This window comes from Ignavibacteriales bacterium, from assembly GCA_026390815.1.
In the GTDB taxonomy this organism is placed as follows: Bacteria; Bacteroidota; Ignavibacteria; order Ignavibacteriales; family SURF-24; genus JAPLFH01.
On the sequence record JAPLFH010000039.1, the window covers coordinates 1 to 86,115 of the forward strand.

At 34.7% G+C, this 86,115-nt stretch carries 45 protein-coding genes; 9 read left to right on the plus strand and 36 right to left on the minus strand.

Going from position 1 to position 86,115, the window contains the following annotated elements; all coding sequences use genetic code 11:
- Window positions 1–364: 364 nt before the first annotated feature.
- The 21 genes from NTX22_11925 to NTX22_12025 form a co-directional block, all read right to left on the minus strand.
- On the minus strand, window positions 365–1,132 hold the full coding sequence (locus NTX22_11925) for a response regulator (protein ID MCX6151227.1): 768 nt from the start codon (window positions 1,130–1,132) through the stop codon (window positions 365–367).
- Window positions 1,133–1,245: 113 nt separating this feature from the next.
- A complete protein-coding gene (locus NTX22_11930) occupies window positions 1,246–2,814 on the minus strand; it encodes an ATP-binding protein (GenBank protein MCX6151228.1) in 1,569 nt (522 codons plus the stop codon).
- Window positions 2,815–2,885: 71 nt separating this feature from the next.
- The gene (locus NTX22_11935; GenBank protein ID MCX6151229.1) at window positions 2,886–4,964 is read right to left on the minus strand and encodes a cellulase family glycosylhydrolase; all 2,079 of its coding nucleotides are present in this window, start codon (window positions 4,962–4,964) and stop codon (window positions 2,886–2,888) included.
- Window positions 4,942–6,810 (minus strand): GDSL-type esterase/lipase family protein, encoded by a 1,869-nt coding sequence (locus NTX22_11940; GenBank protein ID MCX6151230.1) that lies wholly within the window; start codon window positions 6,808–6,810, stop codon window positions 4,942–4,944. The genes NTX22_11935 and NTX22_11940 overlap by 23 nt, the downstream gene beginning before the upstream one ends.
- A gap of 140 nt (window positions 6,811–6,950) precedes the next feature.
- Entirely contained in the window at window positions 6,951–9,899 is a 2,949-nt protein-coding gene (locus NTX22_11945) for a carbohydrate binding domain-containing protein (protein MCX6151231.1), read from the minus strand.
- Window positions 9,900–9,954: 55 nt separating this feature from the next.
- Window positions 9,955–12,567 carry a CotH kinase family protein gene (locus NTX22_11950; protein ID MCX6151232.1) on the minus strand — a complete coding sequence of 871 codons (2,613 nt, stop codon included), beginning with the start codon at window positions 12,565–12,567 and terminating at the stop codon, window positions 9,955–9,957.
- Between the two features lie 239 nt (window positions 12,568–12,806).
- A complete protein-coding gene (locus tag NTX22_11955; protein ID MCX6151233.1) occupies window positions 12,807–14,621 on the minus strand; it encodes a family 16 glycosylhydrolase in 1,815 nt (604 codons plus the stop codon).
- Window positions 14,622–14,663: 42 nt separating this feature from the next.
- Complete coding sequence (locus NTX22_11960; GenBank protein MCX6151234.1) at window positions 14,664–17,174, minus strand: metallophosphoesterase; 2,511 nt, start codon at window positions 17,172–17,174, stop codon at window positions 14,664–14,666.
- Between the two features lie 435 nt (window positions 17,175–17,609).
- Window positions 17,610–18,992: a T9SS type A sorting domain-containing protein gene (locus NTX22_11965; GenBank protein MCX6151235.1), complete on the minus strand. Its 1,383-nt coding sequence runs from the start codon at window positions 18,990–18,992 to the stop codon at window positions 17,610–17,612.
- A 185-nt stretch (window positions 18,993–19,177) separates the two neighbouring features.
- Complete coding sequence (locus tag NTX22_11970; GenBank protein ID MCX6151236.1) at window positions 19,178–19,840, minus strand: response regulator transcription factor; 663 nt, start codon at window positions 19,838–19,840, stop codon at window positions 19,178–19,180.
- Between the two features lie 92 nt (window positions 19,841–19,932).
- Window positions 19,933–23,007 (minus strand): triple tyrosine motif-containing protein, encoded by a 3,075-nt coding sequence (locus NTX22_11975; GenBank protein ID MCX6151237.1) that lies wholly within the window; start codon window positions 23,005–23,007, stop codon window positions 19,933–19,935.
- Window positions 23,008–23,060: 53 nt separating this feature from the next.
- Window positions 23,061–25,067 carry a glycoside hydrolase family 9 protein gene (locus NTX22_11980; protein ID MCX6151238.1) on the minus strand — a complete coding sequence of 669 codons (2,007 nt, stop codon included), beginning with the start codon at window positions 25,065–25,067 and terminating at the stop codon, window positions 23,061–23,063.
- A gap of 100 nt (window positions 25,068–25,167) precedes the next feature.
- The gene (locus NTX22_11985; protein ID MCX6151239.1) at window positions 25,168–26,199 is read right to left on the minus strand and encodes a PorV/PorQ family protein; all 1,032 of its coding nucleotides are present in this window, start codon (window positions 26,197–26,199) and stop codon (window positions 25,168–25,170) included.
- 12 nt (window positions 26,200–26,211) lie between these two features.
- A complete protein-coding gene (locus tag NTX22_11990; protein ID MCX6151240.1) occupies window positions 26,212–29,427 on the minus strand; it encodes a hypothetical protein in 3,216 nt (1,071 codons plus the stop codon).
- 23 nt (window positions 29,428–29,450) lie between these two features.
- On the minus strand, window positions 29,451–32,162 hold the full coding sequence (locus NTX22_11995; GenBank protein MCX6151241.1) for a TonB-dependent receptor: 2,712 nt from the start codon (window positions 32,160–32,162) through the stop codon (window positions 29,451–29,453).
- A gap of 244 nt (window positions 32,163–32,406) precedes the next feature.
- Window positions 32,407–35,070 carry a T9SS type A sorting domain-containing protein gene (locus NTX22_12000; GenBank protein MCX6151242.1) on the minus strand — a complete coding sequence of 888 codons (2,664 nt, stop codon included), beginning with the start codon at window positions 35,068–35,070 and terminating at the stop codon, window positions 32,407–32,409.
- A gap of 77 nt (window positions 35,071–35,147) precedes the next feature.
- Entirely contained in the window at window positions 35,148–36,773 is a 1,626-nt protein-coding gene (locus NTX22_12005; protein ID MCX6151243.1) for a sodium:solute symporter, read from the minus strand.
- 361 nt (window positions 36,774–37,134) lie between these two features.
- Window positions 37,135–39,462, minus strand: coding sequence for a T9SS type A sorting domain-containing protein (locus NTX22_12010; protein MCX6151244.1), 2,328 nt, complete (start codon window positions 39,460–39,462; stop codon window positions 37,135–37,137).
- A gap of 241 nt (window positions 39,463–39,703) precedes the next feature.
- Window positions 39,704–41,164 (minus strand): sigma-54 dependent transcriptional regulator, encoded by a 1,461-nt coding sequence (locus tag NTX22_12015; GenBank protein MCX6151245.1) that lies wholly within the window; start codon window positions 41,162–41,164, stop codon window positions 39,704–39,706.
- Window positions 41,165–41,285: 121 nt separating this feature from the next.
- Entirely contained in the window at window positions 41,286–42,764 is a 1,479-nt protein-coding gene (locus NTX22_12020) for an ATP-binding protein (protein ID MCX6151246.1), read from the minus strand.
- 12 nt (window positions 42,765–42,776) lie between these two features.
- Window positions 42,777–44,075, minus strand: coding sequence for an extracellular solute-binding protein (locus NTX22_12025; GenBank protein MCX6151247.1), 1,299 nt, complete (start codon window positions 44,073–44,075; stop codon window positions 42,777–42,779).
- 384 nt (window positions 44,076–44,459) lie between these two features.
- Between NTX22_12025 and fucP the strand changes: the two genes are divergently transcribed.
- The 9 genes from fucP (at window position 44,460) to NTX22_12070 (ending at window position 59,091) form a co-directional block, all read left to right on the plus strand.
- Window positions 44,460–45,785 carry an L-fucose:H+ symporter permease gene (fucP, locus tag NTX22_12030; protein MCX6151248.1) on the plus strand — a complete coding sequence of 442 codons (1,326 nt, stop codon included), beginning with the start codon at window positions 44,460–44,462 and terminating at the stop codon, window positions 45,783–45,785.
- 4 nt (window positions 45,786–45,789) lie between these two features.
- Window positions 45,790–46,764: an ROK family protein gene (locus tag NTX22_12035; protein MCX6151249.1), complete on the plus strand. Its 975-nt coding sequence runs from the start codon at window positions 45,790–45,792 to the stop codon at window positions 46,762–46,764.
- Window positions 46,765–46,843: 79 nt separating this feature from the next.
- Window positions 46,844–48,682, plus strand: coding sequence for a glycoside hydrolase family 3 C-terminal domain-containing protein (locus tag NTX22_12040; protein ID MCX6151250.1), 1,839 nt, complete (start codon window positions 46,844–46,846; stop codon window positions 48,680–48,682).
- Between the two features lie 209 nt (window positions 48,683–48,891).
- Complete coding sequence (locus tag NTX22_12045; GenBank protein ID MCX6151251.1) at window positions 48,892–51,120, plus strand: glycoside hydrolase family 3 C-terminal domain-containing protein; 2,229 nt, start codon at window positions 48,892–48,894, stop codon at window positions 51,118–51,120.
- A 9-nt stretch (window positions 51,121–51,129) separates the two neighbouring features.
- A complete protein-coding gene (locus NTX22_12050; GenBank protein MCX6151252.1) occupies window positions 51,130–52,527 on the plus strand; it encodes a carboxypeptidase-like regulatory domain-containing protein in 1,398 nt (465 codons plus the stop codon).
- Between the two features lie 11 nt (window positions 52,528–52,538).
- Window positions 52,539–53,363 carry a glycoside hydrolase family 16 protein gene (locus tag NTX22_12055; protein MCX6151253.1) on the plus strand — a complete coding sequence of 275 codons (825 nt, stop codon included), beginning with the start codon at window positions 52,539–52,541 and terminating at the stop codon, window positions 53,361–53,363.
- A gap of 142 nt (window positions 53,364–53,505) precedes the next feature.
- Window positions 53,506–55,047, plus strand: coding sequence for a trehalase family glycosidase (locus NTX22_12060; GenBank protein ID MCX6151254.1), 1,542 nt, complete (start codon window positions 53,506–53,508; stop codon window positions 55,045–55,047).
- Between the two features lie 74 nt (window positions 55,048–55,121).
- Complete coding sequence (locus tag NTX22_12065; GenBank protein MCX6151255.1) at window positions 55,122–57,620, plus strand: glycoside hydrolase family 3 C-terminal domain-containing protein; 2,499 nt, start codon at window positions 55,122–55,124, stop codon at window positions 57,618–57,620.
- A 280-nt stretch (window positions 57,621–57,900) separates the two neighbouring features.
- Entirely contained in the window at window positions 57,901–59,091 is a 1,191-nt protein-coding gene (locus NTX22_12070; GenBank protein ID MCX6151256.1) for a class I SAM-dependent RNA methyltransferase, read from the plus strand.
- Here the strand turns inward: NTX22_12070 and ugpC are convergent.
- From ugpC to NTX22_12145, 15 genes are all read right to left on the minus strand, one after another.
- Window positions 59,088–60,182 carry a sn-glycerol-3-phosphate ABC transporter ATP-binding protein UgpC gene (ugpC, locus tag NTX22_12075; protein ID MCX6151257.1) on the minus strand — a complete coding sequence of 365 codons (1,095 nt, stop codon included), beginning with the start codon at window positions 60,180–60,182 and terminating at the stop codon, window positions 59,088–59,090. The two genes, NTX22_12070 and ugpC, sit on opposite strands and share 4 nt — an antisense overlap.
- 88 nt (window positions 60,183–60,270) lie before the next feature.
- Window positions 60,271–62,811, minus strand: a complete 2,541-nt coding sequence (locus NTX22_12080; GenBank protein ID MCX6151258.1) for a hypothetical protein — start codon at window positions 62,809–62,811, stop codon at window positions 60,271–60,273.
- Window positions 62,812–62,860: 49 nt separating this feature from the next.
- Entirely contained in the window at window positions 62,861–65,302 is a 2,442-nt protein-coding gene (locus tag NTX22_12085; GenBank protein ID MCX6151259.1) for a hypothetical protein, read from the minus strand.
- Window positions 65,303–65,311: 9 nt separating this feature from the next.
- Entirely contained in the window at window positions 65,312–68,449 is a 3,138-nt protein-coding gene (locus tag NTX22_12090) for a T9SS type A sorting domain-containing protein (protein MCX6151260.1), read from the minus strand.
- Between the two features lie 128 nt (window positions 68,450–68,577).
- Window positions 68,578–70,032 (minus strand): glycoside hydrolase family 130 protein, encoded by a 1,455-nt coding sequence (locus NTX22_12095; GenBank protein ID MCX6151261.1) that lies wholly within the window; start codon window positions 70,030–70,032, stop codon window positions 68,578–68,580.
- Between the two features lie 69 nt (window positions 70,033–70,101).
- Complete coding sequence (locus NTX22_12100; protein MCX6151262.1) at window positions 70,102–71,394, minus strand: hypothetical protein; 1,293 nt, start codon at window positions 71,392–71,394, stop codon at window positions 70,102–70,104.
- 33 nt (window positions 71,395–71,427) lie between these two features.
- Window positions 71,428–72,330 (minus strand): glycoside hydrolase family 130 protein, encoded by a 903-nt coding sequence (locus NTX22_12105; protein MCX6151263.1) that lies wholly within the window; start codon window positions 72,328–72,330, stop codon window positions 71,428–71,430.
- Window positions 72,331–72,389: 59 nt separating this feature from the next.
- Window positions 72,390–73,199: a carbohydrate ABC transporter permease gene (locus NTX22_12110; protein ID MCX6151264.1), complete on the minus strand. Its 810-nt coding sequence runs from the start codon at window positions 73,197–73,199 to the stop codon at window positions 72,390–72,392.
- Window positions 73,200–74,060 carry a sugar ABC transporter permease gene (locus NTX22_12115; GenBank protein MCX6151265.1) on the minus strand — a complete coding sequence of 287 codons (861 nt, stop codon included), beginning with the start codon at window positions 74,058–74,060 and terminating at the stop codon, window positions 73,200–73,202. It lies immediately after the preceding gene.
- A gap of 40 nt (window positions 74,061–74,100) precedes the next feature.
- Window positions 74,101–75,384, minus strand: coding sequence for an extracellular solute-binding protein (locus NTX22_12120; protein MCX6151266.1), 1,284 nt, complete (start codon window positions 75,382–75,384; stop codon window positions 74,101–74,103).
- An 11-nt stretch (window positions 75,385–75,395) separates the two neighbouring features.
- Window positions 75,396–77,060, minus strand: coding sequence for a hypothetical protein (locus NTX22_12125; GenBank protein MCX6151267.1), 1,665 nt, complete (start codon window positions 77,058–77,060; stop codon window positions 75,396–75,398).
- Entirely contained in the window at window positions 77,061–78,089 is a 1,029-nt protein-coding gene (locus NTX22_12130; protein ID MCX6151268.1) for a PorV/PorQ family protein, read from the minus strand.
- 149 nt (window positions 78,090–78,238) lie between these two features.
- On the minus strand, window positions 78,239–81,496 hold the full coding sequence (locus NTX22_12135) for a hypothetical protein (protein MCX6151269.1): 3,258 nt from the start codon (window positions 81,494–81,496) through the stop codon (window positions 78,239–78,241).
- A 99-nt stretch (window positions 81,497–81,595) separates the two neighbouring features.
- Window positions 81,596–84,319: a TonB-dependent receptor gene (locus NTX22_12140; protein ID MCX6151270.1), complete on the minus strand. Its 2,724-nt coding sequence runs from the start codon at window positions 84,317–84,319 to the stop codon at window positions 81,596–81,598.
- 166 nt (window positions 84,320–84,485) lie between these two features.
- Window positions 84,486–86,115, minus strand: a 1,630-nt coding sequence (locus NTX22_12145) for a T9SS type A sorting domain-containing protein (GenBank protein ID MCX6151271.1), incomplete at its 5' end; no start/stop codon positions are given.

The following is an 86,115-nucleotide window of genomic DNA, read 5'->3' on the forward strand; positions in this document are numbered from 1 at the left end:
GCCACCATGATACATTCCGCCCTGATACAAAAAAATCACTTACGCTTTGTGTGGCTCGCTTCCTTAACCATAGTGCTATTACCAGGTTGAAGACAAAATACAATGCGATAACTACTAAATCTGTAATGGTTAAATGCATCTTGGTTCCTTTAAATTAATCTTAAAAATTATCCACGAAATAACTATTACCGATGACTGTCTAAATTGAAATGATATTACATTTTTAGAATACAGTTAGAATTTTGACAAAAATTAATAAAAGAAATAATTAGTTCTTTCTAAAATGCAGTGAGTGCGTCTATTGTGCTGTAAGTAAGTCTTTATAAATTATGAACCAGGTAATAATTCAGAGAATATTCTATCTTTAGAAGTACAGATATTTTTTAAGCTTGCTAAAATATCTTTGACTAATTGTGAACGGCTGCTTAATATTTTTTAAATAAACAACATATGAGCGGTTAAAAAATTTTTCTACTCTATCTACATATTCAAAATTTATTATTGTAGAACGATGTATTCTGATGAACATATTATTAGGTAAAACATTCTCCCACTCTTTTAAAGCCTTTCTTATAACTATTTTCTTGGAATTATTTAAATATATATTTGTGTATTCATTAAAAGCTGCAATACATTCAATATCATTTATCTTTACAAATTGTGGTTTATTCCCTTCAACAATAAATAGATGCTCATTAATATTCTTTTTTAAATCCTGTTCTTCAGTAACTGCCCTTCCTGAATGAGAGCTATGTTTCATTTTTTGTTTTTTATTTAACCTTGTTTCTATGGATTTATATAAGTCAGCCGCTAAAAAAGGTTTGATGATATAATCATCTGCCCCTAAATTCATACCTTGTCTTAAGTCAGTCATTTCAGATTTAGCAGTTAAAAAAATAAATGGAATGGTAGCAGTAGCAGCAGTTTGACTTAGCATGGTTAGAACTTCATAGCCATCCATCTCTGGCATTTTAATATCGCTTATTATTAAATCCGGCAAAATTTCTTGTGCTAATTTTACACCCTCAACACCGCCATCAGCCGTAAAGGCTTTGTACCCTTTTATTTCAAGTAAATCTCTTATTCCAGTTCTAACCGGTTGTTCATCTTCAATTACTAATATTTTTTTCATCTGATTAAATTCCCAAAACGATATTTTTTATGCCGTGAAATATAATAAATATATGTTAGTCAAAATATTTACATACGTGTAACAATCTATTATATTTCTGTTTCCAAGTTTCCTCATAAAGTCGTCATTAGCGGTATGGAAACTACAAACACTGTCCCTTCATTCAATTTACTTCTGTAAGAAATTTTCCCACCATGCGATTCAACCGATCTTTTAACTATTGATAATCCTAAACCAGTCCCGGGTATGTTAATTGTATTTTTGCCCCTGTAAAAAGTTTCAAACAAGTTTTTTTGATCTTGCTCGGCAATACCAATTCCATTATCAGAGACAATAAATTCAATATTTGAATGCGATTGAACTACTTTAAAAATTACATCTCCTCCGTTTGGAGAATATTTTACTGCATTGGACAAGAGATTGGATATGATATGTTGTAAAAGTTTTTCATCTACAATGGCATGTTTATCCTTTAATAAGTAATTGAAGATAATATTGTGTCCGGGGGTTGCAATGGTGTAAATTTCTTCCACCATTTTTATGCAACAACTATGTAAATTTATTATCGAAGGATTAAATTCCCATTTTCCTAAATCAGTTTTATTAATTGTCAGAATATCATCAAGCAATCCGGTCATATATACAACTGCATTTTGAATTTTTATTATCTGTTCCAAATATTTTTCTTCTTTGCACGTTCTACCTATCATTGCAAGCAATTCAGAAGAAGTAAGAATTGTTGTAAGTGGTGTTCTAAATTCGTGGGATGCTGTAGATAAAAATCTGGACTTTAGTTCATTCAATTGTTTTTCTTTTTCAAAGGCATTTTTATGAAAAACTTCCATTTGTTTAATTTCAGTTATATCAATCAGTACACAAACAAACCCGGCAATCGATCTATCATCATTGTATAGTAGGTTTTCTGTAATCATTATACTCTTTTGATTCTCTGCATTCTCATTAAAAAATATTTCGGCTACTTTAACAAGTCCATCTTTTAGTATATCCTCATCAATTTTTTGCAACTGATTTGCAACATCCGCGGGAAAAATATTAAATACATCTCTTCCCTTAATTAATTTCCTTTGTAGATCAAAATATTTTTCAAATGAAGAATTGCAATCTATCAATAATTTATTTTTATCTTTTATAAAGATTGGATTTGCAACCGTATCAATAAGCGTTTGAAGATATGAAAGTTGATTCTTGAGTTTTTTTTCAAATGATTTTTCTTTTTTTATCTTTTCTTCTAATTGTAGATTCTCATTTTTTAAGTAAGATATTCTTTCTTCAAATGCTGCCTCAGATTTACTTTTGTGTTGTGGTTTTTTATCCAGGGTTATAATTTTTGGAAAATTATTTCCTACTATTAAACAAAAAAATAATTCATCATTTATTTCGAAAGAAATGCTATTGATTTCAACGTTACACCGTGTTCCATTTTTTAGTGAATGTATGGCATAGAATTGTTTTTTTTTAAGATGATGCAATATGCTTAAATGTGGTTTACCTGTAAGGGAATTATCAATTTTTAATAAATTCAGTTTTTGAAATTTATTTTTGCTATAACCGTAAAATTTACAGGCTGCATTATTTACTTCTTTAATCGAAAAATCTTTTGAATCGATTAACAATATTGCGGATGGATTTTTCTCAAATAATATGTTGTACTCATTACTCATTCTTATTTAGATTCCACGTAAAGCAAACTTCAAAATTCGTATTCGCTTTTCTACTTAACACCTAATAATATTTATTTAAGCAGAATCATCCTCTTCACATTTCTAAACTCTTTACCATAATTGGACCTGGCATACATTGAGTAGAAGTAAACTCCTGAGTTTAAGTCTGAACCATTAAATGGAATTTCATATTGACCGGCTGATTGAGTTTGATTGAGTAATTCTTTTACTTCTTGTCCAATCGAGTTAAATATTTTTATTGTAGTGTAGCTTTCATTTGGTAAAGAATATTTAATTATCGTTATCGGATTAAATGGATTAGGAAAATTTTGCGAAAGAGAAAAGTCCTTGGGTAAATTATTTTCTTCTTCTACTTTAGTTGGTCGCTCAACAAATTCCAAATAATTGAAATTGAAGCCTCCAAAAAAGAACTGAATTTGTAGAGAATGATCTCCGGCTGATAGAAATTTATTTTCTAGTTTTATTGTGGACCATTTTTGCCACCCACCTGTAACAGGAACTGTTATAAAATCAGAAAAATTATTTCCATCCAATTTAAGAAGAATTTTTCCACCGGCTGTGTTGGCGGCAATTCTGATAAGTGCATCATAGTTGCCTTCTTGTAAGACAGTTACGGTAAATTTTAGCCAATCTCCAGTTTCTATCCATCCAATATCAAATCCATTTGTATAAACATCAGAACACTTTTCAATATCTACTCCATCATTTCTGTATTCATATCCATTATTATAGACAGCACCTCCACCAGTGTTTTCATAAACTTTATCCTGATAAGCAAAACCTATTTTGCCAAGATCGTAATTAGCACCATAAATTCTACCCGGAATAAAACCATCTCCAAATGATATTGTCTCAGAATTCCCAGGTTGTCTAATTAGGGCATCAACAACATCTTTGTTTTGAGTGCAATTATCTATTCCAAGTTTTTCCGCTTGCTTAATTAATGCATTAGTAGCAAACTCAACTGTTGGTTTCGTAACGCTTCCACTCCAATAATCAAGAAGCTTTTGGTAGTCTGTTGTAAGTGGTGCGGACAAAGGTCCAGCTATCGAAGCAATTTTTTTATGAGGCCACCAAGCCCAGCCAATGTTATGTAGTTTCATTAGTTCAACACATTCAACAAACCAGGAGTTAGAGTTTTCTCCGGTTTCTCCTAACCAAAGCGGAACGTTAAAACTATTTTGAATATTTAAAAGATATTGTATGGATTGTGTGTTTGGTTCATTCCAGTATTTATGGAAACTGTAAACCATATTATTATCCCAAGGTGGAGTTAGTCCATTAAAGTCGGTGGCATACCAATTTCCTTCAATAAACAGAATATGGTTAGCATCTACATTCCGTATAGCATTAGTAATATTAATATAAAGCTCGCGAAGAAGATCATTATTTGCACCTAAGTTGTATGCAGTTTCGTTTATCAAATCGTATCCGCCAATCCATTCTTTATCAGAATATCTCTCAGCAATTTTTTTCCAGAGATCAACTGTTCTTGTTCGATATGAAGCATCCAACCACAATCTTGCTTCGCCGTCGCTATCGCTTATGTTGTCTTTATTCTGCGCACCTGGGGCGCAGTGCAAGTCAAGAATTAAATAAAGTTTGTTTTGCTCGCACCAACTAAGTAAACTATCGATAATTGCAAATCCTTCTTCTAAGTAAACACCAGGCTGATTTGGCGGTGTAAGCATTTTATATGTTAATGGCAATCTAATTGAATTAAATCCCCATTGTGCTATTTTATCAACGTCTCTTTTGTTCACATAATATTTTTGATAAGTTTTGTAAAATAATTCTGTGTTAGCAGTCCCAATTAGTGATTCAATTTTATTTCTTATTTGTGTTGGAGAATTTGCGAATCCCGATGTATGTAGCATATAACCTTCCGGTACAAGCCAGCCACCCAAACCAATACCACGTAAATATATTTCCTTGCCTTGCGAGTCAACGATTTTTTTTCCGCTTGTTTTAAGAAAACCTTCTGCGTTAAGATTTACCGACTGTATAATAAGAATAAATATTAAAATTAAGATTCTATGTGTGGGCATAATTGTTCCGATCTTTGTTACGAAAAAATTGCAAATTAAACCAACTAAATATGGGACATTATTTTCGTTTTTTAACTTCATTCTGAGCCAACTGAAGAACTGCTCTTCCATTAGGATAATCAGGATTTAATTCCAGGCACTTTTTAATTGCATCCAATGCTTTATCAAACTTAGCATCTCTGCCATAAGCACCGGTTAGATAGAAATAAACTTCAGCATCCAGGTGTGAGTATAATAAACTCTTTTCAAAATACTGAATAGCTTGCTTATTATTCTTCCTAGAAAAATTCACGTATCCAAGCCACTTAGTTGAAAATGCATTTGGAGATTGATTATATCTGATTAATAAGAAGGGATAGGCTTCTTCATAAAGTTTATTTTTAATAAGTAGATCAATCAAATTGTCACAATATTCAACTTGATATGGAAAAGTATTAATAAGGATACTCATTTCCTTTTTGTAAGCTGTAAAGTTTTTTTCTCTTAGAAATTTATCTGCCAATATTTTATGCGAATTGCCCCACCCAAGAGAACCAGATGCAACAAAGTAAGCCAACGAATCATAAATATTAGAAAGCTTAATCCGATTTAAGTTTTGTTCATTTACATCTTCAACATAAGGCCAATCGTTTTTTAAAATTCTTATTCTGTACAATGCAATTAACGTATCTATCTTGGAAAAATTAAATTCTGCTTTAACAATACTATCCTGTTTTTCCTGGGGAATATTTTGCGGAATTGCATTCGGTAAATATTTGTTCTGTTCCAGGACTTCAAATATTTTTTTCCCCATTAATTGGTAACCAAAAAGATTTGGATGCAAATGATCCGTCATTAAATTGTTACCAACAATTTTATTGGAACTGACAGAAGCAAACAAAGAATCAATGTTAGCCACTGGATAATTGAATTCTTTTGCCAGTTTATTAATTGTTAAATTAAATTTTTCCGGAGCACGAAAGCGAAGTAAATCCAGATCTTTTGCTAATCGAAAAAGAGAATCGGCATTGTTTTGTTTCCCAGACTTTAGCTCTGCAATTGCTTTCTCATAGATACTATCTGCACCAGCAATGTTTGCCTGATTTTTAGAGACAAATGGTTTTTGATCTTTTAAATTTGACACTAAGCTTGCTAATACAACATTTATATTATTCGCCTTAGCTAATTGAAGCATTTCACGTAAATTATCTTCAAATTGTTTTACACCCTTATTAAACAACTCTGAGTTTAGTGGAACGTACTGCCCTTTAGCTAACTTAGCCATCAATGTAGAATTACTTTGATTCGTAAAACTTTTTTTGGTAAAGATTGATGAAATCCATTTAATTGTATTCCGAAGCAATTCAGTTGTCTTAAACTTATCTACCCAAAGCGAAAATTTTATCAACCACCTTGAACTTCCAAAAGATTCTGTTGATGCAACTCCTAAAGCGCCATAATATTCATTATGCCCACCGTAGAAAATAATCAAATCAGGTTTTTGATCCAGTATACCAGGGAAAAGATCCAGCCATGTGTAAGAATTGGTTGCAGTAATTCCACAATTAATTACTTCTATTTGAGCTTCGGGATATAGTAATCGTAATCTGTCTTCAATGTAGTTTGAAAAAGATCCGTTTGGTAAATAAGGAAAACCAGCAGCGCTACTTTCTCCAACTACAAAAACGCGGAAAGCATTTTTCTTTTTCTCTTTTAAAAAGCTGGAGCTTAAAACTAAAGGTGCGTTTAGTGTGGAATGGAAATACCGTTTTGCAATGTAGTTATTAAGAGTTATTTGATTTTCATTAATTTCAATCCATTGACGCTGGTCTATGCCATAGTTAAACAATCTCAATGATAATTCAAGTACAATCAAAAGAAATATTGGAATCAATATTAGAACTAAATAAAACCATTTTGGATATTTCTTTTGTTTAAGATTTTTCATTTTAGATGTTCTGATTTAATAAATGCTAAGACTAAATAAATCAAAAAAGTCATAATTAAAATGATTTTACAAATTGATAATTATTAAATGTCTTGCTGAGAACAATTTAACAATCTGGTAATGAACAATTATTTTATTAACTACTTTAATAACAGGATTTTTTTACTTGAAGAATAATCTCCAGCATGAAAGCGTATTATATATGTTCCACTTACAACATCATTACCGGAATCATTTTTAGCATTCCAAACAATTGAATAAACTCCGGCGTTTTGCTTGCTATCAAATAATGATGCGACTTTTTTCCCAAGAATATCATAAATAATAATTTTCACTTGAGATTCTTCAGGAAGAAAATACTTAATTGTTGTTGTGCTATTAAAAGGATTCGGAAAATTCTGATCAATATGAAAACTTAGTTCTGACTCTTCGCCTTTTTCTGTAAAAGTGTTTACACCTTTCCCAAATTTTTCTATTCCATACCATAACGTTTTGTTCTGGTTTTGGTCAAATGTAACATCAAAATAATTTGAGATTGTTGGCTGCAAAGTTTTAACCTGGTTAACATTTACTCTTCCATAACTATCTAAAGGTGAAATAATAATTGAATCAGCAAAAATTTTTAGTTGGAAAGAAACGCTTATCGGCTTCATCTGCGTTGGGTTTCTTCCCCAGTTGTTATGGAAAGTATTAATCCCATCCCAAACCATTCCAGTATTTTGTGTAACGGTTGAAATTGACATTAAAGATTTTGAAGAAATCGAAAGAGAATCATTTGTTAACGTTGTCCAGGTGAAAGTCCCAAAGCCATCTGCATTTTTAATTTGTAGATTACCAATTTTAGTATTAATAAAATCATTCAGGAATCCTGCAGCTCCAATAAATTTTTTGGTATTAATAGAAATCAATCCATCAGTATTCCAGATTATCTCTTTCGTATTGCTTTTATATGGGTTAACAGGGTCATCTTGTATAGAAGTAAAATCAGTTGGAATACTGCTGTCAAAGGATTCATTTCTTAGTTCATTTATCAATGCGTTTCTTTTTGCAAAAAGTGATGGTCCCGACCAATCTCCGCTTTCATTTTTAGAAAGTAGACTAATTTGATTATTGGTGTAGTTGAGTTTTACAGTTTCAATTGATTTTGAAATGAATCCGTTTCTAAAAGCATATGCGCAGGAAGGCATCAGCGACATCATCGCAGTGTTTCTCTGAAGATCGAAATAGCTTGTTATTTTATCTGTGGACCAGTCATTGGATCCGTTGTAATCGAAAAACATAATTGCATCTGTATTATTAAAAGCGGAATACGCAGTAACAAAAATAAGTCCTTCAGTTTGATAGCGATTTGGAAAACAATAATTAACTTCGCTGATGGTGAATGGTTTACCGACCGAAGGAACCCCCGCAAAAACATCAGCTATCGAAAATCCTGATTTTGATGTAACCATCGGTTGATTGGAAATTTGCCAATCAGTTGCAGACCAGGGAATATTTGGGAATGAAGGATGATCCCAATAAGTGTGGTTGTCAATATAATCTAATTTGGATTGAGTTGTTAAATCGCCAGGTCCAACATTCCAGTTTGAACCAACAATTGGCACTTTAACTTTAAGTATGTTCACCAGATAATTTTTCATATCAGCAAAATAATCATCCTGAAGATTTATATAGAATGCTGACATATTTTTTACGCGTGCATCAGTAAATTTCACAGCCTCAGAATAATCAATTCTAAGTACTGAACTATTCTCAACCAACTCACCAGGCATCAAACCAGTTTTACCAGTTAATCCAAGTTTAATTTCATCGAACCAATAATTGCCAATTGAATTATTAAATTGAAATGCTAATCTTGTATTGCTGCAGTTATCACTAGCTTTGAAAGTAAAGGAATATACTTTCCAGTTGCTATTGATATTGAATTCTTTCCAGGCATATCCTGTCCACGGAGAAGTTTCCTCTCCAACTGAAACAAAAATTTTTTTATTGCCATCGGCTCGGGCTGCAAACTCAACTGAATAGATTGAATCTTTCAAGATTTTTAAATTCACTTGCTTCCACTGAATATGCCAGCTTGTACCAGAAACTTTTGTAACTGTTACTTTAGCAGATAAAAATCCTTGATAAGGATTAATAACATCTTTTGTTTGTTGGGCAGAAGCATTCGGTGAGTCCAACTCAACTTGCCAGTTATTTAACGCCGCAACAGATTCAAAGTCACCATTTTTAATCAGGTTAGAAAAATTTCCGTTAGTTGCATCAGCATTCCAGCTATTAGCAAGGTTTTGTGTTGAAGTATATTTCCCGGAAAGAAATTTATTCCACAAACTGTCGAGCATTCTGTTATGCCGCCATATTAGTTTTCCTCCATCACCAAAAGTTTTAAGCACATTATCGCGCCACATTCGATACAAAGAATTCTCATTTGTAATTTCTAACATTGCCATTACAGGGTCGTCAACAAGCGGTAAATTGGTGTAAGGATTAATGTGTGTTAAAAGCTGCTGTGCATATTCCTTTTGTAGTTGAATTAAATAAGGATCAAAAATAGTAACCCCTTTTCCATAATCAGGAATTGAATCGGCATTTGCTACGCCATCCATTTCTTTAAATGCCCGAGCAACATGTAGGTTAATATTAGCATAGATGCTATTCTTTTTTAACGCTGCAATCAAACATTCAAAATTATCAAGATAAAAAGGATTTAATGAACGAGTATTTACTGCATCTGCAAATAAACTTCTTTCGCTCCAGGCATTATCCATATGATGAAATCGTACCAGGTTAAAACCCATCTTTCTCAGTCTTCCAGCAATAGCGTCTGCTTTATCAGGATCTGGAAAAGCTCCATCAGCAACTAAGTTTGTTCCCCAAAAACGAATTGGAGTTCCTCCTATTGCAAAATTTCCATTTGAGTTTACTGAAACAAATTCTGTAATTACATGAGCAGGAAATACAGGAAGAAATTTTTGTGATGTGGAATCATCCCATGGAAGATTAAAATTGAAACCACCAGAAAAATTTTGTGCTGTAAGAATTATATTAAAAGAGAATATAGCTGCCAGAACCAGAAATAATTTCATCATTTTCATGTTATTAAAATTAATTATTGTCATTGTAAATCATTTTCTTATTCATTTTTTATTTTAAATAAACCATCTTCTTGCTTTTTGTTCCGGATAAAGTTTCCAAACAGTAAAAATAAATTCCACTTGTTAATCCTGGCTTTCCGTCAGGTAGATTTGAAGCATCAAAATCAAGGGAATATTCTCCAGGACCTTTTTCACTATTTAGAAGCGTGGCTACTTCGTTACCCAATACATCAAAAATTTTTAAACTCGTATGAGAATGGTTTGCCAAGTGCCATTTAATAATTGTAGATGAATTAAATGGATTAGGATAATTCTGGTACAGAAAAAAATCATCAGGAATGGATGAGTTTAATTCTTCACCAATTGAAGTAAAAGCATCATTAATTTTTCCAGGTGTTCCTTTAGTAAATGAAGCGCCCCAGTTTTGCGGCAGAGAATTATCCTGATGCGGATTTTTTAATTCAAGAGTTGCGCCTTTACCATCTGGTTCTGTTGGCCAGGCCGAGTTGTTTTTATAAGTAAGTGAGTCAGCAATATTCAGGTTATTATCATAAAGCCTAATTTTTTCTCCCTCGCTATTTAATCCAAAATTAAAATTCCCAATTCTATTTTTAACATTTGGAAAGAGCGCTGAAAATTTAGAAGTATCTCTGCATAAAACTAAATATTGATCGCTCCCAACCATCGTTCTCTTAGGAATTACGAATGAATGTGTGTCATCACCATCTTTAAATACCCAGTCAAAAATATCAATTGAAGAGGATGAACAGTTGTATAGCTCAACCCAATCTTCAGTATCAAATGAAGAAGCAGAATTATAATTTATTTCATTAATAACAACAGATGTATTTGTACTATCAACTTCGAAAAGTGCTGTAACTGAAACATTATTTGATAGAGCTAAAGAAATAGTTGATGAATTTGTATCATCAACTCCTGTCCACTCTTTAAATTTATACCCGGCATTAGGTACAGCCGTTAGCTTGATTGGAATACCAAGGAAATAGTTTCCTCGCCATGGAAAATCATTTAAAGTAAGCGAGTTAAGAACTATTCTGCCGGCATTTTCCGGAAAAGAATTTACCGAAACTGTTGCAACTCCGCTTAGGTTAAATTTTTGAGCAAAATGAGAAAGCATAAATATTACTCTTTTATCCGCAAAGTTTTCTAAAACAGCCACTCGTTTGTTCCAATCTGTTAGAGTTCCACCGTTCCATCGTTTTAAATGTCGTGTTATTTCTGGTTCAATATTATTTTTAAACTGTTTGATTTTTTTTATAACGGTATCAGCGATGAAAATTGAATTTGCATAATCGGAAAAACGAGTAATAAAATTATTTTTGAATTCAGTGCTTACTAATAATTTTCTTAAAAGCAATGTAGACCAGGGTGGATTAGGCCAATTTGGACCGTTAGCAGCCGTTGCATCTTCTAACATATTATGTTTATATGCAAATTGATCGAATAAGCCAAAACCAAAATCCGTATCATATAAAATCCAGCGCCACTTTCCAGAAGGGCTCTGGGGACACCAGAATTTAATATTGTTGCCGGGCCAGTCCGTATTATCAAAATAAATTTGGGAAACCAAATAGCTTATATATTCATCAATATCAATCTTCGATTTAATATAATTGTAAATAGCTGGATTATTAATATCATATTTGGAAATGAAATTCATTAATGATTTATAATCAACATTACTACCTGTTACCACAGAACCATCTGTTTCAAGAATATTTATGCTGTCGGGATTTAAATCATGATGGGAAGCAATATAATGTTCATTTACTTTTTCTCTGATATCATGAATTCCCCAGTATTCCCCATTTATAAAAACCACGGCAGGATGGTAAGCAAGTACATCAACACCAGTATTATTAATCAGAGAATGCATTAGCGCATCTCTTAGCATTGTATTATTCCAATCGTTTCCGGAATTGCGTAAAACGATACTTTCAAATTTATCCAACGGCAGGTTATTAAAAAATTTGTAATTGATATTTTTGAAACCATATTTATTCCGGGCAAATATTGCAAGCGATTTTTGATTTTGTGCTCTTCCATAGGTGCCATAAATTTTTACTCCGGCATCTATACTAAATGCTAAACTACCATCCGGCTCAAATAACTCAACATGAATTGGTCTTTCCCAATCTTGCCAAAAATTAGCACCAAAGTATGGATACACTGGATTTGCACTATCCCCAAACACGTATATTCCATAATTATTATCCCAAAGATTTTCCGGATTTGTTGAAATGGAAAAAATCTGCAAAGTTGTCTTTTCATTTATAAAATAGGTGTGGGTTACCGATTTACTCCTAAGTGAATCGGAAATGAAAGAGCAAGCTCTTACCACCGTCGTCTTTGCAATAAGAATCTTGTTAATATATTTGGTTGAATTATTTGTTGGTTCGGAACCATCCAGTGTGTAAAAAACATTTTCAGTTGATTGAATTGGATTTAGCTCAAGATAAAATGATGAATTATAAAACCCACCTTCAGCAGAAAATTGTGGCGGGATAAGTGACGTATCTATTTGCGCTGTTTGTGGTGGCGAATATAAATCCTGTAACTTATCTAAAGAATTAGACTGAGAAAAAATTCTAATGGAAATAACGGTAAGGACTATAAATATTTTAAATGAGTTCTGATTCATTAAGTATTAATTATCTCCAGTTTGATCTTTATACAATCGAATTAAAAGTAAAAAATTCAATCGTAATATACCCGTAAATAAGATATTAATAAAATTAAAGATCGTTAGGAAGGTATTATAATTACTGCCCCTTGGACAATTATTCGAATTGTTGTTTGGATTCTTAGCATAAACCGTTTTACTAATAATTGAACCCAGATAGATAATTTCTCGAAAGGATTCAATTAAATAAATTTGAACTAATTTAATAAAATTAATTTCTTCGATTGTAGAAAGTCTTTTCCTTTTAACGAATAAAAATAAACATTCGAGCTAAGATGTTTTCCCGCGCCATCAATTGCATTCCAAATAAACTCATTCTTACCTGGTTTAACAATTCCTAAATCTCTAAAAAAAATTTGTTTTCCCAGTATATCGTGAATAAAAAGACTTAAATGCTCTTCCCGCTGTAAATAAAATTGTATCTTTGTTGTGCCATTAAATGGATTAGGAAAATTCTGTCCAAGAATAAACGAAGATGGAAATTCTTTTGATTCATTAAGAATACCAGTTGAAGCATCTTCAATAATAATTCCATTCAACAAAGTTCTATTAATCTGTGCCGCCAAATTTATTTCTAATATTTCATCAGTTACAGAAACATTTTGTATCGTTAACTCATAGGCAGTGTTTATACCAGCAATCTTAAATAGATCAAGATCTTTAACTTCAACTTTACCTTCCACATAAACATCAAAAACCCGGCTTTCATTCTGCGAGAAAAAATTTTCCGCCATCATCAGCTTTAACCTGTAAGTTCCATTTGGCACTCTTACTTTGTAACCAACAAGACCAAATCTTTCACTTCTATAAATTGCATCTTCATCAGTTCCATTTATTTGAAGAGTGGAAGGATATTGTGTTATTGATCCATCCATGTAACCATACTCCGCACTCTCCTTCCATGGCTGGTCCGCAAGATAATCACCATTTGCTAATCCGCCAACATCTATTTTAATAGGAAAAACAACTGGCTTGGGCATGTTTATGGTTACTGCCTTTAATGAAGAAATGTTTTGTGGAATTGCTCTATCTTTTATTTTTTGTGCTATTACATTATAAGTCTTGGATAAATCAAAATTAGTTAAATAAAGCATAACACTTTTCTGATCTGGGAGAAGGCTTGCACTATCAACAGTTACGTTTGGAATAAGATAATTAGCTTTATTTTCACTGCTTGCTTTATCAAGTTCCTCAGAAAAATTTACAACAACTTTATTTACAGATGCACGTGCAGAAACAAGCGAAGGAGGAAGTTTATCAGTATATCCTAAATTTGTTTTATCAGTAAGACAAAGAATAAGATTGCCATCCTTGAAAACCGCATTCTCTACCATAAAGTCGCAATTGTTTCCGTCAAATGTATGTGTTGCTTTTTCCCATCTAGACTGATCCCAAGAATCAAAATTATCTGTCCACACATTTGTAAAGTTATTGTTTGTTCCATAATTGCCGGAATCTGGAGTAAAGGAGTAATAACTTACAAAGTCATAGTAAGAGAAAGCTGGAAGAGAATTAACATCCAATACCCCCGCCCAATCCACATATGCCGGAGGCCAAACATTCATCATTATTTTTTGTGGAAGGGTTAGTGTTTGAATATGAGCACCGGTTTGACGGTAAACTTCTTCACCATCGATAAACCATGCAACATATTGAGGAGTCCATTCAAACGCATAAGTGTGGTAATCTTCACCAGGATTAAAATTTACAGGTTGGGCACGAACATGATTCGTTTGCCCTGGAGTTATAGTATTAAACTGAGCTTCATTATTATATCTTCCCATTATCTCAAGGTCAATTTCGTTCCATTTAGAAGTACCGCCACCTCCATCGTAATAAGTAAAAAAGGAAGCCAGCATTCCTTCGCGTTGTGCAGACTTATATCTTACTTCAAATCTTCCATAAGTATATGCTTCTTTTGTTCTGTATTCAGCACCTTTAAAATTCTTTGCCATTAAAGAATTTGAAAGTAGAAAAGCAAATAGTAAGAATAAAATTGTTGCTTTTTTCATAATAAAAAATCTCATGTTTAATTAATTTTTAAAATTTCATTTTTATTTAATCAAAATAAGTTTTTTTGTTGAAACAAAATTACCGGCTTTTAACTGGTAGTAATAGATTCCACTTGATAAATTACCAGCATTAAAATGTAGATCGTACCTGCCTACCTGTTTATCTTCATTAACAAGTACAAACAGTTCCTTGCCCAATATATCATAAATTTTTAATGATACAAAACCAGCTTCCGGTATTTGATAATGTATGGTTGTAGTTGGATTAAATGGGTTTGGAAAATTCTGTTGTAATGCATAAACAGTAGGAACAGAATTATCTTCAACTCCAGTAGAAATGTCAAACGGAACATTATCAGACCAGGCACTCCACCGAAGGTTATGATCGCGATATCTAACTCTATAATAATATTGTTTATTATCTGCAAAATGCGATTTGGTTAGTGTAAGTTTCGTCAGATCAATTCCAGCATTTTTATCAATAGGATTAAAATTAGAATCTACACCATAAATGTCTTCCCAGTTGGAAATTGAATCAATTACTGTTGGATTAAAATTAGGATTGTCACTAATCTGAATTCTTGAACTCATCAAAGAATCACTGCCAGAATATGCCGAAGAATTGAAAACAAGATTATTCGTACTCTTAATTGGATTATTTGCAACAGGTTTGCCCGGTGCAGTTTGATTTAACTTTCTGTACCATCTATCCATAAGTTTAGAGTTAAGAGGTTTACTTGCATTACCAAGGCTATACATTGAAGATTCATACGATTTTTTTGCCACATCAATTTCCATTAACTGAAAATGATAGTGATCTAATGCTACATGAATTTGAGGATAATCATGATTTATAAATTCACCCCAATTATCAGTTTCACCGCCACCGCCACCAGCACATACAATCCTAAAATCTCCATTATCTTTATCTGATTCAATAGTTCCTCTTTCAAATGCATGAGTGTGCCCGTATGTTACCTGTTGTACTTTAGAGTACTTTTTCAATATTGGAAATAATTCATTTAATACCCATTTAGGTCCAGCATCAAAAGTTAATGCTTCAACCCATAATTCAGTAAATGGCATGTGGTGGAAAATAAAGAAAACAAAATCTATTTTAGGATCATTCTCAAATTCCTTTAATTTTGCTTCTACCAAAATTTTCTGAAGAACCCCGGCTGATTTAACAATATTAGTATTCAAACTAATAATAGCTGTATTTCCAATTGTGAATGAATAAAATTTTTCATTCTGTGCGTTTGGAGCTGGTAAAAATGAAAAATCATCATAATGGAAATAATCATAATAGAATTGGCTTTCACCTTCGTGATTGCCGATTGTTGTCATAATTGGAACATATGGTGAGATTGGCGAAAAAGGAGCAAAGTATTGGTCAGTAAATTGATTTACCGCGTTTCCGCTTACAACCAAATCTCCTGAATGCAGAACCAGATTAACTTGATTCTGAAAATCAGATCCATATAATTGCTCAACTTTTTGTTTTGCTGCTCTAATAACTTTTGAAGCCATCGTTGTATCGTTCGAATGTGTATCACTGAATTGGAGAATTCTTATTTTTCCGGTAAAGCCAGAGTCCGGAAATGTTTTGAACGAGTATACTTTTGATTCGCCGGTTCCACTTACGGCTTTATAAAAATAGCTGGTATTTGGTTGCAAACCCGTTAGTTTAACGGTGTGCCAGCGGTATGGGTCGCTTATAATTTCACTTGTTCCTGTTGTAGTTTGTCCCAATGCTTCTGTGGTTCCATATTCAACTCTTGTAAATGCAGATGCAGTATCGTGCCAGCAAACATAAATTGAATTAGGTGTTGGTGTTTGCAGATATGGATGCAATACTAACTGCTTAATTCCTGTTTGATGTCCAAATCCACCCAAATTTTTAATCTCTTGCTCTGATAAAGAATAATTCCATATTTTTAATTCAGCGCAAGATATTTCGGAGTCTTCGCCATCATTATCTGCAAAGATTAATAGAACATCGTTAAGTGAAAATCTGCCATCAATAACCTGAACATTTCCATTCTGAATTAATTGTCCATCCAGATAATATTTATATTGTAAACCATTTTTTACTGAAACAATTAAACGATACCACTCATCATTTTTTACCTGCATATTTGAATAACCCGTTGCTGCAACACCAATATTTCCAGTCGTGTTAATAAAGCAATCACCATCATCAGAATTAGCCGGATTTGTTTGAAAAAATGAATACCAAGTACCATTTGCCGGGATTTTAAAATCTATTTGAATTGAATATTCGTTAACACGAATTCCGCCACCATTTGCTATAATTCCATGTGTCATTTTATAATAGCTTCCAATGCCAATTTTAGCCGCACCATTTCCGGCGGCTGGTCCTTCAACGCTTTCCTGTGAACCGACAAGCTCAAGATCAGTTCCGATTTCGGACTTGGTAAGGTTCGTAGGTTCATCAAACTTCCATTGACCAACAGGATTAGGTGTTTGAGATAGAATTGTTTGAAAACAAATTAGAATAAAGATGAGCAACGTGCTGTTAAGTTTTTTCATTTTGTACCTTGTTAAATTGTCTTTTTCCCTTTCTCCGCAAAGAAAATATGGAGGAAAAATAGAATCATTCCTTTGTATTAACAATCGCATGTTTATGGTATTTTATTTGTTCTCCGGGCTCTTGTAAACATTTTCAAAATTTTACGTACAGACTTCTTGGTAATGGCGGTGTAATAACTCTTAAGCCAGCAGTCTGATATTAAATAAAATTGGAATGCGAGATTTGTTTGATTCCAAATTAGTGGATTGGAATTTTGCTTTATCTTCTTTTTGGGGCTTATAGAGAATTATTAAATTGTTTCTAATTCCAAAGTCATTTCTTTTTAAAACAAATTATCGCAAGCTCAGCGATTTTTTTTACAAACACAACTTAAGGATTAGACAAATAACCTTATGAAAAGCAATCGGATTGTAAAACTTTTTATATGTTGTTTCTTATTTTAACAATACCATAGGTTTTGTCTGGATATTATTTTCACAGATTAATTGATAATAATAAATTCCAGAAGATAAATTTTTAGCATTAAAAACTTCTTTATAACTCCCGGCGCTTTTGTACTCATTAACAATCGTTTGGATCTCAGATCCTAATGCATTATAAATAACTATTTTTACCTTACCGGGTTTAGCAATTAAATATTCAATTGTTGTAGATGGGTTAAAAGGATTTGGATAATTTTGTATAAGTTGAAAATTAGTAGGTGCTTGTGCAACATAACTATTTTCTACATCACTAAGCCATCCTGTTTTTTCAGTAATATAAGCTGCAAGGTTTTGTCCCATTTCCTTATGATGGCGTATGCGTGGATGCTTAGTCCAGGTTGAACTAAATGGGAAAAAATATGTACCAATATTTGAATCATTATCTTCAACCCGCAAATTTTCCACAGCATTTTTAATATACCCGGGCCAACGTGAACCAGTTTTTGTAGCATCCATACTACCTAATGTACAAACTATAAAAGCATTTGGATGATGGTTTCTGATTTCCCGAACAAAATCTGCATATGCTTTAGTAATTTGAGTTGAATCCGGAACAGGATTCAATTTGTAAGTAAGCCAACTATCATTCTGAAAAAGATTTATTACAACAACATCCGGAATGAATTGACTAAAATCCCAATTACTGTCTGGCTTTTCTGGATCCAAACGATAATAATATTGAGACATAACCATATTAAACCAACTGATCATAATACCAATGCCGCTTTTTGCAATACACATATATTCAGCATTCAATAAACGCGAAGCTACTGCACCATACGCCAAAAAATTGTTTTCATATTTCAGGTTATCATCGGCATAAGAATCCGGTGCTTCATTTCCCATACCGCAAGTAATAGAATCTCCATAAAATAATATTTTTCGTTCATGTCTCGCCGGTGGTTCGTGGAGTGTTTTCCCATCACCAATTTCAATTCCTAAAAATTTTGTAGAGCCGGTAGATGCTTCAGTACGGCGAAAAATAAGAAGGCTATGAACTGTATCTGTAAGCGTTGTTGAAATAGCATAGCTGTTAATTCCTGCTTTGCAATCAATTAGATATGGATGTTCATAATCTTCATCAATAAAAACATTATAAAAGGATTGACCGGTGGAATCATTTAATAAAACAGCGATTGAAGTGCCTTCAAAATTAGCTTTAATATATGTTCCAGGCCAATAAATCACAGGTTTATCCGGTACAGCAAAGTTAATTCTTCCATTAAACTGAAAATTTGGGTTGTCTGCAGTTATTGTAGTTCCATTCAATTTGGATATTAGAATAAAAATAAATATTGGAATTATTAATAATGATTTTACATTATTCCTGATCATTTCAAAACCTCTTGCAAATTTAAACATGGATGATTATTGGCTGCGTAGAAAATTAAATTTTTACTTTATATACCACAATCGCATGTTCATGGTATCTTACAAATTACTTGAGTTTCCGGAAGCATATTTGAAAAGTAAATTGTTTTTTAACTTGGGGCGATTGCCAGTTGCACGTGTAATTAAAATTAAATAAACAATAAATTTTCTTTATAGACTTTTGAAATTACCCCAGCCTGTGTATTTACGTGAAGTTTTTTATATATGTTTTTAACGTGTGTGTTAACGGTATGAAAACTTAAAAATATTTTATCTGCTATTTGTTGTTTTGTTATACCGGAGATAATATACTGCAGAATTTCTTTTTCCCGCTCAGTTAGTCCATAGTCGTTTTTCTTTGGTTTCAAGCGTGCAAACATTTCCAAAACTTTATGAGCAATCTTCATATTCATCGGAGCCCCGCCTGCCAAAACTTCTTTTATAGAGTCAATTATTTTTTCCGGAGATGAATCTTTTAGCAAATATCCGGAAGCTCCTGCGCATAATGCATCAAAAACATTATCGTTATCATCATAAACAGTAAGAATTAAAATTTGAGCCGATGGTGAAATAGCTTTAAATTTTTCAATACCCATAATTCCACTCATACCAGGAAGCCCAATATCAAGTAAAATTATTTCAGGACTATTCTTTTGTGTTAATAATTCAAGTGCATCTTCACACGAAGGAAAGGAATGAGAACATTTCATTCCTGGTGTCCGATCAATTAATCCTGCCAATGTTTTTCTATACCGCAGGTTATCTTCAATTATCCAAATATCTATTTGCGCTGTCGAATTTTCTGAACTCACTTTTACCTTTTGGTGTAATTATTAATTCAAATGTAATGATAAATAAAAATTGCAGCCATACCACGTTTGTGTCATTTAAAAAGAAATTATTCCTATGAATGGATTTGCAATTTGATGGAAGTACCCTTTTCTTCTTCGGATAAAATAAAAAGTTTAGCATTCATTTTTTCAGCGCGTCTTTTCATGTTTTTTAGTCCATTGTTTCCTTTAACAGTATCAATATTAAATCCTTTTCCATTATCATTTATTAACAACTGAAAATTCTTTGAATCTCCTGACAATTCAACAGAGCATTTTGTTGCATTGGCATGTCTTATTACATTTGTAAGAGCCTCTTTATACATCAGAAAAATGTTCCTTCTAATTTCAAGATTAAAAGCTTCAAGGTTAATTCCGGTTGAAGCATTAAAAGACCATTCCAGGTTTGATAAGATTTTTGCTGCAGTTTCTTTCATCTTGAAAATAATATCTTCACTTACATCGTTCCTTGGATTGATGAACCAAATAATATCTCTCATTGCCTCAACTGTTTCTTTAGCAGTTTTACTTATATCAGAGGAAAGCTCATGTTCTGTCTTGTTTAATAAATTACTTTGCATAAGCGTTTGGCTATCCACACTTATACTGCTTAAATTACTTCCGATTTCATCATGAAGATCGCTTGCAATATTAAATCTTATTCTTTCTATTTTTAAAAGCTGATTGATTCTATAACGATATCCGATGACGCCGATAACCAGCAAAATAATGAGAACTAATATCTTGAACCACCAGGTATTCCACCAGGCTGGTAAGATTATAATTTTTAATATTTTTGGTTTCCCCCAAATTCCATCTGCATTGGTTGCCATTACAAAAAAGCGGTATTGTCCCTGCCGTATATCTGTGTAATAAGCTGTTGTTCTTGTTCCTGCATTTACCCAATCAGGGTCAATCCCCTCAAGCTTGTAAGCAAATTTATGTTTGTAAACCGGCATCAGATCGAGTGCATTAAAATCAATTGAGAAGAAATTTTGATTATACTTTAATACAATTTCATTTGTAGTTAAAAGAGAATTTGGTAATGGTGTTTCAACATCAAAAACTTTAAATGAAGCCAGAACTACCGGCGGACCTACCGGATCAATTTTAATTGAATCAGGGACAAATGATATAAAACCATCTATTCCACCAAAGAACATTGTTCCTTCTCTATTCTTAAAGTAAGAATGCCAGTTGAATTGATTATTAATTAATCCATCATTTTCATCATAAATTCTAAAAGATCCGCTAGTTTGATTAAACTTTGCCAAACCTTTCATCGTGCTAATCCAAAGATCATTATGGTTATCTTCCATTATTCCAAAAACCACATCGTTCGGAAGCCCGTTTAATGTTGTATAATGTTTAAATTTTCCTGTGGATTTTTCAAATTTATTTAGTCCACCACTAAATGTTCCTATCCAAATAATTCCTTGTTTATCCTGGAAAACACAGGATACTTTATTTCCGCTAATAGAATTATCATTATTTGTTTGCGGTAAATAATGAAATAATCTTTTAATATTTGGATCATACCTGTAAAGACCATCCAGCCACGTTCCAATCCAAATGTTCTTTTCCCTATCCTCAAAAAGTGCATTAACAGATATTGCTTTGGGAAATCGATCTGCACTATTTTTTATTTCAGGATCAAATGGAAGAAATATTTCTTTCTTGGTATCAAAAATCTGTAATGCTTCGTTAGAACCTATTAAGAATAACCCATTGCTTGTTTCTAATATTTGCTGAATCCAATTTGATCTTAGTGATAAAGAATTTCCAGGAATGTTTATGTAGTGTTTAAATCTGTTTGTAACCGGGTCATAACGATTTAGACCATTATTGCTTGTACCGATCCAAATTATTCCATTTTTATCTTCATAAATAGCAACAACATCATCAGCGCTTAGGCTGTTGGTGTTGGTATGATCAAATCCAAAATGACGAATATTGTTTGTCTTAGGATCTATACAATCAAAGCCACCGCCGCCATAGCTTATCCACAATTTTTTATTTCTTCCTTCAATTATACCACTAACAACTCTTCCGCCGAGTCCCGGTTTTTTTAGAGGCATATATCTGTATTGATTGAAAGATTTTGTCATCAGTAATTTATTTAATCCATCTTCAGTTCCAATCCAAATGTTCTTTTGATGATCTTCATATAACCAGCGGATTCTATTACACACCAATGAAGGAGTATTATCATCTTCATTATAAAAATGAGTGAAATGTAATTTGCCTAACGTATCATTTTCTAATAAGAAAAGTCCGCTATAGTTATAACTCCCAATCCATGTTCTATTTTTATGATCAACCAAAGTTTGTCTGATAGCAGTTGATAAAAGATTTCTATTGGAGGATGGAATATTCGGATTGTGAGTAATTGTATTGGAATTAATATTAATTAAATCCAGACCGCTATCTGTACTAATTAGTAATGAATGATCAAAAGTTTTAGAAATGTACCAGATTCTGTTATTTGACAAAGAATTTGGATTGCTTTGTTGGTGAGTATATTGAACTGTTTGTCCATTAACAGGATTAAATTTTATAAGTCCGCTGCCCCACGTTCCAACCCAAAGATTGTTTTGATCATCCTCCGCTAATTCCATAATGTTGTTGTCTGGAAAGGAAAATCCGTTTATAGAATCTTTATTATATGTTGTAATGTTCCGGGATTTTGGATTTAATTTATTCAATCCATTAGTTGTTGTTCCAAACCAAATATTTTTCAAGTGGTCTTCAAAAATACATTGAATGTAAAGATCTTCTTCGGGTTTGTTTATTTTAATGAAGGATTCATGAACTGGATCGTATTTGCACAAACCTCTACCCCAGGTTCCAACCCACAAAACTCCATCCTTACTTTCCAGTAAATACATAATATAATTTTCAGGAAGTGAGTTTGGATCCGAAGGATTGTTTTTAAATATTTTAAATGATTGACCATCATACCGGTTCAAGCCGTCTTTGGTGGCAATCCACAAATAACCATCTGATGATTGCGTAATACAATTGATGGAGTTGTTAGAGAGCCCATTGTTAATATTGAATTTTTCAAATTTGATATAACTGAATTGCGCTTGAACTATAACCTGACAGAATATAAAAATCATGATTATATTAAAAATGTATTTGATCATAGTTCTGGCAAAGTATCTTTAGGATCTTTAAAAAGAATTGTTTGTCTGGGATTTTATTTCAGGACAATTAATTTTTTGGTTATTGAATTTGAACTGCTATTTATCTGGTAAAAATATACTCCCGTAGAAATACTTTTACCATTTGAATCATTTGCATCCCACAAATAAAAGTTTTCTCCCTTTTTACCATAACCTAAATTTTGTGAACGGATGATATTCCCAAGCGAATCAAAAATATTGATCATTATTTTTTCTTCGGCAGGCAAATAAAAACGAATGACCGTTGAACCGTTGAAGGGATTAGGATAATTTTGTTCTAATCGAATTTCTGAAGGAATAAACTCCTCTAATTTTCCTAAGCCGGTTTGTTCGCTTTCACCATTGAAATAACCCGAAACAAATACCAGCGGAGCATTCCAGTTAATGCAAATTTCATTAGAAGCATAACTCCCCTGGTTATCTATATAGCATAATGCCGGTGGTGTTGAACTGGTGAAATATGCTTTCAAAATGTCATCCTGCAAACCACTGTTTGGTCCACCAGCAAGTAAACCTGGAACTGGATTTTTAATTCCATCTGATGCTGAAGGGCGATGATGGGGATTCATAGGAAACCTTGTTCCGGTACCTGTTACAAAAGAAATATCAATTGCATTAGAACCATAAATGTAATTTAGTTGATCCAGTGCTGTTTCAAAATATGATTCTGTTTTTGTTAATGTGTAACCCGCTATAAGCAAAATAGCTTTATTTAATACATCGGAATTGCAACCCCAGTTGTACTCATTTGAATTCAGCACAACGTGGAGACCATTGGAATTTTTTCGCGTTACTAATTCATTGCAATAATTTTTTAAAGCCTGCAAAAGAGAATTTTGTATCCCTTTATCAATAGTCGGATTACTGCCGAAAAGATAAGTAAGATGCGCCATCGGTCTTAGGTTTGCCCAACTCATTGAACTTGTAAATAATCCACTTTCTGCATAATGCGTTTTAAAGTATGAATGATATTTCTCCTCGCCAGTAGATACAAATAATTCCGCTGCAGCCCATAATCTTTCATCTTTATCATTACCGTCTCCATACTCTCCGGTAAAAGTATCTGAAGGATTTCTAAATCCGCCGGAAGGAACGATTGATGAATGTGCTTCTAAAAATGCCCAGGCATTTACAGCTGCTGTAAGACACTGATCTGAAAAAGCGGGATCGAAGTTTTTATAAATCCTGTATGCTCTTGCAAGCATGGCTGCAAAGTCCGCCGTAGCTGTGCTGGCAACTTCATAAACGTATCTGGTTCCGGAATCATAATTAGGCATTATGAATCCTTCAAAATTCTTTTTAGTAAGTTTTGCAAAAACTCCACCATCTGCATTCTGCATTTTTAATAACCAATTCAATTCATAACGGGATTCATCCAGTATATCTGGAATGTTGTTTTTGCTTTCAGGAATATTCAAATCATCTTGATTAAAGCGATCCGGAAAATACTCATAAGCCATCAACAGTGTTCCAACGCTTACACCAGCATTAACAACATACTTACCATAATCACCTGCGTCATGCCAGCCGCCGGAAGTATTACGGTATCCGCTTTGCCCAGTTGAAGTGTGATAAACTCCATCAGTTGTATGACAAGAAGTGTGATAATAAAGCCCGGCATTTGCGCCAGCCAATATTGCTCCGCATCTTTGATAGTAGAATCCTTTAAGTGATTTGTGGTAAGCATCATTAAATACAGTATCGGAAATTGAAAATGATGAGGAAGAATCATTTTGATCAGTTGTAATAAAATATTTTCCGGTTTGTTTGAATGAAGAAAAATCCCCTTTATAAATTGTTAAACCAGTAGATTCATCATTCAACGCCCACAAACTTAATGCTCCGCTATACAGAATTTGTTTTGATTGGGAATCGTGAATGTAAAAACTATCAGCCGAATTGGTAACGAATAAATACTTGGCTGTTTTAGGTAAGTAACCAACCTGGTTTAATAAAACATTTTTTGCGGGAAGTGATAAACTCATCGCTATCAATAATAATATTACAAACTTCGTTTTCATAAGAAAAATCTTGTTAAAATTGATTATTAAATCAGTCCTAAAATAATAGAGACACGCTTTGGCGTGCCTCTAAATCAGAATAAATTATTTTGAATCTATTTTAAAAATTCAATCCTAAAGTGAACTTCTGGATATTTTTCAACCTTCCAAAATCCTGGTATGCGTAATCGAACCGGATTCCAAAATTTCCAAGCAATTGCTGTTTAATACCAAGACCAACAGCAAATGTTGCTTCAGAATTCTTTAGAAACATTGAATTATATCCGCCTCTAAGAGCAATTAAATTCATAAACCAATATTCCGCACCAACATTAATGCTTTCATAATTATCGCTTGGATGCATTGCATCAATTGCAAGAGTTAGTTTATTTTGATCATTGAATTCGGCAGTATATCCCAAACCGACTCTGAAGTTAAGCGGTAACGCCCATTCATTAGTCTGTAAATACGCAGGAATTTTATCATTATTACCACCATTCCGGGTATCAAGATCAACTAAAATTAAATTTGATTCTCCGGTAAGCTTCATCTTTGTTCCAAAGTTAGAAACTGCCGCTGCCAATATAATTCCGGCAAATGGAGTTCTGTATTGAACACCAACATCTAATGCCACAGCCATTGCACTCATTTTCCACAAGGATTGGTAAACAAATTTTGGATTAAATCCAATTGCAAAATTATCTGTTAGATTAAGAGCATACGCCAGACTGAAAGCAGCATCCCGCGCAGTGAATGATTCTCCGGTGCCGTTTGGTTCTTCTATGGTGGTTACTTTCATATCACCGTAATCGGATGTTGTAAAACTAAATCCAAGTACACCCATATCACCAAGGTTATAAGAAGCTGCAAGGAAGTTATAGCTTACATCAGCAAGCCAGCTGGTGTGGTCAAAAATTACTCCAATACCAGATGTCTTTGCAAGCCCTGCCGGGTTCCAATAGATAGCACTCTGGTCATCAGAAACACTTACAAATGCGCCACCCATAGCAGTGGCTCTGGCTCCCTGTGCAATTGATAGGAATGGAGCCGCTGTTGTACCTTTCTTTGAAACATCTGTAACAAAAAGCTGGGCAAATGCTGCAGATGTAGTGAAGAAAATTAAAACTATGGTAATATATAATTTATTTTTCATTGTTAATCTCCTTTACTTTATTACCGCAAATTTGCCGATGTGTTCACCGATTCCAGGAGCATCGACGTGATAGATATATACACCATAGGCAACATCCATCCCGTCTTCTGAAACAAGATTCCAGGAAAGAGCGCCATCAAGAGAGTTGGATTCTTTATCATTCCTTATAGCCGGAATGTTATTGAAAACTCCGGTGTATCCTCTCCGAAGCGTTTTTATTAAAGCACCTGCCATAGTGTAAATCCTTATTGTGCAATTATCAGGCAGATTAATAAAATCAATTTTACGTTCTCCTCTGCCTGTTGAGTTAAGATTTTTTCTTTCCCATATTGCAGCACCTAAATAAGGATTAGGGACAACACTAATGTTGGAAAGTTGAGTTTTTGCTATTGCATTATCTACCGAAGGAGCTTTTAATGCAAAGGAGAAATAATCCCCAGTTAAAAATTGTTTGGAAATTTTAATTTGAAACTTATCTCCTAATACAGGTTCAACAACAGCAGCACCGGGATCTGCCGGACGGTTATACCCTACTTTCCATGCAATCCTGGAATTACCAACTGTTTGTGTACCGATAAATTCCAGTATCTGAATCTCATCCCCAAAAGTTAAAGTACCGGTTCCATCCATATCTTTAATGGCAATCTTGTTTTTCTTTCCGGTATACAGGTTAGTTATTTTTAAGTTGACCGGCATTTTAATAAAAAGCTGCGCAGGTGCATTAATAAATCCTGTATCTTGTGGTGTATCGAAAAATTCGATCTGGTAATCGTTTGGCCACGGCATGCCTCTGCTTGTATTATCAGCGGTAATAACTAAATTGATGTTACTCTTTCCTACTATCCAGTTTGTTTTATCCGGTATTGGAAGTATAGTTGTATCGTTATTAACAGTTACAGACATACCATCAAAAACAGGAGTCGGTCTGCCAGAACCAATATTAGAAGTATCCAGCCCTGCAATAAGAACAGAATCTTTTCCATTAAGCATCCGATGTATTTCAAAAGTACTGGTTTTGTATTTAGGCATTTCCCCGGTAGAATTAAAAGTAACTTTATAATTAGCTTCGGCAAGTATTTGTGCCGGATCAAGGATATCTAATTTAATATTTCCGGTTCCAAGTCCCTGTTCTACCCGTTTAACACTTTCAGGATTTTGCAACCCTGCCGGTACATAACCGGTTGCAGGAGCATTTGGTGTTATTACTGCACAGTTTATGTCAATAAATTGTATGGTACCAGCAAAGTCTTCGTTAATTATTTTTGTGCATTCGGTAGGTTGTAAACCCTTAGTACCATAATTAGGATCTCCCATATCATAGGAAACGAGTGCATAATAATAACGCTGCCCATTATTAACAAGAGTATCTTTAAAACTGTGTTGTAAACTGTTATCTTCACCGCGCCAAAATCTTGCACCATTAATACCAACAGGATCGGGACCTTTAATTCCATCTTTTAAATCAAACTGGGCAAGAGGTTTCCAATATTTTGGATTACCTTTTGAATCAGTAATAATTTTAGCATCATTAAAAGCTGATTCTGTGCTTTTGTAAATTAAGTATCCTTCAAAATCTTTTTTATATCCTTTTGTTGGGTCTCCATCCTGGTAACCAAGGAATTTATCTACGGATGCTTCAGCCTTATTATCCCAGAACAGATAAACAGCCCCGTCTCCAGGTACTGCGGTTAATTTTGGTTTGCTTGGCGGTTTGGAAAAATTATAATTAGCATTGTAAATTTGTTGAACAGTTTCCTTATTAAAAATAAGATCTTCCAGGTTATTGCCAAACATTAATGCCATCGAGAATCTTTCTCTTTTATTCTTAAAAAGAGGAAATGGTCCGGAGGCAAATACCATGCTAATATTTGAATTTTGAAGAGAAGTATCGAACGTACCGGCAACCATTTTCATCCACATAGTTTCATCATCTTTTGGCCAGCCGCCGCCAACACCACCATCGCCTAACCTGTAAATTGAAACTGCTGTCAAACCGATCTGATCAGATTCGTCTTTATCGGTTTTATCAACATTCGGTTCGCCGGGGAATTCAGTGGCAACAGGGTATGCACCACTTGTGGGTAATCCATCACCTTCGCCCTGATCTGGTAAGGTATAGCCTTCATCAAGTGGTCCAATTCCGTCTAAACCAACATCATCATTAAGCGGTTCGTGTAATTCTGGATTCCATTTACCATCACCGTTCAAATCGGAAAAGCCTATCCAATCATGGTCATTATCAATACCATCATCTCTTCTCTCATCAACAAGTCCATCTTCATCATCGTCCTTTCCATTAGATCCATTGCCAGGACTTTCAAGATATGCATAACCATACATACCTGTAGCCCATCCATCCGGTAATCCTTTGCCATTACCATCAAATGCATAGGCAATATCCAATTTTGTATCGAATGAAGCACAGTCATCACCGGAGTCATTAGTTCCGCCAACACCGGGATCAGTATAAAGTCCGAAAGAAGCGTTACTATAATCATTATCAGAAATGTTAATTATATCAAAATGCCAGAAAATAAGATTTTCAGCAAGTACGTGAGACCATTGAAAACCTCTTGTTTCAACGCGTATTCCTAAACCGCCCCTATCAGAATCCGCAGCGATAGGGAAAAATAAAAAAGGAAGACGTGTGAATTCTTTATCTTTTGAATCATCCATTATAAAAAATGTTTCAAAATCCGAATTAGTTATTCCTTTACCAAAATAACCGCTCCATTTACCTGCCCATCCCGGGTCATTAAGATCGGTCATTTTATCGGGCCAATACAAAGGCCAGGATTTTGGATCGCCACTAATAGCCGGTTTTATTGATTGCGGATTTGCATATCCCGGCACCGGTGTTAAAGTCCAAAGTGCGCCGGTTACGGGATCTTTATCAACCCATTCTCTGTAATAAGTTTCCAGCGGGTGAATTTTTTGTCCTGTTCCAGGTGCAGTAACTTCTGCGGCAATAAGAACGCAAATTCCATCTTCGTAGGAATGTCCTGATCCGCTTGGCCATTCTCCGGAAGGTTGGTTGGGCCAATGACCAATCTGACCAACATTGTCAAATAAAGTTCTAACGCGGTTACCATTCATAATGCTTTCTCTTCTATATTGGATGTCACCTTTCGGTTCATTGCGGTAGAACCTTGTTAGGTTATCTGTTTGTGTATAGAAAGAGGAGCTGATTAAGAATAATAAAAAAAGTATTAAATATTTTTTTGTCATTTTTTTCTCCAAATCAAAAGTATCTAAAATCCGAATCCGAACCCAACACGAATTTCTCTTGGTGTTGAATAAAAGGATGGGTCTTTGACATATTGTTCAATTGTATTTAAGCCAATTACATTAACCGGACTAAACCTGTAACCTAAATCTGAATTAGCTCTGCCGGTTGTTCCATAAACCCCGTATTCATTTTTAATATCCAGAATATTATAAACCAGCAAGAATGTATTAATGTCTATTCCGGCAATCTTAAATACTTTTTCGGCGCGAAGATCAAGATTGTAAAACTCAGGTCTGGTTCCACCATTTTCAAACCGTACTCCTTTCGAAATTCTAACATCTTCTGTATAAGGAGTGCCGCTTCCATATTGGAAAATCAATCCAATCGTCCAATCGCCAGGTTCGCCAACTGTAACAGAAGCGTTAAGCGTATTTCTTTGATCCCAGTTTAGTGGAACTACAACTTTTGTTTCTTCAATTGGAGGATCTGTTTGATTATTATTAAAAACCGTATTAGGATCTGAAGAATTACCTTCAGCTATCTGGAATGTATAATCCAATTTAAAACCAAAATAATCAGAAAAACGTTTATCCACCGTAACAATAAATCCTCTTACGTTTCCGTAATCTCTGTTAATATATCTTGCATATCTTACAGCATCATAAGTTCTAATAATTTCCATACCCAGTAAGTTTCTTATGTCTCTGTAATACATGGTAACATCCAGTGCAAGATTTTGAAATAAAACCTGTTGTAAACCAATTTCATATTGAACTGTTTTTTGCGGTTTGAGATCAGGATTTCCGATTATTGAGCTTAACTGATCTTGCCCTTGCGGAACAAAATAATCAGGATTTGTATAAAGATTATCAAAGGAAGGAATTTGAAAGAAATGTCCATATGAAAATCTTATAATTCCTTGATCTGTAATAGGGAATGACGCACCTAAACGGGGACTAACCTGCCATTTTTTTGTGGCTTCTTTCATAATAAGATTTCCGCCAGCATCTGTTCCGTAAAAGTTTGTATTTCTATCTACGTTTTTCAAATCAACTGGCACTTGTGCGCTTGGATCAAAATAATCCAGGCGAACACCTGCGTTGATTATCATAATATCATATTCCATTTTATCTTGCACATAGGCAGAAAATTCATTCGGTTTTCTTACATAAAGAATATTGCTTCCTACATCTGTAATTGTACCAAGATTTGGATAACCTGGTTTAAAAGCAACGTATCCATTTGTATCGGCTATTCCCACATTAATTAAATCGTTGCTGTGGTTAAAAATTTTGTGTGCTCTGTATTCTGCGCCAATACCAATCTTATGCTCTTTGGAAATTTGTGAAGACAATGCCCATTGTATAATATTGGTTGAAGTATTTCTTTCATATCTGTTTCCTTCATTACCACCGGATCTAAAAGTGTAACCACTAAGAGCGAGTCCCTGCCGTGGATCCACATATCTTGGATCGTATGGATCATCATATCTGTTTCCCCAATATTTGTACAAAGCAGATGAAAACTTGAGAGTTTGGAAAGTACTTTGTGAAGGAAAAAATGAAATCTGAAAATTATGTATTAAGTCGGTTCTGTGATGAGCCATTTTACCGTCAGGAGTCCAGGAATAATAATGGTCGTAACCTTTGTTATAATTATTATCCCAAAAAATACTATAGCTTAATTTTAATGAAGGAAGAGCGTAAGAAAGTTTTCCGTTGAATGATAATTTTTTATCTGGATTCATCGATACATATTTACCATCTCCTGTTGCAATCGGAATGTATTCATTATTAGGAAGTTGGATAGGAGCAATATCTGTAATATTATAAACTCTTTTACCATACAGGTAGCCCTCGTTTTCATAGTAACGCCCTGTTAAAAAGAAAAATAAATTGCTTACAGGTTGAACCGGTCCGCTAAAACTGAATTGTAGATTTTTAGTGGGTACACGGGCAACCTTATCAAGGTTCTGAAAAAGATCGGTATGAGAAGTAACATAATTACCAACATATCCGTTAACAGAACCTTCAAATTTTTGCGAACCATCCTGTGTAACAATATTTACAATACCGGACATTGCCTGCCCATATTCAGCATTAAAGGTACCGCTAATTACTTCCATCTGCCGGATTGATGAGTTTTCTACCTGAAGAACGAAGCTGTTATCAAAAGCGTCAGTAACTGAAACACCATCAACAAGGTAAGAAACTTCATTGGAACGACCGCCTCTGAAGTGACCATCCATAACACCAGCCTGCAGATTAACAATCTGTCCCACGCTTTCTACCGGCATCATTTTTATATCACTTGCAGAAATAGTTACTGATGTTGAAGTTAAATCTTTTTGAACTAAAGGACGTTCAGCTCTAACAATAACTTCCTGTTTCATAGTAACAGAAGTAGAATTTAAGGAAACGTCCAGCTTGGTTGTTAAATCAATTTTAATAACAACATTTTCCACAATTGTTTTTTGGAAACCGACAGCCGTAACGATTGCTCTATATTCTCCGGGTGGTATATTATTAATATAATAATACCCATCAATATCTGCTGCCGCACCTAAATAAGTTCCTTCTATAATTATATTTGCGCCAACAACTGGTTCCTTGTTTTCATCAAGTATTTTTCCGGAAAGTTTGCCGGTTGTTCCCGCATATGTAATTATTGGAAAAAGGAAAACTAAATAAAGAAATAATTTTAATACTCTGAAATTTTGTACAGAGGATCTCAACTTATACCTCCATTTTAATGTTCATCTTAAACGAAATTATATAATAATTAAAATCTATATATCGGGAATAATCCCGGATTATTTTCTTGCTTAAAATTCAATTTGAAACTACAAACGAGAAATATTTCAATTAACGATAATTACTTTCATTCAAAATTAAGAACAGGTTATATTAATTATTATTTATCCTTAAAACGAAGAGGCGGTATTTCAACCGCCTCTTCAAGGAGGAGTTCATAGGAAATTATTTAACAAGCATCATCTTTTTTGCACTCTGGAATTGACCAGAAGTGATTTGATATAAATAGATTCCGCTTGATAAGTTGCTTGCATCGAAGTTTACTGAATAGACGCCAGCACTTTGGAACTGATTAACTAATTCTTTTACTTCTCTTCCTAAAACATCATAGATCTTCATTGAAACCAATCCTGGTTTTTCAATTGAGTATTTTATTTGTGTGGCAGGATTGAATGGGTTAGGATAGTTTTGATCTAATGCATAACTATATGCAAGCGCTTTGTTATCATTTACACCAACAGCCCACTTATTGCCAATCCACGTCCATAACCAACGTGAAGTAGTACCCCAGGATAGATCGTTGTTATTAGGTGAATAGCACATAATACCTTCTCTTGAACCAACAGGATCATCATTATCGTTTATAGAGAAGTCAATTGGAATTCTCATTCCTTCCTGTGGAACAAAAACATCATCAAAATTAGTTTGACCGGCATTACGTTTCTTTGCTAAATTTTCCCAGGAAATTCTTGCTTCTACAGTATAACCAGTTGGGAACTTTTCACCCCAAAAATAATCTGCAGTTCCAGGTATAACTAATGAATCAGAATTTGTTCCATCAAGTAAACATCTGTTTTTTGAAAAACGGAAATGGTAATCTGGTGTTGCACCTCTCTTATAAGCTCCGTGTGGAGCGCCATGCCAATTATATGTGCCTAGAAAAAGATCCGGACAGTCGCTTAAGTAAGATGCTATTTCAGATTCAGGTCTAACAACAACTACATCATCTTCAATATCAAAAGCAACATACAAGTAAGTTGGATCTACAGCTACATAGGCAGTAACTTTTAAGTCAGCATCACCATTTATTAATGTATTTGGCGCAACTGTTCCCGAACCGTCTGTAACAGACATAACTATTGGAGTAATGCCTGCCCATTCTTTAAGATCGCCATCTGCAACAAAAGTAGAAGTTGGAGCATTAAGAGAAATTGTAGAAACACCTTTTGCCATATTTGTAATTGGTTGAGGAGTCTGAACGATTTCTCCAACATTACCTGCTTTATCAACTGCATTAACAGCATAATAATAGCTAACAGATTGATCAGTATTCGGAGACCTTAAAAGTTGTTCCCATACTGAAGTGCCTTCTGGAACTGCAAGTTTTGCAACTTCAACACCTGCAGGCAGTGGATCTGGAATAGGATTAGGAATTGGATTTTCGCTATAATAAACATTATAAATTTCACCTGATTCACCAGGAACATCGTTCCAGGTAACCAAGTTAGAGTAAGTGCCCTGAACTGCTAACAAACCATCTGGTGGAGGTGGAGCAGTAACGTCTGTAGATCTGTATCCTTCAGGGGTTAATAAATCTACCATCAATGAACCTTCGCAAATTTCTCCCTGAACATAAGGAGCATCTGCACTACCTGAAAATTCTATTTTCCAGGATTTAATTTTATCTAAGTTTAAATTTCCATCCCCGATATTACCTGATTCCCAGGAAGGAATAGTAAAACCATCCCTTGGAAGAACACTAAGACCAACTCCTTTACTTTCAAGACGAAGTTTGATCATCTGCCAATCAGATGTTTGATAGAGATTGACAGGAACCGTCATTTGCCAGGGTTCAGTTGCCACACTTCCATCATATAGGAAGAAGCGCATAGTAACTCGTTGATCTGCACCGGTGAAAGGAGTGAGGACTTTTATAAAAAATACAAGATCTGTATTAGCAGATAAATCTGGTAAAAAGGTGCCATCTGGCATACTGTGCTGGGCATTTACATAACCGCCCCAGCTTTGACTGTTATTCACTTTAATATCAAGTTTAAGTGATGAATAACCTTCAAATGGTTTATCGGTAACATCTGTTAAGGCAATAATGCCATCATTACCAGCGCCTGCCCAAGACATATTATCAAGAGCAAAGAAACTATTTACTGCAGTAGAATCAAAAGTAGAAACTGGTGGGTAAGCAGTATCAAGAAATTCCAATTTATCAAAAATGATTGTACCAGTTCCTTTTCCATTATTTACAATACCAGGTGTTTCCCATTCTAAAACATATCCGCCAACTTTGTTTAGATCTAGTACTCCATTATTTTCTGTTCCAGCCCATCCTGGTAATGAAAATCCTGTAGCATTTGGTGCACCTTTTCCTAAATCAGTTAAAGGTATAATAAGCGACTTCCATCCTGGTGTATCATCATACATTGCTGTACCCATATTAATATACCAGCTTTCGTGGTCACCTCCACCATCCCAATAACCAGCACCACCGTCAAAAATCTGCATTCTGAATTCTACAGAAGCAACCGGATTTGCGGGTGTAACAACATTGTACCAAAGTCTTAATGCCTTGGCACTAGACCAATCCAGATAAGTAGAATCACTCTGCGGAACCTGATAGGTAAGCTGTGTATAGCCTCCGTAGCTTTCCGAACTATGCACAACATAATCACATTGTAAAGCGCCAGTTCCATCGTATTGACCAGTGGTTAGATCGGTCAACGTTAATGCACCTTCACCTGATGCTTGACCTGGTGTAGGTGGATGTCTGAAAAGAGTATCAGCCGCAACATTTTCAAACCCATTTACAATCCATTGGGCGTTAATAAATGATGCACAGGAAAAAAGGAATAGAACCATTAAAAGTTTCTTCATAACTTTTATTCTCCTTAGTTGTTTAGATTTTTAATTATTTAACATCGGGCAAAACACTTTTAATTTATTTTAAAAAATTACCACAAACTCCACATTCCAAGGATGATAATTAGAATAAATACCGATAAAAGCAAGTTAGTTCTGTATCCACTTACTGCACCGGAGTTATTGAAATTGTAACTAAATTCCTTAAAGCTATCTGCAAAAGAATATTTGATTTTTTGTACTTTAGATACTTCTTGTTTTTGGAATAGAAAGCTGACGGCTAATAGTAAAAAAGAACTTATTGCAAATAAAATTATTGCAAAATGTAAAAAGTTTATTTCTTTAATAGCAATTAGAAAAGAATTTTGAACATAACCCATATTTACCAACATATCCAATGCAAATCTTGATAATCCAATAATCTCTCCAATTATCAAAGTCCATATTGCAGCTTTAGCAGTTATACGTTTCATAGTTAATCCAAAAATAAAAACTGCGGTTATTGGAGGACTAACATAACCTTGTAAACTCTGTAAGTAAAGATAGACCTGGCTGGTAATTATTTTAACTAACGGTACACATAAAATTGCTACAACAACAAATATGGTTGTAGAAAGCCTTCCTATAAGAACTAGTTCTCTTTCCGATGCTTCAAGATGTTTAGGTTTGTAAATATCGTTGGTATACAATGCCGCCATACTGTTAAACACACTTGCAAGTGATGACATTATTGCTGCTAATAAGCCGGCAACTACAAATCCTTTAACCCCGATGGGAAGCAAGTTACTTGCAAGCAATACCGGGTATGCTTCATCTCCGGAAATTTCCGGATATAAAATTGCAGCAATTAAACCGGGTAATACCAAAACAAATACCGGCAGAATTTTTAGAAAAGCTGCCAGAAGAGATCCTCGGCGGGCATCGTTTATACTTTTAGAACTAAGCAGCCTTTGCATTATATATTGATCGGCACACCAATACCAAAAAGCAATAATCGGTGCGCCAAAGATAATTCCTGTCCACGGAAAATCAGGATCGGAAGCTGGTTTGAACATATTAAAAAAGTGGCTTGGTAGTTTTGCTTTCAAACCGCTTATTCCACCAACTTCAGATAAACCATATAGTGTAAGTATAATTGCAGCTAATATAAAAAGTATTGCCTGAAAAACATGAGTACGCATAACCGCATGAGCACCACCAATAACACAGTATAAACCTGTAACTAAAATTATAATTATAGCCGATGCATAAATATTTAATCCGAAAATTTTAGAGAATAGTATCCCGCCAGCAAATAAAGTAACCGATATTTTTGTAAACAAATAAATTACAAGTGAAAAGATTGTGAAAAATTTTCTGCTTCTCGAGTCAAACCGTTCTCCCAGAAATTCCGGCATTGTAATAACTCCCGATTTTAGAAAAATCGGCGCTAGAAACCATCCGAGAAGAATCAATATAAAGATCGCCATAAGTTCAAACTGCCCAACAGCTAAACCTCGTGAAGCGCCCGATCCTGCCAATCCAATAAAATGCTCGCTGGAAATATTTGTAGCAAAAATAGATAAGCCGACAACTATCCAACCCATATTTCTTCCGGCAAGAAAATAATCGGTTGTATTTCTATCCCTTTTACGAGAGTAGTTAAAACCAATACTTAATACAACGATTAAGTATATAAAAAGAATAAAACTATCAAGTAATGAAAAATTACTAATCACAGTTGTCCGATTTTAAACAAGCCTCTACTCTCACAAAAAGTGCCAGAAAGAGTAAAGTTATTTTTATCGAATAAAAGAAGATTTTTACTTTGGAAAATGCAATTGATAAGTTGTTCTTATTAAATTGATAACTGGATGGTTATTATTTTAATAAGCAGACTTTTGCAATGACACAACAATACAATTCAAATGATTTTCTTTTAGTGGTTAGTTGAATACAAATGAAATGTTTTAAATTTAAGGAGTGATTTACTCAAATCCATTATTATAAATTTAGCAATATGTTTTGCTTAGGATGATGGTTCACAAAATATTCATAATCTAACCTCCAACATATTAAATCCAAAAACAAACATCCATTTTACTTAAGCAAAACTATCTTCTTTATATCAATAAAACTACCAGCTTTAATCTGGTAAAAATAAATTCCGCTTGGCAATTGATTATTAGCTATCGAAAATTGATTGTTATAAGAACCAGCATCTCTCTCTTCATCAACAAGTGTTGCTACTTCCTTTCCCAAAATATCAAAAATTTTTAATTGTACATAACTGCGGATTGGCAACTGCCAGCTTATAACTGTGGCAGGATTAAAGGGATTTGGAAAATTCTGTTCTAACTTAAATTCTTTCGGAACTTCACTTTTTTTAGTTTCTTCAATACCTGTTACAACACCACCAAGATTGAAGTATGGTTCATATGTATCTTTTAATGTTTGCCCGACAGGTTTTAATTTACTTCTGTTCATAGTATACAAACCCATGCTCTGAAAACCATTAGGATGCCCATGAGAATACCAGTCAAAAATACACCACCAGGTTGTTCCCATCAAAAATCCATTTGTATTAAAGTTACCACTGGAAGAAATTGGTGCAAATGTTTTGAATGCGTTAAACGTATCATTAAAGATTTTAACCTGCTTATCTAATGTTGAATTATCCTCACTTGACCAGTATCCAAATTCAGTATCCATAACCGGTTTACCTGGATTTTTTGCTTTTGCATTAACTAAGAAATTTGTTGTGCCGCCAAAGTAGGATGATCCATAAAAAATCCCAAAGTAAAGTGTCCAACCCGCAACATCGCAAACTGCTTGTGATGGATCATCCGGTCCAGGTCGATCCGCCGCAGCTGACTGTATAACCAATCTGCCATCTTTAAATTTGCCATTTAATTCAGCCCACATCTTCTGAATAAAAACCTTCCGGTTATCAACATCATTACATTCGTTACAAGTGCTCCAGAATAAAATTGAAGGGCGGTTATAATCTTTAAAAATCATTTCCTTAAACATTTGTTCATGAATATGCCGGTCATTGTTTTGTATTTGCCAGGCTTCTGCCAAATCGAATTGCCATACCGGAATTTCTTCAACGATGGCTATACCGAGCCTGTCTGCTATAAGATATGTGAAAAGATGGTTTGGATAGTGAGCGGTACGCAGCATATTTGCATTTACATCTTTAACTTTTTCAAGATCAGAAAAAATTGTGTCGATTGGTATGCTTCTGCCATAAAGCGGGTGATCTTCGTGCCGTGCAACTCCGGTAAAGAACACAACTTTTCCATTTAGCAATACTTTATCCGATGATCTGACAACGGTTCGTATTCCAAATTGTGTATAAAACTCATCTAACACATTTCCGTTTTCTTTAAGAGTTATTTTCATCACGTACAAATTGGGATTTTTAGGCGACCACAATTTTGGGTTTTCAATCTGAAGATTTGTTTTGAAAATATGAATTGAATCTTTTAATACATCAAAATTTGCCGATGAATTACCGTTAATATTTTCAGCGTTGCCAATCAGTTCCGAGGCTTTTTCTGTCTTTAAATTGTTTGGGTTAACATCCGCAGAAAAGACTTCAATATTTACATCAGCATTTTTTGTTATAGTTGATTTATTATAAACTGTAACTGATGTTTGAATATTTCCATTAGTATCTTTGGGAACGATGTCCGCTCTTACTATAGAAACCGGATTAGATATTTCAAGGTAAACATCGTGAATAATTCCAGCATAATTAAACCAATCAACTTTAGGGTAAGGAACAATATCAGTCCTTGTTCCCCAAGCGGGATTATCAACTCTTACCGCCAAAACATTTTGCCCGCTAAAATTCAACTTGCCGGAAACATCAAATGCAAATGGAGTATAACCTCCTTCGTGATAGCCGAGGTAATTTCCATTTAACCAAACATCTGCTATATAATTCACAGAATAAAAAATCAGTTTGATAAATTTACCGTTAACAGAATCCGATAAGTTAAACTTGTATCTATACCACACTCCGTCCTGATAGTATTCCGGCACTTTAGGAAAAGCGTACATTGTGTTTTCAACGCCAGGAATATTTTTATCCTCCCAGGTATTATCATCATAAGCTGCTGTAAAACGATCCTGCGCCTCTGTAACAATATTGTTGTACCCATCAGTGTTTCTTTCAGCTAATGAAAAATCATGATTTGCTGTGAACCGTTGTTTCTTCCATATTCCTCTCAAATCAATTATCTGTCGATCCTGTTTTTCAAAAGAAGGAACCGGCATACCATTTTGATATGGAACGAAAACGCCATCACTTATTGGCAGCGATAAAGTTGGTTTTAGTGTTCCTACCTGAGAATGAAGAAATGAGGTTGAAAGAAATAAGTTAATTAAAGTGATTATAATGAAAAATTTTCTTGTCATTACTTTTACACCCTATATATTTGTTGGTTCTGGAATCTAATAATTTTACAATAACAGTACCAGTTCAAAATAAATTCATTTTGAATAAAAACATCAACTGGAATTTGATTTGAAAACATGTACTTATCAATCTAATAAGTAGCGACTTATTAAAATAATAATTATCAAAGCTGTTCAATTATTAAGTGGTTTTTGGTAAAGCATTTAATAAATTTTTAAAACTTATCTGATTTACCCAAAATTATTTTAATCCCAATTCTTTTGCCATGCGATAATAATTTGGTGGTGCCAAGCCAAGTTTTTTTGCTGCTTCAGTATCCGATGTTGAATTCCTTCTTACAAACATAAAATATTTTTCTCTAATCATTTTTTCCATCTGTTTAAGTGGAATTATCTCACCATCATCTAAAAATTTTATTCCTTCAAATTTTTTCGTTTCTAAAGAATCTGCTTCAGTTACACCCAAAGTCCGTTGTGCAACCAGTGGAGTTATAATTCTTTCATCTATAAATAGAAATCGTTGAACAACATTAATCAGTTCTCTTATATTACCAGGCCATTCATAATTGAGAAGAATTTCCTGCGCCCCGGCGTCTATAAACGGTTTTTCCTTACCCATATCAATACTTAATTGAGCCATATAATACTGTATTAAAAGTGGAATATCAGCTGGTCTTTGCTTTAGCTCTGGCACTTCAATCGGAACAACATTTAACCGGTAATAAAGATCTTCTCTAAATCTTTTAGCTTTAACCTCTTCCTCAATATTTCTGTTAGTGGCAGCAATTATTCTAACGTCAACTTTTATTTTTTCTGTTCGACCTATCTTTTCCAATTCACCATCCTGTATAACTCTAAGCAACTTTACCTGAGCTAATAGCGGTAGTTCTGTAATTTCATCCAAAAAAATTGTACCGTTGTTGGCAATTTCAAATAATCCTAACTTCTTTTTATCCGCTCCGGTAAAAGCGCCTTTTTCATAACCAAAAAATTCACTTTCAACAAGTTCGTTAGGAAGACTACCACAGTTAATCGGAATAAAATTCTCAAACTTTCTGTTGCTGTTGTAGTGAATATTATAAGCAACTAATTCTTTACCGGTACCGGAAGCGCCTTTAATAAGCACAACTACGTTACCGTGAGAATATTTTTTAATATCTTCCCGCAGTTTAACCATCAACGGAGATTCACCGATGATTCTTTTTTGTCTTAATACATCGTTAATATTCCTCATTAATTTTTGATTAGACTTCAATCTTTCTCTTTCAAGCACGCATTTTTCGTAAGCATTAAAAATGCTGATTATAAAATCAGTTGGCTGGTAAATATATTCTTCAATATCACCGGGATATTTTGTGCAGTACCAAAACGCACCTGCTTTAATTAGTTTATTCGCAAAATTGTAATCTGTTATGTTAATAGTCATTTTGGTAATTACAATAATTTGAATTGAAGAATTAATTTCTTTAATTCTTTGAATTAAGCTTTCTCCCATTAAGCCGCCGGCTATCTGGAAATCCATAATTACAACATCAAGATCAATTTCTTCATCCTCTAGTAGATCTAAAGCATCTTTACCGTTAGATACAATTTTAATTATAGAAATCTGATCTGAGAATGGAGCAATAGTATTCTGAACTCTTCGAACATCAAATTCTTCATCTTCAATCAATAAAACCTTTACCTGACTATTTGCAAGCATTTCTTATTCCTTTAAGAATTAATCTGAATTTTAATAATAATTTCAAAGTTTTTTGTTATCATTCACTCGTTAATCTTTTAATTTGATCACCGTAAAAAAAATCAGTTTTTGAATTTCTCTATTAGTTTTTTATAGCAATAATTAATGCACATCCTTTGCCGCTGAAATTTTTAGCATGCAATTCCCAGCCGCAGCGTTTGCTAATCTCATAAGCTATATAGCAACCATACCCAACATTTTGCATATCGGTTTTTTTGCTTGTTACATTTTCCAAAAATATTTTTTGAATTCCATCATCAGTTTTTTCTATCAATTCTGGCAAAATACCTTTCCCATCATCAGAAATTTCTATGGTTGATAGTTTTTGTTCCGGATTGTATTTCGTCTTTATAATTATGGTAAGAAACTGTTCGCCGCCGTGTTCAATGCTGTTTTGTATTAACGGTTCTATAATTTCCCAAATAACAAATTCATTTACCGGAACGATGGGGAGATTTTCATCCAAATTTAATTCTATTTGATAAGCATTCGACTTTCTTGAAATTCTTAAGAAAATATGCTCAACAATAAAACGAATAACCTCATTTAAATTTGTCCTGAAGATTGGATTCCTAATTGTCTGCACCGGCGGATCGTACCATTTCATATCATAAATTACACGCGAAATGAAGTTGGAGTATTTTGTAACTCTATCTTTAATTTCTTTAGTGTTCTCCGGGTTAAGCTGTCGTAAATCGTCTTTAATAAAACCCATCACCTTTTCTGCTTTATGATGAGTGTGATAAATCCTTTTAGTAAAAAGCAATTCTTTTTCATAGTTGAATTGTTTTTTTAAATTCTTTTCGTGCTCCTCAAATAAAAGTTTTTGTGCTTCGTCTCTTTCCTTTACAGTGTAACTGGAAATAAAGTACATTGCCAGTAAACCAAATAGAATTAACGAAAGATATATAACAGAAGTTTCATCGTAGCTTGAACTGATTTGATTTGTTATGAAAGAAAAATTTGGAGTATTTTTCATATAAAGTGCGCCAACAAATTCTCCGCGTAAAACAAACGGCACTAAAATATGAAAAGTCTGTTTGTCCGTTAAGATGCTGTAAATTTGTTCTTTTGAGATCAAATCATTCTTTATACTTTGAAAAATTTTTATTGCGTTTGAATGCCCAACCTTTGGTTTCGGTGGATTGTATTCATTCTTAAATAAGAAAGAAAATAAAATACTGCCATCATCAATTGCGTAAATGTTTTTATCCTTTGTTACCAACACACAAATCTCTTCAATATTATGCTGAAGCACTTGCTGGCTAAAAATTATATCGAATGACTGAATGATTCTGTTCACTTCATCATCTTCAAGTTTTTCTTTTGGATTTAGAGTTTCCACTAATAGCTCCAACGATGTAGTTGTTAAATTAGCAAGTCGCTCAGCGGAATCTTTTTGATACCAATCCTGGGTTTTACTTAAAAAGCTATTGATAGAAGATTTATTTATGAAAGAAAGTATTAATTGAAATGAGAAAAGAATAATAAAGAGAACGGTAAGATGTTTGAACTCGAAATGATATTCCTTCAATTTCTCAATTATTTTTTTTTTGCTCATAATTTTATCATTCTAAAAATTACTAGTTTGATTTATTTTTTCTTCTGCCTTTGTCAACGCATCTTTAACAGTAATTTTTTGCTGCATTGCCAAATTTAAATAGTACGAAAGTATGTCTGAAATATTTGTATAATTTTCTAAAAATGGTCTGTGGAAACCATGCTGCAGAAGTGTCTTGTAAAATTTTAGTTCATTATGTTTGTTAATATAAGCTGAATCAGAGTATATTTCATTGTTGATGGGTAAATATCCGCCAACCTCGTACATAATTTTTTGTGCTTCTTTACTTTGAATAAAATTAATAAATGTCATTGATTCCGATACTTTGGTTGAATATTTTGAAATCATTAAATTCCAGCCGCCAAATACAGAAGTTACTTTTCCACCTGCAAAGTGCGGAGTTGGTGCTTTTTCAATTGTTGCATTAGGAGATTTGAATTTATCCTTGTAGTTAACCTCAAAGCTTGCCCAACCGCGTAAAAATATACCGTTATTTTCAACAAAATAATCATAGCTTGGATTTTCTTTAAACTCACATACCTGTTTTGGGGAAACGCCATATTTATTTACTAAATCTACAAGTAGCTGTAAAGATTTAACTGCTTCTGGTGAAATAAGATTTAGTTTATTGTACTCAACAATACTTTTGTTTTGTTCAGCCATCATTTCTGCAAAGCTGCATATAAGCCCTTCATAATCATCTGCGGGGAATAAGAAGAAAGGATTTTGCTTTTTAAGTCTTTGATTAAGCAGTATAAAATCCTCCCAGGTAATAGATTCGCTTAGCTTCTTTTGCCATATTTTAAAATCTGGCAACTCCATCAATAAATCTTTCCTGTAAAACATCACAGCTATATCAATGTAAATTGGAATAGCAACTAAAGTATTTTTATAAATACTGGATTCTAATGCTTGCGGCAATAAATTGTCTTTTTGTTTTTGTGTGATAAGTTTATCCAACGGGATACACCACTTAGCAAAACGGGGAACCCATATCTGGTCGACGGCTAAAACATCAATTCGTTCACTTTTACTTCGCAAATACCTTGCAAGAAGTTCTTTCCTTTCATTTGTGCTAAACTTTTCAAATGGAGTATTTATAGCAACAACCTGAATTTGACCCTTGTATTTTTGATTAAAAAGATCAATCACTTTTTGATGAGCAATAGAAATATGATCGACAAAATATATCTTTTTAACTGGACCTTCCGGGTTTCGGGAATTTAATGGTGAAGAAACATATCCAATTAGTATAAAGGCTGTAATAAGAATAGTGCTTACAATAACATAAAAAAGTTTCTCAAATTTCATTTGATTTTAATTTTATTTTAAAAACCTCATTTTCTCAAAATCGCTAATGCAAGTTAAAAAAAATCCGAATAGTTTACACTTTACATTTGGGTCAAATAATTAAATCTTATTGTGTAGTGAATTTCCTTGAGCAGACTTTTATTTCATTTCACTTATCAATTTAATAAGTAGTTGTTATTAAATTGATAAGTAGAATATCAGCTTGAATATATTTTTATGGAAAAATTTGAGATATAATTTATTCCTTTAATTGTAATAACAGGCATAATATTTGACCTTTGCCAACTTAATAAATAGCATTCAAGTGTCAAAAAATTCATCTTTTAATAAAAATATTTTAACTGAGTATAAACGATTTTTTTAACCTAATCATTAGGAGTATTTATGGCTGCATCTAGTCCTACGATGTCAACAAATGTTAAGTCGACAGGAAATGGCGCAAACTATACGCCGGCACTAATAGTTCTTACTTCATTATTTTTTATGTGGGGATTTTTAACCTGCTTAAATGATATTCTAATTCCACATCTAAAAGCTGTCTTCGATTTGAACTACACGCAAATAATGTTAATTCAGTTCACTTTTTTTACAGCATATGCAATTATCTCACTTCCTTCTGGAATGCTTGTAGAAAAAATTGGTTATAAGAAAGGGATTATCATTGGGTTAATAACGGCTGGTATTGGCTGTGTATTCTTCTATCCTGCAGCAGGTATGCGTTCATATCCCGTATTCTTGTTCGCTCTTTTTGTTTTAGCAAGTGGAATAACTTTGCTTCAGGTAGCAGCAAATCCTTATGTGGCAATATTGGGTAAACCGGAAACTGCTGCAAGCAGATTAAACCTTTCCCAGGCATTTAATTCCCTTGGAACAACCATTGCACCTTATCTGGGTTCAGTATTAATTCTTTCAGTAGCTGTAAAAGGTGCGGATGAATTAACTAAATTATCTCCAGATCAGGTTGCAATATATAAAGCTACCGAAGCAAGCTCTGTACAGTTACCATATCTTGGATTAGCAGCAGCTTTGATCTTAATTGCTGTTATCTTTGCTATGTTCAAACTGCCTAAAATTGAAGCAGCAGATGTTTCGGCAAGTGGTGGAAGCGGAGGAAGTTTTGATAGTGTACACAAGAGCGCCTGGGGTTACAAGCATTTGGTTCTTGGAGCTGTGGCAATCTTTGTTTACGTCGGTGGTGAAGTTTCAATTGGAAGTTTTTTAGTAAACTATTTTGGTGTTAAAGAAATTGCCGGACTGGCTCCAGAGCAAGCCGGAAAATATGTTTCATTCTACTGGGGTGGTGCAATGGTTGGAAGATTTATTGGAGCCTATGTTCAAAGAAAAATAAAACCTGGAACTGTATTGGCATTTAATGCAGTTGTTGCCGCTGTATTAGTTATTACAACAATGCTTACCAACGGTTCAGTTGCAATGTGGTCTATACTTTTAGTTGGATTATTTAATTCAATTATGTTTCCAACAATCTTTACACTTGCAATTGACGGATTAGGCAAACATACCGGACAAGGTTCTGGAATTTTATGTGCCGCAATTGTTGGTGGAGCCATAATACCAGTTGCACAAGGATTCTTTGCAGATAACATTGGAATTCATCACGCCTTTTTCTTGCCAGTACTTTGCTATATCTATATAGCATATTATGGCATTAAAGGACATATTCCTTCATTTCTAAAAACTGCAAGAGCTTAAGTTGATGAAGAAAGAAGTAACACTTGGAATAGACATTGGCGGAACCAATACAGTTTTTGGGTTTGTAGATATTCAGGGGAATTGTATGGCGGATTCTTCAATTCCAACAAATGCTCATGAAGACGCTCCGTTTCTGTTTGCCAGGTTATTTGAAAAGGCAGAAGAAATTTTCAAAAGCATTTCAAATTCCTGCCAGTTAGTTGGAATTGGTATTGGTGCTCCCAATGCTAATTATTATAATGGAACCGTAGAACAACCACCTAATTTAAGCTGGGGAATTGTTAATGTTCTTGAAATAATTAAACAATATCACGATTTACCCTCAGCAATTACCAATGATGCAAACGCTGCGGCAATTGGTGAAATGCAATTCGGTGCCGCAAAAGGAATGAAAGATTTTATTGTAATTACTTTGGGTACAGGATTAGGCAGCGGAATTGTTGTTAATGGCGAATTGGTTTATGGTCACGATGGATTTGCCGGCGAGATTGGACATACTATTGTAGATATTAATGGAAGACAGTGCGGTTGCGGTAGAAAAGGCTGTTTAGAAACTTATGCTTCTGCATCTGGAATTAGAAGAACTGTTTATGAACTGCTTTGTACTTCTATGGAAGAAAGCTCTTTAAGAAATATTCCATTTAACGATTTAACTTCAAAAATGATTTTTAATGCTGCCGTAAATAAAGATAAGATTGCCCTGGATGCATTTGATTATACTGCTAAAATTCTTGGAATTAAATTAGCCGATGCAGTTGCTCATACAAGTCCGGAAGCAATTATTCTCTTTGGTGGGTTAGCTGCTGCCGGTGATTTGATTTTCAATCCAACTAAAAAATACATGGAAGAAAATATGCTTAACATTTTCAAAAATAAAGTAAAGCTGCTTCCATCCGGTTTAACAAAAGGAAATACTGCCGTACTTGGTGCAAGTGCATTGATTTGGAAGGAATTAGATAAGGAAAAAATAACAAACTAATTTATATGTAAATTTTTCCCGGCTATTCAAGCTGGATTATATAAGCTAAATCAATTTAAAAATAATTTAAGAGATTAAAATGCGAAGGAAAATATTTATACCAATTATACTTATAACAATTTTATTTCTTGGATTTGTTGGAGATAAATACCAAATGAACAAGTCATCAAAAAATAAAAATGATAAGGCAATCGAAAAGAAAGTTGCCTCATTACTTTCAAAAATGTCGCTCGATGAAAAGATCGGGCAAATGACACAAGTGGATTATAGCGCCATCAAAAATAATCTTGATGATATTAAAACGTACTACATTGGTTCGATACTTTGGGGTGGCGATACAGAAATTGATGATCTTTCTCCTCAAGGTTGGGCAAAAGTTTATGATCAACTCCAATCCTATGCACTTCTAACTCCGTTGAAGATTCCAATTATTGCTGGTATTGATGCTGTACATGGACATAACAATGTTAAAGGTGCAGTAATATTTCCACACAATGTTGGCTTGGGTTGTACGCGTAATGCAAAATTGGTGGAAAAGGCTGCCGCAGTTACAGCAGCAGAAATTGCCGGAACTGGAATCGATTGGGATTTTGCCCCTTGCATTGCTGTTGCACGAAATGAAAGATGGGGTAGAACATTTGAAAGCTTCGGCGAATCTCCGGAGTTAGCAAAGTCTCTTGGTGCAGCTTATGTAAAAGGTTTGCAGGGGAAAAATCTGTCAGAAAAAACTTCTATTCTTGCCTGTGCAAAACATTTTGTTGGTGATGGTGGAACAACTAATGGAATAGATCAGGGCAATACAGAAGTAGATGAACAAACTTTAAGAAAACTTCATTTGCCGGGTTATGTTGACGCAGTTAAAGCTGGTGCCGGTTCCGTTATGGCTTCTTACAATAGTTGGAATGGACAGAAGATGCACGGTAATAAATTTTTAATGACTGACGTTTTGAAAAAAGAACTTGGCTTTAAAGGATTTATAGTTTCGGATTGGGCTGCAATAGATCAGCTGGACAGTAATTATAAACGGGCGATTGCCATTTCTATAAATGCTGGAATGGATATGGCAATGATTCCAAACGGGCATAATGCCAAAAATAGTTATCTTGATTTTATAAAGGACTTGAAAGAATTAGTGAACGAAGGAACAGTTCCAACATCTAGAATTGATGATGCTGTCTCCCGGATTTTAAGAATAAAATTTATGATGGATTTATTCGAACACCCAATGACAGATAAAGAACTAACTGCAAAAGTTGGCTCAGCAGAACATAGAGCAGTTGCGCGCGAGTGTGTCCGTCAATCATTGGTTCTATTAAAGAATGATAATAAGACTCTTCCATTAAAGAAAAATGCAAAGACAATTTTAGTGGCAGGTAAGAATGCAAATGATCTTGGCAACCAATGCGGAGGCTGGACAATTATCTGGCAAGGATTAAGCGGAAACGATTTGACAACCGGCACTACAATTTTGGATGGAATAAAGAAAACTGTTTCTCCAAAAACTGAAGTTAAATTTTCTAAAGATGGTACCGGTGCTGCCGGATGCGATGTGGTAATTGTTGTTATTGGTGAAACTCCCTATGCTGAAATGAAAGGTGATAAACAAGATTTAAAGCTTGATGAAGAAGATGTACAGGCAATTAAAAACGCAAAAACTGCTGGTGTTCCAGTAGTGGTTGTTCTTCTTTCCGGCAGACCAATGATTATTGATCCCGTATTAAACCTCAGCAATGCGTTTGTTGCTGCCTGGTTGCCCGGTACAGAGGGGCAGGGTGTTGCGGATGTTCTGTTTGGTGATTATAAACCAACTGGAAAACTATCTCATTCCTGGCCCAAAGATATGACGCAGATTCCAATAAACGTTGGCGATAAAGATTATAAACCACTATTTAAATATGGATTTGGATTAACGTATTAAAATGGCAATGAACAAACATCGGATAAGAAACAACTTCAATTTGCCAAAAATAAAAATCTAGTAATTGTTATCTGGAATTTGTTCGGAATTTTAAATTTATAAATTGATACTTAAATAGAACTCCTCCTCCAACCATCTCTTAGTTTGTGATTTGATATTTTAATGACTAAGAGGTGGTTTTAATTTTACAATTCTTTAAAGAGGTAATTATGCACTTACTTTTACGTAAAACTATTATCGGGCTAATTTTATTTCTTGTATTATCTAGTGCAATTAATTCTCAATCAAAATCATTTGAAACAAAAATCGATTCAATTATTGCCGTAATGACGCTTGAAGAAAAAGTTGGACAGTTAAACCAGCTTTCAAGTGGCTTGGGATGGGGACCTGTTGTTAAACAGGAAGATATGGACGCGCAGAAGAAATTAGTAAAAGAAGGAAAGGTTGGTTCGTTTCTAAATGCAGTTGGAGCAGATATTACAAGACAGCTTCAGAAAGTTGCAATAGAAGAAACCCGCTTAAAGATTCCATTAATTTTTGGATTAGATGTTATACATGGTTTTAAAACTACTTTTCCAGTTCCCCTTGCAGAAGCTTCCAGTTGGGATCCTTCCGCTGTTGAAAAATCTGCAAGATATTCTGCAAAGGAAGCATCTGCATCCGGAATTCATTGGACTTTTGGACCAATGGTAGATATTGCACGCGATCCGCGCTGGGGAAGAATTGTAGAAGGTTCTGGTGAAGATACATATCTTGGTTCAGTTATGGCAGCCGCACGTGTTAAAGGATTTCAGGGAAATTTAACATCAAATGAAAATATAATTGCATGTGCAAAACACTTTGCCGCTTACGGCGCTGCAGAAGGTGGAAGAGATTATAACACAGTGGATATTTCTGAAAGAACTTTACGTGAAGTTTACCTACCACCATTTAAAGCCGCTGTTGATGCCGGTGTAAAAACTTTTATGTGCAGCTTTAATGAAATTGCTGGAGTTCCTTCATCAGCAAACCATCACCTGCTTACAGAAATTTTACGCGGTGAGTGGAAGTTTAAAGGATTTGTTGTTAGTGATTGGAATTCTGTTGGCGAACTTATACCTCATCAAATAGCTGCCAATCCTAAAGAAGCTGCTCTACTTGGTTTGAATGCCGGTGTTGATATGGATATGGAAGCGCGCGCTTACATTGATCAGCTTCCTGAATTGATTAAGCAAAAGAAAATTTCTGAAGAAATGTTAAATGAATCTGTTCGTAGAATTCTCCGCGTAAAGTTTGAATTAGGACTCTTTGATAATCCTTACCGAAATTGTAACGCAGAATTAGAAAAAACAAATATCCTTACAAAAGAAAATAAAGAAGCGGCTCTTGATGTTGCGCGCAAGTCGATTGTTCTTTTAAAAAATGAAAACAATCTTCTTCCTTTAAATAAAACGCTAAAAACTATTGCGGTTATTGGTCCATTAGCAGATAGCCAGCAGGATCCTTTGGGTTCCTGGGAACAGCTTGGCGATCCGAAAAATGTTGTTACTCTTTTGCAGGGAATAAAAACCAAAGTTCCTACAGCCAACATACTTTATTCAAAAGGATGTAATATTCTTGGCAATTCAAAAAAATATTTTGATGAAGCAATTGAAACTGCAAAAAAATCTGATGTTATAATTTTAGCGCTTGGTGAAGAAGGACATATGACTGGTGAAGCAAGAAGTCGTGCATCCCTCGATCTGCCGGGTGTTCAGGAAGATCTAGCAAAAGAAATTTTTAAAACCGGCAAACCGGTTATTGTAATTTTAATGAACGGAAGACCACTTTCAATAAATTGGATTGCAGCAAATATTCCTACAGTTGTGGAAACCTGGTTTTTAGGATTGCAGGCGGGCAATGCAATTGCAGATGTTTTATTCGGTGATTATAATCCTGGTGGAAAACTTACTGTTACATTTCCAAGAACAGTTGGACAGGTTCCGATTTATTACAACCATAAAAATACCGGGCGTCCATACGATCCCAAAAACTTTTATACATCATATTACATAGACACGCTTAACACTCCGCTTTATCCTTTCGGATTTGGGTTGAGCTTTACTAAATTTGAATATGGGAAAGTAAAACTAAGTGCTGATAAAATTTTAACTGATGGTAAACTAAAAGTATCAGTCGATGTTAAGAATAGCGGCGAATACGATGGAGAAGAAGTCGTTCAGCTTTACGTCAAAGATGATTTTGCTTCTGTAACCCGTCCGGTTAAAGAGCTTAAAGGATTTAAAAAAATATTTCTTAAGAAAGGTGAATCCCAAACTGTAAATTTTGAACTTGGCAAAAATGATTTGGCATTTTATAACAAAGATATGAAGTGGACTGTAGAGCCCGGTACTTTTAAAGTTTTTGTCGGCACAAATTCCGTGGACGTTCAGGAATCTTCATTTGAAGTAGTGGAGTAAATTAAAAAAATGATAATAAAGAAATTTCCATTTACCGTAAATATAACTTCGGCTTTTTTTTACATTGCACGAATGCTGGTTTTAATTTTTTTGATTACTTTTTTTCATGTCAATTGCAGCGATGCTTCACAGGCAGAATACTCCAACCCGACAATTATTTCCGGAATTGTGAAAAATACTGAAGGACAGCCGGTTGGCAATTCTAAAGTTACTCTTTCAACCGCACCTGATTTTGAGGGCGCATTTACTGATGATAATGGAATTTTCCAGTTGAAGAATTTTTCAGCAGGAAAACATAAATTAAAAGTACAACACATTGGCTATAACGATTTTGAAGCTGATGTTCCTTCTGCAAATAATGGTACTTCATCATTATATCCTGTTCTTTCACATAAAACCTATGATATTCCTTCTGTTAAACCATTAAGCAAAGGCAAGGTAAGAGTAAGGAATAAAATCCTTGAAACTGATTTTGATGGCGATGGAATTTATACTCCGTATATCGTAAAAGGCGCTGCGTTCTCACCAACACCAATTGGTGATAAACCTTACCTCCAGGGAATTGACGACAGAAGCGTTCAATTGTTGAAAGCTATGAATGGAAATACATTTAGAACTTACAGCGGAGTTGGAAAATATTTGCTGACGAAAGCTGCAGAAAACAATGTACGAGTAATCGTTAGTTTCTGGGTTCAATATGGTTATGATTTTTCTGACATAAATATTCGTAAACAGATTGTGGATGAGTTTTCACAAATGGTTCTTGATCTTAAAGATTATCCTGCAGTGCTTATGTGGAATATTGGAAATGAACAAAACTATCAAAATGGAAATACTCCTAATTGGTATACGCTTATTCAGGAACTTGCAATTGCAGCATACAAAATTGAAGGAGAAACTTATCATCCTGTGTGTGGAAATAATGGAAGTATAAATAACATTGGAAATGCCTCTTTGAATGCTGATGATGCTTCACTTACTTATATGGATTTGTGGGCATCCAACATTTATGAATGGGACATTGCTTCCAAAATTTCCGAGTATAAAAAGAAATCGCAAAAGGCAATTGTTGTTACGGAATGGGGAATTGATGCTTTGGATAACCGGAATAAAAAGGAATATGAAGATGTTCAGGCAAGTTTTGACAGCACTAACTGGGTTCAGATATCTTCAAGCAGTGATGTTTGCGTTGGTGGAACAGTATTCGAGTTTACTGATGAATGGTGGAAAGGTGGAACTCCTGATGTTCATGATTTTGGTGGTTATGAAACAGGTGCCCACCCCGATGGATACTCCAATGAGGAATGGTGGGGAATAATTGCCACTACTCCCGATAACAATAATGATGGTATGGATGAATGGCGCCTCCGGAAAGCTTATTATATGTTTCAAAGAAACTGGAAATAATGATGAATAAAATGAAATTTTTATTCTCAATGTTATTATTTTTTTTCGTTTCATCTCTCTTTTTATTCGCAGATCTGAATTGCAAGAAAGAAGATTCTGGAATTACAAACTCGGCAACAGATACAATCCCAACTCCCGCTGGCTATACTTTGGTATGGAATGATGAATTCACAGGCACATCAGTTGACAAAAAGAAATGGGAATATGAGGTTAATGGTGATGGTGGTGGAAATAATGAACTTCAGTACTACACTAACCTCGCGGAAAATTCATATGTTGAAAATGGAATTTTGGTTATCCAGGCTTTGAAGAAAAATTATCTCGGTAAAGAATATACTTCAGCAAGAATTAGAACTAAGTACAAAGGTGATTGGACTTATGGAAGATTTGAGATTAAGGCAAAGCTGCCATATGGTCAGGGATTGTGGCCAGCTATCTGGATGCTTCCAACAGACTGGACTTATGGCGGTTGGCCCGAAAGCGGTGAAATTGATATTATGGAAATGCTTGGTAATGAAACCACTAAAATTTATGGTACACTGCATTATACTACAAACAACCAACATCAATCGGATGGCGGTAATTACAGTCTTAAAAGCGGAACGTTTGCTCAATACTATCATGTTTTTGCACTTGAGTGGGATGCAACCGGATTCAATTGGTATGTAGACAACAATTTATATTATACCACAAAGCATACAAAACCATTCGATAAACGATTTCATATTATACTTAATGTTGCTGTTGGTGGAAATTGGCCCGGTAACCCGGATGCAAGCACGTTGTTTCCGCAAAAAATGTTTGTGGATTATGTCCGTGTTTTTACTAAGAAGTAAAAATTGTTCGATTGCTTTATTGCTAAAATGTTTTTTAACATAGTAATAGCAATTTAGCAATTATCAGGAAAGCACAAGAACTAATGCAATTTAATCTCAGTCTGGGCACGCTTGTGCAAGATACAAAATTATGAGTTAGTTAATGAAACCATATCTGTACACAACAATATTAATCCTTTTTTTCATTCAGGCAAAAATCTTTACTCAATATGAAGACACAGGTAAGCGCGGTTCTTACTTTTCAAAAAAAGAATATTCAGGTAATCAAATTCCAACATTTGATGCAAACAAAGAAAAACTGCCATCACCAATTCTTGAAGACAATAAAGATTATGTTGATCTTTACTGGAAAGCATGGGAATTAGCCTTCAAGCATTATAAAAAGCCGCCGCAAGGCTCTCCATTCGTTTCCAATTATATTGATGAAGCGTTCTCCCCATCTGTCTTTCAGTGGGATACAATTTTTATGATTATGTTTGCGCGTTATGCTCATTTCATTTTTCCAGCAATTCAATCTCTGGATAATTTTTATTGCCGGCAATATGAAAACGGTTATATGTGCAGAGAAATTCAGGAAGCAGATGGTAAGGATTATGTTTATGAGGGAAGGGAAAATACCGTCAATCCACCTTTGTTTAGTTGGGCAGAAGTTGAAAATTATAAAATCACCGGCGACAAATCCAGGTACCAATCCGTTCTTCCAGTTTTGGAAAAATATGCTGAGTGGCTGGAAAAATATCGCAAAAAAGAAAATACTAAACATGGATTATTCTGGCAGACTGGACTTGGTTCCGGAATGGATAATACTCCGCGCAGTGGTTCTGCCTGGGCTGATATGTCTTGCCAGGTTGCAATGCTTTACAGCGATATGGCAAAGATGTGCGATGAATTGAAATACTCCGAACGAGCAGAAAAATTTCGTGTGAAAGCAAAAGAAATCTCGGATAAAATAAATCAGCTTATGTGGAACGAAGATGATGGTTTGTATTACGATCTTGACGATGATGGCAACCAGATAAAATGTAAAACAGTTGGATGTTTCTGGGCAATGTTAGCGGGAATCGCTTCTCAACATCAGGCTGAAAAACTTTTAGAACATTTGAAGAATCCAAAAGAATTCTGGCGACCAATTCCCTTTCCTTCCCTATCTTATGATCATCCGGATTATAAAGCCGATGGACAATATTGGCTTGGCGGTGTTTGGGCTTCTACAAATGTTGCAATTATTAAAGGACTTGAGTTTTACGGTTTTGAAGAGTTTGCAACTTTAGCTTCACAAACTTATCTGGATGGAATTTACAAAGTTTATAAAAAAAACGGAACCATCTGGGAGAATTATTCGCCAGAATCTTTTTCGCAGGGGAATCCTGCTAAACCTGATTTTGTTGGCTGGAGCGGCTGCGGTCCTATTCAATTATTAATTGAAAATGTTATTGGTTTGCGTCCGGAAGGAGCGAAAAATAAATTAACGTGGAAACTTAACCGGATTGATAAACACGGCATTGAAAATCTTCACTTTGGTGAAGTTACTGTCTCAATAATATGCCAACGAAGATCCGATGTGAATAGTCCGGCAAAAATATCCGTTACTTCAAATAAACCATTTGAGTTGATTGTTGTAAACAGAAATGGTACAAAAAACTTTAACATCAATCCTGGAAAGGAAACAATTAATGTTGAATAATTTTTTGTTTTATAATTAAATAAAGGAAAAACAATTTCCATTTAAAATAAAAGGTGTAAGACATGGTACCCAAAATGAAATATTTAATTCTAATTGTAATTTCTACATTGATTTCCGGTAGTATGTTTCTTTCAAAAAAGGATGACATTCCGCCATACAAAAATCCAAAACTTTCCCTGGATGAAAGAGTGGAAGACCTGCTTAAGCGAATGACTCTTGATGAAAAAATTGATATGCTGGGCGGAACTGGATTTGCAACCAAACCTAATGCACGTTTAGGAATTCCTGAGTTGAGAATGACTGATGGACCACTTGGAGCAAGATGGGGTAAGTCGACAGCATTTCCATCAGGAATTTGTCTTAGCTCAACATGGGATCCAGCGCTCGCGAATAATGTTGGCGCAGCAATCGGGCGCGAGGTTAAAGGGCACGATCGCCATGTAATTCTTGGTCCTTGTGTAAACATTGCAAGAATTCCGCAGGGTGGACGCAATTTTGAAAGTTATGGTGAAGATCCATACTTAGCTTCAAGGATGGCGGTTGATTATATCAAAGGAGTTCAAAGTGAAGGTGTTGCAGCAACAGTAAAACATTTTGCATGCAATAACCAGGAAGACCAAAGGATGTTTGTGGATACAAAAGTTGATGAAAGAACTTTAAATGAAATTTATCTCCCTGCATTTAAAGCCGCTGTGCAGGAAGCAGATGTTCTTTGTTTGATGAATGCGTACAATAAAGTGAATGGGAATTATTGCAGCGAGAATGATCATCTCTTGATTGATAAGTTGAAAAAAGAGTGGGGATACAAGTGGCTCGTTATGTCTGATTGGGGTGCAGTTCATAGTTCAATTCCTACAGTAAATGGCGGAATGGATTTGGAAATGCCGAAAGGTGAATTTCTGAATAAGAACACTTTGATGGATGCAATTAAAAGTGGAACAGTAAAAGAATCTACTATTGATGATAAAGTTAAAAGAATATTGAGTGTAATTTTTAAGTTGGGATTATTTGAAAAACCAAGTTTGAAGGATGAGAGTCTCATCGGTTCAAGGGAAAACTTAAACGTAGCTTTTGAAGCAGCACGCTCCGGAATAGTGTTACTTCAAAATACTGAAAACATTTTACCATTAGATTTTTCAAAGTTGAAATCGATTGCTGTAATTGGTCCAAATGCAAGTATCGCAAGAACTGGTGGAGGTGGCAGCTCTCAGGTGGATGTGATTAAAGCACTAAGTCCGCTGGATGTTATCAAAGAAAAATTTGGGGGTAAGCTAAAAATCAATTTTGCCGCTGGTGTTCATATTGATGGAGAATCAGATGCAATTCCATCTAAAAATTTATTTACAGATAAAAATGAGCAAGGCTTGCTTGGAGAATATTTTGATAATATGGAGTTGAAAGGTACACCTTCATTTTCAAGAATTGATAAGCAGGTTAATTTTGATTTTGGAGAAGATGGACCAACAGCTGGCTTTAATAAATTTAATTATTCAGTCAGATGGACCGGAAAAATAAAAGCGGAAAAGACCGGCAGCTATTCACTGGAATTAACAAGTGATGATGGTGTACGTTTATGGCTTGATGATAAAATGCTGATTGATTATTGGAATGATCATGCACCGGAAGCAAAAAATGTAAATGTGAGTTTGGAGACAGGTAAAGAACATAAAATTAAAATTGAGTTTTATCAGAATAAAGGTGGAGCTGTAGCCAAGTTAGGTTGGTATATGCCGGAAGACGATCCGATGAAATCAGCTTTAGACGCAGCAAAAAATTCCGAAGCTGTAATTTTATTTGTGGGTACTTCTCCAAGAATTGAATCAGAGGGAGCAGATAGAGAAAACATTGTTCTCCCGGCAGATCAGGATAAGTTGATTGAAGAAGTTGCTAAAGTAAATAAAAACGTTGTTGTGGTTATTAATTCCGGTTCGCCTGTTTTAATGGAAAAATGGATTGGAAAAGTAAAAGGATTAGTTCAAGCTTGGTTTGGTGGAAGCGAAATGAGCCGTGCTGCACTTGATATTTTGAGCGGTGTATATAATCCATCCGGAAAATTACCAATGTCGTTTCCAAAGAAATGGGAAGATTGCTCAGCCTATAAATATTATAAAGCCAAGGACAGCGTTACGGAATATACAGATGGAATTTATGTGGGTTACCGCCATTTCGATAAAAATAATATAGAACCATTATTCCCGTTTGGATTTGGTTTTTCTTATACAACTTTTGCTTACAGTAATTTGAAAATAACGAAGCTGCAAGATTCCAAAGATCTTGTTAAAGTCACTTTCGAAATTAAAAATACAGGGAAGGTTGCTGGCGCAGAAGTAGCCCAGTTATATGTAAGAGACATAGAATCAAAACTGGATAGACCGGTTAAAGAATTGAAAGGATTCAAGAAAGTATTTCTTAAACCAGGCGAATCTAAAACCGCGGAATTAACTTTAGATGCAAGCTCATTTTCATATTATGAGCCTTCATTAAAATATTGGCTGCTTGAATCCGGTGAGTTTGAAATTCTTATTGGTGCTTCATCAAGAGATATTAAACTGAAAGGAAATTGTAGTTTGTAAAAACGTTAAACCTTCAAGGTTCTCATAAACCTTGAAGGTTACCTTTTTCACCATGTCTGTTTCCACTACAAGTATTCATCAAGTAAATCTTCATTTTAAAATTGCAGAATTGGAGATACCCCGGTTCATCGATTCCCCGCTTATTAAATTCTTAGTTCCGCTAAGTACGATAGTGGAATTCTAAATCATTATATTTGTTTAGTAAAATGCAAAAGCCCTTGGTATAAATTTGCGTTTCACTTAAGATAGTTTGATAAATCCAAACAATAGGAAATTTTCGATGTATGAATATCAACAAAATAATGTTTTCTTTGCACAAATTACTGGAATGATGGAAGAACTTGGTGAGCAAGAACTGTTAGAACTTGGAGCAATAAATACGAAGATAGCTTATCGTGGAGTTTACTTTGAAGCTGATAAAACTGCTCTTTATAAAATCAATTATACAGCACGATTATTATCAAGAGTATTGGCGCCGTTAAAAACCTTTTACTGCGATAATACCGGTGTTCTTACAAAAACCGCATTAAATATTAATTGGGATGAGTTTTTTCCAGTTGATAAAACATTTGCGATAAGTGCTTCTGTTTCAAACAGCAAGATTAACAATTCGCTATATGCCTCACAATGTTTAAAGGATGGTATTGCAGATTATTTCAGAGCAAAATTTGGAGAGCGCCCTGATGTTAACACTGTAAATCCAGATGTCCGTCTAAATCTTCACATTGAAAAAGATGTTGCGGTAATAAGTTTGGATACTTCTGGTGAATCACTTCATAAACGAGGATACAGATTACTAGCAGGTGAAGCACCAATGCAGGAAACACTTGCCGCAGCCATAATACGTTTAAGCAAATGGAATGGCGATAATCCACTGTGGGATTGTATGTGCGGTTCCGGAACAATTCTTTGTGAAGCACTAATGCACTATTGTAGAATTCCAGCACAGACGCTACGGAAGAATTTTGGATTTTTTTATATGCCTGATTACGATCAACAAATTTGGAAAGTATTAAAAGAAGAATGTGATAAAAAAATTCGACCATTACCAAAAGGACTTATCATTGGAAGCGATAAATCTCAGAAGGTGATAACTGTTGCTATGGAAAACTTATCCCATCTTCCTTATAGTGAATCAATTGATTTATCCTGCAAACCTTTTCAGCATGTAAAGCAATTTGAAAATGGAACACTGATTACAAATCCTCCATATGGAATCCGGCTAAGTAATCCAACTGATGTACAGGTTTTATATAAAGAGCTTGGGGATTTTCTAAAACAAAACTGTAAAGGTACAACCGCTTTTATTTATACAGGTGAACCATCACTGCGTAAATATATTGGTCTTAAAACATCAAAACGAACTCCGTTGGTAAACGGAAAACTTACAGGTGTACTTTTACAAATTGATAGTTATGAAGGGACAAAAAAGAAACACAAATTTTCTGATGATGCTGAAAGCCAGAATTAAATTTTAGTTTCCAGAGTTTTATCAAAGAAATGAAGCTTGTCTAAGTTCAGATATAAATTTACCTTCTTCCCTACATCTGGTTTTTCTCTTGCCGGTATTCTTGCTATTATTTGTGAATCTGCAAGTGTGAAGTACAGGAAGATTTCGTTTCCCATCGGTTCTACCACTTCTAGCGTGGCTTCTATCTGCTGTAAATTTTTGTTCTCTATCCTTGTATCAGATATATCTTCCGGTCGGATTCCAACTGTTACTTCCTTTTCCTGCTGGGTTATCAACTTTTCATTCTTATCATCTAATTTAATTTTCAGCTTTCCATCCTTGCTTATAAATGTTATTCCATCTTCCTTGATTATTTTTCCTTCGATAAAATTCATTGATGGACTTCCGATAAATCCAGCTACAAACTTGTTTATTGGATTGTTATATAATGTAAGTGGTGCATCTATCTGATGTACATCTCCATCCTTCATTATCACTATTCTTTCGCCCATCGTCATTGCTTCTGTCTGATCGTGCGTTACATATATCATCGTTGCTTCCAGCTTCTTGTGCAGTTTCGATATTTCTGTTCTCATCTGTACACGCAGTTTTGCATCAAGGTTACTTAGTGGTTCATCAAACAGAAATACTTTTGGCTTTCGTACTATCGCTCTGCCTACTGCCACTCTTTGCCGCTGTCCGCCAGATAATGCTTTTGGTTTTCTTTCTAAGTATGGTTCTATATCAAGTATCTTTGCCGCTTCTGTTACTCTTTCCTTTATTTCCTTTTTAGGAAACTTCCTTAGCTTTAATCCAAATGCCATATTTTCATAAACGGTCATATGTGGATATAGTGCATAGTTCTGAAATACCATTGCTATATCTCTATCCTTTGGTGATACATTGTTCATCAGCTTATTATCGATATACAATTCGCCGCTGGTTATTTCTTCCAATCCGGCAATCATTCTTAGCGTTGTTGATTTTCCACATCCCGATGGACCAACAAGCACTACAAATTCCTTATCCTTGATTTCAATATTCACTTCCCGAACTGCTACATTTCCGCCATCATATATCTTGGTTACATTTTTTAGTTTTACTTCTGCCATTTTGTTTAATATTAATTGTTTGTTATAAAATTGTTTATTAATTCCTGTCCAAAATAAGAATATTCTATTTATGATTAAATTTTATTTTTTAGAATTTTGTAATTACCTCGCAAGAGTTCTTGCCCAAATTATGTTTTATAATAATTTCATAACCACCAACTATTTCTTCCAAAGAAAAATCTTTAATCTCTTGTTTATCAATTAAGATTGAACAAGGTTTTTGCGGCGATATTATTTTTAATGATATTTCCTTTCCTTGATATGCGCTAATATTACAGATTAAAGAATTGCGGGAATAAACACATGATGATAATAAACCATTTACTTGGCTTATGTATGGTTTAGTTAATTTTCCTAAAACAAGCATTATAGATTTGGGCTTGATATCAACTGGGATTACTGAAGAAGAATAATCTTTATCATCGTAAAGAATCTTTTCCAATAGTTCGCCGCTTCCTTCGATTCTTACTTTTGTCATCTTTCCGTTCACCATCAAATCAAACTCACAATTTTTGATTTCATTATTCAGATAAGGATTAAAACTTACATTCCATTCATTCTCTTCAATTCCAAAGAGATGATAGAGTGCATAAACATACCAACCAGCTGCCCACATAAATTGAGGTTTATCTATCTTGCCATAAACTGAAGGATCCAGGTTATTGCTGTTTCTATATTCATACATAGCGGGTTGCCCGTTGGGACTTTTTAATACTCCATTAATTGTCATAATATTTTTAATAAACGTATAAGCCTTCTCTTTTTCTTTAGCTGCTATTAAAGCTAAAACATACCAGGTGTTTCCATGAGTCCAGATTCCGCCATTAATATATTTAAATGGGTCGCCTGCTTCGTTGCCAGCAAATTTTAGAAACTCAATCTGCTTATCAAAATCCATTGGATATGCGGCATATATTCCCAGTTTTGGATCAAGAAGTTTTTGTGAAGCTGTTTCAACAAGTTCTTTCTTCCTATCATCAGGAATTAAACCATAAGGTGCGGCAAGCAATGAGCCGATGTAGTAATGGGAATCAAGACTTCCATCTTCCCAATAATTAACCAAATATTTTAAATCTTTGCTCCAAAGCTTTTCATTTAATTTCTTTTGCATGTTATCTGCCATCGTTTCATATTCTTCAAGTTTGGTTGCATTTTCATCAAGTATAGTCGAAATAAAAACATATTCTCTGATTGCCTTAATAGCTTGTATTGTCATAAATGAACGTGGACCAAAATTTCTTCCGATGTCCCACCAGTCGGGACGATAAGCCCACATCAAATCATCTTTTCTGTTCTGCAGTGTTTGTTCTAAACTTTTAGTTAGATATGGATATAAAGTTTTAAGAAATGGTTTATCCATTGAATGCCGCAGGTAGCTGCCCGAAAGAATGATAAACCAAAAGTGGTTCCAGTTATCTGGTGTACAGTATTCGGTAATATAAGATGTATCCCGCCAATAATAGGCGTGGGGAATAATATAATCTTTTGTAGCATGTTTTATTATGAATTGCAAATTACTCTTCACCCGCACAAGATCAAAATTAACAGCAGCTAAATTGGTTAACAGAACATCGTGAGTGAAATAGAAATTATATTCTGCTGGACAAGGCATCGGTTGAATGCTTCCATCGATATAATGTTGATTAACTGCCAAAAGAGATTTCGCCCAAGCGTAAGTTTTGTCTAAATCTTCATCTCCCGTTTTAAATTTTACCTTACCAACTTCGTTACTGATATACTTTTCAAACTCATTAACTTCCTTTTTGAAATTAACCTTGAGATATTTTGTAATTGATTTCCCTTCATCTTGCTTGCACATTCCAACTATCTGAATGATTTTCATCGTCTCCATCGGTTTTAACTTTTTTCTGTAGAGAAAATAAGCCGCTGGTCTTTGCTTGTTTTCTTTTAAGATAATTTTTTGTTTGTTATTCCAATCAACATTCTGCCACCATCGATTTGGAATGATTGAACCATTTCTTAAGTAACTGATCGAAGTGCAATCAACAGGATTTTGTCCTGCGTTTGCAACAAAGATTTGTGCATTCTGAGTTTCCCGATCTTCAAAGTTGGTGAAGATTGTTGCACCATCATTAGCAAATTCCGTCCAGGCAATCTCCTTTGATTTGTATGAATGACAGGTTTTTACTGATGTTTCAAGTTGTGTCTCAAATTCAAATTCTTTTGCTTCCTTTCCAAGATTTGTAATTTCAAAAGTAATAATCATTGCTGGTTTGTTCTTGCAAAAATCGTAAGAAATTTTTAATGATTTTATCGCATCACTCTTTTGCAATTTTACTGAATAAGGATTTGAAACGAGCTCATATGGTTCTAAACCAATCCATTCTTTTTTGCCGTCAATCGATAGTGACGCTGCCATTATAAAGTTAGAATCTCTCTTCCAATAATCGTTGCTTAGATCAATACTGTTAGCAGTTGGATAATAAAAGCTGATCCGTTGGAGCATTGGTGAACTATGATGAAGTTCAATTCCCACGTAATGATTACCGACTTCAATTTGTGCATCATCTTTAAAATTAACGGAAGGAAATTTTTGTGTTTGTGAATGCAAAGGAAAATTGATAAGAACAAAAATGAATAACAAAATACTTGTAAATTTTAAAAACATTATAAAATCCTTTTTCTACAAATATGAAAAATAACTTTGCAAAAAATTTTTAGTCCAGAAATTGATTTAAACTTTTATATGAAACCTTCTTCCCTTTCCCTTTTTCCATTTCAAGTTTTATTTCCTCGCCTGGCAGAAGAATAAAACCGTTTTCCTTAAAATTAAAATCCGCACTTTGCAGATAAACAAAGAAAGCAGGTTTGTTACTGGAAATTATTAATTCACCCTTTTTCTTTTTCATCGCAATTTTAACTTTTGGCAACAAAAGATATTTCCATTCCTGTGCGATGAAAACATTCCTATGAAGGATTTGCTTTTCATTATTAAACAAAGTAGAGATCAGAACTGTTCTCCCAATTTCAAAAGAATTAACCATAGGTAGAGTTAGAATTATTTTCTTTTCAAGTGATTTTAATTTTACTTCTGTGGTTCCTAACTCTTCTATCTTTCCTTTGGGAAGATGAATTAAATCAAGTCGTACTGTACCTTCAAATTCCGTAAGCGAATTATTTATTGCAGTTACATCAATTTCATTTTCTCTTTTGATGAGTCCACAGATCTGAGGAGCAAAAGCGTTCTTTACAAAATAATATGGAAGTTTTGTGCGCAGTTCAGAATCAATTAAAGCCCAGCTTGAAACAGGCCAGCAGTCATTCAATTGCCAGATAATGGTTCCGTTCGTTTCAGGAAATCGGAATCGCCAATGCTCCAGGCATTCTTTCATAGCAAAGCCGTGGTTAAGCTGAGTTAGATATATGAAGTCATTCATTTCCGTTTTAACTGGCAAGTGTGCAGATAAAAATTTAAATAGTCTCTCAGGTCCTTCAACCTGTTTGTTGTGGAATTCAAAAATCCTGCTCTGAATTTTTCTTACCTTTTTGGGGAGAATCTTTTTGAAAGTTTCAAAGTTCGCGGGACTTTGGAATCCAAATTCTGATACGAACAAACTTGTATCATATATTACTTTTTTATAATCCGTCCACATACTCCAAATTTCCCACTGGTGCCTGTTCCCGCTTAACGATGAGTTTGGATTTTCTTCGAAACCAAAAGGTGTAGACTGCCAGTATGGTCTCGAAGAATCTAATTCCTTTAAAATATCTGGTATAAGCTTATTGTAGATTTTGTAACCAGACATTTTTTTATAAGATTTTTGATGCTCCTGAAACCAGATCCACTCATTTTCATTATTCCCGCACCAAATAATTATTGATGGATGATGCTGCAATCGAGCAATATTTTCTTTCACTTCTCCAGAAACATTTTCAAGAAACTCCTGATGCTCAGGATAAGACGCGCAGGCGAACATAAAATCCTGCCACACCATTAAGCCAAGCTCATCGCATATTTCATAAAATTTATCATCCTCATAAATACCTCCGCCCCATACACGGATGATATTCATATTTGCATTCTTGGCATCAAGTAAAAGCTGATTATATTTTTCTTCGGTAACTCTTGGAAGGAATGTATCGGCGGGAATCCAGTTAGCACCTTTGGCAAAAATCGGTTTGCCATTAATTATAAATTGAAATACATTTTCCCCATTCTTCTTTAGCTTAAGTTCAATCGTTCTTATTCCAACCCTTCGTTTTTCTTCATCAATAACTTCGTTGTTCTTATCTAAGAGTTGAATTGTCAAGTGATACAAACTCTGTTCACCGTATTCATTGGGCCACCAAATCTTTGTGTTTGTAATCTCAATATTTTCAATAATTAATTTTTGATCTGCAGTTTCAGAAATCTTTTCGAATGTATTTTCTCCATCATCCAAAATAGTTTTAATTTTTAAAATTGAATTTGCTGGATACTCCAATTCAACTTTTACTTCAACTTCAGCAAAATCATTATGAATTGATTTAGTTGAAAATAAAACATTACCGATTTTGCATTCTTCATCCTGAATTAAATAAACTTGTCGCCAGATTCCCATTGTAATGAATGCAGGTCCCCAATCCCAGCCAAACGAATATTGTGCTTTTCGTATGTACACTCTTTCTGATCTTAATGCTACCGGAAGTATTCCAAATTTTAATTCCAATTCTTTAGCATATTTTTCAGCGGATGAAAAATCAACTTCCAAAACATTTCCAGTTAACTTTAACATCGTAGAAACGTTATAGGAGAATGTACGGAACATATTGTTGGAAGATCCAAGTTCAACATCATTCAACTTAATTGTTGCCACGGTATCTAATCCATCAAATACCAGCCGAACTGATTTGGTGATATCAAATTCTTTTGGCAAATCAAAAATAGTTTTGTAGATCCAATCAGTTTCACCAATCCATTGAAGTTGAGTTTCATTATCAGAATAAAATGGTTCTGGAATTAATTTATTGGTTAACAAATCTGTGTGAATTGTTCCCGGCACGGTTGCCTTAAACCATTGCCCATATTTCTTCAATTGCTTTGATGATGCAGTTGGATCAATCTCTTTTGGATTGATAGAAAATTTCCACTCTTTATTTAAAAAATATTTTTTCTTCAATTGTAATACCTACTTAAGAATTATGAATTTCTTTGTGTCAGAATAATTGTTGGTAGTTAACCGGTAAAAATAAATTCCGCTAGGAAAATTACCGTTGGTTATTGACCAGTGACTATTGTACCTGCCTGGTGGTAAATCTTCGTTAGCTAATGTTGTTATTTCATTGCCCAATACATCATAAATCTTTAGAGTTACATGGCTGAATGCCGATAACTGATAACTGATAACTGTGTTTGGGTTGAATGGATTAGGATAATTCTGGTATAATATATTTTCCCCTGGAATATTAACAACAATTGATTCTTCAACAGGAGTTACCGATTTATACAATTCCTGGATCTGCGGATAAGATAAAGCGAAATTATAAATTCTTATTTCATCAAGCACACCTTTGAAGTCGTAATTATTGTTGTTTGGAAGAACTTGTCCGATGGTCAGATCATAACTCGTTGGATTGATGGAACCGGAGAAAGAAGTAAACGCATCAAGCTCGCCATTGATATAGAGTTCATAATCAATGCCGTTATAAAGACAAGTAACATAATAAAATTTTCCGGAAATCAATTCTGTTTCAGAATCCAAATCCTTAACGCCAACATTAGTTCTAAGTGTCCAGCGGATTCTTTTATTAGTTATAGAAATTTTCCAACGGTTTTCCCAGTTTCCATGAGAGATTGGATATTGTTCACGGTCGTAAAATTGTCCAACCTTTATCCAAATACTTACAGTTATGCTTGATTGAAAATTCAATCCTGAGTTGTTTGCAACTTTTATATAATTGTCTATTCCGTTAAAATCGTAAGCGCCGTTTGAATTGCCGAAATAATCATTCGTTAATTTTGCACCGGAAACATTCCCGTTATTATTATTTCCGCTTGCATCATTTGCGTTCCCGTTGAAAGGAAAATACAATACCAGATTACCGGTTTGTGTATTTGAGAAATCTCTGACTTCAATCCCGATGCTATCCAGAGCTTCTCCACCGTTTATATCAGTTACAACGCAGTTAATAAAATAATTCCCGGGAACCAATGGCGCTATCCAGGAGATGACAGAATCTTTGCCAGTGATTGTACCAAAGTTGGCGCTCCAATTATATGATAATGAGTCTCCATCCTGATCAATTGCACTGCAAACAATTTTTGTATCTGCTCCAAGATCAATTTTTCTTGGCGAGGCTTTAATCTTATTAATTCTTGGTGGATTGTTAATTAAAAATTTCACCTGGATTTGAACTGATGAAGTATCTTTTCCACCTTTGCCATCACTAACAATGCATTGAATTGTGTAAAATCCCTCGGTTGCAGGTGCCGTCCAACTTATAATATTAATATCCCCGGTTCCGGAAATACGTCCACCAGTTGCACTCCATTGATATACAAGAGTATCAAGCTCTTTATCAGCAATGGTGCAAAATATTTTTGTGGTTGAATTAAAAGTTAGAATTGTTTTTTCGGCTGATAAACTTTTTATTCTCGGTGGATAATTGGATACAACATTGCCAGAGTTGCAATCAATCACCACTCCGTTAACCAAAGTTTGATTTAAATAATTAGTAACTGTTCCACCGGAAGGTATAATTACAGCTAAGACAGCCGCATCCGAAGGAATTGTGAGAAGAATTTTTCCAGTTTGATTGGTAAGTAAAAATTTATTTGTTACTGCATCGTAAACATCGTGCTGTCCAATTCCTATATTAAACTCAACTAATTTTTCAACATCGTAAGGATTATAGAAAAGAAATGTTGGATAAGCTGCATTGTGGTAGTAATCTGTTTTTAAACAGTCAAGCTTCAAAATCTTTTCAACATTTGTTGTATCAATTATTCCACCAAGAATCCCAACGTGAGAGGAACTGTAAAGTGAAAGATTAGTGGCTGACCATCCTCCATCAATTGCATCGCCGGTTGCATAGGGGCTAGTTGAATATTTACTTTGACGAAGGGCTTCGTGAGCAATATAAGAATCAGGATCAAACTGTTTCGCCCATTCTTCACTATCCTGCTTAACATCCGGAAGATACTTAGGATAAAATAATCTTGCAGCATTTGCAGCATTAAGAACCCATTTGCCAATTGCTCTCGCAAATCGATCATCATATCTAACCAAAGGAACCAATGCACCAATTTGTTGGATGGTATTCATAAGAAATGCATAATCGTTTAATCCATTCACTTCGCCGATCAATCCATAAATATCATATCCTCCCCAGTTGCCCATTATCGTCCCCCAGTCCCGGTTTAGATAATTGCTAAAACACCAATTTATAATTTTTTCCGTGTTATAGTTTGTACCAAGCTCAGCGTTCATTCTTGCGGCAGAATATGCACCGTAAGGTAGTTGAATTTCATATGAAGGATTGTAGTTAAGAGAATTTAAAAATTCCAGAGCCAGCTCAGAACCAATTCTATATTTTTCATCTCCGGTTTTTATATATGCATTGTAAAGAATCCATGCAATGGCTCCGGATGCTTCCGGTTCACGAACTCCGCTATCCAGAGGTTTCATTTCTCTTAAATTCCATGCCCGATAATTCATATTGGGTACAGTCCACGGTGTTGTGCTTCCTCCCATTTTGTTTACAGCTTCCAGCCAGCGATTTGCAATGGAAGTAAATTGAAAATTGAAATCGCCGGTATTTGGATAAAGATAATTCAATTGATAGAAAAAAACATTTGGCATTGTTTCATACCACCAATCATCACCGCTGCTGGCTGAGGGGGAATTTAAATAAATCATTTCTCCGTTCATTTTATTAAAGAACTCTTCACACATCAAAACCCAATTATATCCGTTCTGATTACTTTTGTCTATCCCGCATAAACTTGCACCAATAACTGCCGGTAAAAGATTAATGGTTTCTGCTGAGTTGGGATAAATTGTTCCAACGTAACTATGCAAACCAAAGCTATTATGTTCCGGATAATTGATTGTATTTTGAAATATCTGTACGAGTGGAAGATATTGACCGGACTTTGTTAAATCGAAAACAAAAGAATCGTAATCACGAGAAACTTCTTTCCAATCTCTCATCACATAAGGGGCTGGCTGCTTTGGCATCAATTCAATCTTTGGAATATTTATTTGCTGAGAGAATAGTACTGATGTAAAAAGAACCAATCCATATATTATATATTTTATTTTCATATCAATACACCCTAACCTGGACACATCGAATCCTCCAACATTCTAAATAATAAATTGGAGAGAGTTAAAATTTAATTCAACATTATAATTCATTTTTATCTTAACGAATCAACGAATAGTTACTACTTTCACTTTTTTTTTAACTCGGTTAACAATTCATTTAAATTAACCAATGCAAAAGTGCTCGCTGAATCTGACATTGCATAAGGAATTATTAATTGATCATTTAATATCTGTCCTCCACAGCTATAAACAACATTTGGAACGTAACCTTCCCGTTCATCTTCATTTGGACTAATCAATGGTTCCTTAAGACGACCAATAATTTTTGTCGGATCGTCTTTATCCAGCAGGAGAGCACTTATACAGTACTTTCTCATTGGTCCAACCCCATGTGTTAAAACAATCCATCCTTCCTTGGTTTCAATCGGAGAACCACAATTGCCAATCTGCACATATTCCCAGGGATAACTTGGGCGTGCAATTAACTGCTTGGTTTGCCAGAAGTAAAAATTATCTGAAAACATTATATAAAGGTTTTCGTTATCCTGCCGCGAAAGCATTGCATACTTTCCATTTATTTTTTTAGGGAACAAAGCAAACCCTTTGTTTTGAACAGCATCACCTGTTAAAATCTTAATACTAAAATGCAGAAAGTCTTTAGTTTCCAGTAGCTGCGGATAAATCATCTTCCCATCATATGCGGTATAAGTACCGTAAAAAGTTTTTAAACCATCATCGTGTTCAAATTCCACAAATCGTACATCCTCCATTCCATTACTCTCCGAAGGAGACGTAGGAAATATCACTCGCTTAGAAATATCATCTTCTTTAGAAAAGATAACTTCATAATTAGATTGTGCAATAGCACGAATATTCTTTATCCACAATACTCTTCTCACAGTATCTAATGTTTTCTTTTTGGATTCAGTCTTCAGGATTTCTTCTAATTCATTGAAAGTAAAACTACTTTGAAGTGAACTCATTATCTGTTCTACAAATTCATTGCTAATATCTGTATCGAAAAGTTTATTCTGAAAAATATATTTGTTATAAACAGGGTTTTGTATTTCTTCCGGTAGAGTAACATATGGAGAGGGGTCATCAATCTTAATGCTGTAATCTTCAGTTATTATTCCGCTTCTAAAAGTGATTGATGAAATATGTCCTTCGCCGGTAGCACGTAAACTAAGTATAAATCTTTTGCTTCCTTTTTCAGTTCCTGTTTGATCCGGATGCCAGATCATTGATGGATTAAATAATGCAGCAGATTCGAATGAGTACTCGCTGGAAAAATAAGCTCCGAGTAATTGTTTTCTGTTTATCGATATTTCGTCGTTGGTATAAACATAATCTTTAAATTGATCGAACCTATTTAAAAATAAATCTAATAGTTTACTGTGTCTGCCTATAGATTCTTTTTTTACATTTTCCAGCTCGCTATTAACTTTTTCTTCAGTTAATGAAAGCACTCGTGCAAATATTTTAAAGATTCTTTCTTTATCAATTATCTGAAATGGTCTGAACAGTACTCTTCTTGGATCTGGTTTTATAAGCACACCGGTTCTTTTTAATTGAATCATTAATTTCACTCCGAATTATCATTTTTAAGTTTTTAACAAATTTTTCTTTCAAAAAGTTTTTTAAAGTATCTAACGGATTTTTTCTTTTAAATAATCTTGTATAATCCTTTTAGCAATTTTATCCTTTTCAATTACAGAAAGAGATAAAAGAGCTTCAATGGTGGATTCAGCACCCGAATTTTTATTCACTTCTTTTTCGCTGATAATTCCGTCAAAACAAATTCCGTTTTCCGCTGAGTACATTGCTAACTTAGCCGGGTTATCTCCAAAGAGCCATAATGCCAGTTTTCCGGCAAGTTCTGAATATTGTTTTTGCTTTGTAACATTAGCAGCTTCTATACAAGCAAAAATCATCGGTCTGATTCCATATGCAATCTGCGAAAACTTTTTTGTTTCCTTCAATTTTGTTTTCTTACCTTTTTTATAAAGGGAAAACTCATTCACATATTTTGAATTGAGGAGATAATTGTAAAAATAATTTATTTCATTAAGGGCAGCCTTTAAATATTTTTGCCTTTTAGTAATCTGGTATGCGGTCAAGAGAGCGTAGGATTGGCTGTTCCCCCATGCATGCCAGGAATTTTCCCAGCTAAGAATTGCATAAAATGGAAAATTATTTTTGTCACCTTCCTGCATTAATAAAATGCCATCACATAAATTATTAATTATATCCAACACATCTGGATTTCCAAATTCCTTATAATATGATGAAAGAGCTATAACAAGAACACTTGCCTGATCGGATGCAAATTCAAATGGAAGCCAGGTCGGGCGATTAAATCCATCTAAGTTTTTTATCTTTTTTGGCTCAGATAAATATAATTTAATTTTATTATAGGATCTATTAAGTGCCACTTTTAACTTTTCTGCCAATTCCCCATTGGAGTTTTTAAATACATTATAAGCTTCAGTTAAAGCCCACACAGCACGCCAGGTCCACCAATTAGGTTCTGCAACACTTGTTTTATAAGTTTTATTAATCGAATAGTCTTGCCAGATAAAGTTGCAGAAATAACTATTTTCTTGCTGCATATACAAAACAAACTCGATTAAATTTTTTGCCTTAACCAAATTCAAAGTGTCACTATACATTTTATAATATTTCAAATACAAGATAGCGGCTCGCGCTGCATCATCAACGCAGGCTATTCCTTCATCTTCATCCTTTACCCAATTATAATCAGGGTACTCACTATAAATATGAATAATGCCCATCGTCTTGCCATTAACATTTATTTCCTGGTAAAGATGATCGAGATGATTGGTATTTACAAGTTCATCGCTGGTTAGTTTTAGACCGAAACAATAATTATTAACTGTAACCAGGAGCAATAGCACAAAGGATGATAAAAATCTTTTCATATAAATTTTCTTGTAAAAATTAAAATTTATAAATTACTTGCAAACAGATAAAAGATAGTCGACTGAAGTTTCAGCTAAGCAAATATTTGTGTCGGCTCCCGAATAGTAAATTTTTACATCACCATTATCTTCAAAAATCCAACCCGAAGAAAACACAACATTGTTAACATCTCCAATTCTTTCATAATCAAATTCAGGAATGAGAATTGGTTCCTGTGACTTACCTTTAACAAGCCATGGTTTATCCAATTCAAGTAAAACAACACCAAGTCTGTATGTAGAAGAAATTCCGAAACCACGCACTCCATGATAAAGCATCAACCAACCGTCTTTTGTTTTTACGGGTTGACTTGATGAGCCGATCTTATCGTTTTCCCAGGTACCATATTCCGGCTCCAATAATACTTTAAATCCACCCCAATGTAAAAGATCTGTGCTTTTACTTATCCAAATATCTTTTCTATGTTCAGCGGTTGGGCGATCTACTTTCCAATAAACACCTCCGACTTTTTCCGGGAACAAAGCACAGTCTTTGTTTGATGGTTCAGAAATAGAACCGTGAATTGTGAAGTGAATAAAGTCCTTTGTTTCTGCAAGCATAACCAAAGGCATGTATTTGGAGTAACCGGTGTACGTTATAAAATAAGAATTTCCAATTTTAGTAATACGAGCATCTTCAATTCCCCACTCCACGTACGCACCCCATTCTTTATGATCACTTGGCAATAAGGTTGGATGATCATCCACATCAAATTTGTATCCATCATTGCTGATTGCTTTAACAAAAGCTGATCTTCCATTGGGCATTTCTATACGGCAAAACAATAAATACTTATTATTAAATTTTACTGCGCCAGGATTGAATATACTATTAACTTTGAATGGAACATTTTCTTTTGTAAGAATTGGATTGTTTAAAAATTTATTAAGAGTCATGATTTTTAGAAACCTTATGTTTAAATCTGCAAATTGAATTTATGTGTGTTATTATTTCATTATTCTTTCAAGCCTGTAGAAGCCATGCTTTGGATAAAATATTTTTGGAAGAATGCATATGCAATTACAATTGGCAGAGCTAACATTGTGGCTGCCGCAAGTTTAACTCCAAGCTGCGATTCTGCTCTTCCACCAACCGCAAACAATGTTACAAGCTGCGGTAATGTCATAAGGCTCTCATCCCGAATAACAATGATGGGCCACAGAACTTCATTCCACGAAGACATAAAAGTTATTATTCCAACAGTTATAATTGCAGGAATTGAATTTGGATATAGTATTCTGAACAAAATTGTAAAGTCATTGCATCCATCAATACGCGCAGCATCAATCATATCCTTTGGAATGCTTTTAAAATATTGACTAAACATAATAATCGATAATCCGTTTACAAGATATGGAACAATGAGAGCAAAATAAGTATCCACCCAGGTAAACTTAACCATCAAGATATATTGCGGAATTAAAGTTATCTGGAACGGCAATGTCATCGTAAAGATTATGATGTAGAAAAGTGCATTCTTTCCTTTGAACTCAAGATGAGTTAAAGCATACCCAATCATCGAACCAAAAATAATTACACCAAATGTAATTGTTAAAGAAACAAATAAGCTGTTCAGCAAAGAACGCGTGATTGGAATTTTATCAACAACTTGAGTATAACTATTTAGAGAAATTGAACTTGGTAAAAATGATAAGTTGGCAATCTGGTTTTCAGGTGCAAGCGATGCCATCACCATCCAATAGAACGGATAGACAAAAATAAGCGCTCCTAAAACTAAAACAACATATATTAAAAGTTTTTTCATTTACCTCGTTCCCTTCTCAACATATCTTTTCTGAATTACAATAACTATCAAAATTATTCCAGCAAAGAAAAATCCCATTGTTGTTGCGTAACCCATATGATAATAGAAGAAGCCTTGTTTATAAATATAAAGTACAGCGGAGAGAGTGCTATTCAAAGGTCCGCCGCCAGTCATTACATATGGTTCAATGAAAAGAGAAAAACCTCCGATGGTTGACAAAATTACTACAAGGAACATAGTTGGATTTATCATTGGTAATGTAACATACCGGAATTTCTGCCAGGCAGTGGCTCCTTCCATATCTGCCGCTTCATAAAGATATGCTGGAACCGTTTGCAGCCCAACTAAAAATAAAACAATATACAGCCCAACATTTTTCCATGTTGCCATTATTGCAATTGAAGGCATCGCAGTACCTGGATCAACTAACCAACCAACTTTACCTAATCCGATACTTGAAAGCATCCGGTTAAATAAACCAGTCTCATATCCATAAAGTTGCTGCCATAAAATAGTAACAACAACACCAGAAACTATAACAGGAAGAAAATAAGCTGCACGAAAGAAGCCAATAAATTTAACCTTCTGGTTAAGCATAACCGCAAAAAAAAGTGCAGCAATAATCTGAAGTGGAATATGTATTGCTAAAAAAATTATCGTATTTAAAAGTGAACGGAAAAATACAGCATCATTTATTAACCGGTAAAAGTTTTGTAACCCAACAAACTTCATTGGGGAAATTATATTCCATTGATGAAACATCAATACAAAAGAGAAAATTACCGGAAACGCAATAAACGTTAGAAAGAAGATTACGTAAGGAGCAATCATAACATATGGAATTATTTTTTTCTCTTTCATTTTATCGAATCCAATATTTTATCAGCACAGATGAAATACATTATTTTAATAGTAAAAGACTTGCGGCTTTTGCCGCATCATTCACTGCTTCTTCCGGAGATTTTTTTCCATAAACTACACATGCTTCATATTCCTGAGATATTGCATCAAAAACTTCTTTTAGTACAGGACAGCTATCTGGTCCTTTTACATACTTTGCCTGGATTGCAAAATTCATCATCATTGGAATTTTGTTAAAGTAATCTAAGAACATTTGATTTGAAGTTAAGTCTTTTCGCCTGGGCAATTGATTTGTAGTTTTCAATAATAAAAAATCACTTTCTGCACTTATTAAATGACGAAGGAACTCCCATGCAAGCAGCTTGTTTTTGCATGTATTAAAAATTACAATATTCTTCGTGTCACCATAAGTATAACTTTTTCCGGTAAAATTATCGGGCACCGGCAAAGAAGTAAAATTAAATTGAAATCCCTGTGGCTTGAAGCGGTCTGCATGAATAATTTCCCAGGGACCAGTGAACCGAGTAGCAATGCTGCTTGATAAGAATGGATCCTGTCGTGCAGAAATTCTTTCTCTTGGAAAGTAATCATTATCGAACAATGATTTTAAGAACGCAAATGTTTGTACGGCATATTTATTATTGAAAGCTACTTTATTATCTTTAATCAATGGCGCACCGCCGGAAGCTGCCAGGTAGAATGGATAAAAATCAAATAGTCTTTGCCACCAGGTTTCTATAACTTCCGCATAACCAATCCATTTACAATCAGTCTTACCTTGTTTAATCTTCTTTGCTGCATCTATAAATTGCGAGTACGTTGCTGGAGGATTTGAATAACCAACAGCATTAAAAACTTTTTGATTATAAATCAGCATTATCGGATTAACCTTCCACGGAATCTGATAGATGTGTCCATCAGATGAAGTAACTTCTTTTACTACTTCGCTGTCACATCGCTGATAAATGAATTCAAGAAATCCTGGAAGTGAATCTAATGCAATAAGCCGCCCAGCGCGAGCATATAACTCAACATCACCTTGCCACATATTGGAATAAATATCCGGAGTAGTTCCGCCAACAACAGCAGCAAGAATTACTTCTTCGCTCGATTGCCCTTCCGGCACAGGCTGAAATGTAACAGGTTTATTTGAGTGTTCTTTATTCCACTTTTCAACAATCAATTTTGCAAAAGTAATTTCATCAGAATTGTTGGAAGCCCAATAAAGAATTTTATTATCTTTTCTATCGCTCTGCTTGCTGCAAGAAAGAAATAATAAAACGAGAACTGCAATATTTATTGTTACTAATAATCTTTTCATCATTATTCAATTTTTCAATTCCAGAATTGCCATTCAAAATCTATTGTGGGATAGACAGGGCGAACGAAAGTCCCGCCTTTTTTAACAGAATATATTTCAATGGTCTTCGGATTATATTCATCGCTTACATTTATTTGCTTTAGAACATCTTCGTTGATTTTTATTTTATGTTTCTGTTTAAGAACTAAAACTCTATTTACAATTTTTTTGGTATACTCATAAACATAACAATCAGTCCAAACATCTTTCTTCACTTCATCAAATGATTTTGGACTTCCATCTTTATCAGAATATTTTTTCAAATTGTCCTTGTAGTATTCTTTCATGCGATCATCAGAAATTTTAATTGAGTTTGCAATTTCAAGCTTCATCTTTGAATAAACCACTTTATCTTTCCACCATTTAAGCTGTACTTCTACGTCAGGATCTTTATCATACTTACCTTTAATTGCAAGCTGGGCGAGAATGTTATCACGAACCATTCGCCAAACAACACTTTGAAGTGAAGCAAATAAACCTTTGTGAGATTTTAAATCGAAATGAATATACGGTTCACGATTGGTATACCAATCTAAAAAGTTTTTTAATGTGAAATTCCCGCTTTTAGTTTTAACGAGAACTTCATCGTTATATTCAGAAATGTTTTCCAACTCCAGTTGTTTCTGCACTTTGATATTCTTTGTCAAATTCCATTCATCATAAACCTTCGGAGCTAACAGTTTTTTACCAAGAAATGCTTTTAAAATATTAAAAGTATTCCGAACGATAATTCCATTATTTTCAATTAGAAGTTTCTTAACCATAACATCAGAAGCCGAATCAGCTTTTAGTTTGGTTAAATATTTTTCTATACTGTACTTTAAGTCATTCTTTTGAGATTCTGTGGTAATAACATTGCGCCAGAGGTTTTCAATTTTTACTATATACCAGCCATCATTAGTTTTTATTGGAGTAGAAGGTACACCAAGCTTGATAGAATCTATAACCGAAGCTAATGCTGGATTTGTTTTTTCCAACTTATATCTGGTCGTTTCTAAATATCTATCTCCGTAACTGATGGAATCTGAAAACTGTTTTACAAAAAGAGAATCAAATGGAATTCCGTTTTTTATCAAACTGAATTGCTCTTTGATTTCATCAAAAGATGACTTAAAAATCCATTTCAATTGTAAATCAATTTGCTCTTTTTCTACTGCCCGTTCAATTTCCAATGAATCAACTTTAATTTTATTCCAGATCCGTTCACGGTATAATTGTTCGGTAGCCAGATCATTTTTTATATCGGTGAGAAATAATTTTACATCCGGTAGTGTATCGAGTCTTTTTGAATATCCATCTAGCGCAAGAAGTTTTTCGTAACTCATATATTCAACAAATCTTTCCCGTGAGTCTTTCTGTCTTTTTATGAATGCAGGACCAAATTCATAACCATTAAGAAACTCTTCGGCTGTAATCTCAATGTTCCCAACCTTAGACACAACAGCAGAATTTAAAACTTTATTTACATCGTACGGTTTTACTTCAGTGGTATCAATCTGAAACGCCGATAGATAATTAGTACATATTAAAAATATTATCAAGAGCAATTTCCGTGCGTTTCTTGGTGCCTTGGTGCCTTGGTGGTAACTTTTTTTTAAAATCCAAAAGGAAAGATAATCTTTTGCCGTTTTTCTTTTCATCTAAAATTTTAATCCAAGTGAAAAGAAATGTACAGCTTCTAATCTTCCAAAATCTCTGTAGGCATAATCAAACTGAACTGCAGCTGAACCGAACAATTCTTTTGAAGCAATTCCAACTCCCAAAGATAAACCACCTTCAGCTTTATCTAAAAATAAGGATTGCCAACCTCCTCTTAAAAATAAAATTTCGCGGTAAGATACTTCTGTTCCTGTATTCACACTCTCGTAATTATTGTTTGGGTGCAGAGCATCGAGAGCAACTGTCCATTTAAAGTCATCAGAATTAACAACATTGGTTGAAACTCCAATTTGAAATGAAAGCGGTAAATCCCAGGAATCCATCTCAACAGTAAATGGAATTCGTTCATTCGATCCTTGTTTAGTGTCATCAACTCTGCCAAATTTCCGCGTATCTCTTCCTGTTAATTGAAGCGAAGTACCGAAGTTTGAAATTGATGCTCCGATTACCATTCCATTCAATAAATCAGTTTTGAAAGTTGTACCAGCATCAATTGCAAAACCTACTGCGCTTTCATGCCAAATTTTCTGCTGGATATATTTTGCGGTAAATCCAATTGCAAACCTATCAGTCAAAATATGCGCATAAGAAATACCCAAGGCTATATCGCTTGCGCTAAAATATTCACCGGTTCCTTCAGGCAATTCTACAGTGCGGACTTTCATATCCGGCATTGTTAGTGATGTAAAACTTAAACCAATATTTCCAAGGCTTCCGAGTGGAATTACAAGCGCAGCGTAATCGAAACTTGTTTCGGCAATCCAGTTAGTATGAGTAACTGACAATTCACCTTGTTGAAGATTTGAAATGCCAGCGGCATTCCAATATAATGCAGTTGCATCGTTAGCAAGACTTACAAATGCACCTCCAAATCCAGTGGCTTTTGCACCAACAGGAATTTCAAGGAATGCTGCAACGGTTGTTCCCGACTTAGAAACATTTTTATTCTGCGCTGTAGTTTGAACAAACAGTAAAACAGAAAGAATGAAAACAATGTATAGTTTATTCATATTAAAGTCCTCACCCTAACCTTCTCCCAACTCGCCTTACTTTGTGTGCGAATTGGGAAAGGAATTTCTATTGAGTTAATATTTTAAAAAATAAGTTTCATTTAAAAAAAATTTTATCAATTTTTTCCTCTTTCCGCTGGAGAGAGGATTTATTTTATTATTGCAAAACGGTCTATGCGCGTTCCAATTCCAGGCGCATCAACGTGATATACATAAACACCATAAGCTATATCCATTCCATCACGCGAAACAAGATTCCATGGTTCCTGCCCATCAGTTAAATTACTATCGTGATTAATTTCCTGAACCAGTTTGCCACTTAATGAATATATTCTAATTGTACATTTAGCCGGCAGATGAATAAATTGAACTCGTCTTTCACCTCTTCCAACAGATGAAGTCTGAGCTTCCCAGGAAGCAGCACCAACATAAGGATTAGGAACAACAGCAATTTTTTTCAAATCATCCTTAGCTTTACCATCATTAAAGCCTGGCGCCTTTGCAGTAAATTCAACATAATCACCAGTGCGGAAAGGTTTCTTTGTAGAAAGTCTATAAACATCTCCGGGTTGCGGCGCTTTTTGATTCGCTTGAGAAATTGTTGTATCAGGTTCAAATGAAACCGACCAGCTTGCACGCATATCCGCAAATTTTTGTGCTGGTTTACCGGATGAATCTCCAAATACTATAAATACAGCATCATATGCATTGAAGGACGAATCTGCCACTGTATTTTTGCTTACATCGCCATCTCTGAATATAAATTGAAAATGATCGATGTTCTCAGTAAGATTCTTAACAACAATATCAGAAAGTTGCGGCTTACTAAAACCAGTAGCAGGAAAAGATAAATCTCCGGCGGCTTTTTCCTTAAATACAATTTCAAAGTCGGCTGGATAATCCACTTTTTTCGCCTGGTAAGCCGGAGCATAGCGCGTATCAAAACCGAGGCGAACCACGTAATTACTACTTCCTTTTGTCCAACCTGAATTAGTTTTATCAATCATAGTTGAAGAATCATTGCTGATCACTGTAGAAAAACCATCGATAACAAGAGTTTGTTCTTCAGTTCCGGTTATTCTTTTAAGTTGGATGATTGTATCATTTCTGGTCTTATCAATCAACCGGTAAGATGGATGAGTATCGTTATTAAATTTGGATTTATTAAAGAACTCAACCCGATAGTCATGATTATCTTTAAGCGAATCCGGATCAACAATTTCAAAGTTTACATCTCCGGTAGCGGGACCAAATTTTTGTTTGTTCAACAGGTCAGGTTTTACATATCCAGCCGCAGGAGCGCGTGGTGTAACAACCGCAGTATTAATGTCGGTCTTGTATTTTCCATTTATATCTACTTTAATTATGCTTGTTGTTTCTGATGGTGGAATTCCCTGGAACTGTCCTGTAATTGAAGTATCAGTAAAACCTTTATCATATGAAACGACAGCATAAAAATAAGTCTGACCATTTTGTACTGTAGTGTCTATGAATGAATGTTGTAAACCAGTATCGTCGCCAAGATTAAACAAAGCTCCGTTAACATTTACAGGATGGAGACCTTTAACTCCATCAATTAAATCGAATTGAGCAAGCGGTTTTCTAAAAGTTGGATTTCCATAAGCATCAGTAATAAGTTTATCTTCAAGAAAGTTTGCTTCTGTACTACGATAAATTCTGTAACCTTCAAAATTATATCTTTGATAAAAAGCATCAAATGTTCGTTCAGCTCTGTCATCCCAGTACAAAGTTACTCTGCTATCTCCGGAAATGGCTTTTACAATCGGTTTTTCCGGTGGTTTTGCAAACCGGTAATTAGCATTATAAATTTGCTGAACTGTTTTCTTTCTTCTGAACAAATCATCCTTACCTATAGCAAATATAAGCGACATTGAAAATCTTTCTGTTTCACCAGTTTCTTGTTGTACGCCGGTATTAAGGCTGTAAGTGTTCCTTCCAAACAAATGAATGAAGTAAGAAGAAAAATAATTTGCAAGATTTACTCCAATTAACGATTGACCATGAGGTGCCGGCAATGCCGATAGTCCCTGCCAGTTTCGTTCATCATTATTTAAATCGTATGGCGTGTGAGTTGGAAAGATTAAAAATCCTGTTAAACCTAATTGATCAGATTCATCCTTATCTAATAAACCAAAGTTCGGTTCACCTTGATCCGGTTTTCCATTTCCTTCGGAACCATCCAAATCTGCACCGGTGTAACCTTCATCGTAAGGACCAATACCATCAGTACCAACATCATCATTTAATGGTTCACCCGAATCCCATTTATCATTTTTATTTACATCGGTATAAGTGCGCCAGTTGGCATTTTCATCTGCATCCCAGTGCTTTCGCCACGAATAGGTAAAGAATTTTTTAAATTTAAGTGTATCCTGGGAAGGATCAACTATAAACGGATCCTGGTTGATATTTTCAATAAATGTTTTTGCAGTGTTATCTCTTCTTTCATCAGTAAGCCCATCACCATCATTATCTTTATAATCATTGGAAATTCCGGGACTTTCCAGAAATGCATAACCGGAAATTCCCACCGGGCTCCAATTGCCCGGGCTTCCAAACTGAGTAGTTGACCAGGCGTAGGAAATATCAAGCACTTCATCATAATCGCCGGCATTGTTGGAAGAATTGTCGTGCCCGCCGATTCCCCAATCAATATATTGAGCAAACAATGCTTTGGTATAATCGTATGTTCCCATGTTTGTAATTTCATAAAACCAAAAAATTACATCTTCAGCAAGAACCTGCGACCATTGAAAACCTCTTGCACGAACCTGCATTCCCAGTCCGCCTCGTGTTGTATCATTTGCATCCGGATGGAAATTATTTTTTAGAATATATTCTCTATCTTCATTATCATCAAAAACAAAGTAAGATTCCAGATCTGCGTTCTGAACTCCTTTACCAAAAAATCCATTCCATGCTCCATCCCAATCATTCAGTCTATCGGGCCAATGCAGTGGCCACGATGTTGGATCGTTACTTTGTGCAGGGCTTTCTCCATAAGGATTCCGGTAACCAGATAGTGGCCACCAGCCATAGGTTACACCGGTTGCAATATCATGGCGTAGGTACTCATAATAATTTGTTTCAAGCGGATGGATAGTTCTACCTGAAGGATCTTTTGCCTCTGCCTGAACAATAATGGCTATACCATCTACATAAGTATGATTAGTGCCTTTGGGCCATACACCGCTTCGCGATGGCTCGTTTTGCCAATCAGCAATTTCACCAAAATTATAGTAAACGGTAGAAACAAGATTTCCATCCATAAATCCTTTTTTTGAAAAAATATGATTGCCTTTGTTTTTATCAATTACTCTCTGGGCTAAAACTGCTCCGGAAAGAAGAAATAAAAGAGTACTACCGATTAAAATTTTTCTTAGCACTCCAAACCTCCATATAACATTTTTCATAGATGATAATAAATAAAGTAGATGTTCATTTAATATTTTTAATCTTTTTCTTGATCAAGTGCGAGAATTTTTTTAAAAACTAACTGACGCACCAAGGATTATTTGTCTTGGCGCTGAATAAAAATCTGGTCTGGTATAATACTCCTGAATTGTATTTATTCCACGCGGCTGCTGTTGCGCACGGGTCACTTCTAAAGAATAACCTGCTCGTCCTGTATCATTAAATATGTTCAGCTCATTTGCAGTATCAAACAGATTATAAACTTTTAAAAAGACCGCAAAACTGTTATCCAGGAATTTCAAATACTTTGTTACATATAAATCAATATTAAAAACTGCGGGACGAGTATCGCTGTTTTCCAATCCTGTTCTTTGATTTTGAAGCGCTGGTGTATATGGCAAGCCAGAACCTAATCTACCAATAAGACTAGCGATAAAATTATCCGGTTCGCCGTAAGTAACTGTAAAGTTTAATGAGTGCCGCCTATCCCAATCCAAAAGTACAAGCTGTTTGTTAGCTTCTACCGGTGGATTTGCCTGCGCTTTGTTAAATGCATCGTTAGGATCGGAAGCGTTACCTTTTGCGATTTGATAAGTGTAATCTATGTTGGCAGCAAAACCTTCAGAAAATCTTTTATCAAGCGAAATGATAAATCCGCTTACAGCGCCGTAATCCCTGTTAATAAACTTTGCAAACTTTTTAAAATCATTTTTAATATGAATTTCCGTTCCTAATAAATTCCTGATGTCTTTATAATAAGCAGTTACGCTAATTCCAAGAACATCTGTTAAAGCTTGCTGCAAACCGATTTCATAAATTGTTGTACGTTGTGGTTCAAGATCTGCATTGCCAATCATGTTTCCAACAAAATCAGGGAAACTTCCGGTTAAAGGAATTCTGAAATTTGGATTTCGGTACAAAAATTCAAATGGCGGGATCTGAAAGAAATGCCCGTATGAAATATGAATTGCACCCTTATCGGACATTGGATAAGAAATTCCTAAACGTGGAGAGAGCTGATACTTTACTTTAGCTTTCTTAAAATAATTATCAGGGAAAGGAGGCTTCAATGCATCTAATGCGGAAAGGCTATCAGGATATAGAATTACTTCACCATCTGGTTGGAAGTAATCGAACCTTACACCAACGTTAACAATCAAATAATCCAATTCAATTTTATCCTGTATATATCCGGAAAACTGGTAAGGATTGTTTGAGTAAGTATTATAATCAAAATTGCCCGGCTGTGGCAACGTAGGTTTGAAATTGCTTTCTGCATCAACGTGAATTTGAAAATCTTTATAATCAAGTTTGTGTAAGTTTAATTCAACACCGGCTTTTATTTCGTTTAAGTTATCAATCTGCGAAGTTAAATCTAATTTAGCAGTCATTGTTCTTGTTTTATGAGATTGTTGCCAGTTCTCAGTTCCACCAGTTAAAAATGCATTTCCGCTTACATCGCGCAGTCTGGCTGGATCCACATACCCCGGATGGTAACCGGAACCAGGTGAATAATAACCAAGAGAAAGTGGATCTTCCACAACATACTGTTTTGCTTCTGTTGAAAAGTATGAGGCGATCAAATCCATAAAAGTTGCTTTACCAAAAACATGGTTGTAAGATGCACTTCCCAATACTGTTGTTTGAAATTTCTGATAATCACCATCCGGATTATATTTGTATTGATGATTATAATCCTTGTACTTTCTATCCTGGTACATTCCAGATAATGTTAAACCTTTTGCATTGCCAAGTTTAAAGTTTAGTTTGCCTTGCAAGGTATATCTTCTGGAAAAATTCATTGAAACATACTTGCCATCACCGGTTTTAGTTATGTACCAGTTCTTAGGATCGTTAGCAGAAAAATCTGATGAATCTGAGGGATTAAAAATTCTTTTGCCGTATAGAAAGCCGTCATCATACAAATATTTTCCGGAAAGTAGAAAACTAACAACCTTATCCGTACCTGGAACAGGACCGCTCAGGTTCCCTTGAAAATTATAATTATCCTTCGGTGAAATATGATCAACATTCATAAACAAACTTTTTCGGTTAGTATAATAATCACCGGTATAAAGTGAAAAATCCCCGGATAATTTTTCACCTGCAATTTTTGTAACCTGGTTAACCACACCAGATAATGCTTCTCCATATTCTGCATTAAACGTACCTGTAATAACCTGAACTTCCTGAACAGAATTAACTTCCGCAAAAATGGAAGCATCGCCGCTGAATGCATCGTTTACTGAAACACCATCAAGCAGATATTTTACTTCGCTGCTTCTGCCACCGCGAACGTGCCCATCTACAACGCCTGCCTGTAAATTAATTACTGATTGAACATCCTCCAATGGAAGCATAGAAATTTGATCACCGCTTATCTTTGCTTCTGTGGAAGTTAAATCTTTTTGAATAATTGGACGTGCTGCTGTAACGATTACATTTTCTAATTGAATTACCTGTTCACCAAGCTTTATATCGATCTTTGTAGTTTGATCAACAGATACTCTAACATCAGTAATTGTAACAGGGGCGTATCCAATTCCGGTTGCTTTAACTTGATAGACACCAGGCGGGATATTTAAGATAAAATAATTTCCATCCACATCAGTGGAGGCTCCCATTGAGGTTCCGACAAGAACAACATTAATCCCAATTAAAGGCTCATTGGATTTGGCATCCGTAGCTTTACCGGAAATTTTTCCCGTCGTACCGGCAAATGTGTTGCAAATTAAAAATGAAAATAAAATTACGTTAGTAATTAAAAAGCGAATGGTGCATTTAGCACTAAACATAAGCTCACCTGTAAGTTGTAAAATTTATTACATACTTTATTTCTTGGAATAATTATCAAACATATTTTGAAAGAAACATATTTAATTACCGGAAATGAAATTTATATCTATATGACAAAATCAAAAAAAGAAAGCAGGTCGGAAATTAATCCGACCTGCAACTTTATTATTTCAACAAGATCATTTTTCTAACCTGGTTGAACTTACCTGCTTCTACCCTGTAGATATAAGCTCCGCTTGAAACCTTTTCACCACTATTAGTATCGCCATTCCAGATAACGTTATAAACGCCGGAATTTTGTTGGCTGCTAATTAGTGTTTTAACTTCTCTGCCTAGCATATTATAAATCTTAACGGTTACGTAAGAATTTTCAGGTAACGAATAGCTGATTGTAGTTGATGGATTAAACGGATTAGGATAATTCTGTTCAACTGCAAATTTAACCGGAATAATTTTATTCGTTTCAATACCGGTTGTGTTACCTATAACTTTTACTGTTAGATCATCCCAGTAAACCGTTCCTACAAATCTTGAATATACGTGCAGTCTTACTTCCAAGCATTTTGCTTCTGGATCTGTTATTACTGGCCAATCTATATAATATTGTGTCCAGTCAAATGATGTTACACTTGGGAATGTGAAATGCAAGTCTGGTTGACTGCCTACATTATTATATCCATCATTGTTTCCATTGCCCTTAAAGAATGCTGGGGTAAAGCCTACTGACCACGTCTCTGGATATTTTGCCGCTGAATCTGGTACCAGGTTTGCCGCTTTGATCCATACACTTATTCGTAGTACATCGCCAGCTTTTACATTATTTAATTGGAACATATTTCCGGCTGGTGAATTTGTAAGTTTTCCTCCGCCTTCATTCAACAACATTCTTTTTGTTCCAACAAATCCATCCTGCGATCTTCTGCCTGCCGGCATATCGAACTTTAATGACCACTGCCCACTGTGTGCTTCTGATGATAATCTTGTGTTCTCAAAGCCTGCATCTAGTCTTCCATCATTACCTCCTATTGGTGGTAACCAGCACGTCCAGCCTTCTGGTAAATCTACGCCGGTGTTCCAATCCTGTCCAGCCCATGCTCCGCCTCTGCCGATCAAGATAAAATCATCTGCCCACACTGTACCGGTTGCATCTTTTCCACCTACAAATGTTATTATCGTTCTATAGGCATCTTCCGGTAATATTGTCTCGCCTACTCCATTCGTGTCGGCTATCCAACCGCTGCTTGTTGCTGTGCTCTGGTCTATTGGTAACTTTGTTTCTCCTATCAGCGTTCCTGCCTGATTGTAGAATGTGTAGCTTATCCACCACTTCTGGTCATCATTGGCTGGATTGGTGTTTATTCCTTCTGTCTTTACATATCCGCCTATTAGTATGTCTACATTCTTATTATGTGTTGGTGACCAGTAATCGCACATATTGTCACTCTCCCACATTGCAGCTTCTGCTGTTGCTGTCTTCGTTATCTTAAGGCTTCTTGCCATAGAGCGTGATTGATCTGTTACCCATTCTAACTTTGCATTGCCTGGCTCTATCTTATGCCAGTAGGATGGTAACGCATTTTCAAATCCACCCGCCATATTTAAGGTTGGTAATTCTAACTTTTCTACTGTCAGATCATCCCAGTAAACCGTTCCTACAAATCTTGAATATACGTGTAGTCTTACTTCTAAGCATTTTGCTTCTGGATCTGTTATTACTGGCCAATCTATATAATATTGTGTCCAGTCAAATGATGTTACACTTGGAAATGTAAAATGCAAGTCTGGCTGGCTGCCT

Bases quoted from the DNA above. Each gene is read 5' to 3' on its own strand.
- NTX22_12110 (MCX6151264.1), bottom strand. From the start codon at position 73,199: ATGAAAAAACTTTTAATATATGTTGTTTTAGTTTTAGGAGCGCTTATT.
- NTX22_11965 (MCX6151235.1), bottom strand. From the start codon at position 18,992: ATGATCAGGAATAATGTAAAATCATTATTAATAATTCCAATATTTATT.
- NTX22_12025 (MCX6151247.1), bottom strand. From the start codon at position 44,075: ATGAAATTTGAGAAACTTTTTTATGTTATTGTAAGCACTATTCTTATT.
- NTX22_12000 (MCX6151242.1), bottom strand. From the start codon at position 35,070: ATGAAGAAACTTTTAATGGTTCTATTCCTTTTTTCCTGTGCATCATTT.
- NTX22_12090 (MCX6151260.1), bottom strand. From the start codon at position 68,449: ATGAAAATAAAATATATAATATATGGATTGGTTCTTTTTACATCAGTA.
- NTX22_12010 (MCX6151244.1), bottom strand. From the start codon at position 39,462: ATGACAAGAAAATTTTTCATTATAATCACTTTAATTAACTTATTTCTT.
- NTX22_12060 (MCX6151254.1), top strand. From the start codon at position 53,506: ATGAAACCATATCTGTACACAACAATATTAATCCTTTTTTTCATTCAG.
- NTX22_12055 (MCX6151253.1), top strand. From the start codon at position 52,539: ATGAAATTTTTATTCTCAATGTTATTATTTTTTTTCGTTTCATCTCTC.
- NTX22_12045 (MCX6151251.1), top strand. From the start codon at position 48,892: ATGCACTTACTTTTACGTAAAACTATTATCGGGCTAATTTTATTTCTT.
- ugpC (MCX6151257.1), bottom strand. From the start codon at position 60,182: ATGGCAGAAGTAAAACTAAAAAATGTAACCAAGATATATGATGGCGGA.
- NTX22_11945 (MCX6151231.1), bottom strand. From the start codon at position 9,899: ATGATGAAATTATTTCTGGTTCTGGCAGCTATATTCTCTTTTAATATA.
- NTX22_11960 (MCX6151234.1), bottom strand. From the start codon at position 17,174: ATGAAAAAACTTAACAGCACGTTGCTCATCTTTATTCTAATTTGTTTT.
- NTX22_11955 (MCX6151233.1), bottom strand. From the start codon at position 14,621: ATGAAAAAAGCAACAATTTTATTCTTACTATTTGCTTTTCTACTTTCA.
- NTX22_11980 (MCX6151238.1), bottom strand. From the start codon at position 25,067: ATGAAAACGAAGTTTGTAATATTATTATTGATAGCGATGAGTTTATCA.
- NTX22_11990 (MCX6151240.1), bottom strand. From the start codon at position 29,427: ATGACAAAAAAATATTTAATACTTTTTTTATTATTCTTAATCAGCTCC.
- NTX22_11975 (MCX6151237.1), bottom strand. From the start codon at position 23,007: ATGATCAAATACATTTTTAATATAATCATGATTTTTATATTCTGTCAG.
- NTX22_12015 (MCX6151245.1), bottom strand. From the start codon at position 41,164: ATGCTTGCAAATAGTCAGGTAAAGGTTTTATTGATTGAAGATGAAGAA.
- NTX22_12130 (MCX6151268.1), bottom strand. From the start codon at position 78,089: ATGAATAAACTATACATTGTTTTCATTCTTTCTGTTTTACTGTTTGTT.
- NTX22_12080 (MCX6151258.1), bottom strand. From the start codon at position 62,811: ATGTTTTTAAAATTTACAAGTATTTTGTTATTCATTTTTGTTCTTATC.
- NTX22_12120 (MCX6151266.1), bottom strand. From the start codon at position 75,384: ATGATGAAAAGATTATTAGTAACAATAAATATTGCAGTTCTCGTTTTA.
- NTX22_12115 (MCX6151265.1), bottom strand. From the start codon at position 74,060: ATGAAAGAGAAAAAAATAATTCCATATGTTATGATTGCTCCTTACGTA.
- NTX22_12020 (MCX6151246.1), bottom strand. From the start codon at position 42,764: ATGAGCAAAAAAAAAATAATTGAGAAATTGAAGGAATATCATTTCGAG.
- NTX22_12065 (MCX6151255.1), top strand. From the start codon at position 55,122: ATGAAATATTTAATTCTAATTGTAATTTCTACATTGATTTCCGGTAGT.
- NTX22_11925 (MCX6151227.1), bottom strand. From the start codon at position 1,132: ATGAAAAAAATATTAGTAATTGAAGATGAACAACCGGTTAGAACTGGA.
- NTX22_12050 (MCX6151252.1), top strand. From the start codon at position 51,130: ATGATAATAAAGAAATTTCCATTTACCGTAAATATAACTTCGGCTTTT.
- NTX22_11950 (MCX6151232.1), bottom strand. From the start codon at position 12,567: ATGAATCAGAACTCATTTAAAATATTTATAGTCCTTACCGTTATTTCC.
- NTX22_12095 (MCX6151261.1), bottom strand. From the start codon at position 70,032: ATGATTCAATTAAAAAGAACCGGTGTGCTTATAAAACCAGATCCAAGA.
- NTX22_11935 (MCX6151229.1), bottom strand. From the start codon at position 4,964: ATGAAGTTAAAAAACGAAAATAATGTCCCATATTTAGTTGGTTTAATT.
- NTX22_12100 (MCX6151262.1), bottom strand. From the start codon at position 71,394: ATGAAAAGATTTTTATCATCCTTTGTGCTATTGCTCCTGGTTACAGTT.
- NTX22_12070 (MCX6151256.1), top strand. From the start codon at position 57,901: ATGTATGAATATCAACAAAATAATGTTTTCTTTGCACAAATTACTGGA.
- fucP (MCX6151248.1), top strand. From the start codon at position 44,460: ATGGCTGCATCTAGTCCTACGATGTCAACAAATGTTAAGTCGACAGGA.
- NTX22_12035 (MCX6151249.1), top strand. From the start codon at position 45,790: ATGAAGAAAGAAGTAACACTTGGAATAGACATTGGCGGAACCAATACA.
- NTX22_12140 (MCX6151270.1), bottom strand. From the start codon at position 84,319: ATGTTTAGTGCTAAATGCACCATTCGCTTTTTAATTACTAACGTAATT.
- NTX22_12040 (MCX6151250.1), top strand. From the start codon at position 46,844: ATGCGAAGGAAAATATTTATACCAATTATACTTATAACAATTTTATTT.
- NTX22_12125 (MCX6151267.1), bottom strand. From the start codon at position 77,060: ATGAAAAGAAAAACGGCAAAAGATTATCTTTCCTTTTGGATTTTAAAA.
- NTX22_11930 (MCX6151228.1), bottom strand. From the start codon at position 2,814: ATGAGTAATGAGTACAACATATTATTTGAGAAAAATCCATCCGCAATA.
- NTX22_12105 (MCX6151263.1), bottom strand. From the start codon at position 72,330: ATGACTCTTAATAAATTTTTAAACAATCCAATTCTTACAAAAGAAAAT.
- NTX22_11985 (MCX6151239.1), bottom strand. From the start codon at position 26,199: ATGAAAAATAAATTATATATTACCATAGTTTTAATTTTCTTCACTACA.
- NTX22_11940 (MCX6151230.1), bottom strand. From the start codon at position 6,810: ATGAAAAATCTTAAACAAAAGAAATATCCAAAATGGTTTTATTTAGTT.